Origin of the sequence: Exiguobacterium sp. s34 (assembly GCF_018617435.1) — a bacterium.
GTDB classification, from domain to species: Bacteria; Bacillota; Bacilli; order Exiguobacteriales; family Exiguobacteriaceae; genus Exiguobacterium; species Exiguobacterium aestuarii.
In genome coordinates, this window is the sequence record NZ_JACSKE010000001.1 from 411976 (window position 1) to 527318 (window position 115343).

Here is a 115343-nt window from a genome sequence, read left to right on the forward strand (position 1 = left end):
CGTACGGTCGCGGTGATCGGGGGCAAACCGAATGCTTAATCAGTACCCATTTTTTAGTCACAAAAGACGTCCCGCTCTTTATTCATCATAAAGAACAGGACGTCATTTGTGTGCGTTGAATCGGTCGTCGATTTGTAATGACCTTAGTCGACGATTCCTGCTGCTGTAAAATCATATCGAACTCTCGTACCCGCCGTACCCGATATCGCTCCTTTTAAAGAAGCGATATCGGTAATGACCGCTTCACGTTCAGAGTCGTCTTGAATAAATTGAAGAGCCGCTTCTACCTTCGGCAACATACTCCCTGCCATAAAATGATTCTCTTCAATCAACTGTTCAAGTCTTGAAGTGGTCACTTCTTCTAATTTTTCCTCGTTAGGTTGGTTGAAGTGAAGACATACGTTAGGCACACCCGTTACAATCATAAGATGTGTCGCTTGGATTGATTGGGCCAACTGAGCTGCCGCAAAATCTTTATCGATGACAGCGTCCACTCCATGTAGCGTGTATTGCTCTCGAACGACAGGAACTCCACCACCGCCAGCGGCAATGACAAGATGACCGGCACGTAGCAAATCTTGAATGACTGGGGCTTCTACGATTTGAATTGGTTTTGGACTTGCTACAACTTTTCGATATCCTCTCCCTGCATCTTCAACCATCATCTCACCTTGAGCTCGCATATGCGAGGCTTCCATTTCCATATAGAAAGGACCAATTGGTTTGGTTGGTTCGGTAAATGCTCGATCTGAAGCATTGACCTCTGACTGGGTGATCATCGTGACGACTTGACGCTCCATTCCACGACGAGATAACTCATTTCTCAGTAACTGTTGGAACCAGTAACCAATCATCCCTTGAGTCATGGCTCCACATGTCCCTAAGTCCATCGCCGGTGTTTTTTCCGAGTCTGCGATTTGTTGTTGAATCAGTATTGCACCGATTTGTGGTCCATTCCCATGACTCAAAACAACTTCATGTCCTTCTTCGATTAAATCAGCAATGTGACGTACCGTTTCAGTAATCGCTTCGCGTTGAGCGGTCGCAGAGCCATCATCTGTTAAAATGGCATTTCCGCCAAGGGCAATCACAATTCGTTTTTTCATCTAACCATGTCCTCCATTTCATGTGTCAATGCTAAATAGATTCCCAATGCCGTATCTTGGCCTGATGAGCTACCAAACTCAATCAGTCGTTCCCAGTCGCTCTGCCAGTCAGAAGGTGATTGTGTTAAAAGTGCCGTGATCAGTCGGTTCAGTTCGTTCGTGTATTCCCCCCGTAATGCTGCTTCATAATAAGCGACTGAACTTCGGGTCGTTCGATATTTGGCGCTTGATACATAATCCACCTGCCATCCCATCGGTCGCCCTAACACTTCACATGCTGCCATATAGCCAACGATTACATCGTCACCACTCGGGGTTAACCCTTTTCCGTAACCGATCAATTGCTTCCCTTTTTCCTGACCAATGTTCGACAAATAATCATATAACGGCTGTTCTTTTTCTCGATAAGCTCGACTCCAATCGTGTCCAAGTTTCTTTAGAGATTGATTCATCTCTTCGATATTTCTTGTGAGTTGAACAGGATTAGGCTTAATTCGCTCTACTTTCATTCTCATCACTTGATTCGGGTAAACTGTCACACCAGTCGAAATATGATGGATGGTCGCTCCCGTCCCAACTAGTAAACAATCGCCTACTCTCCATTTCAATTGATCCACCGTCTTCATATGAATACCAAATGGCGCGTAACCATTCTTTGTCGTTCCAATATAGAGCAGGTTTGCGCCTGCCCGAACATTGTAGCCAGTTTGAAAAACGGCTTCGACTTGAAGAGGATGGAATGCATCATGAAGGAGAGAGGCAGCATACGAGCTGTATACCGCCCCAATTTGAATCATGCGTGCTGAACCAATCCTAGTTTTTCAGCATATGCTTCAAGCGCCTTTTCGAAGCAAGCGAGCGGCGCTCGCACGGTACCTGCACCAACTTGTCCGATTCCTGGTTTTTTATGCGCAATGCCTGTATTGATGATTGGTGTGATTCCAGTTTCCACAACTTTTCGAATATCGATTCCTACGCAAGATCCTTGGAAGTCCCAAGATGGAATGCTTAAGTTTGAATTGTGCCGATCGCAAATTTCAATCATCTCTTCACTAATTGATTGAGCCTCACTTGCGCCTGCACGACCTAAGAAACGAGTGACACCTGGCGCGGCTACCATCGCCATTCCCCCGACACCATACGTTTCGGTAATCGCACTATCTCCGATATCTGGGTTGGCATCGTCTTGGCTATATCCTGTAAAGAAGAGACCTTCTGGTGTATTCACCGGAGCTGTAAACCACTCGTCCCCCATCCCACTGATGCGAATACCGAACTCTTTTCCATTTCGCGTCATCGCCGTCACAATCGTGCCTTCCTCATGCTGACGCGCCTCATCTAGCACGGCTTTACATGTCGCCATCATCACGTTCAAGAAAAATTGATCGGTGTCCGCGAGGAACTGTAAAACATCTCGCCGCTCCGTATCATCAATATCTGCAAGCATTAAATAAGGCGCTAACTCTTTCAATAAGAGAACAGAAGCTGCAATATTCCGTTGATGGAACTCATCACCCATCGTGATCGCTTTTGAGATGATGACGTTTAAATTAACACCTTCACCTGTTTCTTTTAACGTTTTTGAAAGAACTGGACCGAGTACGTCTTTCATCCAGTGTAAACGTGAAATGACCTCAGCATCGTTCGCACCAAAACGCATCACTTTACCGATTCCTTCATTCATCGTGCAATACGCTTTGGCGCTACCATTACGGTTTTCAACGACGAGCACCGGCATGTGTCCCGATGTAATCCCCCCCATCGGACCGACAGCATTGACATGATGGCAAGGGGTAAATGTCACTTCACCACGCTCGAGCATCTGTTCCGCTTCCTCATAATCGTCTGTCCATTGTTCGAATATGACTGCCCCGATCGCTGCACCTTTCATTGGTCCCGTCATCTCGTGATAGGCAATCGGTGGACCGGCGTGTAACAGTACTTTATCTTTTAAAATCGGAATGACCGTGTGGGCCGGAACGACATCCGTCAAAAATGGCTGTCCATTCAGAATGGTTTGTACGACTTTTTCATTTGCTTCTTGAATCATAGCTCCGATACTCATTTGTTTTCCTCCTCAAGACATGAGCGCGAGTAAGCGCTGAAGATGTGGTTTTCCGCCTGCAGTCGGTTGCCAGTTGTATTGCACACTTTGTCCTCCCTCATTCGTTACTGCGTCTGCGAATGAGCGAAGTCCTAAGTTAATCACTTTAGGTGCACATAATAATTGTTGAATGGCGTCCGACGACTCTACTTGGGGTGTGTTCCGTTCAACCGACGGCATTGTTTTCTCCTCGAATTTTGGTACAGGTTGTCCAATCATATGAAGGGCATATTCAACAGCTGCGACATTACTCTCGGCGACGAAGATACCCGCTGATTCAAAAAGTTGTTTTTGAGCACTATAACGTTGTGGATCTTGCTCGGTACCACATACGTTGACGATGACATGAACGTTTGGTCGTGACGTCTGTAGTGCTTGTAACGTCGGAAGCAATGCGCCAGCCATGTTTTCATGAGAACCGTATCCGAGAACATTATCTAATAGCAGTACAATCGAGTCGTCCGTATCACAGTAACGATTAATAAAATCAATACGTGTCGACGGATCAATCATCGGGTGCGGTTTACCCTGGGTATAGACGTCATCACCTAAATCGATGACGACATTTCCTTCATAATCGAATGAGAATCCGTCACGATGTTCTCTGTCTGCCTCTACACCAAACGAGAGCGCAAGCAAATCGGCAGTTTCCGCAGCTAACGTTCCGCCCGAGAACAATCCGACGATCCGTGTCGCTTCCCTCGAGACCTGTTCCATTCGTTTCTGTTCAGTTGTCGACTTACCGAGCGCCAATAATGCCGCTTCTTCTGATGTATCTGCGTAAATGACGTGATGTCTTGGTGCGAGACCATGTTCACCGACAAAGAAAGCCACGATCGGTTTTGTCACCTGTTGAAGGAGCTGTTCAATTTCTTCTCGTACTTCCTTAGCAGGTGGTTTTGAAATCACGACAATCGTATCTGTCGATGCATCCTGTTCAAGAGCTCGTATACCTGCTTTCATCGAAATTCCACCAATCTCCGTAGACAAGTCACGTCCTCCCGTTCCAATGGCATGCGATACACCACCACCGAGACGATCAATCAACGTCGCCACTTCTTGAATCCCTGTTCCGGAAGCACCTACAATACCAACACGTCCTGTTTGAACGACGTTCGTGAACGCCAGAGGAATTCCAGCGAGTGAGGCAGTCCCACAGTCTGGACCCATGACTAATAATCCATTCTGATCAGCATATTGTTTTAATTCGCGTTCGACTTCAACGGGAACATTGTCACTGAAAATATGAACATTCAGTCCTTGATTGAGCGCCTTTCTCGCCTCATATTCAACGTATTGTCCAGGAATCGACAATAAAGCCAAGTTCGCATCGGGTAACTCTTCCAAAGCTCCTTTCCAAGAACGAGCTTCTTGTTTATCTCCTGAATCTTGTTTCGTTTGATTGTTCAAGAAGTCGTGAATGGCGGTCAATAGTCGCTCTGTCTGATTTGTTTCTGAATCTACAACGATGCACATATCCTGCGGTGTTGCTGTTTCTAATTCGCTTGTGTAAAAACCTGTACTTTTAAAAATATCAAGGTTCGCTGGCGTTCCCATCATGATTGAGACTTTATTGATTCCTTCAAGACTCGAGACATGATTTGACAACACCATGAGTGTCACCGAATCTTGGTATGTGTTTTCTTGAATGATTGTGGTTAACATACGTTTCTCTCCTTACGCTTCCGTCGGTTTGACGGTTTCTTTTGTGAACAACATGGCTATCATCCCGATGACGAGAAGAACTGCTGCCAAATAAAAGCCTGTTTGCATCGATCCTGATTGATCGACCAAATAACCGGTGATGTACGGTGCAAGAATCGATGAAGTCATTCCGACAAAGTTATAGACACCAAACACCGTTCCATATACTTTTTTTGGTGCATTATTCGCTACGAATGAAAGGAGAACTGGATCAAGAGCTAACTTTCCAGTCAATCCGTATAAGATGAGCGCCGCAAATAAGAGCGGTGTACTTTCCACGAATACGACAGCGAAGATCGAAGCAATCGATAGAGGGACGAGTATGAAGACAAGTGGCTTTTTCTTGCCCATCTTGTCTGACAGGTATCCAATCAACAATGCGCCTGGGATAGAAGCCCATGGAACGAGAGAAGAGATAAATCCAACGTCACTTCCTTGGAACCCACGTTCGACTTGCAAGTACTGTGGTAACCACGTGAGGATCATAAAGAAGCCATAGAGTGAACAAAATACCATGATGAACGTCGCTAATAAATTTCGGTTTTTAAACAAACTCATGATGGAGAAATCTGATTTTTCAGCTGTTGCCTCCACACGTTCTGGGCGTTTTTCTTTGACGACAAACCAAATCAAAATCCCGGTTAAAATTGTCGGGATTGTCATGAAGTAAAACGGGGTACGCCAACTCATTCCAAGTTCGAGTGTCAAATAACTTGATGAAATGTAACCGAGCGAGATACCGAGCGCCATACCGCTGTTGATAATGGCTGTTCCAATCGTCAAAAATTGCTTTGGAATGGCTTCAGATGATAAGGCATATTGCGGACCGTAATACGTTCCTTCACCAAGTCCTGTGATTGCTCGGGCAATCATGAACAAGAGAAAGGTTGTAGCAAGTCCGGTAATTCCGGTAAATAATCCGAAAAGAATAAAGCCTGGCACTAAAATGCGTTTTCGTCCAAACTTATCGCCAAGTGATCCAGAAGGAATTTGGGCGATGGCGTACGTGAGGAAAAAGACACTGTTAATCAAACCGAGCTGAGCATTGTTCAACCCGAACTCTTGAGCCAAGTTCGGCATGACCGGATTGAGGATGGTCCGGTCCGCATACATAAACATCCAGCCTAGGAAAAAGACCGCGACGACTTTCCACCAATACGGGATTCGTTCTCGCTTAGGTTGCAAGACGGGTTGAGAAACTGGGGATGTACTCATGGGGTTACTTCCTTTCTATTTTTGGTATCGCTTACATGTATACTTTACGTCTCACCCCGTAAGAAACGCATAAAGAGACAGGGTGTCTTCGTAACAATTCCATAAAAAAAACGCCCGAAGGCGCTTAGGAAAGTAAGGCGTAGCCGATACCAGGATACGTCTTTAATTGATCCGCCGCCTCTGTGGCGCCGGCAGCTTTTAATTTTTTTCGGATTCGACCGATAGTCACTCGTAAGTATTCGACCTCTTCTCCGTATTCAGGTCCCCATACCGACTGCAAGAGCTCACGATGTTGAACGACTTGATCTAGATGCTTGACCAATTCGGATAATAAGGAGAATTCATTTTGAGTCAACTTGACTTCTTCCCCTTGATGAAACACTCTATTCCGTAAACGATCTACCTCGACACCTTTAATCTGAACAGTCGTTTCCAGTACTTCATCGGCAACTGATCTCCTGAGCACTGCTTTGACTCGTGCAAACAATTCTTCAAGTGCAAATGGTTTGGTCAAATAGTCATCTGCCCCTAAGTTCAATCCATCTACTTTATCTTTGGACTGACTTCGAGCTGTCAACAAAATAACAGGGATATCCGACACTGTCCGTAGACGACGTAGCACTTCGAACCCGTCCATTCGAGGCATCATAATATCGAGTAAAACCAAATCAAACTGATTCCGTTCAATTTCCTCTAAAAACTGACTACCGTCGATATATTGTTTCACTTCATATCCAAGCGAAATTAAATTTGCTGCCACAAAACGTGCGATTTTCTTTTCATCTTCAACTATGGCAATTGTCGTCATTGCTTATTCCTCCCCTTTTGGCATTGTTAGAAAGAATCGAGTCCCACGACCTAACTCACTCTCGACTCGAATGTCTCCACCATGGGCTTCGATGATTCCTTTACAGATTGCTAACCCGAGACCCGTCCCGCCTTTTCGTCTCGTTGATTTCATTTCTACTTGATAAAAGCGATCAAAAATCCGATTTACATGATCGTGACGAATACCAATCCCTTGATCTTCAATGACGAGTTGCCACGACTCGTTCGTCTCTTCTGTCCGAATCCGAATCTTGGGTGAGCCGTCACTGTATCGAACCGCATTCGTCAATAAATTGACGAGTACTTGCCGAAATCGATTAAAATCGACTTCGACTACGGTTGGTCCATTCCATTCGTACGTCGTATATTCTTCAATTTGGAGCTCTTTTATGACTGCTTTTACATAAGGGATGAACAAAACCGCTTCCAGTTCTACAGGAAAGTTTCCAGATTCGATTTTAGTAATATCTAACCAGTCATCAATGAGTTGACGAATTCGCTGTGCATCTTCTTGAATCCCTTGTAACAATTCAGTTCGGAATGAGCTGTCCCATGAGACATCTTTCCTCATCAACGTTTCAACGCTTCCACGAATGTTTGTGAGCGGTGTTTTAAATTCATGAGATGCTAGTGAAATTAAATTATCCTTTAATTGATCGATTTCTACTTCACGGGTGACGTCACGCACGATGTACCCTTGTCCGACAGTGTCGGATGAACCAATCACAGAAAACGGTTGTACGTGGAAGATTTGATCGTCAATAAATAATCTATAGATATCTTTCTCATCTCCATAGAGTTTCATAACCGTATTCCAATCCTCCACTTGATCGGATTGAGATAACTCGAAATTCAGCTCCATGAAGCGATTCACATACTCAATTTCTCCACCTTCATTCATCACGATTACACCTTCAGACATACTACTCAACGTCGCATTCCATAAGGCATTCTGTTTTGTTGTCTCATCGACCAACACTTTATTATCGAGAAGGATGGAAAAGGCATCACTAAGTGTGTGTAAGAAAATCTCTTCTCGTTTGGAGATGGTTTGATTGGCTGTTAAACCGACTAACAACATTCCATCTGCACGTCCTCCAAAATATAAATGGTTCTTGTAAAACCGATAACCTTTTTGCTGTGCATCTAAAAATTCACATAGGCTCTCTTGTGATAAGATTGCGTCTTTTGAAATGACTTGATTCGGCAAGGAGACAAACAAAGGATATGGCAAAATGGATGCCATCTCTTGTAACGTGCTTTGTACAAGCGAAATGATGTTCGGCGCATGACGAAACGATGTCATAAATTGATTAAGCGCCTTTAACTCTAAGTTGTTTCGTTCTAATTCTTTTGTTCGGCGGGATACCTTTTCTTCTAATGCCTCATTCAATTGACGTAAATTTTCTTGGCTTTCCCGAACATGTTCGGCCATATGTTCAAAACGTTTAGCCAATTCAATGATTTCTTTCGGTGCACGAATCGATTGCAAGTGGTTTACGACGTGAGATGGTTCATTGTGTTCAACGAGCAGTTCGGTTTGATTCACAAAATCCGCAAGCGAGCGATTTAGTTTACGGGAAAGTATAGAGCCTAGAATAAACATAATGGTCGCAATCATTAGAAATAACAATGTGTTGGGAATAATTGTTTTTATAACGGAAGCTAGTACACTTTCCACCGGACGAGCAATCCAAACTGTCCATCCATATTCGGGCACCACCTCATATGTGACAAATTGAGACTGCTGTTTTTCTTCATCAAAAACTCGCCAAACGTTTCCCCATACTTGCTCTCCACGCTCATCCGGATTCATCGTAACCGCTTTCACTTCTTTGGATGGGTATGTGTTTGGATGGAACACAATCTGATTTCGATCATCTACGACTACCGGGAATTGTTCTTGATTAAAGTTGTTGGCAATCAAGGTCTCTCCAATCCCTTCTAAACTTAAGGCACCTAATATGTAACCCGACATATCATCGCCTTCGGAGAATATCGGTGTCGCAATGACAATCAAAGGTTTTTGGCTACCTCCGCGTCCTTGGAATACGTGAGAGACATAGGTGTCTCTCGTCATTTGGAGTTGTTTGAAGTAAAAACGATTACTAAAATCAAGTCCGAGATTCGACTGTCCGTCCTCATTCACTCTGGGTGAAAAAGCGATGGTACGTCCACTCTCATCAGCGATATATAAATTTTCAAAACGTGAGTTATGCGTTTTGATATGATCAATCATCTCTTGTTCAACAGTTACAAACGAACCTGTCGAACGAAGGGTTTCGATATTGTCTGCAGTCGTTTGTATCATCTGTTTACTTTGCTCAATATAATCGTATACAATCGACTGCATTTGTTTCGTAGCCACTTCTTGTTGAATGAATTCTTCCTTCACCCCTTGTACAGTATCGAATAAATAGATTAATAGAGAAAAGAAACCTGAGACAATAATGAGTAATATAAAATCAAATAACAGTCTTCCTCGAAATGTTTCACGCATACGACGGATATGTTTCATTGCTTTCACCACCCTATAAAAAAGATTAGCACGCTTTATATTTTTTTTAGCTACTCCTCTCTATTTTTTATGTTTTTGTTATGACGGTGTTGTGACGGATTATGCTATTCATGTTGTATCCTTTACTCAAATACAGTGTGAAAAAGCGATCTAGATATCTGAAATCTAGACCGCTCCATCATTTGTCATATGCTTTTCAAACTGTGTGCTGGCAATATACTCTTTTTTAAACTTTCAATTGAGGTGTAAATCAATCGAAAGTCTCTATAAATCGCTCCAAAGAGCTTACAACGAACTCTTCACATTAGCAGCAAGTGCGGCATCAAACCGTGCGGTAATTTGATGTGGACGTGTAATTGCACCACCAACGACGACAGCATGCGCTCCTAAGTCCATACAACGCTTCGCCATCTCAGGTGTCAAAATATTTCCTTCTGCAACAACTGGTCGAGACACATGATCTAACACATCTTTTAAAAATTTGAAATCATCGTGATAGAGGAGAAATCCTTTCGTTTCGTCTGTATACCCGTGCAAAGTTGTCGAGATATAGTCGAAACCAAGGCGATCTGCCTCAATGCAGTCCTCGAGGGTCGCGCAATCAGCCATCAACAATTGATTCGGATAAATCGAGCGGATGGCATGCACCAACTCTTGAAGTGTCATCCCATTCGGTCGGAGGCGTTTTGTCGCATCGAGGGCGATTACATCCACGCCGACTTCAGTCAACTCCTCGATTTCTTTCATCGTTGCAGTGATGAAGACGTCACTGTCTTCATAATCCCGTTTGACGATTCCGATAATCGGAACCGAAACCTGTTGTTTAATCTCTTGAATATCTTTCGCTGAATTGGCCCGAATTCCTTTGGCGCCCCCTTGAACGGCCGCAATGGCCATCCGTCCCATAATGAACTCACTATGGAGTGGTTCACCTTCTAAAGCCTGGCACGAAACAATCAATCCAGTCGGTAATGTTGTCATACTGATTACTCACTTCTTTCTTTTAAACGATCAAGCGCTTTAAGCGTTCGCATATAGTGCGCTTTTAATGCTTCATTCGTCTCCATCAATGTTTTCGTCACCGCATCTGCCGTAAACAGAAGCGGGAGTTGGGTATTAATTAAGAATGCCTCTCCTGACGCACCGGCGGTCAACAAACGATAGTCAACAAGCTCAGCGAGTGGTGAATGCTGGTATCCGACGAACGCCACTGTCGTACAGCCTGATTCTTTTGCAAGTTGAACGGCTTGGACGACTTCTCGACTTTCTCCACTGTTCGAGAACGCAATGACTACATCTTCTGATGTGACAATCGAAGCGTCCATGACCATGCTGTGACTATCAAACGCCGTAGTCGCCAGTAAGCCCATCCGTCTCAATCGATATTCCATCTCTTGTGCAACGAGACCGGCGTTGCCCAACCCATACAAATGAACGGAACGGCTCGAAACAATTTCCTTACAAATAGCAATCAATTCGTCCTGATCAATCAAATGAGCGGTCGTTTGAATCAATTCAATATACGACCTCTGCATCGGTTCCAGTGAAGTCGTTTGGGGCAAATTCGTTTCCGTTAACGTCTTTTGCATCATGAGCTTCAGTGAGCTATAGCTTCCTACGCCGATTTTCTTACAAAATCGCGTGATTGTTCCTGGAGAAGTCGCGATTGCGTTTGCCAGATCGGTAATGTTCATCTCGATGGCCTCTTTCATGTTTGCCATGAGATAGTCCGCAATCTTTCTCTCACTGTCTGTCATTTCTGAATACACGTGTTTCATTTGCTCCCACACGATTCTTCCCTCCAACACATTCGTTATTCGCCCCGGCCTAACGCCTCTTGGACTTCATTCTTAATAATTGTAACAGAAGGACCGTAGATTACCTGAATTCCATTCCCTTTTTGAACTACCCCGTGAGCTCCCGTCTCTTTTAACAAATCTTCACGGACATGTTGATTGTCGTTGACGGTAACGCGAAGGCGTGTCGCACAACAGTCGACCGTTTCAATATTTGCATCGCCACCTAGTGCCGCAATGATGGCTGTTGAACGATCAGACGCCGCAATGTCTGCTGTTTTAGCTGTTTCATCTGAGCGTCCTGGTGTCATGAAGTTGAACTTCGTGATGAGGAAACGGAACGTTACGTAGTAGAGCAAGAACCAAAAGGCACCGATGACCGGTACGAGCATCCAGTTCGTCTTGTCATTCCCTTGTAAAACCCCGAATAAGATAAAGTCGATGAACCCTCCCGAGAACGTTTGACCAATCGTAATCTCGAAGATGTGAGCCATCATAAAGGCCAGACCATCAAAGATGGCATGGACCAAATAGAGAACAGGTGCTACGAACAAGAACGCGAATTCGAGCGGTTCTGTGATTCCTGTCAAGAACGACGTAAGTGCAGCAGAGAACAAAAGTCCAAATACGACTTTCTTTTGCTCTGGTTTAGCACAGTGATACATCGCGAGCGCTGCGCCAAGAAGACCGAACATCATCGTGATGAATCGACCAGACATAAAGCGCGCCGTCCCTTCATAAAATTGGCTCGTATTTGGATCAGCCAATTGCGCGAAGAAAATCTTTTGTGTCCCTTCAATCAATGTACCGTCGATAACCATCGAGCCCCCGAGCCCGGTCGTCCAAAACGGAATGTAGAAGATGTGGTGCAACCCGAATGGGCCGAGCATCCGTAGGACAAACCCATAGATGAATGTTCCAATGTAACCAGTTTTCTCAACGAGACCACCTAGTGAGAAAATTCCATTCTGCACCGTCGGCCAAATAAAATAGAGTCCAATCCCGACACCTATCGCGACGAACGATGTGATAATCGGTACAAATCGTGATCCGCTGAAGAAGCCGAGAAATTGTGGTAAGACTTGCTTATTATAGCGGTTATGCAAGAGTGCCGTGACAATCCCAATCAATATCCCGCCGAACACACCGGTTTCAAGTGTTTGAATCCCGAGTGCCATCCCTTGACCCGCACTCGCTAAGTTCGTTTCCATCAACTCTCCGGTAATTTGCAGCATCGCGTTGATGGTCGCATTCATAATCAAATAACCAAGCATTGCTGCCAAACCGGCCGTGCCTTTATCAGACTTCGCAAGTCCGACAGCAACACCGATAGCAAACAATACTGCCAAGTTCGCAAATACAATCGAACCCGCGGCCGCCATAATCGTGAATAGATGTTGCAACCAGTCGATGTCGAGAAACGGATACGCTTGTACCGTATTTGGGTTAGACAAGGCGCCCCCAATCCCTAACAATAGTCCGGCTGCCGGTAAGACAGCGATTGGCAACATGAACGATTTCCCGAATTGTTGCGCTCGTTCAAAGAGACGTGACATGAATAAATCCTCCTTAAAATCATTTTCACCTGAATCATAATATGAAAAATATTTTAATGCAAGCGTTTACGGTAAAAAAGATTTTAAAAAAGAGTGACCTCGCTGGGCCACTCAATATCATCCCCGACTCTTCCGCGTCAACGTCAATCCTCCAAATCCACTGATAACAGCGATATAAAATCCTAAGTCGTAAAACCAGCCGGTGTTGTTCACTTCGTACACCCGATACGTATCATTGAATAACCCTAAAATGAGTGAAATCGGTGCAATCCATCCGTGCCAGATGCCCCAGAAAAAGCCTGCCGGGTCCGTCGTATACGTCCCGTCGCCAGGCACACACCCACCGAGTAGTGTAACGAGTGTGAGCATAATGAGTATGATGCCAAATCGTTTCATCTTTCATCCCTCCTGTTATGTGTATTCCCGTTTCTACAAAAAAAAGCACTGACAAACGTCAGCGCCAAAGTTGGACCGTATTCGCAAACTCGATATCGGTCGCGAGTTCACCGTCAAGTGCGTGCAAGTCAAAGTCTTCCCCATCGAGCCATTTTTGGAAATCAAAGATGACCGGATCGCGGTCTCCACCGAGCGCGAACCATGTCTCGAGTGTTTCTGGGAAATACGCAGCCGTATGAATCGTTCCCGCCCAGCTCTTGTACAGTTCCGAGAAGACGCCCTTGTCGGTATCGTTCATGAGACGAAACGCGCTCTCCGCGTCTTGAATCAAATGTTGCACCACTTTGATTTCCATCATGCGACGAGTGGAATCGTCAAGATGGTAACGGTTCTCGTGTTGCAACAGTTCGAAATGGTTTGTACATATATTAGACTCTCGCACTTGAATATCCCGCGGTGTCGCCTCGATCACGCGTGTCTTCGACGACTTGTCGTGGACGACGTACGTGAAGGAGCCACGATGCGGAATCTCTTTTAATAAATCGACTGCTTCTTCTACCGTCGCACACGTCTCAAGAATGATGCGTCCAATCATTTGACAGACGAACCCGTCCCCCGGTCGACGACGATTGATGAAGTTGTATCCCATCGCGAGACCTTTTTCATTCATCCCATCCATGCGGCCCGTGACACGAGACACCGGTCCGATGACGGCATATCCATCATCTGGTTGAAAGACGTTGTAGCGCCCGTCATAGGTCATCGGATGATAGTCATAGTTCCGGACGAGGAAATTATCCCCGGTCAGAATCGAGCAGCCGCTAATCGGATTATTGACGCGGAAATGTCCGAAATGGAGCAACGTATCATTGAGGGACAGTTTAAGCTCGTCTTGAAGCCCAATCAACTCTTCCCAAATCTTCGGAGCAACTGCGTCGAAGGCAGCCTTCGCCTCTGTCGCGTCAATCTCAAAACGGGGAACGCGTAGTTTCCACTGGTCCGTCCGATTCTCGAGCAGTTGACTTCGTTTTATATATTTTCCTTGAAATCGCCCGAAGTCATAATGACTTCCGCGAAATTGTGTCAGTTCACTAGAGAATTGTTGCATGAAAAAACCTCCCTTGCGCCCATTATAGCGGACACGAGAGAGGTCTGTCTGATGTGAGACTGCTTACAACTTGAACTGTCGGCTCATCTGTTGCATCGATTCGGCTGTCGTCGACAAGTCCTTGACGAGACGGTTCATCGTCTCACTCGTCGCTGACATCTGTTCTGTTGAAGCGGCCACTTCCTCGTTCCCAGCCGTGCTCTCTTCAGAGATCGAAGCAATCTCGGATAGACCGTGTTGGATATGGTCTTGGTTCGTCTTCACCCGATCGAGTTGCCCACGCATCGAATTCGTTAACTGTTGCATATGCCGGACACTCTGTTCGATTTCCGTGAAGGCACGCTTCGTCGATTCGAGCGTTTCTTTTCCTTCCTCGGCCGCCGTCATGCTTTCCGTGAACGTCTGACCGAGTGCAATCGAATTTTGTTTGACGCTTCCGACAATTTCCGAAATCTCACTGACGGATTCTGCGACACTGTCCGACAACTTCCGAATCTCCGAGGCGACGACCGCAAACCCTTTCCCATGCTCACCCGCACGTGCCGCTTCGATGGCTGCGTTCAATGCGAGTAAATTCGTCTGTTGTGAGATTTGACGAATCATCGTGACGAGCTCCGTCACTTCATCCGCTTGTTGTTCAAAATCACGAACTTGTCCTTGCGACGTCTTCACTTGTTCATGGATGTGTGTCATCTGACTGACCGCGCTCTCCATATAGCGCAGCCCATCCATCGTCACCCGACTGACGACTTCTGCTTGTTCGCTCACTTGATCTCCGTCTGACGTCGTTTGCTCGACGAGTGTCGAGAATTCATTCATATGACCATACAGACGCATCGTCAACACACTTTGATTTTCGACACCGCTCGCAATCTCTTCCATCGTATAGGCGATTTGACGAGACGCGTCATTCACTTCTTCCGAGATGCTCGAGACATTCCCGCTCTCATCCCGGACCGTCTGCGCCGACGTTTGGATACCAGAGATGAGGTCTTTCAACATATGGGTCATCTTATCCATTGATACCGTCAGACGCTTGATCTCATCATTCGATTTCAATTGAATCTTCTCTACATCCTTCGATGCCGTCGCCAAGTCTCCTTCTGCAATCGATGTCGCGACGCGCTCTAGTGCTTGGAGCGGTCGTAACTTCCAGCCAAGGTACCGCCAAATAATGACGGCTGCAACGACGAGTAAGACGAGAAGTCCGATTAGGATTGGCGGTAAGCTTTCGGTTAACACATCTCCCGTGATTGCCTCGACTTCTGTTGCTGCTTTATCAATCCCGAGTACTCCGATGACCTCGCTACCTCGTTTGATTGGAACGAGTACCGTCACATACTTCCCGTATTCCGGGTCATCAATGATGTTTGTTGTGACGGTCTCACCTTCAAACGCATCCATTGCCCCTTCATATGTCATCGCCGTAGTCGGTGTTCCGATCTCGGCCGCATCCGCCTGACTCAAACCATCGACGATAATTTGAACTTCTTCGCCCTCCGTAGCAATCGTGTACACATACATGGCCCCGATTTGTTGGCGATATGTATCGAGATATTCTCGCAACTGTTCATACTGCTCGTTTTTTGACGGATTAGCCATGAAAGACGCATATGTATCCGCATCTAACGTCTCGCTAATCCGTTCACCGTCTTCAATCATCGTCGCATGCAACGTGCTGAGTACGGAATGCTTCGTACTGAAGTACTGCACCGCCCCGAACGCAACGATGAGCAAGGTGACGAAGACTAGCATCGCTGCTAAAATGCGTGTCTGTAACGACTGTGATTTCTGTTTCATCTCGATTTCCTCCATTCTGTCCTTACTCTTTGTATCGGACAAAATGAATCAATCTCAACAAAAAAACAGACGATTTTCGACAAAATCGTCTGTTTTTATTCAAGGTTTGTCGAATCGACGACTTCGAGCGGAATCGTGACTTCCGTCTCGCCTTCCTCCACTAAATGAAAGAGCGGAAGTGTATCCGACACGAAAAGATCAGGGTTAACATCGGTCTGATATTCATACGTCCGAATATCTTCTTCCCGTTCTGCAATCAGTTCGCCGAACGGAATGGCAATCCGCTCACCGTCGACCTCATAACTCATGACTGTCGTCGGGTCGAGGCGCCGATTTTCAAGCATACGAATTGTGAAGAGCATCGTCGTATTGTTCGTCCGCTCGAGCGAAACGGCAATCGCATCAGATTGACCCGCACGCTTCTCAATCATCGCCTCATTCACGTCCTGTTCGTACACAATGTTCTCTTCGTTCGACTCTTCTGTTTGCAGTTGCTGACAGCCCACAATCGTCATTAAGCCTACTAGTAAAACAATTACTAAAGCACGCATCCCATTTCTCCTTACTTCAAGGCGAAAGTGAGTTCTGCTTCACAAGCAACTTCTCCATCGACCGTGGCCACGGCACGTCCTTTACCGATTGGCCCACGAATTTTCATGATTTCTACCTCAAGGCGAAGCTGATCACCCGGGACGACTTGTCGTTTGAAACGACAGTTGTCAATCCCTGCGAAAAAGGCGAGCTTGCCTCGATTCGATTCGTCTTTCAACATCGCGAAAGCACCGACTTGTGCGAGTGCCTCAACAATTAAGACGCCTGGCATGACGTTATAGTCTGGGAAATGCCCGTTAAAGAACTCTTCGTTCGCCGTGACATTTTTTAATCCGACAGCACGCTTCTTTTCCTCGACTTCGAGAATTCGATCAATTAACAGAAACGGGTATCTGTGTGGGATTACTTCTTTAATTTGCTCAATTGTATACATCCATCCACCGCCTTTAAGAGGTTAGCCAAAAATCGGTGATATGGCGCCACGTCTCGATGTCAAACACATCTTTCCAGTCGCCTCCGCCAATGACGCTATATCCAATGATCGCTCCGAGGGCGAGCATCGCGATCGCCAACACCAAAACGACAAGTACACGCAGTAAAATCGGGAATCGACGATGATTCGACAATCGTGATCGCTGTTTCTGCTTCGTCTCTTGTTCTGGTGAACCCTTTTGTTCTTCCGAACTCGTTTGTTCATCGTTCGCCACGTCCAACCATCCTTTCAGCTAAAATGATTATATCATATTAGTACCTGGTATTAAAATGCGTAAATTGCTACCTATTTAGTGTACCCTATGCACAAATGTCGAACAAGCATCCTTCCCTGACAGAAGCTGAACGATTTTCTGTCTTTCGCCAAAATATGCTACGCTTATGCTATTCAACGTCAGGAGGTTCATTTATGTTAAAAGAATTTAAAAAGTTCGCGATGCGCGGGAACGTCATCGATCTCGCTATCGCCGTCGTACTCGGTGCGGCGTTCACGGCCATCGTGAACTCGCTCGTCAACGATATCTTTATGCCGCTTCTCGGAATCATTATCGGAGGAATCGATTTCTCTAACTTAAAAGCGAGTGTGCTTGGAGTGGACGTCTTATACGGGAACTTCATTCAACAGATTGTATCCTTCATCTTGATCGCTTTCGCACTCTTCCTTATTGTAAAGCTCATCAACCGTCTACAACGTGAGAAGGAAGTCGAAGAGGCCGTTGCCCCGACTCCTACGAAAGAAGAGCAGTTGTTGACTGAGATTCGTGACTTATTAAAAGAACGTCCGTAACAAGCAAAAAGCGCTTTGACGATCGTCAAAGCGCTTTTTCGATAACATGGCGAACCCGTTGGACCGCATTTGTCAGTAACGGGGCGGCTTCCCAAATCGCTTCTTCTAGTGTCATGATGCGTGACACGATCGGAAAGACGGCGACAATCCCAGACTCCACATGAGCGGTCAAGTCAGATTGTCCGGCGAACACGAGCGTCGGTACACCGTATGTGTGGGCAAGACGCGCCAATCCATAAGGGACCTTCCCTTCTAAACTTTGCGCATCAAACTTCCCTTCTCCCGTGATGAGCCAATCTGCTCCCTTCACGTGCTCTTCGAACCTTGACCAACGGACGACTTCTTCGATGCCACTCACATAGGTCGCCCCAAGCTGCAAGAGTGCAAACCCGATGCCACCGGCCGCACCAGCTCCGTCAAATGTCCTCATGTCCTGATCAAAACAACTTACGTAAACGTCGAGGAACTGATCATAACGCATCACGTCATCCGTCGCCAACCCTTTTTGAGGGCCGAACACATGCGCTGCCCCTCGTTCTCCCGTCAACGGGTTATGGACATCAGAGGCCATCCTCCATTCAACGTCGCGCACTCTCCGATCGAGCCCAGACCAATCGATGGATACGACGTCCGCAAGCTGATGCGGGATTGACGGTAATACAGTACCGTTCACATTTAGGAAACGAGCGCCTAGCGCTTCAAGCATCCCTTTCCCACCATCGATTGTCCCGCTCCCGCCAAGTCCGACGGTGATACAAGTCGCACCATAATCTAGCGCTTGGATGATCTGTTCTCCGACCCCAATCGAACTATAGCGCCACGGATCGACGTGCGTGAGGAGGGTCAATCCAGTCGTTTCCGCTACTTCAATGACCGCCTGTTTTGTCGACGACTCGAACCCAAACCGAGCGATTCGCCTTGTCCCATCCAGACACTGAACAGGTTCTTCTATCAACGACGCATCCACGTGCGTCGCAAGCCACGCATCGAGAAATCCTTCCCCTCCATCCGAAATCGGGATGACGATGACGTCATGCCCTTCTAACGCACGACGTACTGCTTGATTCGCTTCCATGCTAGATAGCGAGCCTTTGAATGAATCCATGGCAACGACGATTCGCATCTTTCTGTCCTCCTTTTTCTATAGCAAAAACCGCCTCTCCCACGGAGAAGCGGTAAAGCCTTAAGGTCGTAGTGCTGTGACAAGCCCCATCATTTGATCACTCATTGAAAGGGCACGAGAGTTCATTTGATACGCACGCTGCGTAATGGTCATATCCGTCATCTCTTTCGTCAAATCGACGTTTGAGGACTCGAGCGTCCCTTCCATCAATAAGTTACCGAGCGGACGATCGACTTCAGTCTCGAGATCGGCTGCGAAGACGTTATCACCGAGAGGACGTAGTTCAGACGTGTTTCGGACTTCCACGATATCGAGTCGTCCAAATTCCTGTTCGACACCGTTCACGATCGCCACGACCACGCCGTCCTGACGAATGCGATGCTTCGTCGCCTCGTTCGGCATGGTGATTGCATTGCCATCATCCCCGAGAAGTGGGTTTCCGTTCACATCGACGAGTGTCGTCTCATTACCGACAGACAGTTGCATGTTCCCGCTACGTGTCACCCCGACACCGTTCGGCGTGTCTACGACGAAGAACTGACGGCTCGCCTTCAAGAAGACGTCCAGACCGCGATCTGTCATGCGCACTTGTCCGATATTGAATTGTTGCGTGATATCAGCGACGTGGCCACCGACCCCGATGCGAATGCCGTTCGGTGTGTCCCTCCCGACTTCAAATTCAGGACGCGGCTGGTTGTCATACGCTTGCGATAACAATGATGCGAAGTGTCCTTGCTGACGTTTGAAGCCGACCGTATCGACGTTCGCGATGTTATGACCTGTCACATCTAACTGACGTTGAAGTTGGGACAGGGAGTTGACCGAGTTATAAATGGACTGCATGGTGTTCCTCCTTAACGAACGCGAGCGATTTCGATGGCTCGCTCGGCACTTTTATCATACGCTTGGACGACTTTTTGGTTCGCTTCGAATTGACGATACGTCATCATAAGATCGGCCATCGTTTGATCGAGATTGACGTTCGCTTCTTCGATGAAACCTTGTAACACGTCTACTTGTGCCGGTGCAGGTGCGTCACCTGTCACGCGCCAATCGTTCCCCACTTGCTCGAGCGTCGTCAAATCATCGATTTGATAGGCACCGAGTGTCGCCACGTTTTGACCAAGCGACGTGATGACACCGTCTTTGCCTACCTGAAACTCGCTCGACGGGAGCTGGATGCGCTCTCCTTCATCAGAGAGTACATAGCCACCGTCTGCCGAACGGAGGAATAATGCCTCATCAATCGAGAAGCGTCCATTCGTTGAATACAACGTCTCGCCTGCCTGTTCGACCGCGAACATCGGCGCACCCGTAAAATCAGCAGGAGCCTTCAAATAAAGATCTGTCGGACTTCCCGATTCTGTGATACTCCCCGCTGAAAAACGTGGCATCGTCTCTTGAAGATAGACGCCCATTGAAAGGGTACCCACTTCGCCGTTTACGCGCGACTTCCCGTTATCGGGATTGCTGACCTGTGCGAGCAACATCTCCGGAAACGATCGGACGACGCCGTCAGACGCCTTGAAGCCCGGTGTTCTGACGTTACCGAGATTATTGCTTAAAATTTCTTGTTGGCGCTGAAGGGCATTCATTGCGCCTGCCGCTGTATATAATCCGCGTAGCATAGTCGTCTTCCTTTCATCCTGTAACATGATTCACTCTATATATCGTACCAAACGAGCGTTGCATTCACCGTTTTTTCAAAAAAAGTTCATCCTACGATTTAGGATGAACTTTCTTCGTTAACATGATCGACCATCGGTAACTCGACAACCATCGTCGTTCCTTCTCCGATTTGAGAGCGGACACCAATCGTACCGCCATGCAATTGGACGATTTCTTTACAGATGGATAATCCTAGTCCAGTTCCACCAATTTGTTTACTTTCTTCAGATGAAGAGCGATAAAACTTATCAAAAATACGCTCAGCATCTTCCTCAGAAAGTCCAAGCCCTTCATCCGTGATGGCGATTTGAATCGTGTCTTCTTCACACGTCACATCGACCGTCACATTTCCACCGTCCGGCGAATATTTGATGGCATTGTTCAAGATGTTCGAGAACACTTGTCGTAGCTGTGCCGGATCCCCTGCGACAAAGAGCGTTTCATCACAGTCAAAGTGGAAGAGATGCTGTTCGGTCGACCCTGCGTGAATCTCGAGTAAATCAGATAGTAAGTCGTATAAGCTCTCAACTTTAAATTCAGGCGTCCCCATGCCCGCCTCCATTTTTTGAACGTCTAACAGATCGCTTACGAGACGTTCGAGACGTTTCGTCTCACTCGCAATCATTTCCAAGTAACGCTCTCGTTTCGTCTCGTCTAGCTGACGACTCTTCAGAAGCTCTGAAAATCCGAGAATCGATGTGAGCGGTGTTCGCAACTCATGGGACACGGTTGCGACCAATTCGGTCTTCATTTGATTGATTTCTGTTTCCTGGGTAATATCTCGTGATACGAAGATGACACCGACTCGTTCATTTTTCAAATCGATCGGTTCAGCGTACATTCGAATCGTCTTCTGACCATCCTGCATCGTATACGTGAACGTCTCATCGAACATACTTTCCTCTTTCGCACGCTTCGTGAATTGGTTTAGTCCCTCTTTGTCATCGATCTGATTCATGAACATCGGGTAGTACATCGCAATCGGATAGAGGCTGCCGCGTTCCGTTGATGGAATCGGATGTTCGTACAAGTCAAAAAGTGCGCTATTCCCGAAACGTTCATTTGTCTTGAGTTCCGTATACACAATCGAGTCACGCATCGTGTGCAGGATTCGAGCCGTCTTCTCACGCTCTAAGTCGACTTGGTCTTGCTGACTCCGAAGCGAGGTTGCCATTTCATTGAACGCTTTCGATAACTGACCGACCTCATTTTGGAGCGGCTTGATCGGAATGAGGGTCGCACTTGGATTCGTCGCCAGTCGCTCGCTGTTGACCATGAGCGTCTGTAGTTGATTCGTCAGCCGCAAAATATACGGCTGTAAGCCGACGAACAACAAGAAGAGTGCGCCGAGTAAAATCAAGAGCCACATCCACTGTGCTTTCACTAACTGTTTCGAGAGTGCGTCGCGTAATTCACTTTCCTGAAAGTCGAGATTTTCTCGATAATCGGTAAAGACCGACTCCATATCAACGATACTTGCACTCATATCCGCAGCACTGCTTGAGTTGAGCTTAAATCGCGTCTGGGTCGACGTTTCATTTTTCGGCATGAATTGCCCGACCGTACGCATTTGCAGGAACGATTCGTCCACTTCCCCGGCTTGTTTCGCAATCACATACTGCTCAAGCGCCGGCATGACGCGTGTCGTATAAATCGAGAAGAGGAGTCTTGCATCTTCCGCGAACTGTGCTTCTTCTTCATTGTTTGCCTGTTCTTCGAACCAGGTCGTTTGCTCATCAATGTTCGTTTGAGCCGTTCGTACTTCATCTAATAAGGCACGATCTCCTAAAAGAACATGACCTCGTAATTCATATTGCATCGATTGCCACGTTTCAAATAAATCTGTTGCCCGTGCGCGTTGCTCACTGATCCGTTCCAATTGAACGGTCGTCTGTTGAATCGATTGTTGTGTGTAAAAATAAGTCCCAACCGAAGTGAGCGTCACTAAGGCGATCAATATATAAAAAATTGTCATAACTTGTCGACTAATTCGTTGTTCAATCCAACGTTTCATGGAATGCCTTCTTCCTTTACTCCTGGAATGCCTCATTTCGTACGGTGAATGACTTTTTCTGTTCAAACAAAAAAAGTTCGGGTACGATGATGAGACGGAGAGTCACTGCAAAAATCCATTCACCTAATAGGAAGAATAACGTAGTGTCCTCACAAGAAACTCACAAAGAATGAAGGGAATGTGCGCATGACTCGTAATCGAATGACGTTTATCTTCATCCTTGTGATGTTGATTGGCATCGGCCTCACTTTATTGATTCGACATCAGTCAATCAATCCAATCGTCACCGTGAAACAAGGTGAAGCTTCGCTTCTCTCTTCCTCTATCGACGAAGAAATTCTCCGCCTCGATGGATCGTGGCGTTACGAATCCGGGATTGTCTCGAACGTCGATCGCCGCTCTTATCGAACTATCCCATTTACGACACCTTACAAGGAATCCACATATGAAATTGATCTCTCACTTCCAGAAGGGACGTACGCGTTACTCATTCCTGCATCGCTGTCCTCCTCTACGATTTTGATTGATGGATCATCTGTTGACACGACACGAATCGGCAACAATCGTTTTGGTGAACAACCTTCACTTTTGTTACTAAACGATGAAACGAGAGAGTTCCGATTGACGATTCAACATACATCTGAGGCAGGGAATTCTCTGCCCATCGAAGAAAGTATATTGGTCGGACCGTTACATCAAATCATGACGGCTCAAAATGCTTACACGGGCTATGAATTTTTCATGTTGCTCATTTCACTTCTGATTGCCATGTTTTATGCCATCGTTTACTTATTCCATCGAAATGAACGGTTGTATGGTTACGGGACAGCCTTCTTCCTTTTAACGAGCTTCTCCATTATGTCTCGGGACGGGGTATGGATCTCGGATAGTGACAAGTTGACGTTAGGTTTGGCCCTCTTGAGTATTATCATGTTGATTGAATTTGCGAGATGTTTAGAACGTGTCTCCTTCGATCGGTTCTTAGCGATCTTGAGATACCCACTTTATGGTCTGACCGCCTTAGCCATCATTCTGCCAAGTTCTGTTTACAGCGTGTTCGAATACTTTGTATGGATCGTTGTGTTGTTCATTACGTTTTTCTGGGTCGGCTTAAACATTGGATGGCTTCTTGAAAAACACAAAAGTATGAATACGCTTGAATTACTAACATTCACACTCGCCCAGATCATCGGGTATATTGGGATTATGATGTCGACGTTTATCGTGTCGTCCAATCAACAATTGTACGCCAATACGTTTACCATCATTTACTTCTTGTTGATGTTTCTACTGTTACCAATCCATTTGTCTACGGATAAAAGGAAAAAGCAACAAGTCGAAGCACTGGCCTCACAACACGAGATGTCGTTCTTTAACGCTCAAATCAAACCACACTTCCTCTACAATACGTTCGGGAACGTGATTGCACTCTGCTATACGTCACCACCTGATGCCGCTCGTCTGCTTAGTCATTTAAGTACGTACGTCCGTTTTATTTTCGAAAATGGTCGAACGGATCACGATATTTCCATTCGACAAGAAGTAGATATGATTGACTCATACCTCGCCATCGAACAGACCAGGTTCCGCGATTCGTTCGAGGTCGTGAAGGAAATCGATGACACACTTTTAGAATGTACAATTCCACCGCTGTTGATTCAGCCGCTCGTTGAAAACGCAGTTCGACACGGTCTTTATCGACATCCCGGACAAAAGAAACTCACACTTTCCATTCAAGAGCGAAACGGGATGATTGACATCCATGTTCAGGATACAGGAAGTGGATTTGATCCGAGCCAGTCAGATGAATCATCAGGTATCGGAATCGGTAATATAAAACGCCGAATCGAACACCTTCATGGGGCGACGTTCGACTTAACCTCAACTTTAAAACGAGGGACTGCCGTTCACTTGCGATTACCCAAACAAGAAAGGACGAATCACATAAATGCGTACGATTTTAATTGAAGATGAACATCATATTTTAGGGATGATGGAGCGGATTGTGAAAGAGGAACCGTCTCTCGAATGGGTCGGTTCGTTCCAAAGTCCGACTCAAGCCCTCACATTTATTCAAGAACATCCGGTCGACCTCGTCTTCTTGGATATTGAAATGCCTGAAATGACGGGACTGGAGCTTGCGACCTATCTTCCGGAACGGACGCAGGTCGTCTTCACGACCGCTCATCAACAATATGCCGTCGAAGCGTTTAACCTACATGCGACCCATTACTTGTTGAAGCCCATCACGGAGCAGATGATTCATAGTGTCATTCCACGAATTGTGCAACGTTACGAATCCATCCAGCAAAAAAATCCGCACCAATCTTGTCGCATTCAATTTCTCGATCGTTTTTCAGTGCGAACACAGGATGGGAATCTGGTGAAGTGGCCAACACAAAAAACGGAGGAGTTATTCGCCTACTTGGTCTACCATCGCAAACAGGTTATCAATAAATGGGTACTCGCAGAAACACTGTACCCGGATATCGATGAGCCACAACGCGCCCTGCACAACGTATATAATTCGATTTATCGCTTGAAAAAGACGTTAGCGGAGCATGAACTCGATATCACCGTGAAGACAATCAATAACGGATACTCGATTGAACTCGGTGAATCCTGTGCTTGTGACTACTATGAGTGGCTTGATTCGGCACAACCTTCGACTTCTAAGACCGAACTGAAAAATCGATTACTTGTCGATAAAGACTATACATGGCACTAAGAAAAAGCATCTCGCGTAAAAAGCGAGATGCTTTTGTGTATTAGCGCCCTGTGAACCCACCATCCACGTGCAAATGCTGTCCGTTCACCCATGCCCCGTCTTTTCCCATCAAGAAAGCGACGAAGCGGGCCGTATCTTCAGGTGCTCCCACCCGATTGTATGGGAACAATGGAAGCAGATGCTGACGAAGCTCCTCGTTGATCCATCCCGTGTCTGTCGGTCCTGGGTCGAGTGCGTTCACCGCAATCCCATACTTCCCTACTCCGTTCGCGAGTGCAGGCGTGATGGCGATCAGTGCCCCTTTTGTCGCGATATACGCTAAGTTATTCGCATCGGCTCCACCCGATACTAAAAACAGGATGCGTCCGTCTTGATGTCCCGCTTGTTGATAACGTTCAATAAACGCAAAGGTGAGTCCGAGTACCCCTTCGTTGTTCACCATATAGTGTTTTCTCAAGATGTCAGTCGTAAAGTTCTCAGTGTTGACATGTCGCTCATAGGTGGCGTTATGAATCAGCCTACTCGGTACACCAAGTTTGGCTTCAATCCGATCAAGTAGCCCGACTTCGTCACCCGAGGCTAAATCATACGCCTCATGCTCGACACGAGCGCCTTTTATCGTCAATTCTTCAACCAACCGTTCAATGAATCCAGTCTCTTCCCCGACGCCTTCGGTCGCGTCAAACGGACTCCAATGTGTCAAATATAAGTCATGCCCTTCAGAGGCCAATTTTCGTGCGATGGCAGCCCCTATACCTTGATCGCGACTGACTCCGGTAATCAGTGTAAGTGGTTTGTTCATGATGTCCTCCGATTCTAATGTTTTCTGTTTCGTTCGTTAGTTTATCGGTGCCATCATGATTCCCCTCTCCATTATCGTTGATTTCATTATATACCTATATATCCAATGATTGGCAGTGAACTTCTGTCCATACAAAAACAGGCGCCCGCGCACGGTCGCCTGTTTGTTTATTTCAATCGATCTAAGTTTTCGAGCATGATTCCTGTTCCGTGCGCGACACTGAGCGTCGGCTCTTCAGCCATCATGACTGGAAGCATGACACGCTCGGCGACGAGTTGGTCGAGGCCATGAAGGAGTGATCCCCCACCTGTCATGATGATGCCACGGTCGATAATGTCAGCCGCAAGCTCCGGTGGTGTCTGTTCAAGGACACGTTTCGTCGCTTCCACGATTTCGTTCGCTGACTCGGCCATCGCTTCACGAAGTTCTTCTGACGTGATCGTCACCGTACGTGGCAATCCACGTACCATGTCACGTCCGCGAATGTCCATCGACTCGTTACGTCCACCTGGGAATACCGTCGCAATCTCTTTCTTGATTTGCTCGGCTGTCCGTTCCCCGATGATGAGTTTGTGCTTCTCTTTGATGGCACGGAGAATGTCCGTATCGAAACGATCTCCTGCAATCTTGATTGTTTCCCCGCAGACAATATCACCCATCGAGAGGATGGCGACATCTGTCGTCCCACCACCGATGTCGATGATCATGTGACCGACCGGCTTCCAGATGTCCATGCCCGAACCAACAGCTGCCGCCTTTGGTTCTACGGCGAGGAAGACTTCTTTCGCACCTGCTTTTTCAGCAGCCTCACGAATTGCTTTCGCTTCGACCGGTGTCACGTTCGCAGGTGTACAAATCAACATGCGAATGCCTCCGAAGAACCCACGGACTTGAATTTTCTCGATGAAGTGACGGAGCATTTCTTCTGTGGTGGCGAAATCGGCGATGACTCCATCACGAAGAGGACGGATCGCCACGATATCACCAGGTGTACGACCAACCATCTCATACGCTTCTGAACCGACTGCTAGCACTTTCCCTGTAGAGCGTTTCATCGCAACGACTGAAGGCTCGTCTAAGACGATTCCTTTCCCTTTTACGTGAATGACAACGTTTGCTGTCCCTAAATCAATCCCGATATCTTTTGAAAACATGATGTATAGGTTCCTCCGTTCATTTCTTCATTGAAAAGAGCGAGAAGAGTCTCTCCTCGCTCTCTAATTCGTGCTCGTTTCTTAGTTCTGAACCATTTCACTCGTAACTTCAACAGTTCCTTGAATGCGCTCGATATCTGCACCGAGTGCTTGAAGTTTTTTGTGGAAGTCTACGTATCCACGGTCGATATGATATAAATCTCCAACGCGTGTCTCTTCATCAGCGATGAGACCCGCTAGAATAAGTGCTGCTCCGGCACGAAGGTCAGTTGCGACGACCTCCGCTCCTTGAAGGCGAACGCCACCTTTGACGATTGCTGAACGACCTTCAATCTTAATATCTGCGTTCATGCGGCGGAATTCTTCCACGTGCATGAAGCGATTCTCAAACACCGTTTCCGTGATGACCGATGTGCCGCCTGCTTTCAAGACGAGAGCCATCATTTGTGACTGCATGTCTGTCGGGAATCCTGGGTGTGGCATCGTCTTCACATCAACCGGCTTCAACTGATCCGGCGCTGAGACACGCATACCTTCCGCTGTATCTTCGAAGTGTACGCCCATCTCTTCCATCTTCGAAATGAGTGGACGAAGATGTTCACGCTCTGCACCGATGACTTCGATGTCACTTCCTGTGATCGCACCTGCGACGAGGAATGTTCCAGCTTCGATACGGTCAGGAATAATTGAATGTTCTGCACCGCGGAGTGTTTCCACGCCTTCGATGCGAATCGTTTCTGTTCCTGCGCCACGTACGTGTGCGCCCATTCCGTTCAAGAAGTTTGCAAGGTCTACGATTTCTGGCTCTTTCGCGACGTTCTCGATGATTGTTGTGCCTTCAGCAAGCACAGCTGCCATCATGATGTTCTCCGTCGCACCAACTGATGGGAAGTCCAAGTAGATTTTCGCGCCTTGGAGACGACCTTCTACAGAAGCTTCTACGAATCCGTTTCCGATGACCGTCTTCGCACCCATCGCTTCGAATCCTTTTAAGTGGAGGTCAATTGGACGTGAGCCAATTGAACATCCGCCCGGCATTGCGACACGCGCATGACCGAGGCGAGCCAAAAGAGGTCCCATGACGAGGATTGAAGCACGCATCTTACGAACGTACTCAAGCGGTGCTTCATCTTTGATGTCGCCCGACGCATCGACAGTTACTTCATTATTCTCTTCATTGAATGACACCTCTGCACCGAGGTGACGAAGTACTTTATTAATCGTGTACACGTCAGCAAGACGTGGTACGTTTTGTAAAATTGACTTTCCTTCGCTAGCTAACAGAGTGGCAACCAATGTTTTGAGTACAGCGTTCTTTGCTCCCTCAACGCGCACAGTACCTGACAGTTTACGTCCTCCACGGACTACAATCAAATCCTTCATATCTCTCTTTGTCCTCCAACTTCATTGTTTTTTTATATAGTGCGTCGATATCCGATCTCGGATGTGATGATGTCGATTATTAGAATGGTTTGCAAAACGTGATGGGTTTTTCATTCATCAATTAAAAAGGTAATAAATAAATGCGAACGGAATGAAAAAACATCATGTCAGACGAATTTATCCTACATGATAAACATATAGGAGTCGTTACAGCAGGATTACAGTTTATTAAATATTCTGTGGCTACTGTAAAGGTGCGAGCTCCTGTGCCAATCGGATATACTCCAAAAAGAACTGAGCAATCAACGAACCGAAGACGACTGCTACGAGAACGCGCAAGACAGCTGCTTGCGGGCTCCTCACCTGATTGAGCAACTTGTCCCATTTGACGGGTAAGAGTGCCCACCAAGCGACGTAAATCGCTATGACATAAATCGCTAGCGAAAGTACGGTATTCACCATCGACGATTCCCCTCTTTTCTAAAATTCGTACCATTTTCAATCATATCATGTCATGTTAGAGAAAAAAAGACACAGTGTCTCAAGCTTCGAGCGGTTTAGACCATTCGACCAACTCACTTTCTCCACAAACACACCAAAAGGGACGTCATCCGCAGTAAGGTCTTACTACAGTAATTGACGCCCCTCACATATTTCAAACATTATTCACTCGATTCGTCAAGGCTACGTGACCATCGAATCGCTTCGACATAGTATTGAGCCCAATCTGAATCTGTGTTATGAATAGGGATTGTCAACCGCTCATAGGCGATGACATCCTCGAGTAACATCCGCAATCCATTGGGTTCTCCGAGTAGCGCAGACTTCACAGGAGGCGCTACAGGAAGCTCTGCGATCAACGTTTGCATCGCCTCATCGAGAATGACGTCGAGCGATGAGAAAATGCCCGTGATGAAGGCATCGAACGGAGAGACATCACTGCTTGTATCTTCCGCAATCAATTCCATCATTTTTCCTCGAATGACACTCTGTTTGATCAATTCCTTCGATTCGGACGTCTGCATCTCGCGAAGTAACATCAGATAAGACCATCGTTTCAATTCATCGAGCCCGATTCGTGCGACAGCTTGCTCAATCGATTGAATCGTTCGACGTCCTTTCTGATACACCGTATTGACCGAACGAAGCATCTTATAGGACAAATCTACGCTACGTTCGATTTGGGCTGAGATGCGACGAAAACTCGGTTCTGGACGATCTAATTCTTTTAACACCTCGATGAGCGTATGGCGCAACGGATGCACCTCTGCTCCGTGTACGACAATCGGTCGGCTGAAGAAGTAACCTTGGAACATCTTATACCCTAATCGTTTCGCAATCTCATACTCTGCAGGCGTTTCAATTTTTTCCGCTAAAAACTCGACGCGGTGACCGAGTGCATCGATCAGCTTCTGCTGTTGCTCCACTGGTGTGGCTTGATAATCAATTTTAATGATGTCAGCCAAGCCGATTAATGGACGATATTTTTCTTCAAACACGAAATCATCGAGCGCGATCGTGTACCCTTGGCGTCTGAGCGAACGAAGAGACTGCAACACTTTTTCGGTCGGTTCGACGTGCTCGAGCACTTCCACGACGAGTGATTGACGAGGCAATAACGATGGCACTTCCCCTTCAATCAACGTCTGTGGAAAATTGATGAATGCCCTTGTCCCTTCTGTTAATTCCCGAAAATTAAAGACGAGATAGGCGTTATGAATCACGTCAGCCGTTGCTAACGAATCATCGACATTCTCGAAAATGTTATTTTCGCTGCGGCGATACAACAGTTCGTAGCCGCAAACGCGTAATTGTTGATCAAAAATCGGTTGTCGCGCAACGTAAACTTTCATTCCCTACTCTCCTTTACGATCCATTCCCACCTTTATTATCGGTCACCGCCTCTATATTTTTTACTATTTCCATGATTTAGGTTTGTGACGAAAGACCTATCTTGTCCGTCAAATACAAAAAACTCCCACACTTTCGTGTGAGAGTTGTTGTTATTCTTTCATATCGCGAATGCTCAAGCGGTTGATCGCTTTTTTGAGCGCAAGTTCCGCACGACGGAATTCGAGTTCTGAGAGCTTCGTGTCTTGGAGACGGCGCTCGGCCCGAACTTTCGCCGCAGAAGCGCGGTCATAGTCGATCTTATCCGCCATTTCGGCTGTTTCAGCTAAGATCGTCACCGTATCGGGACGAACTTCCATGAAACCGCCGCTGATTGCGATCAGCGTGCGTCCACCATCTTCGTGGCGCAGTTTGAGAACTGAGACGTCGAGTGGTGTCACCATCGGGATGTGCTTCGGTAAGATACCGAGCTCACCAGTGACCGATTTGGCGATGACCATTCGTGCGTCCCCTTCAAAGGCTGCACCATCCGGGGTGACGACGTTGACGTGAACAGTATTCATCGTCTAGTTTCCCCCTTCCGCGTAGGTCTTAGACCAACGTCTTCGCTTTTTCGATGACGTCTTCGATTGGACCAACGAGACGGAATGCATCTTCAGGAAGATCATCGTGTTTACCTTCGAGGATCTCTTTGAAGCCGCGTACTGTCTCTTTGACTGGCACGTACGAACCTTTTTGGCCCGTGAACTGCTCAGCCACGTGGAAGTTTTGTGATAAGAAGAACTGAATACGACGTGCACGGTGAACCGTGAGTTTGTCGTCTTCAGACAACTCGTCCATCCCGAGGATTGCGATGATGTCTTGAAGTTCTTTATAGCGCTGAAGCGTCTGTTGAACGTTACGCGCGATTTCGTAATGCTCTTTTCCTACGATTTCAGGAGAGAGGGCACGTGAAGTCGATGCGAGTGGGTCAACGGCTGGGTAAATACCCATCTCCGAGAGACGACGCTCAAGGTTTGTTGTTGCATCAAGGTGGGCGAACGTAGTTGCTGGAGCCGGGTCCGTATAGTCATCGGCTGGTACATAAACCGCTTGAATCGATGTTACCGATCCTTTTGCAGTCGATGTGATTCGCTCTTGAAGCATACCCATTTCCGTAGCAAGTGTCGGCTGGTAACCTACCGCCGATGGCATACGTCCGAGAAGGGCCGATACCTCAGAACCTGCTTGTGTGAAACGGAAGATGTTATCAACGAAGAGAAGAACGTCTTGTCCTTGCTCATCACGGAAGTATTCTGCCATTGTCAAACCAGTCAAGGCAACACGGAGACGTGCGCCAGGTGGTTCGTTCATCTGACCGAAGACCATCGCTGTTTGTTTGATAACGCCTGAGTCCGTCATCTCGTGGAACAAGTCATTTCCTTCACGCGTACGCTCACCGACTCCTGCGAATACAGAAATCCCGCTGTGCTCTTGCGCGATGTTGTTGATGAGTTCCTGGATGAGGACGGTTTTCCCTACACCGGCACCACCGAAGAGGCCGATTTTACCACCTTTGATGTATGGTGCGAGAAGGTCGACGACTTTAATCCCTGTTTCAAGGATTTCAACTTTCGTTGACAATTCGTCAAATGTTGGCGCTTGACGGTGAATCGGTGCACGAAGCACGTCAGCTGCCACTTCTTTATCATCGATTGGGTTACCGAGAACGTTGAAGACACGTCCAAGTGTCATTTCTCCAACTGGTACCGAAATCGGTGATCCTAAGTCAAGTACTTCCATACCGCGGCGAACGCCGTCAGTTGAGTCCATCGCAATCGTACGGACCGTGTCGTCACCAAGGTGAACAGCTACTTCGAGCGTCAAGTCGACACTAACATCGTCTGCTGTCGCTGCCACGTGAGTGACTTTGAGAGCGTTGTAGATGTTCGGTAAGTGGTTGTCGAACTTAACGTCGATAACTGGGCCCATGACTGCGACTACGCGGCCTTTCATGCCGTATTCGTTCATCGTGTTAGCCTCCTACAATCTAGAGAGCGTGCGCTTATTCAAGCGCTGACGCACCTCCGACAATCTCTGTGATTTCTTGTGTGATCGCTGCTTGACGCGCGCGGTTGAATTTGAGCTTGAGTCCGCGAATGAGTTCATCCGCATTGTCTGTCGCACTCGACATCGCCGTCATCCGTGCTGCGTGCTCCGATACTTTCGCATCGAGCAATGCGCCGTAGATGAGTCCTTCCGCATAACGTGGGAGGAGCGCCGCTAAGATCGTTTCTTCTTCTGGTTCGTATTCATACATCACATTGGATGCGGACTGTTCGATATCCCCAAGCGGGAGCAATTGTTGAATCTTCACTTCTTGGCTGATGACCGAGATGAACGAGTTGTAGCAAAGCTTCAATTCATCAATCTCGCTCTCGCTGAAGGCACCAACCGTCTGTTTGACGATTTCTGCGACTTCAACAAAAGTTGGTTGGTCGTTTAGCCCTGTCATCGCGCTATACACCGGGATGTTGCGTGACTTGAAGAACTGGACACCGACTTTTCCGATTACGTAAAGACGATACTCATCTGTTGATGTGTGCTTGTCTTTCAGTTCACGGTACACGTCACGCAAGACGCTGGCGTTATATCCACCTGCGAGTCCGCGGTCTGACGTGATGACGATGTAACCAGTCCGTTTGACGGGACGTACTTGAAGCATCGGGTGTGTCGCGCCTGATGTACCACCAGCGATCGACGAGATGACTTCTTGCAACTTGTCCATGTACGGCTTGAAGTTGGCGTTGTTCCCTTGGGCCCGGTTCAACTTCGATGCCGACACCATGTTCATCGCTTTCGTGATTTGCTTCGTGCTTTGGGTCGAGGTGATCCGCATCTGGATCTCACGTAATGATGCCATTTCGATTCACCACCTTAATAGACGCTCGTCACCGGATTAAACCGATGGCGAGAACGTCTTTTTGAATTCCGTAATTGCGTCGACCATTGCCTCGTCTGAAGGAAGGTTTCCTGTCTGACGGATTTCACGGCAGAGGTCTTTACGGTTTTGGTCGAGCCATGCGTTCATTTCTGCTTCGAAACGACGGATGTCTGTGACTGGGATGTCATCGAGATGACCTTTCGTGAGTGCGTAGATGATGATAACTTGCTTGTCTACAGAAAGCGGTGCGTTCAAGTCTTGTTTCAAGACTTCAACCGTACGCTGACCACGGTTCAACTTCGATTGTGTCGCTTTGTCGAGATCTGACCCGAACTGAGCGAACGCTTCGAGCTCACGGTATGACGCGAGGTCAAGACGAAGTGTACCAGCAACTTTCTTCATCGCTTTCACCTGTGCCGAACCACCAACACGTGATACCGAGAGACCGGCGTTGATCGCTGGGCGTACCCCAGAGAAGAAGAGGTCCGACTGAAGGAAGATCTGACCGTCTGTGATCGAGATAACGTTTGTCGGGATATATGCTGAGATATCCGATGCTTGTGTCTCGATGAACGGAAGTGCTGTCAATGAACCACCGCCGAGTTCGTCGTTCAACTTCGCTGCACGCTCAAGAAGGCGTGAGTGGAGGTAGAAGACATCCCCTGGGTAGGCTTCGCGGCCTGGAGGACGGCGGAGAAGGAGCGAGAGCTCACGATAAGCTGCCGCTTGTTTCGAAAGGTCATCATAAACGACGAGGACGTGTTGTCCGCGGTCCATGAAGTACTCACCCATCGATACCCCTGCGAATGGTGCGAGGTAAAGAAGTGGTGCCGGCTGTGATGCCGATGCCGAAACGACGATTGTATAGTCGAGTGCGCCGTTTTGACGAAGCGTCTCTACTACGCCACGTACAGTCGATTCTTTCTGACCGATTGCAACGTAGATACAAATCATGTTCTCTTCTTTTTGGTTGATGATCGCATCGATGGCAACAGATGTTTTACCTGTTTGACGGTCACCGATGATGAGCTCACGCTGACCACGACCGATTGGAACGAGGGCGTCAATCGCCTTAATTCCTGTTTGAAGTGGTTCGTGAACCGATTTACGTGCCATAACGCCGTAAGCTTTACGCTCGATCGGGTTATACGTGTCAGTCACGATTGGTCCAAGACCATCGATTGGTTGTCCGAGCGGGTTCACGACACGTCCGAGGAGTGCCTCACCGACTGGAACTTCCATGATGCGGCCTGTACGTTTGACAGAGTCGCCTTCTTTAATGCCTTTGTAATCGCCAAGGATGATAATCCCGACGTTACCTTCTTCTAAGTTTTGCGCCAAGCCCATTACGCCGTTAGAGAACTCTACGAGTTCCCCCGCCATAACGTTATCGAGTCCGTGTGCACGAGCGATACCGTCACCTACTTGAATGACTGTACCTGTCTCGCCGACTTCGATTTCAGAACCGTACGAAGCGATTCGTTCTTTTAGCAGGGCGCTAATTTCTTCAGCTTTGATTGTCATTGAATTCACCCCTATTTCTTACGCATTCAACAATTCACGCTCGAGGCGTGTCAATTTCGTTTCGATCGTATCATCGTACGTCGTGTATCCGACTTGGACACGGAGTCCACCGATGACTTCTTCATCGACGACGTTCTTCAATTGGAGCGTCTTCCCGAGCTTCTGTCCGAAGACGAGTTCGACGTCTTTCAAGTCTGTTGCCGACAACGGGTAGGCGCTAGTGACAATACCCTCTGCAATCCCACGGTAGTCGTTGATGAAATCGCGGACGTAACGTGGCAATGCGCGAACCTCTGCCGCACGGTCGTTTTCGACCATGACGAGAAGTGTGTTCACGACAATCGCCGTCATATCACCAAAGCTGTCTTTTAAAAGCTGTGCAAGCTCGCTGTCACTGACTGCCGGATTCGTTAAGAGATCCATGAGTTCAGGAGTCGCGTGGAGCACTTCATCGAGCAGACGCACTTCCGCTTCGACTTGGTCGAGCGTGCCTTGTTCCCGCGCTAAGTCGAAGAGTGCTTTGGCATAGCGTTTTGCTAATGATGCGTTCATCAGTTCGCACCTTTCGCTTTAGACAGGAAGTCTGTGACGAGGGCACGTTGTTTCGCTTCATCGCCTTTAAGGTCTGATTGAAGGACGTGGCGTGCTGCCGAAAGCGCCTGTGTGACGACTTCGGTTTGAAGTGATTGTTTCGCAAGCTCGCGCTCACGCTCAATCGCCTTCTCTGCCTCGATTTTAATTTGTTCAGCTTCCAAACGCGCCTGCTCCACCAAGCGTGCTTGTTCTGCTTCTGCTTGTCGACGGCTTGCGTCGAGCATTTCTTTCGACTCTGTACGTGCCGCACTGAGTGCATCACGTTGTTCGACGACATAGTTTTCCGCATCTTTGCGGCTCTTTTCAGCGAGTTCAATCTCGTTCGCTACATACTCTTCACGCTGTCTCATCATTCCAAGGAGTGGTCCCCAAGCAAATTTCTTCAACAGGGCCAAGAGTACGAGGAATGTGAAAATTGTAAAGATCATATCCAGAATGCGGAGGCCTTCGCCGCCAGCACCAGCTGCAATCATCATCGTATCCATGCATACCCTCCTCTTGACTAAATAAGTGAGGGAGACGTGCTCCCTCTCATGCTATTCTCGTTAACTCGGAATCAAGAGTTGAGGAGAAGGAAACCGACAGCCACACCGATGATCGGGAGGGCCTCAACCAAACCGATACCGATGAACATTGTTTGACGAAGTTCGTTTTTGAGTTCTGGTTGACGTGCTTGTCCTTGTACTGTTCCGTATACGATCAAACCGTTACCGATACCAGCTGCGAGTGCTCCAAGACCGATAACAAGTGCTGTTGCGAGAAGATTAAGTTGTTCCATTGTGTATATTCCTCCTAAAAGTTAAGTAAATAATTTGTTTGTAACGCTTTGGCGAGATGTCCGAATCAATGTTCGGCCGAAGCTTTGTGCCCGATGTACACCATTGCAAGCGTCAGGAAAATGTAGGATTGGATAACCCCGATAAAGATTGAGAAACCTTGCCATAGAATCATTGGGAAGACCGCAAAGATTGCGCCGAGCGGGTTAAGTGCTCCTTCGGCTGTAATCGCGAGTCCCAAGATGATGGTAATCATGATTTCACCGGCAAAAATGTTACCGTATAGACGCAAACCGAGCGTCAATGTGTTTGCAAACTCCTCGATCAATTTGATCGGAAGTAAGAACCAGACTGGTTTCACGAATTCCGCCGAATAGTGCTTGAATCCGTGTAGCTTCACCCCGTAGTAATGCGACATTGCAACGACGAGTGTCGACAACGCCAAGGTTACGTAAGGATCGGCCGTCGGTGAGTTGAACCACAGATAGTGTCCGGAAATGACGTTAAACGGTAGACCCATCAAGTTTGAGAAGAGAATGAACAAAATCAACGTCATCCCAAATCCGATAAAGCGTCCTCCTGTCTTCCAGTCCATCGCACTTGCGATGATTCCACGCACGAACTCCGCGAAGAATTCCATGAAGTTTTGTTTGCCAGTCGGCTTCATAGCCAAACGTCTTGTCCCCCAGAGTGCGAACACGAAGACGAGTAACGCTGCTATTAGCACTGTAATGACGTTCGTCCAGCTCCCGTATAACGTATAGTCCCCAAAGTTCAGAGAATATGTGGGAAACTCATGACCCATTAATATTCACCTCTTTTCCTGCTGAGCTGGGCAAGTGTGAACTCGCCAAATTGTATGATGTGGCCGGCGATTAGACCAGTTACCACCGCGATGACGGACACTCGATCCTCATAGAGAAGACCGACTATCACTGCTAAAGCACCGACCGCCATTCTTGAAACGGTCCCGTGCGACTTTGGTCGTCGTCCATGCTCGATGACGTCATACATGCGAATGACGCTTCGATTCTGCATATGTAGAATGATGAGACTTCCGACCCCGCCGATGAACAACCCGAAAAATACGGCTTTATACATCGGGATGATGAATGCGCCGACTAGCAAAATCGCAAACCAGACGGTAAACCATTTCGTATAACGCTTCATCAGTTCTTTCTGTGCTTTTCTGTCTGCTTGAATCGTATTCATTCGTCCTCTCCTGTCAATAAACTCCGAAGGGTGAGAACTAGCGCCGTAATCCCGAGCACGAGCCCGAGGATGATCGACACATTCCAACCGAACGTGCCCCAAAATTCACGTCTTTCGCCGTATTGTCCGACGAGATAACCGATGACGATCGGTCCAGCAAGTGCTGTCGAAATTTGTGAAGCGAGCGAGGCGTAGGATAGGTAACGATTGTCTTTTTTCGCCATCCTGGTCCCCCTTTCACACATGGTGCGCTTCTCAGTTCTTCACAGATTCACACTCGCGTGACCATCAAAAGTCACACAAGTTCAGAGTAATAGAAATGGCATAAGAAGTCAATGAATTTCACAATTATAAAAGCGCTTTAAATCAAGTCGTATCAATAGTTTTACGCACTTCATAAAGTAAACGATTGATGCACTTTTTAAAGAAAGTGTGAAGAAACGTTGAAATAAAAATGTTGACTTTATAACATTTCACAAACGGAATCAGATGAAGAATAGTTCAGTTATACCCCCACGTTTTGGAAATTTCAATCCGTAAACGTTTACGTTCACAAAGAGTTACGAAACGGTCGTTGACTTCATTTTGAAATCGTTTTCAACGTCCTGTTTCAGTATACCGAGGATGTTTTTGCCATGTCGAGCGATTTTGCCCATTTTTTTGTGAGGAATCTCATCGTTCTTTTTGGACGCATTTTCACGCCACGTCTAAACGGAAAATGGCGCGATTACATTTAAATAAGAAAGAACAGCATTTATTCGTCTCACATATCGATTCTCTGCCGTTCACTTTTGTGTCTATTTTGTGACATCTTCAAATGACAAATATTATTCGAGAAACATCATGAAAAAAAGCGAAAATCGCATAGACGATTCTCGCTTCAATCTTACTTCGTACCAAACAAACGGTCACCCGCATCCCCAAGTCCAGGAACGATATAACCGTGATCATTTAATTTTTCATCGAGTGCTGCAAGATAAATTTCTACATCCGGATGTTCTGCTTGTACACGTTCTACGCCTTCTGGTGCTGCACAAAGACAAGCCAACTTAATTGACTTCGCTCCGTGTTTTTTAAGAGCAGCGATGGCATCAGCGGCTGAACCACCCGTTGCGAGCATCGGATCGACGACGATGAAGTCGCGTTCCGTCACGTCTGTCGGGAGTTTCAAGTAGTATTCGTGTGGCTCAAGTGTTTCCGGATCACGATAGAGACCGATATGGCCAACTTTTACGTTCGGCATCATTTTGAGGAACCCATCCACCATACCAAGTCCTGCACGTAAAATAGGGACAATTCCCAATTTCTTGCCGGCAATCATCTTTTGAGTGGAAACAGAGACCGGTGTCTCAATTTCTACGTCTGTTAGGGGTAGGCTGCGCGTGATTTCGTATGCCATAAGTGAAGAAACTTCGTCGACGAGTTCACGGAACTGCTTCGTCCCCGTCTCTACTTTTCGCATAATCGTCATTTTGTGCTGAATCAAAGGATGGTCATAAACATGTACTTTTCCCATCTTGCTTCACTCCTCTCTCATTCTCTCTCGAGCATTGTACCCTAACTCTGTTGAGATGGGTAGAGCCAACTTCTATTTTCTCAAAGGTCAGACGCCATGAACGTCAATTGGCTTGGAAATAGTCGTTTGCAGGAAGTTCGTAAGACCGTGACGTCTTTTGGTCAATCAAGTAGAGCTCAGTTTCCGTTTTCCATACATCAAACGACTGTTTGGTTAATTCTTGGTACAAATGTAACTGTCCAACGTTGACCGCGTCAGTCGGCTTCTCGCGCATTGGAACGTGAGACAATTCATCAAATAGTTCTTGGGTTTTTGGTCCGTCTAGCCAGACTGTATCACGCTTTGATTCGAAGACGGCGAGTTGCATCTCGTCATCGATTGGTCGGGACGACATCTTGTTCGGGACAGGTCGACGAACGTGTCCCCAAATCTCAAGAACAGTCCCATATGTTTTAGATAGCGCAAGTGAAGTCTGTTCAGAAACATCTTCTTCAATCGGTTGCTCGGATAAGATGATCCGCTTCATTAGTTCTCGATGATTTCCTTCTAGAGAGAGTTCCTCTTCTTTTGCATCGACTTTCATATACGGTGCTTCGTACATACTCGGAAGAACAAGTTGTTTAAGCGATGGTTCCTTCCCGATTTGAAGAGCGATTCGGTTGTCGGCCCGTTTCGTCAAAAAGACATAGCCCTCATTTTCTCCACTTTGAAACGGGAACAGTCTCGGTTCGACAATCGGATCGAGCGTTCGTCCGTTCCGAATTGTCTCGAATGTCACGTAAAGCGCACCCGTATCCGGGGTCGTGTAGCGGAATGCCGAATCCGCAATCACCGCTTCATGAGTATCGTTCATCTTAAAAGCGCTCGTAATTTCTTTCATGTCCTCGACGCGATCGAATTCAATCGTCGAGACAACCTCTGACTCGATGAACCGTTCTTTGTCGAGTGCTTCGAATTCTTGAATCGGTTCAATCGCAAACGTTCGCTCCATCAATTGGTTGCTGTTTGCACAAGTGAGATATCGTTCTTCCCCCGCGGCAAAGTACTTCACATTTTTATAGCCGAGGGCTTCGTAAAGAGGATGACGGAATGTCACTTCCGCCACCTTCGCCCTACGCTTCGGTAAGACATCGGTCGGTCGTTGCTCACAGTATGTAAGAAGTTTCTCTTTTGTTTGTTCGGTTAATGTCACCTCAGGGTCTTGTTCGACTCGATAAGATGACAGAGGACGTAATTCAATCGCGTTTAACGTCTCGGCCCCACATCCACTCAACAAGATACAACTGAGTAAGATTCCCCAGTACGTCCGCATTGATGTTCCCCTCATTCCCAATTCGGTGAAAACCACCTAAATTTTTCTTGTACATCATAACATATAACCTATTTTTGTGATGATTTCAGAATTATTACGTTTCCAGCGATTCTTTATAGGCTTTTGCGTAAACGCATTTCCATATAAAAAAGAACCAATCAGTTAAGATTAGTTCTTTTTCGTCACTTGATTAATCGTTTTCGCGCTCATCTTCACTAGAATCATCTTGAGATGAGTCGTCTTGTGAGGAATCGTCTTGCTCATATTGGCCGTCCTCAGATTCATTGTCCACTTCGATGACTTCTTGATCCCGATTCAATTCAAGTTTGACGCGATCTCCAACCCGTGGTGTGTCGTCGTCGATTTCAGAGCGTGAAGCGAGTGGATACGTTTCGTCTGTTCCATCGATGTTAATCGTGACTTCTTGGTCTGTGAGTTTGACGAGCGTTCCAGTAATGTATGCATCGTCATCTCCGCTCTCACGGTCCACTTCTTTCACTTCATCGCTTCGATTCAATTCGAGTTTCACTCGGTCGCCGACTTGCGGTGTGTCGTCGTCGATTTCATGCGTTTGTGCCAAGCGATACGTCGATTCTTTTCCATTGAAGCTGATTGTGACATCCTCTTTTGTCAGACTCACAAGTGTCCCGTATAGTTCATAGTCATCTTCTACTCGTGAAGATGATGAATCGTCTGATGCGTTGACGTTTGAATCTTCTGAGGGTGACGCGTCGTCACTAGCTTGATTGATGGCTTGCGGGACGATGACTGTGTCCGTCTGATTCCCACTCACATAAAATCCGATTCCTACAATTGCCATGACGCCAAGTAAAGCTCCGATGATCCAGCCGATGCGTTTCATGTTCATTTCCTCCTCGTGATATGTTCTTCTTATTTTCATCATAAGCCTCGTATGTGAGAACGCATTTAAGGCTTCATTAGAAGTTGATGAGAAAATACGAAATGTTCATCATCGAGTGAGGAAAAAGACACTGCCGTCAGGGTCATTCGGTTTGCTTCCGATCGCCCACCCATTCAAATTCGCGACTTCTTTGGCAATCGCCAACCCAAGTCCACTCCCACTTCGATCTCTGGCTTCATCCAACCGATAAAATCGATCGAACAGACGAGCTCTTATCTCTTCTGTTAGGATTGGTCCCCTGTCGCGTACTTCGATGCGATCACTTGTCAGGTGGAGACTCGTCTCTTCTGCATATTTCAAACTATTATCGATCAAGATGACAAGAATACGTTGTAGCGATTCACGATGCCCGTACCAACTGCCGTTCGCTTTGATTGGAACATGCGCGCCATGCGAGCGTAAAAATCTTTCCGTCAACACTTCCCCAAGTTCGGCTAAGTCGATGTCTTCCTGGTCGACCTGTTCAAGTGAGGCGAAGCGATTTAATTCCAACATCGGTTCAATCAAGTCGTTTCGCATTTGTCGCGACTCGGTCAAAATGTGGTCGATAGCCTCAGCGCGTACACTCTCATCTTCTTGTCCCCAACGTTGCAATAATTTCGCATATCCTTCGATAACGGTCAGCGGTGTTTTTAGTTCATGTGAAACATCGGCGACGAAACGTCGCTGTTGTTCCATCGTTCCCTCGACTCGTTCAATCATATGATTGAATCCATGTGATAAGGTCGTCACCTCGTCCTTTCCATCATCGACGGCAATCGTTTCTAACTTGCCCGATTCCGTAATGCGCTCCATCGTCTCGGTCAATCGACGTAACGGTAACAACCCTTGGCGTAAAATCCACCATGTTCCGAGGAACGTCAAAAGGACCGCAAGGAAAAACATGACGAGAAAAATCGTCGCCAATGCTTGAATTGTGTCACTCACCGCCCGGTCTTGAAATCCGAACGCCAATCCATCTGTCGTGGCGACGACAAACCAGTCATCAATGAGTGCAGGTTCGCCGTAATTGATCGGAAACGTCGTTCCGTCCGGCACCCCTCCGCCAATGATGCCCCACTCTCCGTTTTCTTGACGCTCTAAGACGACACTATCTTCGTGAAGGGACAGTACCGCATCACTGTTTCGAACGTCTTCTTCCAACAGGTTTAACGCTTGTTGTAACACGTCAAAACGTGAATCGACAATCTCCTGCCTAGCGACGAACCATGTCGTGCCAAACGAGATGAGAAGGAGCAACAACATGAAGCCCGTCATCGCCCAAGCGATTTTTGTCCGTAACATGCTCACTCACCACGCTTTAACATATAGCCGACGCCTCGGACGGTTTGAATCCAAGAACCGGTCAGTTTCTTTCGGACGTAACGAACATACACGTCCACGACGTTCGTATCACCGAAGTAATCAAATCCCCATACGTGTTCGACGAGTTGATCTCGTGTCAACACACGCTCAGGGTGCTCTAAAAAGAAGACCAACAAATCAAACTCACGCCGTGTCAAATCAACTTTATTTCCCTCGCAATACACCTCATGCCGATTCACATCGACTTTGAGTGTCTCATAGGTCAGGACATGTTCGGAATGGTCCTGTCGAACAAGCTGGCGCATGCGTAAAAACGCCCGGATTCGAGCGAGCACTTCTTCTATTTCGAACGGTTTCGTGATGTAGTCATCAGCACCTAGGTCAAGCCCGCTCACTTTGTCATAGCGGTCCCCTCGCGCCGTCACCATGAGAACGGGCAACAGTGGTCTCTCTTCCTTCAATCGACGGACCACCTCGAGTCCACTCATTTGAGGCAGCATGATATCAAGTAAGACGAGGTCGATGTCGTCGGCGACGGCCCGTTCTAAACCGCTACGCCCATCTGTCGCCACGACGACTTCATACCCTGCATGCTTCAACTCCAACTCCAGTAACCGTGCGATTTTTGAATCATCTTCTACGACCAGAATCGTCTGCATCCTGTTCACCCCTTTGAAAAAACGCCGAGCGGACCGCTCGACGCATTATGATTCATTTCCCGAAATCAATCCGCAAAAAACAGACGGACGTCTTCTGGGATTGCTGATTCTACTTGTCTTTCGAGACGGTCTTCCCATTGATCCCACGTTGCATCCACTTGCTCGATTTGCTGCTCGATGCCCGTTGCCGCGACCGACAGTTGCGCGAAGCTTGATTGCCCCGGGGTCGTAAAGAACAAGAAACCGGCAAGTCCGATTCCCATCAGGCCGATTGCCAATAGACTAGTTCCAATTGTTTTCAGTAAACGTTTCATACACGCATCCCTCCTATTCGCATCATACGATGCGAAAATGAGAAATCGTGGTGATCTTCAATAGAATTTCATGAGAAAAGGCGTTGCTTGCGCAACACCTTACTCGTCGAGCACAGATTTTGCAATCGGCGCCCAATACGTTCCTTCCATCTCTGACACGGTCGTCAGCGTATCCCGATAAGCAGGATCGTCCGCTTTTTTCTCGGCGATTCCTTTCATCCAGAGGACATCTGCCTTGTACCCAGACTCAGGATAGGATTCGAGATAAGCCACATAGTCAGCGATTGTCGCTTTGCCTAACTTGTTGTCGACAAGGAGTCGATAAAATCCGACGGCCTGTTCTTGACCTGCTTTCGCTTTCCCGTCGAGCAACTGTTCAGCTTGCTCGTACTGTTTGTCTTGTACGAGCGCTTCGACCTCCGCTAACGGAACGACGTCCGGCGCTGGAGTCGACTGTTCTTCCGTCGCATCAGTTGGCGCCTCTTCTTGATCTTGTAGCTGCTCATTTTCCTTCTCGAGTCGGGCGACTTCCGCTTCGAGTTCCTTCAGACGCTCCGCCATCGCCTCTTCCTCCGTCACCGTCTCGACGACGACTTGGTCCGTCTCGCTCGGCGGCACAATCGGAGGTTCAGCATCTGGCCAAAAGATGAGCGCGGCGGCAGCAAGCCCGACGACGAGCGGAAGACCTAACCATTTCTTATCAAACTTGAACGCCTGTCGCCACTCGGCTAAATCCGAATGCTGGATGACGGCCGTTGAGAACGAACGAAAGCGGCGCTTGGCCGCTTTTTTCCCGTTCGCTTTCACTTCTAGCGCAAGACCTAGTCGATGGAACGCTGCGGGCACTTTCATCCCGAGGAGCGGTACGATCCGTTCGCTCGCTTCTTCGTAATAGCCGTGGTCGAGGAGCGTCGTAATGACCCCGAACTCGCTGGCGACAAGACGGAAAGACGGATCGTGTTCCCCTTTACGAGCCAACCATTCCGTCATATCGATCAATGGGAGTTCGGAGAGCTCTCGTTCTGCTAGTGTCCGGATGTCCATTGACTCAGCCTCGTTCTGGGTAAAGTGGGAACTTCGCAGTTAACGTTCGCACGTCTTGGAGTGCTTCTGCGAGTACCGACTCGTCTTCATGATGTTTGAGTACACGACCGATCAGGCGTGCCACTTCTTGCATATCGTCCTCTTTGAAGCCACGCGTCGTCATCGCTGCCGTACCGAGACGGATTCCGCTTGTGACGAATGGTGATGCTGGATCGAATGGGATCGTGTTTTTGTTGACCGTGATTCCTGCAGCGTCGAGCGCATGCTCCGCCGCTTTCCCTGTGATGTCGATTCCTTGAAGGTCGACGAGTAAGAGGTGGTTGTCCGTTCCGCCCGATACGATTCGGAGCCCTTCTTCTTCAAGACCAGCCGCAAGTGCCTGTGCATTGGCGATGACTTGACGCTGATACTCTTTGAATTCTGGTTGGAGTGCCTCTCCGAACGCGACTGCTTTCGCTGCGATGACGTGCATCAGCGGTCCACCTTGAATTCCTGGGAAGATGGATTTGTCGATTGCTTTCGCGAACTCTTCCTTACAAAGAATCATACCGCCACGTGGTCCACGGAGTGTCTTGTGCGTCGTCGTCGTGACGAAATCCGCATGCTCGACTGGGTTCGGGTGAAGACCTGCTGCCACGAGTCCAGCAATGTGTGCCATATCGACCATGAGATATGCATCGACACTGTCCGCGATTTCACGGAACTTCGCGAAGTCGATTGTGCGCGGGTAAGCCGAAGCTCCTGCGACAATCAATTTTGGTTTATGTTCTTTTGCGAGTGCTGCGACAACGTCATAGTCGATGTGTTCTGTCTCTTTGTCTACACCGTATTCGACGAAGTTATATTGCACACCAGAGAAGTTGACCGGGCTACCGTGCGTCAAGTGACCACCGTGTGAAAGGTTCATCCCGAGCACCGTGTCTCCTGCTTCAAGCACTGTGAAATAGACCGCCATGTTTGCTTGTGCACCTGAGTGTGGTTGTACGTTCGCATGTTCTGCACCGAACAATGCTTTCGCACGGTCGCGCGCCAAGTTTTCAGCGACGTCGACAAACTCACAGCCGCCATAGTAACGGCGTCCCGGATATCCTTCGGCATACTTGTTCGTCAATACGCCTCCTTGCGCTTCCATGACCGCTTCTGAAACAAAGTTTTCTGAAGCGATGAGTTCGATGTTGTCGCGTTGACGACCGAGCTCGTGTTGCATTGCCTCAAACAATTCCGCATCCTGCACTTTTAACTTCGTCGTGTTTACCATGTGAAGACCCCCTCTAAATGTCTAAAAATCAACACCCCCATCGTACCACACGCATCTTTTTTTGGGTATCGCTATAATCAGGTGAAAAGATGGGTATCATTAGAAAGAATGTAACTGTGAGGAGGTCACTTCATGATTGAGACAAAAGACATTACAATTACCCCGTTTGAACGTAGCCGGACGGTCCGAATCTACACACCAGCAGATTACGAGACATCTGAGAAACGTTATCCCGTCCTCTATATGCATGACGGGCAAAACTGTTTCGCAGACGAGGAAGCGAGCTACAACATGAGTTGGCGCGTCGGTGAATACTTAGACGCCTCGAAACGCGACTTGATTGTCGTCGCCATCGATAGCGCACCTGGGGAAAAACGACTCGATGAGTATGGACCGTGGGAAAATCCGTATATCGGGGATAGCCTGCTCGGACGCGACATCGTCCTCGGTGGAGAAGGATCGGCATATATCGAATATATCGCCCAAGAATTAAAACCGATGATCGATGCCGACTATCGGACTCTTCCCGACGAAACAGCGATGATGGGGAGCTCGATGGGGGGACTCATCTCAATCTATGCAGCATGTGTCTATCCAGAGATCTTTAAACGCGTCGCCTCTTTATCATCTGCCTTCTGGTTCAATCAAACTGAGCTCGAACAATTGATTGAGGTGAGCGACTTGAAAGGTGTCGAACGTCTCTATTTAGACGTCGGTGCCAAAGAAGTCGAGGAACCGATGGAGAACGGACCGACGAACGAGATGTATCGTGAGTCGAGCGAACGCGTGTACAACTTGTTAAAAGACAAAGTCGAGCACATCCGCTTCGAAGTGATCGAGGAGGGCGTTCACAATGAGCTCGCCTGGCGCGAGCGCTTCCCGATGGTCGTGTCGTATTTGTTTGGCGAAGAACTATAATCACAAAAAAAGCATCGCATTCGGTCGAAAAACCTGAATGCGATGCCTTTTTCATTTGTTCGGGTATTGAGCTCGTGGTCCACCGATCAGTTTCGGTCTCGTGACAGCGAACGTGACGTACGCTTCTCCGAGATGTTTCGACGATAATCGGACCGGGATGGCCACTGGTTTCAAATGCATCCCGATCAATGTCGAGCCGATATCAATCCCCGCATCCGCTTGAATCGATTCGACGACACATGGTTCCTCGAAGTTCGCATATGCCTTCTCTGACATCGCCCCACCCGCCGATCGGACAGGGACGACCGTCACTTCTGATAGACCAAATTGCTTGAGCGTCCGCCGTTCCACGGTGAGCGCACGGTTGATGTGTTCACACCCTTGAAACGCCAAATGGACACCTGTTTTCTTTTTGAATTCAAGGAAGGCCTCCATCAACTCTTCTGCGACGTCGATGGACCCAGCCTTTCCAATCGTTTTTCCAAGCACTTCACTCGTGGAGCATCCGATGACGAGAATACGCTCATCATGTAACGGGAAGCGTTCATGAAGCTCCGTTAATAATCCGAGAAGTTCCGTCTTCATTGAGCTCACTTCGATTCGTAAGCGCTCATCTTGTCGACACGGTTTGAATGGCGTCCGCCTTCAAAGTCTGTATCGAGCCACGTCGCCACCAAATCGACCGCAAGGCCAGGTCCGATGACACGCTCACCCATCGTCATGATGTTCGAGTCGTTATGCTGACGTGTCGCTTTCGCACTGAACGAGTCGTGAACGAGTGCCGCACGAATCCCTTTAACTTTGTTCGCTGCGATTCCGATTCCGATCCCTGTCCCACAAATCAAGATTCCACGATCGAATTCGCCTGCTGCTACAGCTTCGGCGACCGGAATCGCTACGTCTGGATAGTCAATCGAGTCGGCAGAGTGCGTACCAAAGTCTTTATACTCATGTCCGAGTTCCTCAAGCAATGCTATGATATCTCTCTTTAAGTTGAAGCCGCCATGGTCGGCGCCGATTGCAATTTTCATTCGTTCATTCCCCCGTCTTCTTTGGTAGGCGTCTCGGTGGTTTCGTCACCTTTGACCCATCATTCGTTAATTTTAACACAAGTCGATTCACGAGTGGCTCGAGTTCGTTTCGCACTTGGCGATACACATTCATCGAACCGCCGAACGGATCGTTGATGTCTCGCTCAAGCCCTGTCACGAATTCGTAGAGCGTGTACGTCCGCTCTGCCAAATCCGGGTATGTATCCCGAATTTGTTCGCGGTGCGCACGTGTCATCGTCAAGATGATGTCCGCCCAGTTTCCTAGCACCTCATCGAACGTCTGGGTGACATGATCGAGCTCAATCCCACGTTCTCTGAGAACTTGCAGTGCATTTTCAGAAGCATCGAATCCTTGCATCGTTCGTAGACCGGCTGAGCGAATATCGAACTCGTCCCCTGTCATTTTCGAACGGAGCAAGGCCATCGCCATCGGGCTTCGGCACGTGTTGCCACTACATATGAATAATACGCGTTTCATTGACATCGCGTGTCCTCCTCTATGTCTTTAGGCATCTTTCGTCGGGTGTACGATCTTTCCGCCCGCCGCTTTATACAAACGGTTATAGACGGCTAAGGCGACCCCGACCGGTTCAATCTTGTTCACATAAATCTCATCGACGTCCGTTTCATCAAATCGACGAAGGGCATCGTATAAACGTTGCGCCGCCATTTCCATCGAAGTACCGAGGGAATAGGTGACGTCAGCCAATGTTGGCTCTTCGTCGAATACGAGTGCACCGATACGCAATCCCGCTTGCTGACGCTCCTCGATGACACGTTGTAACTCTTCACGTGTGCCATCGACTAAAAAGACGGGCGCCGTCGGGGCGTAATGCGTATATTTCATTCCCGGTGATCGCGGCGCAGCTTTTTCGTCACTCAAGTTGGCATCTAACGCGACCGGTCCGATGACAGCTTCGATTTCTTCTCGCGTCACTCCACCAGGTCGTAAAATCGTCACCGTGTCACCCGTACAATCGATGACGGTTGACTCGACGCCGATTCCAGTTGGACCTCCGTCCACAATCCCGGCAATCCGCCCGGCCAAATCATCAGCCACATGTTGAGCGGTCGTCGGCGACGGACGTCCGGAACGGTTCGCACTTGGGGCCGCAAGCCCTAAGCCTGACTTGCGAATCAACTCAAGTGCCGCCGAATGATTCGGCATCCGTAGTCCGATAGAATCCAATCCTGCGGTCACGAGCGAAGAGGCCCGGCCGTTTGAAGGCAAGATGATCGTCAAAGCGCCTGGCCAAAACGCATCCATCAAGCGTTTGGCGACGGGAGGAATCGAATCGACAAACATGCTTGTTTGCTCGATTGAAGCGATATGGACGATGAGTGGGTTATCCGACGGACGTCCTTTCGCCTCAAAAATCTTGCGAATCGCCACATCATTCATGGCGTCACCAGCGAGACCATAGACGGTTTCTGTCGGCATGGCGATGATTTCACCCGCTTGAAGAAGACGTACCCCCTCTTCAATCTCATTCGATTTAATCCATTTCGTTTCCATACGCAATCCCTTCCCTTACGGCATAGACGATACGGTCCTTGCCGTTTATATCTTTTAAAATACCCGTTTCTGCTTCAGGATAACGTTCAGACAGTAATGATTTCACATCTTGTCCTTGGTTATACCCGATTTCAAACGCAATCAATTGCCAATCGGCACGTAAGACGCGCACTGATTCTGAAATCAATTGCCGATACATGTCGAGCCCGTCCGTTCCTCCAAAGAGGGCGAGATGTGGTTCGTAGCCGACGACCGTCTCATCTAATAGAACGTCCGCCTCAATATATGGTGGATTCGAGACGAGGATTCGAATCGATTGATCGGCAATCGGGGCGAGCCCGTCCCCTTCATAAAAACGAACACTCGCACCGAGCGATTCTGCATTCCGTTTCGCGACCGCAATCGCTTCCGGGGAAATATCGACGGTCTGCACCCGGACACCGAGCTCTAAGCTGAGCGTGATGGCAATCGCGCCGCTCCCTGTTCCGACATCGACGATTTCATCGTTCGCTACATGATGAATTTGCCCGAGAAGCCAGTCAATCAACTCTTCCGTTTCCGGTCTCGGGATTAAGACGTCCCGATTCACTTCGAACGAGCGACCATAAAACGGCGCCTGCCCAATCACGTGTTGTACCGGCTCGCCGGTCAACAGGCGCTCAATTCCAGCTTCGAACCGCGCTGCTTCATCGGTGGATAGTTCATCCGACAATCGAACGAGGAGACCCGTCCGGTCGACATCGAGCACATGCATGAGCCACCATTCGGCAGCCGCACGGTCGCGTTCGGCCTCTTGAAGCCGCTCTTCTGTCTGCTTCAGTAGCGCAGCGATACGCATCATTCCGCATCCTCCATAAGACGTGCCTGTTCATCCATGATGAGGGCGTCGATAATGTCCTCGAGTTCCCCCGCTAACACACGGTCCAACTTTTGAAGCGTCAAACCGATACGATGATCCGTGACACGACTCTGTGGAAAGTTGTATGTTCGAATCCGTTCGGAACGGTCCCCTGTCCCGACAGCAGATTTCCGCTGTGCCGACAATTCTTCCATATGCTCGCTTTGCATTTTGTCATATAGACGTGCCCGAAGAACCTTCATCGCCTTGTCTTTATTTTTATGCTGCGACTTCTCATCCTGACACGAGACGACGAGACCTGACGGGATGTGCGTCAAACGGACGGCGGACTGCGTCGTGTTGACGGACTGACCGCCTGGACCTGACGAGGTGAACGTATCGACACGAACATCTTTCATATCGATATGAACCTCGACATCTTCTGCTTCAGGTAAGACGGCGACCGTTGCCGTAGACGTATGAATCCGACCACCTGATTCAGTTGATGGGACACGTTGCACACGGTGCGCACCATTCTCAAACTTGAGTTTCGAGTAAGCGCCTGCCCCGTTGATCATAAACGTGACTTCCTTGAACCCGCCTAGCTCGGTATAGTTCGCGTCAATCAGCTCGACTTTCCAGTTTTGACGCTCGGCGAATCGCGTGTACATCTTATACAGGTCACCCGCGAAAAGAGCTGCCTCGTCTCCACCTGCCGCGCCTCGGACTTCGACGATAACGTTCTTGTCATCGTTCGGGTCTTTTGGAAGTAATAAGATTCGTAACTTCGCTTCTAGCTCTTTCACTTCCGGCTCCAAGAGATTCATCTCTTCTTTGGCAAGTTCACGCATCTCGGCGTCGAGCGTCCGATCCTCGAGCATCGCCTTCGCCTCTTTGAACGCCTCGCTCGTTTCTTTATATTGACGATACATCTGTACCGTCTCTTCTAACTGTGCCTGTTCTTTTGAATATTGTCGTAACTTCGTCGAATCACTGAGCACCTCAGGATCGGCGAGCATTTCATTCAATTGCATATAACGATCTTCCAATACACTTAAACGGTCAAACATGATGATCCGTCCTTTCTCCGTCAAATCAAACTCTATCTATTATAGCAAAAAAACGGACCGCCGAGGGCGGTCCGTCGATTCATCAGTCTGCCACCGTATGGCGGACCGGATGTGGTTTATTCGGTACATCATGGCAATGACGGCACCGCGGTTCGTACGACTCTGAAGCCCCGACCAAGATGACCGGATCTTCATAACGAGCCGGTTGCCCATCAATCAAACGCTGCGTCCGTGAAGCAGGTGCGCCACAAGACAAGCAAATCGCCTGAAGTTTCGTCACGAACTCCGCACGCGACAACAACTCAGGCATCATCGTGAACGGTTCGCCACGGAAGTCCATATCGAGCCCGGCGCAGATGACGCGTTTGTCCTCGTTTGCGAGCTGTTCGATAACATCGACGATTCCTTCGTCAAAGAATTGCACTTCATCGATTGCGATGACCTGCGTTTCTTCGCGTACCGCATCGTATAATTCTTGGCTCGATGCGATGGGTACCGCCACAACCGAGTTGCCCGTATGTGAGACGACGTTCTCTTCATGATACCGGTCGTCGATTGCTGGTTTGAACACTTGGACCGGAATCTTTCCATAGTGAGCACGGCGGACACGACGAATCAATTCCTCCGACTTCCCTGAAAACATACTCCCACAAATCACTTCAATCCAACCATATCGGTTCGTCACATGCATCATTATTCTTCGCCCTCTCCATCGATAATCGCTTTCCGATTATACCTATCTTTCGAGTTGAGGAAAAGGGTTGACTTCTCTCAATTTCTGTTAGAAGTGAATCCGACCTTTACTCGTCGGCTTTCGCCTCTTTTTGCACATCAATTAATTTCAATTTACGTGCGAGCGGTCGGATTGTGAGACCGTGTAATGTCACGGAAATGAAGACGAGACCGAGCGTGAGCGGTAACATTTGCTTCGCATCGTCAATCCCGAGATGCGCCACTTCTTCAGCAAAGAAACCGGCGACCGTCATCGCGACAATCCCACGCGGCGCAATCCACCCGATGAACCCTCGCTCCGCTAACGGCAATCCTCCACCGACGGTCGACAAGTAAATCGCTACTGGGCGAACCAAGAACAAAATACCCGCAATCGTCAAGAGGAGCGGCCATTGGAAGATATTCAAGAGCTCTGCTCGAGAAAGCGACGCCGTCAATAAGATGAAGACAGACGAAATGAGCAAGATTGAAATATCTTCTTTAAAGGATTGCAACTCTTCAATAATCTCTTCGTCTCGATGTTTCGTATTGGCCATCGTCATCCCCATCGCCGTCACGGCGAGAAGGCCGACTTCATGCATCATGAGCTCACTGAGTGAGAACAAGATGAGGACGGCCGTCAACGTGACCGAAGCCCGAAGATAACGGGGCACTTTCTCTTCGACAAACCATCCCATGAGGAGATGCCCAAACAAATACCCGAGACCAATCCCGATTATACAGGCACCCGCAAACAGGAGTTGCATCCATAAATCCATTCCTTCATATACGATATAGCCGAGTCGTACGACGAAGAGTCCGAGCAACGCCCCGACCGGATCGACGATGATCCCTTCCCATTTCAAAATTGCCCCAACACGATCTTTCAAATGTGCCTGTCGTAATAATGGGATGACGACGGTTGGACCAGTCACGACAAAGAGTGCTCCCATCGTCCATGCGACGACCCAATGCAACCCACCGACGTATTGGATGAGTAGCGACATCCCGACAAACGCCAGTGCGACTCCGACCGTGACGATTCGGACGATTGACCGTCTGAACTGATTGATTTCGCTGAAGTGAAGTCCGAGACTTCCTTCAAATAAGATAATGGCGACCGCAAACGAGATGATCGGACTATATAAGTCCCCTAATAATTCACGCGGGTCAAACAGCCCGAGGATTGGACCCGCCAACACCCCGGCGAGCGTCATAATGATGATTGCCGGAATTTGATAACGCCATGCCAGCCATTGTGACATGATGCCGACCCCAATCAACAAGCTGATACTGATGAGTATAAGTTCCATAACGGCCCCCTAACGACAGTCTTTTGTCTCTTTACCCGCGTCGATGTAACAAAAAACCGCCAAGGGCAATCCCTAGGCGGTGAGCATACAACTTTACGATTAACGTTGGTATTTCTTGTTGAAGCGCTCGATACGACCATCTGCAGATGCGAATTTCTGGCGACCTGTGTAGAACGGGTGCGAATCAGAAGATACATCGACACGGATGAGTGGGTACTCGTTTCCATCTTCCATCGTGATTGTCTCGTTAGAGTAACGAGTTGAACCAGTGATGAATTTGAATTCTGTCGTCGAGTCCATGAATACGACTTTACGGTATTCTGGGTGGATTCCTTGTTTCATTGCTTTTCAACTCCTTCGGCCCTAAGTATTCTTTCAACCTAGAGAAAGTTCACTAGAATATAATATCACCCTACTATAGGATTTACAAGTCTGTTTTCGTTTTTTTCACTGGTCGTCTTTTTTTCTTATCTGCCTCGAGCGCAGCGAAAAAGTCGAGGTTCGTTTTCGTCTCACGAACACGGCGTAAGAAGTGTTCGACGAAGTCTGGAGACTCGTTCATCGTACGACGAATCGTCCATAGCGAATCGAGTTCCTCCTTGCCGAGTAAGAGCTCCTCTTTCCGCGTACCAGAACGGCGGATATCAATCGCCGGGAAGATGCGACGTTCTGCCAGCTTCCGGTCAAGATGAAGTTCCATGTTACCCGTCCCTTTGAATTCCTCATAAATAACGTCGTCCATCCGTGAACCCGTATCGACGAGTGCGGTCGCAAGAATCGTCAAGCTACCCCCGTCTTCGATATTGCGCGCCGCCCCGAAGAATTTTTTCGGTTTGTGAAACGCTGCCGGGTCGATCCCCCCAGAGAGCGTCCGCCCGCTCGGTGGGACAGATAGGTTATACGCACGCGTCAATCGTGTGATGGAGTCGAGTAAGATGACCACGTCTTTCTTATGTTCGACGAGACGCATCGCTCGTTCGAGGACGAGTTCTGAGATACGCGCATGGTTCTCCGGTGTCTCATCAAACGTCGAGAATGCCACATCCGCATCCGGTACAGAACGCTGGATGTCGGTCACTTCCTCTGGCCGTTCATCAATCAACAGAATGATCAATTCGACGTTCGGATGGTTCGTCGTGATCGAGTTCGCAATCTCTTTTAAGAGTGACGTTTTCCCCGCTTTCGGTGGCGCAACAATCAATCCACGTTGACCGAACCCGACAGGTGCAATCATGTCCATGACGCGTACTGAGAGGTGTTTCGGTTCGGTTTCGAGCACCATCTGTTGTTCCGGATAGATTGGTGTGAGTGCCGGGAAGTAATCACGTGAACGCGTCGAGTCCGTCGACTCACCGTTGACTGCTTCTACACTCAACAACCCTTGGAACCGTTCGTTCTCTTTCGGTTTGCGGACTTTCCCCGTCACGAGGTCTCCGTTTCGAAGGTTGAAACGGCGAATTTGTGAAGCAGCGATGTAGATGTCTTCGGAAGATTGAGAGTAGTTGATTGGTCGGAGGAAGCCAAACCCGCCGTCATTTTGTGACTGAGGATTCGGTGGAATGATTTCTAGAATACCTTCGAGGAAGTACAAATCTTTTGATTCGGCCTGTGATTTCAAAATCCGAAACATGAGCTCACGTTTCCGCGCTTCTCGGAAGTTTGGAACTTTGACTTCTTTGGCGATCTCATATAGTTCTTTTAACGTCTTCGTTTCGAGTTCACGAAGCGTGTAATTTTTTGTCGGTTCTGTCTGTTGACTCATTCAAGTCACCTATCTTTCTACATTTCATTACAAGAAGTATTCAACTTCGTTATTTTTGTTCTGCCATCATCTAACCACATTTTTGTCGTGTCGTCACCGTGCAAAAATCACCTTTTGCTCAACCGTTTCCCTCTTGTACAAATCCTTACACAGTAAAAGAAGATTTTGTAACAAAATAAGTACTATATCCACATATTGTTTCATTTTTGTTACAAGAAAACGCTTTTTTGACTTGTGATTGAAAAATGCTATCGGTCTTGCGCATGATATAGTTTATTTGCACAGGAAACCGGGTATTATCCGCCACTTGTGCTCTACTATAAAATACTACTCGATTTTGTCATATAGAAACGTACACATTTAAAAACGGAGGGATTTATACAATGTTAAAGCGTATTGCATCTATCGTCGTCGCTGCCACTGTTGCTTTCTCGGGTCTCATGTTCTCAACAGGTGAACAAGCAGAAGCCGCTACCGGAACGTTTGCTTACTCGAAAGTAAACGGCTTGAACATCCGTACTGCCCCGTCACTTACGTCATCGAAAGTTGTCGCGAAGATGGATAAAGGTCAACGCTATACATACCTTGGTAAATCCGGTTCGTTCTATAAAATCAACTACAAAGGTACTCACCGTTACATTTCAGCATCTTCAACGTACACGTATTTGAAACCGAGAACGTCTACTTCAACATCAACGACAGTTTCAACGTCATCGTCAAGCAAGCGTGCAAAACTCGTTGCTGAGTCGAAAAAGTATCTCGGTACACCTTACCGTTACGGTGGAACAACAACTTCTGGATTTGACTGCTCAGGTTACACTGGACATGTTTACAAAAAAGCAATCGGCAAAACACTCCCACGTTCTTCACGTCAGCAATACTCAAGCGCGAAGAAAATCTCGAAGTCATCGATTCAAGCAGGAGACCTCGTCTTCTTCTCACATTCGGGCGGAACGATTCAACACGTCGGGATGGCGCTTAGCAAAACACAAATGATCAACTCAGAAACAGGCGGCGTGAAATACGCGAGCTTCACTTCTGGATACTGGGCACCACGTTACGTTGGCGCTGGATCATACCTTTAATACGATATCAATGCGACTCGGTTCATTGGAACCGAGTCGTTTTTTATTTTTGCTTGAGCGCACCTCTCGCGTTCGTCGCCGCAAACACAATCATGAGTACACTCATCGTACCCGCGACCGCGAGTCCTGCCGATAAAGCACCCCAGTCAATCTCCGGTTGCGTCAGAACCGCCCGCATTCCTTCAAAAATATATGTCGTCGGATTAAACGTTGCTGCTACTTTCAACCATTCCGCCTCAATCAATTCTTTCGGGACGAACGTCGTCGATAAGAAAATCAGTGGGAAGAACAAAAGCGTACCCGCCTGTGCGGCTTGCGCATTCCGGGTTTTTAACGCAACACCTACGGAATAACCCGCAAAGCCAAGACCGAATCCAATCGCGAGTAATACCGTGAAGAAGAAACCGACCGCTCCGACAGGAATCGTGAGACCGAGTAGAAAAGCGACCGCAAAGATGAGCAGTGTTTGGACAAGCAGCTGCAACATTCCGGCAATCATCGGTCCGAGCACAATCGCAGTCCGGGTCGCCGGAGTCAATAGTAATCTCGCGAAATAACCGCTCTCGATATCGCGAACAAGGGCTTGTCCTGTTCCTCCTGCCCCGCCGACGGCACCTGAGACAATCGATACCGGCAAGATGAAGTTCAAGTAGTCGCTTCCTTCAAATTGAGGAAGCGAGGCCACACTGGATAGACCGCTCGTGTACACGAGTAAAAAGAATACAGAGATGATCAAGTTCGGGATAAACGAAAATGGATTTCGGATCGTCGTCACTAAGCTCCGTTTCGTGAATAACCATGTCTCAGTCCACACGAATCTCGCCCCCTTCATAAGATTCACCTGTCACTTGTAAGAAGACGTCATCAAGCGACGGTTGTTTCACGGTCAATCGTTCGGGTTGTAGTCCCCGTTCATCTAACGCTCGAACAATTTCGGTCAACGTCACATCGCGTAGTTCGAACGAGACATGATTCCCGTTCGCCGTCGTCTCGAAGAGTGTGGCCGCGGTCATCGCATCCGCTTCATTTGAAAAGTCCATCGCAATCGTCTCACCGCCGACTAGTTGTTTCAGTTTCTCAGCCGTTCCCTCACTGACGATTTTCCCATGATGGATGATGGCAATCCGGTCAGCCAATTCATCCGCCTCTTCTAAGTACTGGGTCGTCAAAAAGATCGTTGTCCCAAATTCTTGATTCAGTCGCCGTACTTCATTCCATATCTCAATCCGACTCGCCGGGTCGAGACCCGTCGTCGGCTCATCTAAAAACAATACGGTTGGACGATGGACGAGCGTGAGGGCCAAATCGAGACGTCGCCGCATCCCTCCTGAATACGTACCACTCCGTCGATCCGCGGCATCTGTCAGAGAAACGACTTCTAACAATTCATCTGCGCGACGACGCGCCTTCTCGTTCGACATCTTAAATAAACGTCCTTGTAAGACGAGCAGTTCACGACCCGTCAGTACTTTATCGATCCCGGTTTCCTGTAGTGCGACCCCGATGGACAGGCGGACGTCTTTTTCTTGTTTGACGACATCGAATCCGTTCACCCGCGCCACCCCAGACGTCGGACGGACGAGCGTCGTCAACATTTGCACCGTCGTCGATTTACCGGCACCGTTCGGTCCTAAAAACGCAAAGATTTCCCCTTCTTTCACGGAGAAAGAAACATCGTTCACCGCCGGAACATCTTTAAAGGTCTTCACGAGTCCTTCCACTTCAATCATCACACCCACCTCCTGACTATCCATTCCCGTTTTCTCAATCTTTCATCACAAAAAAGCCGCGGACGTTTACACATCCGCGACTCCATGTTATTCAGGTTTCATGACCATTTTCGGTTTTTTCGTAAGAGAGTGGTTCCCTTCTACGAAGCGTACGGTACCAGATTTTGCACGCATGACAACGGAATGCGTCTGCCCGCCTTGGGACGTGAATTGGACACCACGTAACAATTCACCGTCCGTGACACCTGTCGCCGCAAAGATACAATCTTCACCTTTCACCAAGTCATTGAGTAAAAGGATTCGATCCGTGTCTTCGATCCCCATGTCATGGCAACGCTGTTTTTGTGCCTCGTCTTCCGGGAGCAAGCGTCCTTGGAAGTCTCCCCCTAGACACTTCATTGCGACCGCGGCGATGACGCCTTCCGGTGCCCCACCTGAACCGAGTAGTAAGTCGACACCCGTTTTTGGGAAGGCCGTGTTAATGGCTGCCGCGACATCCCCGTCTGGAATCAACTTGATTCGAGCTCCAGTCGCCCGGACCCGCTGAATGATTTCCTCATGTCGGTCCCGATGTAAAATAGTCACGACGACGTCTTCCACGTTTTTCTTCTTGGCTTTCGCCACGATTTCGATATTCTCTTCAATCGAGTTGTCGAGACTGACGAGACCCGCAGCTTCCGGTCCGACCGCAATTTTTTCCATGTACATATCCGGTGCGTGAAGAAGGTCTCCCGCATCGGCGACAGCGAGAACGGCGAGCGCTCCCCACGTCCCCGTCGCTACGATGTTCGTTCCTTCTAACGGGTCGACCGCGACATCAAGACGCGAGCCATAACCGTTCCCGACCTTCTCCCCGATATAGAGCATCGGGGCCTCGTCCATTTCACCTTCCCCGATGACAACAATCCCCTTCATCGGAATCGTATCAAAGACATCTCGCATCGCCGTAGTCGCTGCATCATCTGCCTCGACCTTTAAACCGCGACCCATCCAACGGGCTGAAGCAAGTGCCGCCGCTTCTGTGACCCGGACCAGTTCCATCGATAAACTTCGTTCCACCCGAAATCTCCCCTTTATACCTCGGCGTGATCCTCCACCCAAACGAGCGCACCGAGCTGTTTTAATTTGCCGACAAAGTCGACATATGAATCATTCAATCGTTCTGCATGAAGTAACGTCGATTCTCCAGACGCCTGAAGTGCCGATAAAACAAGCGCCGCTGCACTTCTTGCGTCTGTACATTCCATCTCTGCGTTTGCGAGTTGATTCCCTCCGCGAATGACCGCCGAAGCATCTTCTAGCGTAATCTGTGCGTTCATCCGACGCATCTCGGCGATATGTCGGAATCGTTGGGAGTACAATTTGTCTGTGACAATGCTCGTCCCGTCCGCCTTCAATAAAGCCGCTGACATGATTGGCTGCAAATCACTCGGATATCCCGAGTAATGGAACACACGAATGTCTGTCGGCACGAATTTCTTAGCAGTCACAGTGACCGACTCCTCACCGACCTCTACCTCCGCACCAAAATCCAACAGTTTTTGAATGACACCTTCAAGGTGTGTCGGAATGACCGGTTGTACGGTCACGCTACCCGATACCGCTCCGAACATCATGAACGTGCCGGCCTCGAGGCGATCAGGAATCAATGTGTGTGTACATCCGTGCAAACGTTCGACGCCTTTGATGCGAATCTCATCGGTACCCGCTCCACTCACGTGTGCTCCCATCGATGTGAGCATCGTTGCCACGTCGACGACTTCAGGGTCACAGGCCGCATTCTCAATGACCGTCGTCCCTTTCGCTAAAACCGCCGCGAGCATCGCACTAACGGTTGCCCCGAACGACCGCAAGTCCAAGTAAATTCGATTCCCGACGAGTTCTTCGACCCGGACATGATAGAGACCGGATTCATTCTCGACATGAATCCCGAGACGTTCTAACGCTTTCAAATGTAAGTCAATCGGTCGTGGACCAATCGCATATCCCCCAGGTAGCCCGACCGCTCCTTTTCCGAATCGAGCGGCGAAGACACCGAGTAAATAGACAGCGGCACGAACTTTCCGCGTCTCGGAACCAAGAAGAGGCATGGCGACGGCTTCATTCGAATGAATGGTCATCCGTTCTCCCTCACGCTCCACTCGAACTCCTAGCTCTCTTAACAAGTTGACCATCACTTCTACATCTTCAATCATCGGGACATTTTCAATTGTCACCGACTCTTCTGTGAGAAGTGCAGCCACAAGGCAAGGGAGAGCGCTTTGTTTCGCCCCGCTAATCTCGACGGTTCCTTCTAATTTTTGCTGCCCAACGATATGGAGAATTTCCACGCTGATCAAAACCTTTCTACGACGGACTTATTTGGATTGAGCGTTGTTCCAATCCGCTAAAAACTGCTCAATGCCTTTGTCTGTGAGCGGATGTTTCATCATCTGTTCGATGACTTTGTAAGGGACTGTCGCAATATCAGCCCCAAGGAGTGCGGCTTTCGTCGCGTGAACCGGGTGACGTACAGATGCCGCAATGATTTCTGTCTCGATGCCATGAATCGCAAAAATGTTGGCAATCGTCTCGATGAGATCGAGTCCATCTTGACCGATGTCATCCAAACGTCCGATGAATGGAGAAACATACGAAGCGCCGGCACGTGCCGCAAGTAACGCTTGGTTCGCGTTAAAGATGAGCGTCACGTTCGTTTTGATCCCGAGCTCTTTGAACTGTTTCACCGCTTCCATCCCCGCTGGTGTCATCGGTACCTTTACCGTAATATTCGGCGCGATGGCAGCAAGTTCCTTTCCTTCTTCCACCATACCCTTTGCATCGAGTGCAATAACTTCCGCACTTACCGAGAGATCCCCGACGATCTCACAGATTTCACGAAGTCTTGTATGGAAGTCGACACCTTCTTTGGCGACGAGCGATGGATTCGTCGTCACGCCTCCGATGACGCCCATTTGGTGAGCTTGTTTAATGTCTTGCACATTTGCTGTGTCAATGAAAAAACGCATATGTGTCTCCTCCTTCATTTGTGATCGCTTACAATCTCTATTATGAGGAAAGAACAGGTGAATTACTACACCCTTTGTCAGATTCCGAGCCTGAGGAAAGCCGAAATATACAAAAAGTCGGTCCTCATAGAGAACCGACTTGATCAAACAGGATTATGCTTGGTTGCTAGAACCAAACTCACGCATTTTGCCAGTTACGACGTTGTAGATCGCTTCGATCCCAGGTCCGATAACTTTACGTGGGTCATATACTTTCGAGTCAGCGTCAAGCTTCTCACGTACCGCACGAGTCCACTCTTGTTGGCACTCTGTGTTGACGTTGATTTTGCTGTGTCCGAGCTCGATTGCTTTTTTAACTTGGTGCTCAGGAATACCTGATCCGCCGTGAAGAACGAGTGGAGTTTGTGTCGCTTTCGCGATTTCTTCCATCTCTTTGAAGCCAAGCTTCGGCTCACCTTGGTATGGTCCGTGTACAGAACCGAGTGCTGCAGCGAGTGCATCCACTTTCGCTTCTTTAACAACACGTACACACTCTTCGAGGTCAGCGTATTGTACGCCACCGATGACGCCGTCTTCTTCGCCGCCAACTGTACCGACTTCTGCCTCAACAGAAGCGCCTTTAGCGTGCGCGTACTCGACAACTTGTTTCGTCATTTCAACGTTTTCGTCGATCGGGTGGTGTGAACCGTCGATCATGACTGATGTGAATCCAGCGTCGATCGCTGCTTTACACTTGTCGAATGAAGAACCGTGGTCAAGGTGGATTGCAACTGGAACAGTGATGTTGTAGTCGTGCATGAGACCTTCAACCATTTTGACAACTGTTGTGAAGCCACCCATGTACTTCGCTGCACCTTCTGATACACCGAGGATTACTGGTGATTTCTCGTCTTCCGCAGCGCGAAGAATCGCTTGCGTCCACTCGAGGTTGTTGATGTTGAATTGGCCTACTGCATACTTGCCTTCGAATGCTTTGTTAAGCATTTCTGTCATTGATACTAATGGCATAATGACATCCTCCTGTCTGTTCGCTATTATACACGTTTGGGAAAAGTTCCCCCGTGCAATTCGTTCCCATTATAACACACCGTAAAACATGTGCCTATGCTATTCGGGCATAGAAATGGCTTAGCGCAAGCGTTTACATATGTCATCTTGGTGACGAAACGTCAAATTTCCAAGACTTCCTTCACTTTTTCAATCATTCCGTATATATCAAATGGCTTTTCAAATTGCGCAGCAATTCCGAGACGACGCACCTCGTCAATCACCGTTTCTTCTCCGAACGCCGTCATGATCATGACAGGTGTCTCTAGTTCTTGTTCTCTCATCCGACGCAATACTTCATGACCGAACATACGCGGCATGTTCATATCGAGAAGTACTAAGTCGTATCGTTCTTTCTCTAAAAACTCCCAGGCTTTGATGCCGTCTTGCGCCGTGTCCACGTCAACACCCATGTTCGTGAACACTTGTGCGAGCATCGTACGAATTCCATCCTGGTCGTCTGCAATCAACATCCGTGACATGCATGTCCCTTCTTTCATTCATCATTTTCCATAATCAAACAATTTAACCATACCAAACTCATCTCTTTTTCGCGATGCCTATCTTTTGAAATCAAGGGAACGGCGTCTCGGAACTGCCCTCTTCCTGCTCTTCTTTCAACTGTTCTGGCACTTCCAACGCATTGACCCGTTCATAATCGGTCACTTCGGGAGATTCTTCTTTCACAAATACTTTTAAAAAGTCTCCTTCTGCCAACAATGATGGAGTAGAAATGGCTAACGGTCGCTTCTTCCCAACTTCATCGTAGCCGATGAGGTCATATCGATACCCGTTCGACGTCTGTGTCGCCACTTCCGCATTCGGGACTTTGACATAATACACATCCGCCAATAGACGATCCACGTCGACATAGCGCCAGCCTACTACTATTAGAACGCCGATCAACAAGACGGCGATGAGCTTTCGTTTCATAAACAGTTCTCCTTCAACATAAGAGTCACTACTTATGAGATATACCGTTATTCCGAAGTCATGAAACCATTCCACAAAAAGAGGTTCATCCTGTTCAGAATGAACCTCTCGTATGACGCATTGTATCTTATGATTCGACAGTCACTGGAACAACTGCAATTTCAATTTCTTTCTCGACTTCTTCACGTTCCTCTTTCAAACGCTCATCTGACCATTTGAAGACATCGGCCATGCAGCGAAGGACGCCGTCTTTGTATTGACGGACGAAGTCGATGTCAAAGAACATCGCTCCCGTGCGGCGAATCAAGAAGTCGATGGCACGAACGACCGATTCTTCCTCGATGCCGTACACCAACTGCGCATAGACGATTTCAGGAAGGTCATATGCGTTCGCATCCATCCGTTCGATGACGCGGTCGATATTCGATCCGTATAAACGGACAAGTTCTTCCGCGTGGTTTGCGTCTAGACCATGATTTTGAAGTTCTTTCGTTTTCTTCTCAAGGAAATCTTTGAAGCCTTTCGATCCACCGACATGACCACCTGACATCGGCATATGCTTCGTCCGGCTTGCCAAGTAGACGACACCGTCTTCTTCTTTCAACAGTTTTGCGACGAGGTCGACGACCGTTTCCGACATCTTCCGATACCCAGTCAATTTACCACCGGCAATCGTGATCAAGCCGCTGTCTGACTGCCAAATTTCGTCCTTACGTGAAATTTCAGAAGGGTCTTTTCCTTCTTCATAAATCAACGGACGAATACCTGCCCAGCTCGACTCTACGTCATCCGCTGTGACATTGACGTCTGGGAACATATAGTGAATGGCTTCTAAAATATAATCACGGTCTTCCGTCGTCATGCGTGGATGTGCTTTGTTTTTATCGAAGAACGTATCCGTCGTTCCGACGTATGCTTTATTGCCACGTGGAATCGCAAAGACCATGCGTCCGTCTGGTGTATCGAAATAGATCGCTTGTTTGAGTGGGAATTTCGACTGGTCGATGACCAAGTGAATCCCTTTTGTCAGACGAAGTTGCTTCCCTTTTTTCGAGTTATCTTCTTCTCGTAACTCGTCGACCCATGGGCCGGTCGCATTGATGATTTTCTTCGCATATACGTCATACGTCGACCCGTCAATCTGATCTTCGACGTGTACACCGGCCACTTTGCCGTTTTCGTAAATCAATCCTGTCACTTTCGCATAGTTCATTAGAAGCGCACCATGATTCGCTGCTTCTTTCGCCACTTCAATCGTCAATCGTGCATCATCTGTCCGGTACTCGACGTAATAGCCGCCTCCGACCAAGTCGTCTTTTTTCACGAGTGGTGCCTTTTTGATGACTTCATCTGGTTTGAGCATCATGCGACGCTCTGCACGTTTTACACCTGCGAGGAAGTCATACACCATGAGTCCGATTGATGTCGAGAATGGACCGAACGTGCCTCCCTTGTGCATCGGTAAGAGCATTTGCTCCGGCGTCGTGACGTGTGGACCATTCTCATATACGATGGCCCGCTCTTTCCCGACTTCTGCGACGAGCGCCACTTCGAATTGTTTCAAATAGCGGAGTCCCCCGTGAACAAGTTTCGTCGAACGGCTTGACGTCCCTGCTGCAAAGTCTTGCATCTCAAGAACGGCTGTTTTCATCCCACGCGACGACGCATCAAGCGCAATCCCCGCTCCGGTAATCCCTCCACCGACAACAAGAACGTCATGACGTTCACTTGTCAGTTGTTCATATCGTTTCGCTCGTTCTTTTGCTGAGAAATTTCTGATCTCCATCTTATTCCCTCCTATAGTAAGTACGGTTCAATGAATAGAAAAAGAGACCACAACAAAAATAAGGCTTCCCCCTTCTGTTGTGGTCTCTCTATTGTCTCGAACCGAATATCAACTTTTCTCCTGTATTATACCCTATTCTTTTGAGTTCAATCATCTCTTACGCTTGATCAATCTGCAATGTGTCGTTTCACAAGCATCCGACTCGCATTTTGCAATCGAGAAGCTTAGACTTCAAGGTATCATGTTGAAGGAGGATTTCAGATGAAACGTATGTTACAACCTTTTCAGTTTAAAAATGGCGTTGAAGTACCGAACCGCCTTGTATTGGCGCCGATGACGCACTACTCATCAGAACCAACGGGCGAAGTATCTGAGCACGAGCTCGCATATTATCGGAAACGTGCACAAAACGTCGGGCTCGCCATCACAGCTTGCGCGTACGTGACAGAAGACGGGAAAGGATTCCCGAACGCATTCGGGGTCAATGATGACAAATTCATCACAGGTCTTCGTCAATTGGCGGAAAGTTTAAAAGCAGAAGGCGCAAAAGCCATTCTTCAAATTTTCCACGCAGGACGTATGTCGCCACCTGAACTCGTCCCGAACGAACAACCAGTGAGCGCAAGTGCGGTCGCACCTGTTCGTGAAGGCGCCGTCACACCACGTGCGCTCGAAACGTCAGAAGTCGAAGCCATCATCGATGCGTTCGGTGAAGCGACTCGTCGCGCTATCGAAGCCGGGTTTGACGGAGTCGAGATTCACGGAGCGAACACATACTTGATTCAACAATTCTTCTCACCACACTCGAATCGCCGTGAAGATCGCTTCGGCGGTGATGTCCATGGTCGTTTGACGTTCCCACGCGAAGTCATTCGCCGTGTCAAAGAAGCCGCAGCAGATGCAGAAGACTTCTTAATCGGTTATCGCTTCTCACCAGAAGAGATTGAAGAGCCAGGGATCACACTTGATGACACAGATGTCCTGCTTGATATGATTTTAGAAGAAGGCGTCGATTATATTCACGCTTCTCTTTGGAACTTCAACACAGCTTCGATGCGTGACGAAAACGTCACAGAGCGTTCCATCGATCGGATTGCCAAACGGATCAACGGCGCTATCCCACTCATCGGGGTCGGACAGCTCCAACGTCCTGGGCAAGTGGAAGATGCACTCGACGTTGTCGACCTCGCCGCGCTCGGTCGCGAACTCATCATCGACCCAGAATGGCTCGAGAAGGTGAAAACAGACCGCGAAGACGAAATCGAGACAGAACTCGACTTGGATAAACAAGCCGAACTCGCCGTGCCAGCCCCACTCTGGAATGCGATTACGACTCGTGCCGGTTGGTTCCCGATTAAAGATCAAAAAGTGAAGTAACACAACACACCGCGGATTGTTTCATCCGCGGTGCTTTTTTATGCTTTCCACTCTTCTCGTAACATGCCCATCCGAATCGAATCATAGCGCTTCCCATTCACGACACGCACTTGACGGATTCGACCTTCGAGCTGCAGCCCCACTTTTTCAGCGACTCGCATCATCCGCTCATTCCCGGACCACGTCGTCAAGCCGACACGGACGACAGGTAACGTCTCAAATAAATGCTCGCTCCATAAGCGAAGGGCACGCGTTCCGACTCCCCGATTCCAGCGGTCGGGCTGATGCAAGATGATGCCCATCTCGAGCCACTCTCGTCCGGCATCTTCAAAATAGTAAGAAACGGTCCCATATACCGTTCCATCCACTTCAATGACCCACATGTCTTCTTTCTGGATAAACGACCGTTCGATTTGCTGAAATTCCTCATAAGACATCGCTTTGTGTTCAAAGTAAGGCGCATCCCATTGTTTCCATTCCGGTGTCGCCTCTCGATAAATCAATTCCCATAGTCGTGATAAGTCTTTTTCTTCAATTGGTCGAATGACCACTTCTTGATCTTGTCGCATCTTGTCTTCCTTTCTATATAGCGTCCTTACCTTATTCTTGCGTACCGTTTGAATCTCCTTTTTTCCGTTTGCGCCAAATGAACGCGAGAATCAACACGATTAAACTTGCCATGACAGAGACGATGGCAATCGGACTCGAGCCCGTCATAAACAATTGCCCAATCGAGACAGAATAAGCGAGTCCGAACGACGTGACGATTTTTGCGCCGAACGCAATACCCGCAAAGCGCGGGAACGGAACGCGACTAAACCCTGCGGCCAGACAGATGACCTCATCCGGTAAAATCGGAATAATGAACAAGACGAGCAAGATGCCAAGACCATACTTTTCGACATATCGGTCATATGTCTTTAACTTCTCCTCATCGACCCAACGAATGATTCGCTCACGGCCGAATCGGGCCAGACCATACATGACAAAGATGCCAAGCGTGGTCGACACACTCCCGACTAAAGCGGCACGAAACGGTCCGAGTGCGACGCTCCCGATCGGCACACTGACCGCTTCCGGGACGGGTAACGCAATCGGTTGTAAAAAACTGAATGCTGCGAATACCCATACCGCCTGTCGTTCATACTGTTCTAATAGACGATCTAACCCATACGTATCATAGAGGACGAGTCCGAACGATACGTAATAGACAAACACAAAGATTAAAAAGAGAGAGAACGTGATTTTCCACATCTGCTTCAAGATCATGTTTGAGCCGTCGCGAATCGACCGAAGGAGCCCGACTGAGAGCGCGAGTAAGACAACGCCTGTCCATCCAAGTTGGTACGGCAATAAGAGGGAAGGCAAGACGACGAACGGCAACAGACTGAGCGCGACAAGCCCCAGCCCATACCCTAGATAAATCGAATGTCGTTCTTTCATAAGCCATCGCCCTCTCCCCGTTCTACTTCTAGTGTACCCACAAAGTGAAGGTGATGTATCATGCCAAAGGCACCTTCCCTCTCATGCTTTTGGCGTAGAAAAATTCCTACGAATCTTCAGTTCATAAATCAATTCGTAAATTTGATTTAACGCTCCGCGTTACTGTTAATCATTCATTAAAGAATTCATGATAATATCTTTCTCATGAGTTCAGAGTAAATGTATAAACCCTCTATTAGTTGTAAAATAAAGGAACTTATTTTACTATAGACATAAATATAGTTAACATTATGAAAATATAAGGGGTAATTAGATGAATTCATTTATTTCTATCAAAGAATTGATTCATACATTTAATAACTTAGGGCATGATGAGACAGTGATCAAACAACTAAATTGTACATTTAGCAAAAATGAAATCACTGCAATTGTTGGTCCATCCGGGTCAGGTAAATCAACTTTGCTTAGCCTGATCGGTTCTCTAGAAAAACCTACCTCAGGGACACTCGAGTTTGATTCGGTTATATTAAATGATTTAAATAATACTCAATTGTCCGATTTTCGCTTTAAGGAAATCGGATTTGTATTTCAACAATTCCACCTCTTACCATCTTTAAGTGTTTTCGAAAATGTCATGGTTCCCTTTTTAACGAAAAAGGTGGATTTCAATAAAGAAGAACGTGTTAAAGAAGTGATTCAACAGGTCGGGTTAGAGACCAAATCCCATGTCCTCCCTTCTCAACTATCTGGAGGTCAACAACAACGAATCGCAATCGCGCGTGCGATTGTTAATCGACCAAACTGGATCCTTGCGGACGAACCGACAGGAAATCTAGATAGTACAAATAGTGAGCTGATCTTTGATTTATTAGTGGACCTTCATGAAACACAACAGTGCGGCCTTATTTTTGTGACACACGATTTAGATCTGGCGCGTCGAGCTAATCGAATCATTCATATGCAAGACGGTCGGATTGTAGAAGATCAAAAAGGAGAGCGTGTATGTTGAAGTTCATCCTACAATATTGGCGAAACCAAAAGGCAAAACTACTTCTGTTATTGATTGGCGCTCTGATCATTGCTACAGGTTTGAATCTTATCTTTAAATTGAATGAAACAAACAAAGGTGTTGTGGAGGAAACACTTCAAAAGCGCTGGTCGTCTGCCTATGATATTGTAGTTCGTCCTTCGACAAGTAGACTCACTACTGAAGAGTATGACCTTCTTGAGCCAAACTATCTGAACGGGATTGTAGGAGGGATTACATTTGAACAATATGAAAAAATAAAAACGATGGAAAATGTGGAGGTGGCTGCTCCTGTCGCAATCATCGGGTATACGCAATTAAATGTGGATTTACCGAATATGCTGAAGATACCTGACCAAGGACTGTTTCGTCTGACGCATCGTCAGTTCGATGAGACAGGTTTAGAACGAGAAATGATATCAGAGGAAGTTATACATATTGCAAACGGAACGAATGAACTCTTGCCGAGGGGAATCGGCTTGCTCCCTTTTGACCAGGTTGGAAACGCTATCAATCCAGGGAGCCTCAATTTAATTGTGGCGGTTGATCCTGATGAAGAAGCCAAACTTGTGGGTCTCGATCAAGCGATCACCTCTTCCTCTTATTTTTCAACCGATGATCGGGCGGTGTCCTTAAGCAGTGAACAACAACATGTCCGAATACCTATTCTTATTAATCCTGCCTCGTTTAACAAGGGGTACCATGAGTATGAACTTGAACAATTAGATGTACCCTTCTTATCATCTGATGACCAGAAAAAAGTATTACAAGACATCGCGTCTGAATCTGACTTGTTACGTTACGACGTAAAAAATATTCAGTCGTTGAGCATTCCATCGAAGGACCTTGAAGCGATTTATTTTAACCAACTGCAAGGAAAGAAGACACCAGACCATCCGGGTGCCTTGATCAATGAGGGGTCTCAACTCATCTTCAATTCAGGTCCTTTAGAAATGAAAGAGACAGACAGTCCTTTCCCGGAGCGATGGGGAAATGCTTTTCAGATCGATAGTCAACCCATTTCATTTACAAATAAATGGCTTCCTCCATCCATTTTACCGAAACAAGGTTTTAGACCGGTGAACAGCACGGAGGTCCAAACGACGCTTCCGGAATCCAATGACCTCGCTTACTTAAGCCCGGTCCTAGATTTTGAAGTGGTCGGGACGTTCGATCCAGAAAAAATCGCGGTCTCCAAAGATCCGTTGAATGAACTCCCTATGGAAACGTACCGTCCCGCGTCAGCCGATCTTGTTCTTGATCAAGATGGCTCACCACTCAATCCATCTGTGAGCATCAACACCTCTGGGAATCCGGCTGGACTGCTGACGAACTCACCGAGCATTATCACGACTCTAGATGCCGCTCGTCTGTTAAACGGAGAGAAATCAATTTCTTCGATTCGCATCAAGGTAAACAATGTTGATACATTGAACGAGGCATCGGAGGCAACCTTGCAAGAGCTAAAGGAGCAGATTGAAAGAGATACAGGTTTAATTGCCACAGTCACAACGGGATCTTCCCCGCAACCTGTGATCACAAAAGTCGTGAAAGAAGGCAATACGCTTGGATGGATCGAGCAGCCATGGATTCACTTAGGTGCAGCCATCACGATTTTCCGAGAGACAAGTGCAGGATATTCGGGTGTGATCTTGTCCATTATCGGCGTGGCTATCATTTATGTATTGACGACAAGCTATATCACGATGCTTTCAAGAAGACGTGAATTTGCGATCCTACTCTCTTTAGGTTGGAGTCAGAAAGATTTGTACAAAATTATATATCTAGAAGCGATTATTTTAGCGTTTCTCGTTTCGATTGTATCGCTAGCAATCGAATCCGCTTTTTTCATCGTGCAGGGAGAAGGGTTCAGTCTCTGGAGCTGGTCCTTGATTACAGCTTTTAGCCTTCTGATTTATCTGAGCGGTGCAACATGGTCAGCACTTAACATTAGAAAAATACAACCATATGAAGTAATTAAAGTTGGTGAGTACGCAAACACTTCGAGCTCTATCATTCCATTAAAAAACATGGGCTCTTTGGCGCTTAAAGAAATGGTAAGCAAGTGGCGTCGAAACTTATTGTCGGTGGCATCAATCGCTGTCCCGACATCCTTACTCGTATTTTTCGTTTATGTCACGTTCCATCTTCAAGGTGTCCTTTATACATCTTGGCTTGGGCAATTCGTTGCTGTTCAAATCGGAACACTTCATTATGTAACCATAGGTGTGTCGGTATTGATTGCAATATTAACAACAGGAGAAATCATTTGGCAAAACGTTCAAGAACGTGAAGATTCTTTTGCCTTATTAAAAGCGATTGGATGGGCAGATCATTCCATTCGTTATTTAGTTGTGATTGAGGGATTGATTGTTGGACTGATTGCTGGAATGCTCGGTTTAGGTTTGGCTTACATCACCATCTATTTCGCATTTGGGCTTATTCCCTGGTCCAATGCATATCTTGCTTTGTTAAGTTTACTTTTACCGACAATTGTAGGTGGGATAGCTTCCCTAATCCCAGCTTCAATTGCTTCTAAAATAAATCCTTATGAGTCACTTAAAAAAATAAGTTGAGATAAATATGTAATCAAGAAAAGCCACAACCCGTAATGGGTCGTGGCTTTCAATTCATTATTCTCCAAGTGACGCTTGGATGAAGTCATGGAATAGACGTTGTGGACGTTCTGGACGTGAGATGAGCTCAGGGTGGAACTGTGATGCCACGAACCACTTGTGTTCTGGAATCTCAATGATTTCCACAAGACGACCGTCTGGGCTCGTACCTGAGAACTTGAAGCCTTCTGCTTCGAACGCTTCACGATATTCGTTGTTGAACTCATAGCGGTGACGATGGCGCTCGTACACGAGCTCTTGATCGTAAGCGGCATGTGCTTTCGTCCCTTTTTCAAGTTTACATGGGTAGAGTCCGAGACGGAGTGTACCCCCAAGGTCTTCGATGTCCTTTTGTTCTGGAAGAAGGTCGATGATCGGGTACGGAGTCGATGGATCGATTTCAGCCGTGTGCGCGCCGTCCAACTTCAAGACGTTACGGGCAAACTCGACCGTTGCGAGTTGCATCCCGAGACAGATCCCGAAGAATGGGACGTTGTTTTCACGAGCGAAACGTGTCGCTTCAATCTTCCCTTCGATTCCACGCTCACCGAATCCACCTGGGACGAGGATTCCGTCCGCATCACCGAGGATGTCCGAGACGTTTTCAGCCGTCACGTCTTCCGCGTTGATCCAGTCGATGTCGATATCCGCATTGAACGCATAACCCGCATGTTTAAGTGCTTCCGCAACCGAGATATACGCATCACGCAACTCGACATATTTCCCGACGAGTGCGATTTTCACTTTCTTCTCAAGGTGTGTGACCGTGTGGACGAGTTCTTTCCACGCCGTCATGTCAGCAGCCGGTGAATTGAAACCGAAGTAGTCGTTGACGAGTTGGTCCATTCCTTGTTTTTGAAGGTTGAGTGGTACTTCATAAAGTGTCGATGCGTCTTGCGCCTCGATGACCGCCTCTTTGCGTGTATCACAGAAGAGTGCGATTTTCTCGCGCATGTCTTCTGGGATGTCATGCTCGGTACGAAGGACGATGATGTCCGGTTGAATCCCGTAGCTGCGAAGCTCTTTGACACTGTGCTGTGTCGGTTTTGTCTTCATTTCACCTGCGGCACGAAGGTAAGGAACGAGTGTACAGTGGACGTACATGACGTTCTCTTTCCCGATGTCATTCTTCACTTGGCGAATCGCTTCGATGAACGGGAGGGATTCGATATCCCCGACTGTTCCACCAATCTCAGTGATGACGACATCGGCGTTCGTCTCGCGCCCTGCACGGAAGACACGGTCTTTGATTTCGTTCGTGATATGCGGAATGACCTGAACCGTTCCACCGTTATAGTCTCCACGACGCTCTTTCTTCAAGACAGTCGAATAAATGCGCCCTGATGTGACGTTCGCGTTTTGCGACAAGTTGATGTCGATGAAACGCTCATAGTGTCCGAGGTCAAGGTCAGTCTCAGCGCCATCATCTGTGACGAATACTTCTCCGTGTTGATACGGGCTCATCGTACCTGGGTCAATGTTGATGTATGGGTCAAACTTCTGAATCGTGACGTTGAGTCCTCGATTTTTGAGTAGACGCGCGAGTGAAGCTGCCGTGATCCCTTTACCGAGCGAAGATACTACCCCGCCTGTTACGAAAATGTACTTTGTCATGTTTCTTTCTCCTCTCTTGAATACCAACCATCGGGAAACGAAAAAACAAAAAAAGCAAAAGTGCCCCCGTGAATGGAGGACACTTTTGCTGCATCGTTACGTGCTAAACTAGCCCATGACTAATTTACGCCAGAGACGATACAGTCGTCAAGATATTATTTTTTTCTTTTTTCAAGTCGATGAAAACGACTAAAAAAGAAAAAGAGACACGCCTAGCCGGGCGCGATGCCCGGCTTTTTGCGGTCTCTTATAAATCATCCTCGTCTTCGAGATCGAGGTCGTCGTCCAAGTCATCGTCCTTGAAGTCGTCAAGGCCTTCTACTTTTTCTTCTTCGTCCTCATCGTCAAATTCAGATGAATCGTAATCTTCTACTTTTGCGAATACATCCAAGTCATCTTCGATATCGACGATGCCTTCGTCTGCTTCTTCAAACTCTTCTTCGAACTCGTCAAGCTCACCACGTTGACGTGCTTCGATGACGAGATCTTCATCCGACTTGTCGAATGGGTACCATACGCGAAGCGCCCAACGGTTTGCTCCCAAGTTGACGAACAACCCGTCGATGTTCAAATCGGTGTAAAGTTGTGCGATTTTCTCGAGCTCTTCTTCTTCACTCGCAAACGTATAGTTTTGCTTGATTTTTTCGCGAATCTCATCAAAAGAAACAGGCTGCTCGCCAGTTTCTTGGAGAAGTTCATAAACGAAATCAATCAACGATTTATTCATTAAAGGACACTCCTTTTCCGTCACTAGTTAAACATCACTCCTCATTATAAACAAAAGCGATATAAAAAAGCTAGAGGAAATTATGAATCGTGTGATGTCTCGGTTTTAGTACGGAACCAGTACAGACTGATCAATCCGATATTAAACACCCATGTCAGCCCTAAGACACCAAACATCCACGCGCGTGGAATCTGGAACGACAATTCTTCATTTACTGTTTGACCCACATATAAACCATAACCGAGCAATCCAATCATTAAGAATGAATATGCCACGACCATGCCAAATCGTTTCCACAGCTGTAGCAGTAACGACGCGAACTCTTGGTTTTCCCCATACTGGTCAAACAAATACGTATGACTGACACTCGAATACATCGTCTGCGTATAACCACTGACAAACAATACCGGTATGAAGGCAAGTGGCTCGATAAAGCCAACGAAAAAGAAGAGCGAGGATAGGAACAAGACGATGTACGGATGGCGCGCAAAATCAAAGATGCGACTAAATAAGATCCAACCGATGACACCGGCTAAAAATGGAACGAACACATAAAAGACGAGAACTTGGAACGAATACAGAGCAAGACTGACAAAGACGGCTCCGATTAGCGTCCAGCCACCGAACAACCCAATCACAAACGATAATAATTGAACCTGCCGGGTACGACTTGCACCGATAAAATCACGAACCCGCTTTTGCAACAGTAACCATGCGACATAGACGAGCAAAATGATCATTAAGCCAAACACTTCGATATAGCCACGCGCCCCTTCTAAGAGACTAAGCAAGCGACTAATCAACGTAAAGACGGTGACCGCGATAAAAGCACGGAGAAAGGAACGGGTATCAAACTGCCATGTCGCAGATTTTTGGAGCGGTAACTTTCGCACGAACAGCCACGGCAAAATGAGACTCACTAGGAACAGGGCAATGGCAAGATTGTAAGACTGCGTCAACGCATAAGAGAATAAAGCAATCCAACCGACTAACATAAGAACCAACGGCCACGAACTGCCACCCTCTTCTTTTGACTCCGAATCTTCTGCAGGCTTCAGCTCGTTCAATTGCGAGAGAATGGTCGTCATAATTGTACCGACCCCAATCGAGCCAACGCCGACCAAAAAGGCGCTCCATTCAATGGCGCTGTCAAAGGGAAGCACAAAACAAACGAGACCGACGACGAGCACAGACAAGGCAATGAGAAACGTATCCTTTGAACCCCTTCGTCCGATGACATACACCCACAATAAAAGACCTGACATGCTCGCAACGTAAAAGATGAGGAATGGAATCAATCGTCCGACTCCTTCTTCGACTGCCATAATGGACAAAAACAAGATTTGCGGCAGAATTTGGCTACTCAAGGCACTGACAATCGTCAATAGGACAACCATGTTTTTCATGGGATACACTCCTTACATTGAGATTGGATATTCCGTTCCTCAATCGTCCTTTCCCAGTTCCATTCGTCTACGAACCTTTTTCACAACACATTAACTTCTCAGTTTCTTCAATCTTTTGCCGATATAGAAGAGAACATTAATTTAGATATAAAAGAGAAGGAGAAAAATACATGGCACTTTTTCGTAAAACAACATCCAATCACTTCGTCGCAACTACCGGTTTTCCTGAAATCCAGACCATCGCTAAACCATCTGACTCGAGTTTGAACGGACGGGCTCACTATATGGGGTATACGGCCTCTCAAGTGAAGCGCCTACAAGACATGGCTCCACTCGTGGAGTCCGTACTAGATGAAGTACTTGAAAACGTACTCGACCACTTGATGCTGCAACCGGAAATGGTACAGATTGCGAATGCTTCCTCCACAAGAGAACGATTAAAGAAGGTATTCGCCGATTATTTCCGTAGTTTATTGACCGGGAACATCGATGATAAATTTTTAGCGATGCGGAAACGGATGGGACAAACACATCACCACTTCGCCGTGCCTGTCGTCTGGTTCCTCGCGACATATTCTGCTTTTAACACACTCCTCATCCCAAAAGTGGTTGAGACGTATCAACATGACCCGTCTACTTTGACAGAATCTCTCTTAGCGTTATCGCACGCAATGAACTTAGACTCGCAAATCGTCACCGAACAATACGTCAACGCCCGCCTCGATGAAATCGAGTCTGCGAACCAAGCCCGTGCCGCGCTTTTAAGCGACGTCTCACGTGTCAGTTCAGAAGTCGCCACCACGATGGAGCAAACGGGACAAGCGATGTCTGAAACGAGTGATCGCGCGCACCAAGTTCTTGCGGAAACCGAGCAAACGGAAAAGATGAGCCGTCATTTGATGACGTTGACGCACACGAACGGAAGCCAAATCGAACAGATGGAAGTCGAATTCAAACAGTCGGCCACTTACGTCGACACTTCGCTCGATCGCATCACCGCTTTAAAAAATGGATCTCAAGAAATCGTCAGCATGACTAAGAGCATCGAACAAATCGCCAACCAAACGAACTTGCTCGCCTTGAACGCCTCGATTGAAGCAGCTCGTGCCGGAGAACATGGCAAAGGATTCGCCGTCGTCGCCACCGAAGTACGCACACTGGCGGAAAACGCGAAACAACTGAGCAGTCAAATCAATGTACTCATTCATGAAAACGAGACGAATATCGCAGCACTCCTCGATCAAATGGGACAAATGCATCAGACGAATGATGAAGCGATGCGTCAACTGAATGCCGTCAAATCTGGTTTTTCGACCGTTCAAGAAGAGATGGGTCAATACGTCCTTTCCTTCGAACGAAACAAACAAGACCTTAGTCAGATGGTTGAGACCATTTCATCGATCAACGAGACGACACAAGGGTTATCTCACTTGACCTCTTCCCTACTATCGACCTCTGAGATGCAGTAAACAAACAAGGCACGGTCCGCGGACCGTGCCTTTCTGTATTATTGTACAACCGGTTCTGGTATCTCGATGGCTTTCAGCGAGCGATCGAGCAATTCGACGACGTCAAACGTGCCGACCGTCTCATCGACTTCTTTCGCCTTCGTTCCATCTGACAACATCGTCAAGCAGTACGGACATGCCGAACCGATAACGGTCGGTTTCGTCTCAAGCAATTGTTCCGTTCGAGCCACGTTGACACGTGTCCCGACTTTCTCTTCCTGCCACATGAGACCTCCACCCGCTCCACAGCACATACCGTTTTCACGGTTACGTGTCGCTTCGACGAGTTCGACACCCGGTATGCGTTCGAGGACGAATCGCGGTGCGTCATAAATGCCATTGTAACGACCGAGGTAACAAGAGTCGTGATAGACGACACGCTCATTCACTTGAAGATCCGGTTGGATGCGACCCGTGTCGAGCAACTCGGCGAGCAACTCCGTATGGTGATACACTTTCACACCATCGAGTCCAAAGTCTGGATACTCATTTTTAAATGTATTGTATGCGTGTGGGTCAACCGTGACGATTTTCGTCACCCCATACTTCTCAAACAATTTGATGTTCGCTTCGGCGAGTTCTTGGAAGAGCAACTCGTTCCCGATTCGACGTGGTGTGTCTCCTGAGTTTTTCTCTTCATTTCCGAGAATAGCGAATGAGACGCCCGCCTTGTTCAACACGCTCGCAAAGCTTTGCGCGACTTTTTGGCTACGGCTGTCGTATGAACCCATCGCACCGACCCAGAAGAGATATTCGAATTCTTCGCCTGCTTTTTTCTTCTCTTTCGCTGTCGGGATGACGAGTTCTGTATCCTTACGCCAGTTCTCGCGTTCTTTTCGGTTCATCCCCCACGGGTTTCCTTGGCGCTCGATGTTTGCGACCGTGCGCTGTGCCTCAGGGTCCATCTTCCCTTCCATCATAACGAGGTAACGACGAAGATCGATGATTTTATCAACATGCTCGTTCATGACCGGACATTGGTCTTCACAGTTACGGCAAGTCGTACACGCCCAAATTTCTTCTTCCGTGATGACGTTGCCAATCAACTCGTCTGCGACGAGCATGTGACCTTCTTGCGCCGCAGCTGCAATCTCGGCGCCTTGCGTGTTTTGGAACATAAGTGCCGGTGCCCAAGGTGATTTTCTTGTGACCGCTGCACCTTTCATATTCATATGGTCGCGAAGTTTGACGATCAAGTCCATCGGCGACAACATCTTACCCGTACCGGTTGCCGGACACACATTCGTACAACGTCCACACTCAACACAAGCGTACAAGTCGACAAGCTGCTTCTGGTTAAAGTCTTCAATCTTGTTGACCCCAAACACAATCTCTTCATCTGACTCTTCCGCTTCTTCCATCGCTGAAAAATCAACAGGTGCCAAGCGACCGACTTTGTGCGTGCGCCCGAGCCAGACGTTGAGTGTTCCGGCAATCAAGTGCGCGTGCTTTCCTTGTGGAATGTAGACCATGAAACTGAGCAAGAACAAGAGGTGCATCCACCAAAAGACGACGAACAATGCGAAAGCGACCGACCCAGGTACCCAAGAAAACGCTGAACCGATGAGTGTTGCGACCGGCTCACCCCACATCGGAAGCTCTTCTTTATAGACGAGGTAAAACCCGTTCCCGAACAAGACGGAAACCATCAACCCGCCGATGAAGATGAGGGCGAGACCTGCTAAGAAGTTTCGTTTCAAACGCACGAGCTTCTCGACGTAACGACGGTAGAATCCCCAAACGACCGCGACGAGAATCATGAGCATGACGATTTCTTGCATGAACGTGAAGATTGGATAGAGCGGACCGAGCGGGATGTGCGGGAAACGTGTTCCGACCGCTAGTCCTTTCCAAATAAAATCAATCGCCCCGAATTGGACGAGGATGAAGCCATAAAACATCATGACGTGAATTGCGCCACTCTTCTTATCCTTCAACAATTTCTTTTGACCGAACACGTTGATCATGACCTGTTCGAGTCGTTCTTTGTTCGTTTGGCTCCATTCTGCCTTCTTCCCGAGCTTGATGAATGTATAGCGCTGATGAACCAGCGTAGCGAATAAATACACACCATAGCCGAGGACGAGCAAGAATAGAATCCAGTTGACGATTAAAAATGTAGACATCCCCAAAACTCCCCCTTATGAAAACGGATTCAATCTTGAATTCAGTATATCAAATGATGAATGAACAGTCATTCATTTTTGTGAAGTTCTCGTCAGAAGTTTAGAAGATGTTTCAAGATGAGCAATAATCCACCATAACTGCACACAGCCAAAACGAATGTTCGAAAGTGTAGATTTCGGTCGGACGGCAGTTCAAACTTCACGATATTGAGAATCATCGCCCCGGCTACGAACGCAAAACAGAGTGCTTCGACGTGTGGGGCCAAGTCAATCCAACGCGAAACGAAACCTCCGAGTAAAATCCCGCCGCTCAACAAATATCGTCCCTGTCGCATATAGCGTTCGCCATAGTGGCGGTTCAAGTCATGTCCGAGCGCCAAGAAGTGCACACCGAGTGCCGTCGCATAGAAGCTTCTCGAGACGAACGTCACCGAGTCGGCTGTCACCACATACGCTGAAAATGTCATGTACGCCGTGAGAAGCGTCACCTGGAGCCAATACGAAACGGCCCGATCGACCGCCTCATCTTGGAAGTGAGGGGTTCGAACGAACCGCATCGTACCGTAGAACAGCGTGAACCCAATGAGACTGACGATGTAAATCTCTGACGGCAAGGCCAGGTTCAACCAATCGACACGAAGCGTGTCCTGGCGTTTATTCAGGGAGGGCAAAAGATACATGAAGAAGTACGTGATGGCGATTCCGCTCGAGAATGAGAACCATTTCTTAGAGGGCACGGTCTCTTCCCGAAACAAATAAATGCCGAAGAAATTAATCAATGCCAAATAGATGATGATCCAGTTCGCCATCTCATCTTCATCCTCTCAAGTCAATCCAAAACCGTTCGACGATCGTCCCATCTTCTTCCGTATATGGTGTGTCCGCGACACCCCCGTTGTTTAAAATGACTTGACGGGAAGCGACGTTTGTCCGATTACACGTAATGAGTGCACGCTCGATTCCCAGCTCTTTCACTTTCTCAAGCGCAAGTTTTAGTTGAAGTGTGGCGAGTCCTCGCCCACGCGCGCTCGGTTTCACCCCGTATCCGACATGGCCACCGATTTTTAAGAGTGATTCGTTCAACTCGTGACGAATGTTCGCCGCGCCTAAAAGCTCTTCGCCGTCCGTGAGCCAATACGTCGTACTCGGGACCCAGCCTTCCTCTATATTCTCACGTAACTCTTTCTGACGTAACGTGTTGACGTATGCCTCGAAGTCCGTCGTTTCACGGTCGACTGAGGTCGGAACGATTCGCTCATCTCGTTCGTACCATTCCTGTAAAAATGCGAGAATCTGTTCTTTTTGTTCGACAGATGTTTTGATTAGTCTTAACACCACAATTCCCCCTTTACCCATTTCCATTCGCGTTCTCTGATTGATTTCCTTGTTCCTTCATCTTAGAGAACAGATCATCGAATAAAAATGGACGTCCTGTTCGAATCTTGTCCCCCTTTCAGGCATGAAAAAAAGTGCCATCCTGTTCAGATGACACTTTTGATATACTTACTCTTCGAGTCCGAGACGTTGTGGCATGTGTGGAGCGAGTTGTCTCGCTTCCTCCAACCGTCCTGCTTCGACGAGCGTGTGGAAATGTAAAAACTGTTCGTGCGATGCATCGCTGATGGCTGCTAAGTAATCGACGTACCGATCGTAGACCGCTTTGTCTTCTGGGCGTGCCTCAATGAGTGCGATATACAGGCGAACGGTGTCCTCTCCGTATAGGAGCGGGAACTCATCGTTCAATTGGAGCAGTTTATCGACTGAATTGACATCGACGCCGTTCTCCTGGTCGTAATGTGTAATGACTTGTTCGGCATGATCTTCGAGGCGACCTCGCCACTCTTCATACTCTTCTTCGTTCGTTTCAAGCATCTCAAACCAGTCTTCATTCAACATCTCTTCAATCTTGTTTACGCGTTCTGTAAAGTTCATGCGCCCTCTCCTCCTTCAAATGTCCATGTGACATGTACTTCGTATATACCTACATCTTCTTCATTCATGGACAATTCATATACGAACGTACACGATTCTTCTGACACGTCGAGGCGTGATGTCGTCGTCGCCATCGTCATCGACATATAGGCATTCTTATATAAGCTTTGCGTGAAGCGACCTTCGATAAAGGAATGGTTCATCTCAATCGGTCCTTTACAGATGAGCGCCAATCGTTCCGGGGTGTACTTGATTGTCGTCGGGACCGTTCCGTCCTCTTGTTGTTGGTCAAACATTAAAATAAAGCCAGTCTTCAATGGATAGTATAAGCCGTCAGCCGATAGTTCGATCGGCTCCGGGATGTCACTCATCCGTGTTGTTTGCTGGACACGCACGCGAAGTGGTTCAATCGCCATGCTCATCCCCCTTTCCGTCAACTCATCGTACCATATCTAGTAGGAGTCGTTCTATCGACGGTGCTTCGTTTTGACATAGACGAGATGGTCTACCCACTCATCATTCTCATATATGAATCCTTCTCTCGTGCACTCGTACGACATGCCGACACGCTCCGCGAGACGAATGGACGCCTCATTGTCGAGATTGATATGTGCCTCGATTCGTTGAAAGTTCAAATCGTCAAAGGCGATGCGCACCGCTAGGTCGACTGCTTCGGTGCCATACCCCTGACCCCAATGCTGATTATGGATGGTATACCCGACCCGTCCCCAATGAAATCCATCTCGTGCCAATGTCGAGAAATCCACCATGCCAAGATGCGCTCCATCTTCAAGCCGGAAAATCGCAAAAACATGCGCACGGTCTTCATGTGCGAGTGATTGATGTGTGTCGACTAGCTGACCGAACCAAACGGACGTACAGTCGCTCATATCTAACTTCCCCGGATCATACTCATGTTGTGAAACAAGACGGTCTGTAAAGCCACGTAACCATGCGTCATAATCTTGTTTCTCTAACGGTCGGACGATGATTCGATTTGTTTTTCGATGATATGTAAATGGATTCAATCCCTCAACTCCAATTCATTTATACTCTTTTCGTATGCATTCAGAAAAACTTCTTCCATTTTCCTTCCGAAATCACATCGACCTTCCCTTCATTTACACGAATCGCGGTCTCGTCGTCGATCGCATAGGCCGGCGACTGTAATGTCTCCGCCCATTCTGCCGCATCTCGTGACGTATTCTCCGGTAACATCTCGTGGTCGAGGTGTGGAAAGATTGAGAAGTCGACAAACCCTAACGTCTCATCGCTCTGCTCATCAGATGAACGCCATCCGACAAATGCTTCTCCGATTCGTGGCGTCATCACCATGCTACCTGCGCTCAATCCGACATAGACACCTTCCCAAGATGGGAGTAATGCCGCCACCCCGGACTGTTTCATCCAGTGATGTAAAAACAGCGGATCGCCACCATTCACCAATAACACGTCCGCCCGTTCAAATGTCGGTCTCCATACCGATTCATCGATGCTCGGGAGCGCGCTCAGTTCGAGCACCCCGATCGACTTCCAACCCAACTCACACATCGGTGTCGAGAAATCCCCCTTGAAAAAGTTCCATGCGTGCTGCGTTCCCCCGTTCAACGCATAGATGGCTGTCGGGATACAAAGTGCCGTACACTCTTCAATTGGCTTGTCCAATAATTCCAAAAGTGCCTGCTTGATGCTCTCATTTTTGATACCTGCGGAAGTCAGCAATAGTTTCATTTTGATTTTCCTCCTCCGTGAATCCCTTTAAAGCATTCTCATCCTTCCTTGTCATCTCCTTTATTCGCACAAAAAGACCGTAGACGAATTTTCGTCCACGGTCTTCAGGTCATGAAAGATTAGCTCATTTTATATACGCGACCTTCGAACGGTTTCAAGTGAAGGAGCGTCGATTCAATATCGCCTTCAATCGGCATGTTGCTCAAGACGACATCTTGCGCGCGGAGCGTTTGATCCATATCGAACATCGTCTCTTTCGCCGTCAAGTTCGTGACGACGAGGTACTGCGTGTCGCCAAGCGTACGCGTATACGCATAAACTTCTGGGTGATCCGGTAAGACGACATCATACGCCCCGTATACAAACGTCTCATCGTCTTTACGAAGTTGAATCATCTCTTTATAGAAGTTAAAGATGGAGTCCTCATCTTCAAGCTGTGATTCGACGTTGATGTCTGTATAGTTCGGGTTGATGCCGACCCATGGCTTCTCTGCAAACGTGAAGCCGGCGTTCGGAGCATCACTCCATTGCATCGGTGTGCGCGTGTTGTCGCGTGACGAGTTCCACGTGATGCGCATCATCTCGTCGTGACTCTTCCCTTGCTCGACGCCGATATAGTAGCGATTGCGTGTCGCGATATCGTCATATTGATCGATTGAATCGAATTTGACGTTCGTCATCCCGATTTCTTGACCTTGATAGATGAACGGCGTCCCTTGCATGAGGAAGTACATCATCGCTATCGATTTCGCGCTCTCTTTCCAGTAACGCTCATCGTCTCCCCATTTCGAAACCGTACGTGTCTGGTCATGGTTTTCGACGTAAAGCGCGTTCCATCCGTCGGCTTCGAGACCCTTTTGCCATTTCGTCAACACGTTCTTCAAGTGGACGACATCAAGTTTCGAATCGGCGTCTTCACTCCATAGGTCCATGTGTTCGAATTGGAAGACCATGTTCATCTTCCCTTCTTTTTCACCGACCCAAAGGTGTGCATCGTCAGGTGATACGCCGTTCGCTTCACCGACTGTCATGATGTCATGTTTATTGAACGTCTCGTCACGAAGCTCTTCTAAATAATCGTGAATCCCGTCCACGTTCATGTGCATCTCGAATGACGGTACAAAGTCAAGGTCGTTCGGGTTCGGCAAGTCGGCGAACGTCGGATTCTTGCGGATATGGCTAATTGCATCCACGCGGAACCCGTCGATTCCTTTTTCGAGCCACCAGTTGATCATGTCGTACACAGCTGTGCGCATCTCAGGATTTTCCCAGTTGAGGTCCGGTTGTTTCTTCGAGAAGACGTGCAAGTAGTATTGCTCTGTCGCTTCATCGAATTCCCAAGCCGATCCACCGAAAATTGATTCCCAGTTGTTCGGCTTTGATCCGTCCGGCTTCCCGTCGCGCCAGATGTACCAGTCCCGTTTCGGATTGTCTTTTGTGCTCTTCGATTCAATGAACCAAGGGTGCTCATCTGACGTATGGTTGACGACGAGGTCGAGCAATAGCTTCATACCGCGCTGATGCACTTCGTCTAATAAACGATCGAAGTCTTCCATCGTACCGAATTCGTCCATGATGTCTTGATAGTCACTAATGTCATACCCGTTATCATCGTTTGGCGATTTGTACATCGGGCAAATCCAGATGACATCAATGCCAAGGTCTTTCAAATAGTCGAGCTTATCAATGATTCCTTGAATGTCTCCAATTCCGTCTCCGTTCGCGTCATAAAAGCTACGCGGGTAAATTTGATAGGCGACGGCTTCTTTCCACCAGTTGCGTTTAAGCGTTTGTGTTTGTTGTTCTCGTTGTAAAAGTTGCATGTGATCTAGATACTCCTTATCCCAAAACTCACTGCTCATCATATATAATCATCTTATTCGTGCTGTGAACTTTATATCATTAGCGCAATCGTTTGCACGATGCAATAAATTTATCTTACCAAAAAACATTCGATGATACAAAGATGTTTCATCAGCATACTCAACGTGTACCCTACACGATTTTGAAAAGAAATGAAAGCGAGGTGCCTCATCATGTTTCGATTCGCTACACTTGATGATTTTTCGGCCATCGACCAATTGATTGTAAAGAAAGCGAAAGAGTTTCAGGCAGCCGGGAAGTCGCAATGGGTCAAATATTTAGAGCCGAGTCGTTCCGAATATGTCCGCCATGATTTAATGAAAGGGTCCGTGTTTGTGTATGAACGTGACCACCAAGTCGTCGGTGCGGTCAGTCTGATTCCACCGACCGATTGGGATCATAATCTATGGAATGACGCGGACGGTGCCGTCTACTTGCACCGACTCGTCACAGACTCGAACGTAAAAGGAGAACGCATCGGCGAGCGTTTGATGCAGTACGCCCTATCTCACACTGCTTCGACCGTTCGATTGGATTGCGTCGCAGACAACACGTTCTTGAATGGGTACTATCCTCAATTCGGCTTCCGCTATATCGGAGAAAGGAACGGATTTTCTTTATTTGAAAAACAGGCTTGACCTTGACGTGACGTCAACCTTTACGCTTGTTCTAAGGAGGTGAAGGGATGTATACGATTCAACAGCTTGCGTCACTCGCCGGAACGACGACACGGACGCTTCGCCATTACGACTCGATTGGATTACTCGTCCCCATGCGTGACGACAATGGGTACCGCCGTTATACGTCGCGTGATGCCGAGCGTCTACAGCTTATCTTACTGTATCGAACACTAGACGTTCCGCTCGATCAAATCGGACAGTTGCTCGATGCATCGGCGTTTGATCGAGTCGAAGTATTGAACGAACATGTCGAGGCGTTACGACAAAAAGCTGCCTATTTCGCGCAACTCGCGGAGACGGCGGAAGCGACCCTCACCTCACTCAAAGGAGGGATTCCGATGGAAGACAAGTCATTGTTCGAGGGATTATCTTATGAAGAGATTCAAGCACATGAGTCAAAACATCAAGACGAGGTAATTGAGCGTTGGGGAGACAGTTCCGCTTACGAAACTGCGCAAGAACGAGCTGCGAAGCGCTCGAAAGCAGACTGGGAACGCATGAATCAGATGCAACTCGATTTGATTGCACCACTTGTCGATTTGTTTCGTTCACAAGTCGCAATTGAAGATGACCGCGTTCAATCGGTCGTCAGAGACAATCATCTGTTCATCCACACTCACTTTTATGATTGCTCGCTCGACATGTTCAGCGGACTCGGACAGATGTATGTAGCGGATGAGCGATTCACCGCCTATTATGACCGCTTCGAACCAGGTCTTGCATCGTACTATAACGAAGCCATCCAATATTATTGTATCGCCAACAGTTAAGTCCAAGCCTTAGGCTTGGACTTTAATTTGTCGGCGGTCTGGTTGTACGAGATCTAGTGTTTCGATGTGTCGGCGCAACATCGGTAACACCGTGGTCAATTGTAAATAAGGATATGTGGCAAAATTGTCGCTTCCGCCTTTATAGATGACCGCCTGATCGAGAACGCGCCATCCTTGTGTCGTCCACTGTTCGAGCGTCGCCTCACAAAAAGAAGGCACGGATTGAATCGCCCAATATGCTTGTAGCTGCCCTTCCGCCATCGACGGACGAACGGTGATGATTGGGCATGGCAACTGGTTCAAACGACTCGACTCGATTGGTCCGGTCTCATGAATCACGAGCAGCTTCGGTGCAAGTCGTTCGAGCCACATGAGCGTTTTGTCATCGTTCAAGGATGAGACATGGATGAGGTGATGAGGAGGAATCGGAGAATCCTGTAATGGATAACGCTCTCTCACTTCTCGAATACGCGCTTGACTCGTCCATTTCATAAGCGGTGTCGCCCATCGAATATATAGATGAGTCATCCATTGTTTGAGCGACTGCGGTCGATGTTCAGTGGGACCGTCTTCTTGAATGACATGTGTCACGCCTAAATCGCGGATAGCGTGATAGACGAAAGTGGATGTATGATGGTCACTAATCATGAGTACAATCGGTCTAGTCATCTCTCGATCCCTCCATTGATCACTTTTGATCCGTCATTTCATGAATCCCAAGTTCGCATAGAGCCCGCTTCCATGAACCGAATCGTCTCGACACTTTTGCGACGCTTGGTTTATTAAAACGCTTTGCCCATTTTTGATACGTAATCGCGTTGAAAGGCTTTAATACTCGGTAGGCTTCATATAACGCTTGTACAATCTCCGCCTTGTCTTTTGAGGGTTGTACGGTGAAATGTTCCTCTTCTAAACGCTCGACCGCTTTAACGGCGAGACTCCACGACCCGAAATGGTTAATAATATCGCCTAATGAAGGAACGCTTCTTCCGGATGCCCATCGCCGATATTGAGCACTCGTTAGCCTTCCTTCTTCTACCGATGCAAGCCGAAGTGCCTGAATCATATCCTGGGATTCATAACGTCTTATTTCTAACAATCCCGATGCCTTCAGGGCATTCGTCCATGTCCCATATACAGATAAAATGTCAAGAAACGTGGGAGCATTTTGTCCTTGGCTCCATCGTTGATATTGTGTCACCGTGAGAGATGGAGTCAGAGATGCTGCGGTTTGAAGCGCTCGAATGATCTCTGCTTCCGTTTTCATTTCATATCCTCCTTACACGCTTTTTTCTTTCACGAAATGGCGTGTATCTAGCACGGCTTGAATCACTTTCTGTTGTTCACCAATCGTCAAGCTCGAACTCGACGGCAAGCAAATACCATTTTCAAATAAATGACGACTCACGTCTTCCTTGTCCACCGTGACGTATTCTGCATCTCGATAGAGGGGCTGTAGATGCATCGGCTTCCAGACTGGCCGTGATTCAATCCCTGCATCGCCTAACCGTTGAATCAACTGATCACGGCTGGCGATGTCTCGTCCGATTTGCATGGCGGTCAACCAACGATTCGCACGAGAGAATGGAATTTCTTGTTGATACGTGACATCGATCGTTGAAAACATTTGTTCATACCGACGAAAGACGTTGCGCCGTGCCCGTACTCGTTGTTCGATGACCTCAAGCTGCCCCCGGCCAATTCCCGCCGACACGTTGCTCAAGCGATAGTTGTAACCGACTTCTTCATGCTCATAATGTAAGACGTTTTCCCTTGCCTGCGTTGCCAGTTTCAACGCATATTGGCGTTGGCTGTCAGAGCTGAGCAAAAGCATCCCCCCGCCTGACGTCGTGATGATTTTGTTCCCATTGAAGGAATAGAATCCGATGTCACCGATTGTACCGGTCATCTGCCCTTGCCAAGTCGCTCCGAGTGATTCCGCAGCGTCTTCAATCAGGGGTACCCCAAACTCTTGGCAAATGTGACGAATCTCTCCGATTTTCGCGACCACCCCGTATAGATGGACGACGATGACTGCTTTCGGCAACTTTCCTTTTGTAGCGGCTTGGACAAGTGCTTTTCGCAATGCTTCCGGTGACATGTTCCACGTCTCTTGTTCTGAATCGATGAATACTGGGGTCGCCCCGACATAGAGAATCGGATTGACCGAAGCGACGAATGTGAGCGACTGACAAAAGATGACATCCCCTCTTTCGATTCCTAACGTCAATAGAGCGAGGTGGAGTGCCGCTGTGCCAGAACTCGTCGCGAGTGTATACGGATGATCGACATATTTCCCAAGCTCTTCTTCAAAAGCGTTGACGTTCGGACCGAGTGGCGCAATCCAATTACTTGAGAACGCTTCTTCCACATATGCCATCTCTCGTCCGGACATGTGCGGTTTCGATAATAAAATATTCATGTGCTCATGTCCTCCTTCATCATGGTTTGATAGGCGTCATACCATTCAATGGTCTGTCGCAATCCTTCGTGCAGTGGGGTTCGTGGTCGAAATCCAATCATCGCTTCTAGCGTAGGTAAATCGGTTTCTTGAAAGACATGTTCACGCATCGGAAGAGATATATGGACGGGTCGATGGAGCTGATGTCCAATTTCAGCTAATAGTGTTTGGACATGTACGTAATCGGAGGCATCAATTCGGAACTGCCCAACAAGCGACAATCCCGACTGAATCAATTTGATGACTCGAACGACGGTTTCAACCACATCATCGATATAAGATGCTTTTACAATATCTGTTGCATAGTATCCGACCATACGATGACCTTGATCGACGGCGAGTACCGCTTTTGAAAAAAGTGTCGTCGGATCATCCCAAGGTCCGTAGACATCCTCTGTAATGAGGTGAAGAGCTGATGACGAGTGACAAGTCTGTTCAACAGGAAGGTCGAACGTGATGAATGATTGAATCGGCACTCGACTTTTTTGATTCATGACGAGTTGCTTCACTTGCTCGTAACGTTCGATTTTTCGCTCCTGATTTGTGCTAGAAGACCCACTACATAGAATGACATGATTCGGTTCATACATCGTTGCAATTTGGCGCATATGTGGTTTGTGGAAGACATCTGTCCGAATGAGATGGAACGATGGGTGAGACAAGACGTATAGCCGCTGTCTCGCGAGTTGCGTTTTCGCTTCTCCTTCGTCATCAATGCCAATCACTTCGTATCCTTCTTTGAGTAGTCGTCGAGCAAGATGGAATCCCTTGAACGTGGACACACCGATCACCATGACACGATCCATTGCACTCCCCCCTTAATTTCCATCGACGACACGGATATGCACTTGCCGAGCCGGGATAAATTCAAATCCACTTGTAAAAATTCGTTGTAGATCACCATCAATGTCGTCACTGTTCGCAACGAACAGTAAAGCGTCCGTCAATGCTGGACCGTTCGGTCGAAAGTGTTCGATTAACCGCAAAATCGGAGCGACCGATGTGAAAGGACGCGTACAACCAACAAAAATTTTCGGGAAGATGTTGGCATCTGGATCTAATTCATTTGTGGCTAACAATTCTTCGTATAATTTCTCCCCAGGCCGGATTCCCGTCACTTCGATCGGGATCTGCTCAATCGTAAATCCACTGAGTTCAATCATCTTCTTCGCTAAGTCGATGATTTTGACCGGTTCTCCCATATCGAGGACAAAGATTTCCCCGCCTCGGGATAATACGCTCGCTTGAATGACGAGTCGACTCGCTTCTGGAATCGTCATGAAATAACGTGTCATCTCCGAATCTGTTACGGTGACCGGTCCTCCTTGGGCAATCTGTTCCTTGAAGAGAGGGACGACCGAACCACGACTGCCGAGAACATTTCCGAATCGAACGACTGCGAAGATCGTATCGCTTGAACGCGCTTTTTCTTGGACAATCATCTCTGCGATTCGCTTCGTCGACCCCATGACGTTCGTCGGATTGACCGCTTTATCGGTCGAGACCATCACGAATCGATCGACCCGATATTTCGAGGCCACATCGACCATATTTTTCGTGCCATAGATGTTATTTTTGACTGCTTCAAGTGGGTTGTCTTGCATTAATGGAACGTGTTTGTGAGCTGCCGCATGGTAGACGATTTCTGGGCGATACGTTTGAAAGACGTATTCGAGTCGCTCTAGGTCTTGCACATCTCCGATGACTGGACGAAGTATTGTCTCGAGCCCGAGTCCGTTCAATTCTTTTTCGATTAAATAAATGCTGTTTTCACCATGTCCGAGAAGAATCATCTCGGCCGGTTTGAACTTAATCAATTGACGACACAATTCCGAACCGATTGAACCTCCCGCTCCTGTCACGAGGACTGTTGCCCCTTCTACGTGTTTCGAGATGCCTGAAATATCAAGTTGTACAGGTTCTCGTCCCAACAAATCCTCGATCTTTACTTCGCGAATTTCATTGATCGAAACATTTCCGGTCGCCAGTTCAGATAACATCGGCAGTGCGTGTGATTCCACCCCGGTCTTTTCAATCCGCTTCAACAACTCGATTCGTCTCGCGTGCGCCAAGCTCGGGATAGAGAAAATCACGACCTCGATTCCTTGCTCCTCAATAACTCGTTCTAAATCGTCTGTCGTTCCGAGAATCGGAACACCGTGTACATATAAAGAGGCGAGCATCGGATCGTCGTCGAGAATACCAACTACATGAAGTACGTTCGTCCGATATTCTTTTAACTCGCGAACGATGAGCTGTCCGGAGTTCCCGGCTCCGATAATCAGTGTCTTCCGTCCTTGGGGAGCAGCATGTGGTTTGAACGTATGCAGGACGTGATGTCGGGCCAAAAAACGCGTGAATAAAATCAGGTTAAATGCTAGCAGCCCTTGCACCGCAATCATGACGCCGAGTCCACGTCCGAATTGAAACTGATTGTAGGCGAATAGAATCAGGTCGCTACTGATCAACGCAATGGTTACTTGTTTCATTTCATGGATTGAAGCGTAACGCCAATCGATTCGATGAATTTTCAAAATTGCTCCGACGAGCATAAAGCTAATCATCTTAATCGATACCATCAGCAACAGATCATATGTTGTTGCGGTATACGGCATCACTTTCGAAAATAAAATGTCAAACGTCATATATAAGACGATTGAGACGATTGCGATATCGACGCAGAAAAATAACAAGTTTCTGCGATTTCTTCGATATACGTTGACGAGTGTAGCCATCGTGTATTGCACCTCCAAATGTCTAGTTGATTGATCGTGTTGGGTATGGTGTGCGAAGAAAGCGTTGATGCTAGTAAACTACCCGAGTCGTTGTAACAAATTTAAGGATAATGCGAGCTTTTTGTTATTAATGAAATCGCTGTAACAAATAAGTTCACAAAGTTATTCTCATCTTTTCTTTCACATAATGAATATTTTTCTCCTCAGCGGGAATGGAAAGAACATACCAAATAAAATTGGATGTTGTTGACAGCTATGTTTTTGATCAAAAAGGAGGTACCCGTCACACATCGCCGCTTCACTTCTGTACGACCAATCTGACAACATACATGTTCATTCACACCAAGAGACCTTCTGAGACGCCCGTGAGCGTTCACACAAAAGGAGAGACACCAAGATGAAAAAATGGACACGACCTCAAATCGTACAAGCTTTGCAATTGGCTGCCCAAGAATATGCAGAACTTGATTCCAAACAATACAGTGTTTGGTCTCATGACAAAAACGTCCCTTCCCTTTCCACCGTCATTCACCAATTTGGTTCGTGGCGCGAAGCCCTCGTTGCAGCACAAATCAAGCTTTCGTTTCATTATTATTCAGACGAAGATATTCTACGTGCGTTAAACAAAGCTGCAGAAGAGCTCACGCTATTCACGAGTCAAACGTACCGAGAATGGTCAAAAGTGACACGTTCGCCTTCTCTCACACTCATCAGCAGTCGTTTTGGTTCATGGTCGAATGCACTCCGCGAAGCCAAACTTCAAACAACCGCCGCTAAAAATAGTGAGGAACGCATCATCCAAGCATTGATCGAAGCTTCGGAAGAACTCGAACGCCTCACGTCCCAACATTATGCCGTTTGGGCGCAAGAACGCGGCTATCCGACCGTGGCGACTATCGCTCGAAAGTATGGTTCTTGGAGCTATGCTCTTTTCGTGTTAGATATCGCTCCTCCGAAACGAAAATGGGATGAGGAAGATGTGATTGAAGCCCTCCGGCTTGCGAAAAAAGAATTGCCCCACTTCAGCATCCTTCATTATCGAAAATGGGCGGAAGGTCGAAACGTACCGAGTACATCGACCATCAACGTCCTCTTTGGAAGCTGGACGGCCGCTCTCAAATGCATGGAATCGCAAAAAGTGACGCAATGATGTAAAACGAACGCAAAATAAGCGCCGACTCTTTTGAGTCGGCGCTTATTCATGTAACGATTGCGATATACAGTGGGATACCAATCAATAAGTTGAACGGGAACGTGACCGCAAGGGAAAGGGTCAAATAAAAGGACGGTTTTGCTTCCGGGACCGATGCTTGTAGCATCGCAGGAGCTGCGATGTATGAACCGCTCGCTGCTAGTGTCATGAGGAGAATCGTTCCTCCTTCCGAAAGACCAGCAACACCCGCCGCCAAAAAGCCAACCAATGCCCCAATCAATGGGAACAGCATTCCCATGGCGACGAATTTCAATCCATATGACGGTACGGTCTTCAATTGTTGTCCCACTTTTACCCCTAAACCGAGTAAAAAGAGGAGCAATACGCCCGGGAACAAGTCGACAAAGAATGGTTTGAGCGGCGTCGCGTCTGGCGTCACGAGTCCGACAACAAGACCCGCAAGCATGAGCAAGATACTTTTCGAAAATAAGCTATCCCGAAGGACAGACAGTGAGTTCGTCTTGCCCGACGTTGCCGTGATCCCCATTACCTGTGTCTGGTTATACAACAGTAACGCCACAATCAATCCTGGGATTTCGAGCACGACGACCAATGTCGTCATGAACGGTTCATACCCAATCCCGAGTCGCTCGAGTTGCGTCGATGCGGCCACATAGGTCACGAGCGAGACGGACCCGAACGTCGCAGCCATGGCAATCCGTTCAGGAAAAGTGAACTTCAGGATACCTCCTGCAAGAAACGCGAGGAGCGGTAACAATATGCCAATCAACAGTGTGACGGTCAGTGGTAAGGCGATTTCTTCTAGCGATACCGAGGCGAGTCCCATCCCCCCTTTTAATCCAATAGCGAGTAGTAAGTAAATGTTGAGCGTCGTGCTCAGTGAATCAGGAATCTTCAAATTCGATTTCCCGACTGCGGCGATTACACCCGTCACAAATAGAAGCACGGGAGCGCTCGTCAATAGAAATACAAACAATTCCATATGTTTTCCTCCTTGGCGACAAAAAAGCGCACACCTAAAGAAGGCGTGCGCTGTATGCCGACGGCTCGAATAATCGCTCCGTCTAGCCGACAACTGTCGGTTAATTAAATTAGTCAGTAGCTCCGTAAGAAGATCTCGAAAGCACGCTTCATAGTGACTCGTCCATTCGCTCCGCTCACGTCTCTGCCTTTTATTTTAAAAAGTCGACGATTCGTTGTCAATCGGTTTGATCCCAAGGTGCATCTAAGCGAAAGACGATGAGACGCTCCCCCGTTTTCGTACTGATGTCCGTGTGGAGCGAGACAATGGAACGACCGAGCACTTGCCCGACGATCGTTTCAAGTTGACTGCGCCCCGATTCGACGAGATTGTTGCGGTACTTTTTCAGTTGCTCGCGACCTGCCGACTTGGTGGCCAAGTCATACTCAGCCGGCGTCAACACCCCTTGGAGCGTAACGATGGCCAGGTCCCGAAGCAGGTCTGCCTTACACGTCAATGACCCGCGACCCAAGTATTCTTTCTCCCATTGGGTGATCCGGGCGCTCAGTTCCATTTCCAGCTGACCTTTTTTCCGCATTTACTTCACGAATCCAATCATCATCTCACGAAGAATTTTTGCTGCCGCGATGGCTGTCATATCCGACTGATCGTATGCCGGTGATACTTCGACAAGGTCTGCACCGATGATGTCGAGATCTGCATTCGCAATCGCGTGTACTGCTTCTAGCAATTCTTTCGTCGAGATGCCACCGATTTCTTGTGTGCCTGTCCCTGGTGCTGCTGACGGGTCAAGGACGTCGATATCAATCGTGACATATACTTTTTTCCCTGCGAGCGTCGGTAAGACGCGTTTGAGTGGCTCGATGACCTCAAATTGATGCATGTTGTAACCAACTTCACGCGCCCACTCAAACTCTTCTTTCATCCCTGAACGGATTCCGAACGAGTAACAGTTCGATGGTCCAATCAAGTTCGCCGCTTTTTTAAGCGGAGTCGAGTGTGAGAGAGGCTCGCCTTCATACTCATCCCGAAGGTCGGTATGTGCATCTAAGTGGATGATGACGAAGTCGTCACCATACACGTCATGCATCGCCTTGATGATCGGCCATGTGACGAGGTGCTCGCCACCCATTCCGAGTGGGAACTTGCCTGCTTTGACGATATCTTTGACGAACGCCTCGATCATGTCGAGCGACTTTGGTGCGTTCCCGAACGGAAGTGGAATATCTCCCGCATCGTACACCGCTGCATCTGCCAAATCACCGTCTAAATAAGGGCTGTATTCCTCAAGTCCGATCGATACTTCACGAATCCGGTTCGGACCGAAACGCGAGCCCGGACGGAAACTGACCGTCCAGTCCATCGGCATCCCATAAAGAACCGTCTTCGCCTCTGTCACCTCTGGGAGACTGGCGATAAATACTTTACCTGAGTATGCTTCATCAAAGCGTTTGATCATTTTGTCAAATCCTCCACGAATTTCGGAAGGACGAATGCCGCGTTATGAAGCTTCGGCGTGTAGTATTTTGTTTCGATGTCATGGAAACGCTCAGCCGATACTTGTTCCGGATCGTACTTCTTCGAACCGATCGTGAACGTCCACATGCCGCTCGGGTAAGTCGGTACGTTCGCCGTGTATAGTTTCGTGATTGGGAAGATTTCCTTCACGTCACGTTGAACCGTTTGGATGAGTTCTGGCGTGAACCATGGGTTGTCCGTTTGTGCGACAAAGATGCCATCTTCTTTGAGCGCTTTCGAAATGCCTGCATAGAATCCTTTTGTGAAGAGGTTCGCTGCTGGTCCGACCGGTTCTGTCGAGTCGACCATGATGACGTCGTACTCGTTCTCTGACTTGGCGATATGCATGAAACCGTCACCGACGATGACTTCAACACGTGGGTTATCAAGTTCACCGGCAATGTTCGGCAAGTATTTCTTCGAATATTCAATGACTTTCCCGTCGATATCAACGAGAACCGCTTTTTCAACTGATGGGTGTTTCATGATTTCACGGATGACACCGCCGTCTCCCCCACCGACTACTAGCACATGCTTAGGATTCGGGTGTGTGAAAAGTGGGACGTGTGCGACCATCTCGTGATAGACGAATTCGTCCTTATCCGTCGTCATGACCATCCCGTCAAGTAACAACATCGTTCCGAACTCGTCCGTTTCGACCATTTCTAGTCGTTGAAACTCCGTTTGTTCGCTCTCATAAACGTGGTTTACACGGAACGTGATCCCGTAATCTTCTGTTTGGTGCTCCGTAAACCATAATTTTAATTTTTGGTCCATCGATAGAACCCCTTTCTGTTCAAAAAGTTGTTCGTATGCGAGTGGCGTTTTGAGGCGCTTCTTAATCATACGATAGGAAGTATACAAAACCTGTACCCATTTTGCACGATTTTTTTGAAGAATGATTCCCGAATGTGAGTTTTTTGTGAGACGTGACCGATATACTGAATGAACCAATTTTAAATGGAAGGTGGAATAGTATGTGGTCACCCTGCGCTTCTTGTAATACAACAATTCCTTTGATTGCTCAAGGGACACTCGTCACGACATTCCAGGAATACCCGTATACATCGTTTGAAGAACTAGATGCACTTCTCACACAAGCAAACGGAATGGTCTACTGTGTTGATCCTGCATCGAACCGTCAGACCCCGCCGCTTGAGGTCGAAGTGTTAAAGGATCAGCTTGCCTATCGGCATATCATTGAACAGATTCAGCACGGCACGTTTGAGAGTCATCTCCAGCCCATCATCTTCCTCGATTCTACGGAAACGTTCGGATACGAAGCACTTCTCCGTAGCGGTGCCAACATCTCGCCTTATGATTTATTCCGGACGGCAAACCGTTTCGGTCTTCATTCGAAGCTCGATCAGCGGGCTCGTGCTGAGGCGATTAAAGCGACATACGAAGTCGTTGCCCCTCACCAAAAGACATTCATCAACTTCTTACCCTCAACGATTTACAACCCGGACTATTGCCTCCAGCATACGTTCGACATCATCGACCGATATGAACTAAGTCCGGACCGCTTCATCTTTGAAGTCGTGGAGACGGAGAAGGTACATGACGTCGATCATTTACAGCACGTATTTTCTACATATAAAAAACGGGGGATGCAAGTTGCATTAGACGATGTCGGTGCAGGCTTCTCGACCATTGATATGTTGAAACGACTCGAGCCCGACTATGTCAAAATTGACCGTTCGTATGTTTCATTTTGTGACGAGGATGCTGAGAAGCGGGAGTTCCTCAAAAAAGTACGTGCTTTGACACACACGATGGGCATCACGCTCCTCGCCGAAGGTGTCGAGCGCATCGAAGAAGCCGATGTGTGCCGTGAGCTCGGATTCGATTTGGCGCAAGGTTATTTCTTCGGAAAACCAGCTCCTGCGAAAGAGCACGCCATCAAAACAGCATGAACCCGTTTCTTTATTCCAAGTGTGGGCATCGACTTCGTCGGAAGCCTGCACTTTTTTACTTTCCATGGTGAACAGAACCTATTCCCCACTTCTGTCGGATTTCATTGATTTTTAGGTTTCGGTCATAGGTGTTCAGGAGATAGCATATTATAGAAGATTGATGCGAACGAAAGAGGTGGAGATGTACATGAAATCATGGATTGTCAGTGGTTATGCCATCGTACTTGGGGTCTTGATTGGTTTAATCAGTTGGATTTTCTTATCTGTCGTGTATAAAGGGATTCATGTTGTATGGCATACGGTACCCGAACAATTTGATTTTCCTTTTTATGTGTTTCTTGTCCCGGTCATCGCCGGTATATGCATCGGTCTATTGCAGCGCCGGTACGGTCGAATGCCACGTCTCATGCCCGAAGTGTTAGAAGAACGAAAAGGAACTGGCCGGATTGACTATCGTTTAATAGGCTTCACGACGTTGACCGCCCTTCTCGTGCTCATCGGAGGTGCAAGCCTCGGTCCTGAGGCAGCGCTCGTCGGGATCGTCGGCGGGCTCACAACGTGGTTCTCGGAGCGCATTCGTCACGTCCGTCAAGAATTAGCGGAATTGCAAGAAGTCGGACACGCGGTCGTTCTCGGGATTGTCTTCAATGCGCCGCTCTTTGGAGCAATCGCGGCAGAGGAGACCGAGCAGAAGAGACAACCAATGCTAAACCTGCTTGCGACACTTGCTGGAATCGGGACGTTTTATTTACTCAACCAACTTGACGAACGTCCACCGTTCATCATTAAATTTCCCGCGATTGAAAGTGTCCAACTCGATTGGACGATGTTACTGATGGTTCTTGGCGGCATGGTTCTCGGTTGGCTTTATTTAATCAGTGAACACGCATTGATGCGACTCTTTTCAAACATCCCAATCTTATTGCTCACCACACTCGGTGGTATCGGGATTGGGGGAATGGCTCTCCTATATCCTGATCTCCTCTTCTCTGGAGAAGAAACGATTCTCGAATATGCAGAAGACTGGCAACTCATCCCGCTGTACACCCTTCTTCTCTACAGCGTTTTGAAACTTCTCTTTACGGCCTTCTGTCTCGCGACCGGTTGGCGTGGTGGACATATTTATCCGCTTCTCTTTTCTTCGTTCACGCTTGGCTATTTTTTCAGCCTCTTATTTGAAATCGATATGACATTTTCGGTCGTTCTGACGACGAGCGCCTTGCTTGCGACGGCGATGCGACAACCGCTAGCCATCATCGTGCTACTCGTGCTCTTCTTCCCGCCGAACAGTTGGCTCTATGTATTTGCTGTCGTGGCAATTGTTTCTAAAATTCCACTTCCCTCATTCATCCATTCGCCAGTGAAAGCCTGATTTTAGAAATGAAAAAAAGGGTAATGAATGTATAGTTATGCAATCTGTCGAAAGGAGGAACGGTTGTGAGCGAATACGAAATGGCCATTGAAAACCTAATTGACGCAGTTAGTTCGGATTGGATTAGCATCATTTTAGCTATTTTAGTCGTGATTATGGGGATTGTCGTCTTCATCTACGTCGTCATGACAATCGTCGACATGTTTTTATCCAAGGATATCGTCTGGGGAATCGTTGAAGTCATCGCTCTATTCGTAGGACTGGCGGTGCTCTTGTCCGTCTTCTACTATTGGAATCGGAATCGGGTTAAAGCACAGTTCGGTCTCTTCCTCGTCTTGTTCTCTCTCGCAGTGAATGTATACTTCTTCGTTCGTTACGCGGACGAAATCAACGCTGTCTTGAACAGCGTATACTAAAAAACGAGGGGAATTCCCCCTCGTTTTCATCGTTTATAGAAAGGTGGTGTTACCTTTGAAACGTCGCGTCATTCAACTCATCATCATGATCATCAGCGTCATCTTGCTCGTCGGTCTCTTGTTTTGGCTCGATGTCCTCATTCCCGTATTAATCGGAATCGCAATCGTCGCACCGCTCGTCGTCGGTTGGCAGATATTATTTGACCAAGTACAGCCCCAAGGGAAGCTCGCCTGGTTATTGACCGTATTCTTTATACCGTTCATCGGTGTGTTGGCATGGGTCATGTTCGGTCGTACGCCGCGTCGCCATCGACGCTTTAAACGAACCTCGTCAGAAATCCGGATGCTAAGGCAAGCGATTGAAAGTGAAAAAATCGAGACTTCTCCCGATCTCGTATCTACTTATCCGCTGACACGTACACTCGAAAAATTAGGAGCAAGCGGTGCGGACGCTCACACGTCGACGACTCTCCTCGTCAACGGCGAAGAAAAATTCGAGGCGTTGTTAGACGCCATCAACAGCGCGACCGACCATATCCACATTCAATACTATTTATTTAGAACCGACGAGATTTCCTTAAAGGTACGAGATGCACTCATCCAAAAATCGAATGAGAACGTCATCATTCGCTTTTTATATGACGGACTCGGTAGCCAAGAAATCGGGGAAGATTTTATTCAACCGTTACGGGAGTCCCGTGTCCACGTCCAAGCGTTCGACCCGGTCCTACACCCTTATCTCGTCTTCAATGCCAATTTCCGCAACCACCAAAAATTGATTGTCGTGGATGGACGAATCGCGCTCACAGGCGGGTTGAACGTCGGGGATGAGTATCTTGGGAAAAATGAGAAACTCGGTTTCTGGCGTGACACCCATCTACGCCTCGAAGGTCCGCTCGTCCGAGAACTTCAGCAGCTCTTTGTCGAGAACTGGCTATATGCAGGTCAAGGGACCATTGATGAGACATGGGATCTCTTCGCAGACGAAGAGCATCTCTCTCAATACTTTGTAAATGAACCGAAAGGGCAAAACGGAGCGACGCAACTTTTGGTCACGTCACCGGGAAAAGATGTGACCATCCGCGATGGATTGATGCGTCTACTCATGGAGGCAAAAGAGTCGATTTGGCTCACCACCCCATACCTTGTACCTCCGCCTGAACTGTTGGCGATTCTCGAAGTCGCAGGGCGAAGTGGAATCGATGTACGAATCGTCGTCCCAGGAAAAGGAGACGAATGGTTCAGCTTCCATGCGAGTGAGTATTATTTTGAACAGTTGCTGAAACGGAACATCAAAATTTATAAATACAATCGCCATTTCATCCATGCGAAAACACTCTTGATTGATGGGAAAGTCGCCCTTGTCGGGTCAGCCAACTTCGACTTTCGGAGCATGTTTCTCAATCACGAGATGATGATCGCTCAATTCGATACGACGTCGATTCAGCAACTTCACGAAGCCTTTTTAAAAGATTTTGAGGAGTCCATTTTAATTGACTGGGCCTTGTTGCGGAAAAAAACGACCGGTAAACGATTTGTCGAGGCGTTTTGTCATATCTTTTCGCCCCTTCTCTGACGCATTCGCCAGACGAGGTAAGCAATCCCGACGAGACCGACCAAGAACAGCTGCCACCCGATCGTCAATTGCATCGCTGCCGTCACCGCAAATCCTTCCATGATGAGGGCAGGCACTTTCCCAATCGTACTTGCGACCGCGAACGAGGCGAGGGTCATACGACTGAACGCTGCCGATAACGTGACGAGACCAGACGGCACGAACGGCATGAGACGCATGCCCAGGACGAGAAACCATGCCTCGGCCCCTGTTGCCTCTCGGAGACGCTGAAACCGGCCGCCGTCCGGGGACGTATAACGATGCAGCGCTTTTCGGTAAAGAATGAAACTGACGATGGCGCCTACCGCCTCACCGACAATCGAGACGAGAATACCAGGTACGAGACCGAGGACACTCACGTTGATTGCCGTTAAAAAGGCACTCGGTAAAACTCCGGCTACTGCAATCACACTATTGAGTAAAATACTCATTATTAAAAATAAAGGGAGCGGGAGCAGTTCCCATTCCATAACCATCACTCTTTCTATCTACAAAATAAGGACCATGACGCGTTGTCATGGTCCTTTACTATATCATAGCGATGATGAAGAGGTTGCACCTGCTTCATCCCACGAGTCTTCGTCGACTGGTGGTAGATGTTTTTCTTCTAATTTTGAAACGACAACCGCACATGCCGCATCCCCCGTGATGTTGACAGATGTGCGAAGCATATCAAGAATACGGTCGACCCCAATGATGAGGGCGATTCCTTCTACTGGCAAGTTGACTGACTGAAGGACGAGGGCAAGCATGACAAGCCCGACTCCTGGTACACCCGCTGTCCCGATCGAAGCGAGGACCGCCGTAATGACGACCGTCAACAATTGAGTCATTGTTAAGTCAGAGGCGAACACTTGCGCGATGAAGATGGTTGCGACACCTTGCATGATCGCTGTCCCGTCCATATTGACCGTTGCCCCGAGTGGTTGCACGAACGACGAAATCGAACGTGGTACACCGAGTTTCTTCTGTGCGACTTCCATCGATACCGGAAGCGTCGCATTCGACGAAGATGTCGAGAACGCAAACGTCATCGCTTCATAGAAGTTCTTGAAGAAGAACACCGGGCTCATCTTCCCGATGAAGTAAACGGCTGCTCCGTATACAATCGTGGCGTGTAAGAAGAGTGTCAAAACGACGGCAATCATATACCATGCCATCGCGACGACCGCATCGAGACCGATGCCTCCGATTGCAGAAGCAATCAATGCGAATGCGCCGTATGGAGCGAGCTTCATGACGAGATGAATCAAGTACATCATGATGCGATCGCCTTGTTTGACGAATTGACGCCATGTCTTCGCTTTGTCCCCAAGGGCAATCAACGCGAATCCAATCAATGCCGCAAAGACGATGATTTGAAGCATATTCCCTTCAGCGAGTGCCGTAATCGGGTTCGTCGGAATCATATTGACGAATGTCTGTACGATATTTGACGATTCCTCGGTCGCTGTTGATTCAAATTCAAGACCTGTTGTTTGGAAGTCCCCACGCTCCCCAGGTTGTAAAACAGATGCGACACCCATCGCCAACATAATGGCGAGTGCTGTCGTCGCTAAGAAGAACAAAATCGACTTCGTCCCGACTCGACCTAGCTCTTTCGGGTCCCCGAGACCCATTACGCCTAAAATAATCGAGAAGAAGACAATCGGCACGACTAACATTTTAATCAGATTCAAAAAGACCGTTCCGACCGGAGATAAAATATACGGATTCACAATCTCATAAATTGAATCCGGCAATCCCGCCAATCCGAGACCAACTACAACACCTAGCGCGAGACCGATTAAGATTTTTTTCGTTTCGCTCATCGTATCACCCTTTCTTTTTTTCACAATGTAGTCAGTATATCATAATACTGAATTTTCATACAATTACAAATGAATATCTCTTCAGTTACATAATTTCCTGTTACTCCCAAAAATGCGAAACAAAAAAGATTGGAGACGAAAAATTCGTCCAATCTTTTTACTCGGCGCTTAAGCGCTCGAGCTCTGCATGAAGTTCAGTCGAGTTCGTCCAAATTTCTGGACGATGTTCTTGTAAGAAATTCGCCAATACGCTGCGGGACGGAGCGTCCATCATGTCGATTAAAATCCGACCCTTCAACGATTTGTCCATTTGATTGACGTGATAAGGCAATAGTTTATAGCCTCGTCTCGCTTCGACATCTACCAACATATCACATGCCGCGACGCCACCATAGTAAAAGCCTTCCGGTTTCCGACCGACCGTCACCCACACGATCCAGTACGGTTTCCCGTTCGGTACCGCCTCTTGGTCCGTCAAAAACTTGATGCGCTTCTCGATGGCTGACTTGGCGTGCATGGCGCCCATATCAATCGTCGCTGTGCCTGCCTCGACGTCAATGATGACCGGGGACATGTTATTTAAGCTAAGCGAACCGACACCAAAACCGCCGTGTCCGTCCGTCGCATCGTCTGAAATGATATTAAAATTAATGTCTTTCATGTTCCACCCTCCCTCTCTACTGTACACAATGATATAGGATGGTGGCAATCCTGAGTCACGTCCAGTCAATTTGGAATCGTCCACCTGGTCCGATGTATTGAACGAGCGGACGGTCCATTTCGATGACTCGACCGATGACATTGACCCGTTCATCCGCGGGCAAATCTCGCTTCATCACTTGCAGTTCCCCTGCATAACGCCCGTAACGATCGTTGTCGATTGTAATGCTTCCAAACGGTCTTCCTTCTGTTTTTTGCGGTTGAATCAGTTGATCTCCCGGTCGTCCGTATGCTCTCGATTCGACCGAACGGAGGACGTCCCGGGCCGGGTCCATCCGATTCGTATGGAGTGTCGGGAGTGATTTGACACGATGCTCGGAAGTGGCGCGCAGGACGATTACCCCTTCCTCATACGCTTGAAACTGTCGCATCGTCTGCTCTGACACGCACGGGTCGCCAATCAAAATCCGGTCAACCGTGGCTTTTAAATCGATATAACACGAAAGGGGGGACTGATGGCGGTGAGCCTCAAGTGTCGGGAGCGTCTCATGGAGGGGACCGCGTAATTGTTCATCTCCAGGGATGAACGCTTGTACCTTGATTCCTTGCGCATGTAACCACGCATTTCTCTCGTCAAACCAAAGACGGTCGAGCCCCGTCTCAGGTCGCGGGTAAAAATTATGCCACGCTTCAACATTCTCACGTAGTAATCCATGTTGCAACATCTGATCAAGTTCTACTTCTGTGAGCGTACTCGCATTGAGTGCGACCATCATATGGCGTGACAAGTCCGCCACTTGCTTCGGTGTGACGCCATAGTCGACACGTAATCCCGTAACTCCCCACTCTAACAATGTATGGGCATCATCCCAATCTTTCCCGAGCGCCTGTAGAGACGACGGGGCGATATCTGCCACGAGTTCCATCTCAAGCCGTTTTGCCAACGCTCCTAACTGCTGGAGCCGTTCTGTATATAACGTCGAATCGTCTTCCGGAATATGAAGCGACGTGAAGATGCTCGTAAATCCGCTCTCTCGCATGCGTTCAATCCAATCAATGGACGCAGGCGTCAATTCCTCACTTAAGTAAACGGAAATCCCTCTCATCTATTTCCCTCCTCACAAAACGTATAGAAAAAGATGACTCGACCGAGCCATCTTTGTTTGTCAAATCCCGTCTGCCATCTCTTCTTTGAAGCCGAAGAAATAAGTAAACAGGAAACCTGCCGTATAGGAAATCAATAGACCGGCGACGTACGTCAAGTACATCCCGTCGTCAATCAGCGGCGTAAGGGATAGACCCGATACGCCAATTCCGAGTGCGGCCGTCTTCATCGTTGCCTGGAAGGCGCCACCGACTGCTGCCCCGAGACATGCCGTCAAGAACGGACGTCCGAGCGGAAGCGTGACCCCGTAAAGGAGCGGTTCGCCGATTCCAAGGAAGCCGACCGGGATCGCCCCTTTGATAATATTACGGAGACGTGGGTTGCTTGTCTTCACGAAGATGGCAAGAGCAGCACCGACTTGACCGGCACCTGCCATCGCCAAGATTGGAAGGAGCGCAGTCGTCCCGACGGTGTTTAACAATTCTAAATGGATTGGCGTCAAGCCATGGTGTAACCCGACCATGACGAGCGGTAGGAAGAATCCTGCCAATAATGCCCCGGCGACGGGTCCTCCAAATTCAAGCGTCGCATTGATGCCTCGCATGATGCCGTCCGACAACACGCCTGCGACCGGCATGATTGCATAAAGTGCCGTAAACCCGACGATGAGAACCGTGAAGAGTGGTGTAAAAATAATATCAATCGATACTGGCATGAAGCGACGAATGTGTTTCTCGATATAGGTCATGAGCCAACCGGCAAAAATGACACCGAACAATCCACCACGTCCGACGACGAGCGGTTCCCCGTAAATCACGATGTCCGCGAGGAGCGGGTTGAACAAAATCCCCCCAGCAATCGCCCCGAGCACCGGTGTTCCCCCGAACTCTTTCGCCGTGTTCCACCCGACAAGGATGGCTAAGTACGCGAAGACCGTGCTCCCGAGCACGAGTAGAATCTGCATCCACGTCTCTGTTCGGTCGACACCAGCGTTGACCGCAAAGTTTGCCGCGCCGTTGATAATTCCTGAAGCGACGAGACCCGGAATGAGCGGAATAAAGATGTTCCCGAGTCGACGAAGGAAGCGTTTGAACGGTGACTTTTGCTTCTCTTTTACTTTTTGACGTTCGACCGCTGCGCGCTCTTCTAACGTCAAGTTCGCATCCACCGATTCTTCCCCAATCGCGAGACCAGTCTCATGACTCATATAATCCGCGACCCGATTCACCGTTCCTGGACCGACGACGATTTGTAACGTCTCATCATCGATGACCCCCATGACACCATCAATTTTCTTTAAAGCGTCAAGATCGGCTTTCGTTGGATCTTTTAATGATAATCGGACACGCGTCATACAGTGCGCAAGTTGACGAATGTTCTCTTTCCCCCCGACATGTGCGAGGATATCCCGTGCTAAAACCTCTTCTTTCTTCATCTCGATTTTCCCCCTTATAGCGACTCGCGGACAAATCCGTTCGCACGCTCTAATCGTTCGACGGCCTCCTCGTAAGAGACGTCCGCTAAAATCATAACGATCGCCGTTTTGACATGTCCTTTGGATGACTCAAAATAACGCGCGGCCGTCTCCATGTCGACCCCTGTCGCTTCTGCGATCATCCGTTTGGCACGTACTTCTAACTTTTCGTTCGTTGGTTGCACATCGACCATCAAGTTTTGATACACTTTTCCTACTCCAATCATCGACGTCGTCGAAATCATGTTGAGGACAAGTTTTTGGGCCGTTCCTGCCTTCAATCGTGTCGAACCGGTCAACACTTCTGGTCCGGTCTCCACTTCAATCGGATAATCCGCATGTCGGCTGATGATCGCGTCCTGATTACAGGAAATGGCTGCCGTTGTCGCACCGATTTCGCGTGCATAATCGAGACCACCGACCACATAAGGCGTCCGTCCGCTCGCTGCAATGCCGATGACCGTGTCGTCCTCCGTCAGTTGAAGCGCTTTCAAATCATTGACTGCCAATTCCTTACTGTCTTCCGCTCCCTCGACCGCTTGAATGAGCGCTCGTTCGCCGCCAGCGATCAACCCGATGACCTGATTCGGGGACACCCCGAACGTCGGCACACACTCGGCAGCGTCTAAAATCCCTAATCGACCGCTCGTGCCTGCCCCGATATAAATCAAGCGACCGCCTTTACGAAAGGATGCGATGACCCGCTCTACCACTTGCGCGATGACCGGAATCTGATCTTGAATCACTTGCGGAACTTGTTGGTCCTCACTGTTCATGATTGTCAATCGCTCCTCAATCGACATCTCGTCTAGATGCATCGTCCGTTCGTTCCGTCTTTCTGTAGCCAATTTCTCTAGCATCGCCACCATCCTTTCTTCTCTATGGTTTCATCGTACTATATTGAAATTTAAAGTCAATTTATTATTAAATTTAATTGAAACTAAATTTCATAATTGAGTGAAAGAAAAACTCACTCCGTTCGAATGAGTTGTTTCTTCAGGACGTGAACGCGTACCCCTTTGTTCGTGACAGAATCCCTCTCATATACATAGCCGTTCCGTTCCCAAAACCGACGGGCGCGAAGGTTATCCGGAAGGACACCTAACCGAAATACCGTCTGATACGGACGCATAAAATGTTCTTCGAGTTGTTCATACAACGTTTGCGCCAAGCCTGTCCCGTGAAGGACTTCATCGACGACAAACAGTCCGAGCCAAAGCGAGCCGTCCACCGGATGTCGTTTCAACAGGTCCGCGATTGCGACAATCTGCCCATCTTCACGATCAATCAGACTGACGGTACCGTCTTCTTCAAAATCTGCCACATTCTCATCACGAAATTCCTGAATAGACTGTCCATTCAAGAGAGCGAAGGTGTGTTGCCGCATCAAAAAGTTTTCTAACTCCGATCGGTCGTCTTTCGTATACGGTCGAATCATCGGCGCAACTTCACCATCTCATCCCGTGCTTCGGCATAGCGATCGATTAACTCTTCTCCTTTACGGTGAAGGAGACCCATGTATAACGTATCGACAATCGTCAGTTGCGTCATCCGAGAGGCGATGCTCGCGATTCGGAAATCACTCTCGACGTTCGGCGTGCAAAGTCGCACGTCCGCTTCCCGGTAAAGTGGGGACTTGTCCAAGTTCGTGATGGCGATGACGGGCACACGTTTCTTCTTAGCGAAACGAACAAGTTCGAGCACATCTTTCGTCCGTCCCGACGTGCTGATGGCGACGAAGACATCCGATTTTCCTAAATGCGGAATCAACGACAACATGTAATGAAAGTCAGGTGACGTCGTAGCCGCATACCCGAGTTTCGTGAATTTATAATGCGCATCGATGGCCGCGGTCGATGATCCTCCGACCCCATAAAAGACGACACGATTCGCACGTGCGAACAAGTCGATCGCATGTTCGAGTTCCCGTTTATCCATCGCTTCGGCGCACGCTTCGATCGCTGTTTTATTTACATGAATGACTTTTTGAAACGAATCATATGGCGTATCCTTTTGCTGGAGAACGTTGAAGTCCGTCAGTGTCGTCTCGGTGACCGCCAAGTCTTTCACGAGTGCGAGTTTAAACGCTTTAAAGCTATCAATTCCAATCACTCGGGCGAAACGGACGATACTCGCCTCAGACACATCCGTCTTTTGGGCAAGCTCTTTCGTCGTCATATTTGGAATGAGCGTTGAATGGGACAAAATATAGTCCGCGATTTTCTTTTCAACCGCTGTCATATCGTCTTTTGCTAAATCGATTTTCGTAAGTAAGGATTCCATCGGGTCATCCCCTTCCTGCAACTGTTGTTCCTTTATGATAGCGGATTCTTTCCTCATATTCCAATCGGCTAAAAAAGGTCGAGCGCACGCCCGACCTATAAGTTGTTCGTATTGAACGTGTCGCCACCTTGAATCGACCCGTTCTCAAAGCCTCTTTCGAACCAGCGCATCCGCTGTTCTGACGTCCCATGCGTGAACGAATCAGGGGTCACGTAACCGCGAGCCTGTCGTTGCAACGTGTCGTCACCAATTTGATGGGCCGCATTCATCGCCTCTTCGACGTCTCCTGCTTCAAGATAACCAAGTCCTTGCGCGTGATGCGCCCATACGCCCGCGTAATAATCTGCCTGTAATTCGAAACGAACGAGATAGCGATTGAATTCCGTCTCGCTCATCTCATTACGAAGCGGCATGATGTCTTCTGTCGTCCCAAGAAGCGTCTGAACATGATGCCCGACCTCATGGGCGACGACATACGCCATCGCAAAATCACCGGGCGCATTGAAGCGTTGACTCAACTCGTCATAAAAACTTAAATCGATGTACAGCTTTTGGTCGCCCGGACAATAAAAGGGACCGACCGCTGACCCAGCGATGCCACAAGCGGATTCGACTTGTCCCGAAAACAGGACGAGCGTTGGTTCTTGATACGTCATGCCGTTCTCCGCAAAAATGTCCGTCCATACTTCCTCCGTATCTTTCAGGACGACCGCTACGAAGTCCGCCATCTCTTCTTCTCGTGCTGTCCCGGTGTATGTTCCTTCGGATTGAGGCTCACCGAGTCCGATATTATTGACGAGGTCGGTCGGGTTTCCTCCGTTCAATAACGTGAAGACGATGACGAGAATCAATCCGAGACCACCCCCGACCCCGGCAATCCCTTTTCCTCCGATACTACGTCCCCGCCGATCCTCTACGTTCCGGCTCTGTTGTCTCCCTTTCCACTTCATCTCGATTCCTCCTACATTCGCTCTGTGTTGTTTATTACCCCAAATCCGGTAAAAATGAGCTCACGTTTCTCGGTAGATGAGAATTTTCTTTTCTAGAGGAAGGGGATTCACTACAATGAAAGAGACTTCATCTAAGGAGGAATGACCATGCCTTACGTAACGGTAAAAATGCTCCCGGGCCGGACCGTGGAACAAAAACGCGCGTTGATCGAAAAAGTGACGGATGCCGTCTCCGAGACGACGAATGCCCCGAAAGAAAACATCACCGTCTTCATCGAAGAGATGGATGCGACGCACTACGGGCAAGCCGGCGTCATGCACGCGGACAAAAAATAAGTGACGAACGGACTCCTTGAATCGGAGTCCGTTTTTCATCTAAGCACCACGTCAACTATGTATACGTTGAACTTCTTGAATCTTCGTTTTTAGACCATCCAGCACTTCCTCGACGAAAGAATCAACCTCTTCAGGTGACATATATACATATTCATGATGTGGGTCGAACGGGTGCGTCTCATAAAAGGATGTGATGTTTTGAATTTGTTGCGCCGTCTGTCCTTGAGGGAAAAACGGTAACACGTCTTCGAATCCATGGATGTGGCGGAAGTCCGTCCAAAAGATATGATTCGGATGTTTTGCCAGATATTCAAAGTCGATTCCATACCAGTCCGTTTTGACTAAACGGGTATAGTCTGGTGTCCCGACGATTGCCCGTACAATCGGCTCTTCTTTTTTCGCACGGGTCAACCGCACCCAATACTCGTCTGTGACCAGATGAAAATAATAGCCTACCAAATAAGACCATACCGCATCAGATTTTGATGTGTTCCCATCTAAATATGTCTGTTTGAACAGGTCAGCAGATATTCCGTTCTCGGTTTTGAAATGTGTGATTGTTTTCGGCGGTTCTGGACGTCCATCCGCTCCGACCAGCCCACAGTCTGGACCGATATTCCCTACTAAAAAAGGTATGCGCTCAAACGCGGAATCTGTCTCGAGAATCTCCTCCGCGATTCGAAAGTGAGTCACCCATGTTGCCATTCTCATTCCTCCATTTTTCTTCAGTCTTCTCGGTTCATTTCGAACCGTTCACTCGGTACGGTCGGCTTAATCAAGTGACGCGTCGCCCGCCAAATGTGATAACCGATGCGGTCGAGCCAGAGTAGCACTTGTACTTTTTGAATCGTCTGCTCCATCTCTAGCTGATTCGCAGCCGTTTCTTCTAACAGCTCCGAGCGATGCGCCTTCCGATACTCCGCTAGCTGTTTCGATGCCTGCTTCCACATCTTCGAGTCTTCCGGTGGCGTATGATGGTTCAATTGATGCACAAGGTCAAGTTCGTGCAACACGAGTTCACGTGCCGCCAAAAAATCGGTGTCCCGCAGTGACTGAACCGGCTCGACTTCTCGCAACACGTATAACCACCGTTCGAGGTGATCAATCGTATGCAACAAGGACAAATGTTGCCCGTAATCGTTCTGCTTCCCGACATCGTCGAGACGAATCGTACTCAAAAAGACACGTACATCGCTCAGCGTCTTATCGACGAGCGTCAACTCATCTTCACGGAGACGTCCCTCTCGAACGAGCAACTCGGTCTCGTTTCCTAAATAGCGTTCGATTTCAAGTAAAGACCGCCGTGCCGCCTCAAGGGCGACGGTCGGGAGTTGAGACATGTTCTTGTCGAGTAGGCGTGTCAATTTTTCTGAGCGGCTCGGAATCCACTTTAAGAGACGTTTTGCAAACGGTTGATAAAGCGGTAAAAACAAAAGCGCCCCTAACACATGGAATGTCGTATGAAATAAGGCGAGGCGTAACAGGTCGTTCCAGTTGAACCAATCGGCTACTCGATTGACGACAAAAAAGAGAATCGGGAACGTTAGCCATCCGATGAGAACGATTGACACGTGGTAGATGGCGTGGCCTAACACGATACGTCTAGCCGACTTCCAGCCCCCAATCGAACCGAGTGCCACGACGAGACTCGTTCCAGCACTTTGACCGAGTACCAAGTAAGCGGCTTGTGGAAGTGTGATCGCAGCTGTCGCAAGGGCGGTCATCGTTAAGACGAGCCCGATTGTCGACGACTGGAGGACAACGGTCATCACAAAACCGATTCCAATGAGGAGTGCTTGTTGAGTGAGACTCATCGACCCGACTGGTCCGAACGAGAACGTCACCGCATCCCCCATGGCATCCTGTAGCGTCCCAATCCCGACAAAAATGAGACCGATACTGACGAATAGAAGCCCGACTCGGCGAAAACGTGGAGCAGAGAGACGAAACGCCATTCCGATTCCGATGAGTGGCAAGAATAATTGACGTACGTCTACGTTATAGCCAAGGATGGCGATAATCCATCCGGTCGTCGCGCTACCTACGTTCGCCCCGATGACAAGTGGCAAAGCTTGCGTGAACGTAATCAGACCCGCGCTCACAAAGCCGATCGTCATCAACGTCGTCACGGTAGAAGACTGGAATAAGGCTGTCAGCGTCGCCCCAAGTGTCGCACCCGACAGCGAGCCATCAGTGAATTGGTTCAACCGATGACGCAGTCGTGTACCGGCCCACTTTTTGAGCGTATCTGTGAGTAACGTCATCCCGAGCAAAAAAATCCCGATTCCACCAATCAATGTCGCAATCTCCATCGTGTCACGCCCCTTTGCGGGTTATTCGGATTTCAATGTCGACAAGAGCCACGATTTCTCATTCGCATGCTCCCTTAAGTTCAGTAACACATCTTCTGGATAATAAATTTTTTCATCGGATTGTCTCGAGTTCAAAATCGATTGGACGAGCATGGACACTTCCGAAATCTCTTTCCGCTCCCCATCATTCATCTGAAGATAAATGCCTTCATATTTGCCCTGTCCTTTATATAAATCGTACGGCAATTGACTCAGCTGATCTTCGAGTAAATAGTATTTGGGCGGTAATCCGATTTCGTCCATTGTTTGACGTAACCGTTCCATATAGCGGACGCGGTTCGCCTCCGGGAAGTTTTTATATTTCAATAAACGCCGATTCACGAAGCGGCTCGATAAATCGGCTAGAATCGCGTCATCTTCTTCCATCCACTCTTGGAAATAGAAGTAGACGACCGTCTCGTCCAACTTCAGATATTGGTCAAGTGACATGCCGTTTTGTTCGAAAATCGGTAAGAAGTGCTTCGGTGTCATCTTAAACGGATACCCGCTCTCATACAGTTCCTGTGCCCGCTCGAGAATCGCTTTTAAGAGAAGATCGCTCGAACGTGTCGCCGGATGAAGGTACACTTGCCAATACATCTGATAGCGGCGCATGATGTAATCTTCGATCGTATGCATCCCCGACTGTTTGACGACGACTTGGTCTTCATCCGGTCTGAGGACGCGCAACATCCGTTCTAAATCAAATTTTCCGTAACTGACGCCCGCAAAATGCGCATCTCTGAGCAAATAATCCATCCGATCGACATCAAGCTGCGAACTGAGCATATTGACAATCAAGCGGTTCGGGTGCGTCTTATTGATGATGGCGGCCACTTCTTCCGCGAACCCGACACCCATCTCGGACAACACTTGATTGACCTCGGTATCTCCTAGAATGATTCGCTCGGTCCACACTTCATGTCGAACCGAGAAGACATGTTCGAACGCGTGCGAGAATGGTCCATGACCCACATCGTGCAAGAGCGCCGCTGCTAGCAGTAATTCACGGTCGCGGTCATCCCATTCTGGATATTGTTGGAACTGGTCGATCAATTGGCGCGCAATCTCATAGACGCCGAGAGAATGATGGAAGCGTGTGTGCTCCGCGCCGTGGAACGTTAAAAAGGACGTTCCAAGTTGTTTGATGCGACGCAAGCGCTGAAACTCTTTCGTGTTAATCAGTTCCCAAATCAGATGATCGTAGACGTAAATATAACGGTGTACCGGATCTTTAAACACTTTCGATCCAGATAATTGTCCTCGTGACGAGTACATGACATGCCCTCCTACGTTTCGTTATGTTCTAGATTCGACTTCAAACGAATCGTTCCCTCCATGCTATAATGAGAAGGAAAATTATTTGTGAAAAGGAATTAAGTATATGATCCATCCATTATTAAACCAACCGAGCTATCGTGTGATCGACCAATCGAGCCTCGGCCCGATGTTTCAAGCGGAACAATCGTTTGCGACTGATGATACGTTGTGTGCTTCCACCCAACAACTAGGCGCCGTCTTGCGCGCATGGGTGCACACCGATACGATTGTACTCGGAATTCAAGATGCCCGCTTGCCTCATTTAAAAGATGGGGTCCGGTATTTACATGAGCGTGGCTTTCGACCGGTCGTCCGAAACTCAGGCGGACTCGCCGTCGTCCTAGACGATGATGTCCTCAACTTATCTTTAATCTTACCCGAGAAAGACGGGATTCAAATCGACAGCGGCTATGAGGCCATGACCTCCCTCATCCAACAGATGTTCCAAGACGTCACGAGCGACATCGTCCCAGGGGAAGTCGTCGGCTCCTACTGTCCGGGAAGTTTCGACTTGTCGATTGACGGTAAAAAGTTCGCCGGTATTTCGCAACGACGCGTCCGTGGCGGCGTCGCCGTTCAAATTTACTTGAGCGTCAGGAAGAGTGGCAGCGCACGTGCTGAAATCATCCGCGACTTCTATGACTTAGCGATTCAAGGGGAAACGACCAAATTTACGTACCCTACCATTGTACCGGAAACGATGGCGTCGCTTGAAGACTTGCTCGGTATCCCCCTTACGGTTCAGGACGTCCTCACACGGGCCTACCGCGTCCTTTCCACAGTCAGCACGCTCCAAAACGCGTCACTGACGGCTGAAGAACAAACGACACTCGTGAGTCAACTTGACCGGATGTGGAAACGGAATGAACCATTACGCGAGATTGAACAACAATTAACAGAGGAGTGATTCATCCAATGTTTAAACTGATCACAGACACCGGGGCCGATTTGACCCACGATCAAATCATCGAATACGGTCTTGAGATTTTACCGCTCGGTGTCATCATCGACAACGAAGAGTTTTTAGATGGAGAGACGATTCAAGCGAAAGACGTGTACGACGCAATGCGTCAAGGCAAGACGCCGAAGACGTTCCAAATCGAGGCGTCGCGAATCGAGCATTGTTTCCGTCAACACCTTGAAGCCGAAATCCCGTTTTTATATCTCGCATTTTCCGGAGAACTCTCCGGTACATACCAAACGGCTGTCATGGTCGGGGAGATGCTCAAAGAGGAGTATCCAGACAGCACCTTTGAGATTCTCGATACGCGAACGGCTTCGGTCGGACAAGCATTGTTCGTCAAGACGGTCGCGGAGTACGGGCAAGACCATACGTACGAAGAAACGGTCGCGTATGCCGCTTCGCTCGTCGGAAAGATCCGTCACTTGTTCACGGTCGAGTCACTCGAATACTTGATGCGCGGCGGACGTGTCTCGAAAGCGAGTGCTTTCATCGGTGATTTGTTGACGATTCTGCCGTTACTGACGGTCGAGGACGGAAAGCTCGTGCCGATTGAAAAAGTACGTGGTCACAAAAAAGTCATGCGCCGCATGGTCGAATGGACGATGGAATCGAAGCCACTCGTCGAGAACGGGCACTTGTTCATCGGTCACGGTGACGACCTTGAAAAAGCGGAACAGTTCGAGAAGATGGTTCGTGAGCATGTCCAACCGAAACATATCACGAAAACACTTGTCGGCTCTGCCATCGGTGCCCATACCGGTCCAGGTCTACTCGTCATCGCCTACTTCGAGGCATAAAAAATGAGCTCCCCTCTATCGGGTGAGCTCATTTTCATTTAGCGATTCCAGTTCGTAAATCCATCTCCAAACTGTGCATAGTTCTCGTCTTGGAACACACCGTCCACAAATTTCGGTACGTCTACTGGCAACGTCCCTTGCGGCTTCACTTCACCGAAGATGGCACGAATGCCCGCCGGCAAGTTTGGTCCGGCCGATTTCAAGTTCCCTGCTTCTGAGTCCGGTCCGTTCGGGTCGCCTTTGAACCCATAAATCAAGAGCTGAGCCGGAGCGTCTGGCTGAACGGCGACATCGTATGGGTTGCGCAAGCTGAGTAAGACCGACTTCTTCCCTGTCTCGTTCGCGTAACGGAACACTTCGGCCGGCACGTAATGGTCAGCTGACGTTGGCTTCAATTTCGCGCTATTGTTCACGTTCGAACCGACGATGATATAATCGGCTGCCTCAACTTGTTGCTGAAGTGCCGGATTTTGCGTTAAGTGTGGCGTTGACGCCGAATAGTTTGCCGTGATGACGTTCACGTCTTTCATATTCCCGGCGTTCTTCTCGAGCGACTTGATTGTCTTCACCATGCTATCCGTCTGATCTTTTGCTGGTGACAAGACGAGCACCGTGTCCCCTTTTTTCGGTTTGAACGGGAGTGTCTTGTCCTCATTCTTCACGAGGGTGACGGCTGCTTCTGCGATTTCACGCTCTTTCGTTTTATGCTCCGCACTACCTACGACTGCGGTCGCTTCTGCGAGCTTCGCCTCGAGCGTCGTCGAGTCAATCGTCTCTCCCCAAATGCCGCGTTCTGCCTTCAGTTTTAAAATACGCTCGACCGACTCATCGATAGTGGTCTCTGATAAACGCCCATCCTTCACGGCTTGGATGACTTCATCAAAGATGGCTTCGAGTTTGATCACGTCTGCTTCCGAACGCAAAATCGTCGGCATGAGGGCGATATCAACGCCCGCTTCAAACGTCTTGATGACTGCTTCTGCTTCCGTAAAGTTATCGGAGATGGCCTGCATGTTGAGCGCATCGGTCACAACGATCCCTTCATATCCGAGTTCCTCACGTAGCACTCCCGTGATGACATCGTCCGAGAGCGTCGCTGGGAGTGGGAACGTCCCACGATCCGACTCGACGACCTCATCTTCGATTTGCGGCATGCCAATATGTGCCGTCATGATCATGTCGATCCCTTCTGTGATCGCGCGTTTGAACGGCAACAACTCGAGTCCGCGCAATTCGTCGAGCGACTTATCGACAATCGGTAGTCCATAGTGTGAGTCGACCGCCGTATCCCCATGACCCGGGAAATGTTTCGCCGTCGCTGCGACACCTTGGTCTTGAATGCCTTGCGTCATCGCCGACCCGAGTTCGCCGACGAGTTCAGGGTCGCTCGAGAATGAACGGACCCCGATGACCGGGTTTCCTGGATTGTTGTTGACGTCGAGTACCGGTCCGAAGTTCACGTTTACCCCGA

The 115343-nt window shown here is 48.2% G+C and carries 117 protein-coding genes (2 of these 117 only partly in view); 20 read left to right on the forward strand and 97 right to left on the reverse strand.

What is annotated here, in order from left to right; translation table 11 throughout:
• On the forward strand, positions 1 to 39 hold the final stretch of the coding sequence (locus KNO87_RS02000; RefSeq protein ID WP_214793011.1) for a methyltransferase domain-containing protein. Its footprint begins 591 nt before the window's first position; the window shows 39 of its 630 coding nt (coding positions 592-630); the start codon falls outside the window, past its left edge; its stop codon occupies positions 37 to 39.
• Between the two features lie 104 nt (positions 40 to 143).
• Here KNO87_RS02000 and arcC read toward each other — a convergent pair whose 3' ends face one another.
• The 16 genes from arcC to KNO87_RS15565 all read right to left on the reverse strand — a co-directional run bounded on the left by arcC (position 144) and on the right by KNO87_RS15565 (position 17390).
• Positions 144 to 1106, reverse strand: coding sequence for a carbamate kinase (arcC, locus tag KNO87_RS02005; protein WP_214793007.1), 963 nt, complete (start codon positions 1104 to 1106; stop codon positions 144 to 146).
• On the reverse strand, positions 1103 to 1903 hold the full coding sequence (locus tag KNO87_RS02010; RefSeq protein WP_214793003.1) for an oxamate carbamoyltransferase subunit AllH family protein: 801 nt from the start codon (positions 1901 to 1903) through the stop codon (positions 1103 to 1105). Before KNO87_RS02010 ends, arcC begins: the two co-directional genes overlap by 4 nt.
• The gene (locus KNO87_RS02015; protein WP_214793000.1) at positions 1900 to 3171 is read right to left on the reverse strand and encodes a YlbE family protein; all 1272 of its coding nucleotides are present in this window, start codon (positions 3169 to 3171) and stop codon (positions 1900 to 1902) included. The genes KNO87_RS02010 and KNO87_RS02015 overlap by 4 nt, the downstream gene beginning before the upstream one ends.
• Positions 3172 to 3183: 12 nt before the next feature.
• Entirely contained in the window at positions 3184 to 4875 is a 1692-nt protein-coding gene (gene fdrA / locus KNO87_RS02020) for an acyl-CoA synthetase FdrA (RefSeq protein ID WP_214792997.1), read from the reverse strand.
• Positions 4876 to 4887: 12 nt separating this feature from the next.
• A complete protein-coding gene (locus tag KNO87_RS02025; protein ID WP_214792994.1) occupies positions 4888 to 6129 on the reverse strand; it encodes an MFS transporter in 1242 nt (413 codons plus the stop codon).
• Between the two features lie 124 nt (positions 6130 to 6253).
• Entirely contained in the window at positions 6254 to 6937 is a 684-nt protein-coding gene (locus KNO87_RS02030; protein WP_214792991.1) for a response regulator transcription factor, read from the reverse strand.
• 3 nt (positions 6938 to 6940) lie between these two features.
• Positions 6941 to 9475 carry an ATP-binding protein gene (locus tag KNO87_RS02035; protein WP_214792988.1) on the reverse strand — a complete coding sequence of 845 codons (2535 nt, stop codon included), beginning with the start codon at positions 9473 to 9475 and terminating at the stop codon, positions 6941 to 6943.
• Between the two features lie 285 nt (positions 9476 to 9760).
• A complete protein-coding gene (locus tag KNO87_RS02040) occupies positions 9761 to 10456 on the reverse strand; it encodes an N-acetylmannosamine-6-phosphate 2-epimerase (protein WP_214792985.1) in 696 nt (231 codons plus the stop codon).
• A gap of 5 nt (positions 10457 to 10461) precedes the next feature.
• A complete protein-coding gene (locus KNO87_RS02045; RefSeq protein ID WP_214792982.1) occupies positions 10462 to 11265 on the reverse strand; it encodes a MurR/RpiR family transcriptional regulator in 804 nt (267 codons plus the stop codon).
• A gap of 23 nt (positions 11266 to 11288) precedes the next feature.
• Positions 11289 to 12827, reverse strand: a complete 1539-nt coding sequence (locus KNO87_RS02050; protein ID WP_214792979.1) for a maltose/glucose-specific PTS transporter subunit IIC — start codon at positions 12825 to 12827, stop codon at positions 11289 to 11291.
• A 117-nt stretch (positions 12828 to 12944) separates the two neighbouring features.
• A complete protein-coding gene (locus KNO87_RS02055) occupies positions 12945 to 13223 on the reverse strand; it encodes a hypothetical protein (RefSeq protein ID WP_012727334.1) in 279 nt (92 codons plus the stop codon).
• A gap of 58 nt (positions 13224 to 13281) precedes the next feature.
• Positions 13282 to 14331 (reverse strand): C45 family autoproteolytic acyltransferase/hydrolase, encoded by a 1050-nt coding sequence (locus KNO87_RS02060; protein ID WP_214792976.1) that lies wholly within the window; start codon positions 14329 to 14331, stop codon positions 13282 to 13284.
• A gap of 63 nt (positions 14332 to 14394) precedes the next feature.
• Positions 14395 to 16131 (reverse strand): methyl-accepting chemotaxis protein, encoded by a 1737-nt coding sequence (locus tag KNO87_RS02065; protein WP_214792973.1) that lies wholly within the window; start codon positions 16129 to 16131, stop codon positions 14395 to 14397.
• A 95-nt stretch (positions 16132 to 16226) separates the two neighbouring features.
• Positions 16227 to 16682: a hypothetical protein gene (locus tag KNO87_RS02070; protein ID WP_214792970.1), complete on the reverse strand. Its 456-nt coding sequence runs from the start codon at positions 16680 to 16682 to the stop codon at positions 16227 to 16229.
• An 11-nt stretch (positions 16683 to 16693) separates the two neighbouring features.
• Entirely contained in the window at positions 16694 to 17116 is a 423-nt protein-coding gene (gene fabZ / locus KNO87_RS02075) for a 3-hydroxyacyl-ACP dehydratase FabZ (RefSeq protein ID WP_214786316.1), read from the reverse strand.
• Positions 17117 to 17129: 13 nt separating this feature from the next.
• Positions 17130 to 17390: a DNA-directed RNA polymerase subunit beta gene (locus tag KNO87_RS15565; RefSeq protein ID WP_214784769.1), complete on the reverse strand. Its 261-nt coding sequence runs from the start codon at positions 17388 to 17390 to the stop codon at positions 17130 to 17132.
• A gap of 194 nt (positions 17391 to 17584) precedes the next feature.
• Here KNO87_RS15565 and mscL point away from each other — a divergent pair, with 194 nt between their 5' ends.
• Positions 17585 to 17962 carry a large conductance mechanosensitive channel protein MscL gene (gene mscL / locus KNO87_RS02085; protein ID WP_214792967.1) on the forward strand — a complete coding sequence of 126 codons (378 nt, stop codon included), beginning with the start codon at positions 17585 to 17587 and terminating at the stop codon, positions 17960 to 17962.
• A 25-nt stretch (positions 17963 to 17987) separates the two neighbouring features.
• Here the strand turns inward: mscL and KNO87_RS02090 are convergent, their stop codons facing one another.
• The 4 genes from KNO87_RS02090 to KNO87_RS02105 all read right to left on the reverse strand — a co-directional run bounded on the left by KNO87_RS02090 (position 17988) and on the right by KNO87_RS02105 (position 22767).
• Entirely contained in the window at positions 17988 to 19085 is a 1098-nt protein-coding gene (locus KNO87_RS02090) for a glycerate kinase family protein (protein ID WP_214792964.1), read from the reverse strand.
• Positions 19086 to 19145: 60 nt separating this feature from the next.
• On the reverse strand, positions 19146 to 19928 hold the full coding sequence (locus KNO87_RS02095) for a flagellar hook-basal body protein (protein WP_214792961.1): 783 nt from the start codon (positions 19926 to 19928) through the stop codon (positions 19146 to 19148).
• 11 nt (positions 19929 to 19939) lie between these two features.
• Positions 19940 to 20713: a flagellar hook-basal body protein gene (locus tag KNO87_RS02100; protein WP_214792958.1), complete on the reverse strand. Its 774-nt coding sequence runs from the start codon at positions 20711 to 20713 to the stop codon at positions 19940 to 19942.
• A gap of 98 nt (positions 20714 to 20811) precedes the next feature.
• Complete coding sequence (locus KNO87_RS02105; RefSeq protein WP_214792954.1) at positions 20812 to 22767, reverse strand: HAMP domain-containing sensor histidine kinase; 1956 nt, start codon at positions 22765 to 22767, stop codon at positions 20812 to 20814.
• Between the two features lie 186 nt (positions 22768 to 22953).
• Here KNO87_RS02105 and KNO87_RS02110 point away from each other — a divergent pair, with 186 nt between their 5' ends.
• The gene (locus KNO87_RS02110) at positions 22954 to 24735 is read left to right on the forward strand and encodes a sensor histidine kinase (RefSeq protein ID WP_214792950.1); all 1782 of its coding nucleotides are present in this window, start codon (positions 22954 to 22956) and stop codon (positions 24733 to 24735) included.
• A complete protein-coding gene (locus KNO87_RS02115; RefSeq protein WP_214792946.1) occupies positions 24716 to 25495 on the forward strand; it encodes a response regulator in 780 nt (259 codons plus the stop codon). The genes KNO87_RS02110 and KNO87_RS02115 overlap by 20 nt, the downstream gene beginning before the upstream one ends.
• A 40-nt stretch (positions 25496 to 25535) precedes the next feature.
• On the opposite strand, the gene KNO87_RS02120 is transcribed toward KNO87_RS02115, so the two are convergent.
• The 23 genes from KNO87_RS02120 to glyA all read right to left on the reverse strand — a co-directional run bounded on the left by KNO87_RS02120 (position 25536) and on the right by glyA (position 46044).
• Positions 25536 to 26297, reverse strand: a complete 762-nt coding sequence (locus KNO87_RS02120; RefSeq protein ID WP_214792943.1) for an SDR family oxidoreductase — start codon at positions 26295 to 26297, stop codon at positions 25536 to 25538.
• Positions 26298 to 26464: 167 nt separating this feature from the next.
• Entirely contained in the window at positions 26465 to 27451 is a 987-nt protein-coding gene (gene mreB / locus KNO87_RS02125; protein WP_074035900.1) for a rod shape-determining protein, read from the reverse strand.
• 81 nt (positions 27452 to 27532) lie between these two features.
• Positions 27533 to 28834: a UDP-N-acetylglucosamine 1-carboxyvinyltransferase gene (gene murA / locus KNO87_RS02130; protein ID WP_214786295.1), complete on the reverse strand. Its 1302-nt coding sequence runs from the start codon at positions 28832 to 28834 to the stop codon at positions 27533 to 27535.
• Between the two features lie 243 nt (positions 28835 to 29077).
• A complete protein-coding gene (locus tag KNO87_RS02135) occupies positions 29078 to 29296 on the reverse strand; it encodes a DUF1146 family protein (protein WP_214792940.1) in 219 nt (72 codons plus the stop codon).
• Positions 29297 to 29496: 200 nt separating this feature from the next.
• The gene (locus KNO87_RS02140) at positions 29497 to 30687 is read right to left on the reverse strand and encodes an EAL and HDOD domain-containing protein (RefSeq protein ID WP_214792937.1); all 1191 of its coding nucleotides are present in this window, start codon (positions 30685 to 30687) and stop codon (positions 29497 to 29499) included.
• A 150-nt stretch (positions 30688 to 30837) separates the two neighbouring features.
• Positions 30838 to 31248, reverse strand: a complete 411-nt coding sequence (locus KNO87_RS02145) for a F0F1 ATP synthase subunit epsilon (RefSeq protein ID WP_012727354.1) — start codon at positions 31246 to 31248, stop codon at positions 30838 to 30840.
• 28 nt (positions 31249 to 31276) lie between these two features.
• Positions 31277 to 32695, reverse strand: coding sequence for a F0F1 ATP synthase subunit beta (atpD, locus tag KNO87_RS02150; protein ID WP_159562971.1), 1419 nt, complete (start codon positions 32693 to 32695; stop codon positions 31277 to 31279).
• Positions 32696 to 32729: 34 nt separating this feature from the next.
• A complete protein-coding gene (atpG, locus tag KNO87_RS02155) occupies positions 32730 to 33587 on the reverse strand; it encodes an ATP synthase F1 subunit gamma (protein WP_074035890.1) in 858 nt (285 codons plus the stop codon).
• A 36-nt stretch (positions 33588 to 33623) separates the two neighbouring features.
• Entirely contained in the window at positions 33624 to 35132 is a 1509-nt protein-coding gene (gene atpA / locus KNO87_RS02160; protein WP_214792934.1) for a F0F1 ATP synthase subunit alpha, read from the reverse strand.
• Positions 35133 to 35150: 18 nt separating this feature from the next.
• Positions 35151 to 35684: a F0F1 ATP synthase subunit delta gene (locus KNO87_RS02165; RefSeq protein WP_214792931.1), complete on the reverse strand. Its 534-nt coding sequence runs from the start codon at positions 35682 to 35684 to the stop codon at positions 35151 to 35153.
• Complete coding sequence (atpF, locus tag KNO87_RS02170) at positions 35684 to 36211, reverse strand: F0F1 ATP synthase subunit B (RefSeq protein ID WP_074035884.1); 528 nt, start codon at positions 36209 to 36211, stop codon at positions 35684 to 35686. Before atpF ends, KNO87_RS02165 begins: the two co-directional genes overlap by 1 nt.
• Before the next feature lie 71 nt (positions 36212 to 36282).
• Entirely contained in the window at positions 36283 to 36504 is a 222-nt protein-coding gene (gene atpE, locus KNO87_RS02175) for a F0F1 ATP synthase subunit C (RefSeq protein WP_012727360.1), read from the reverse strand.
• 65 nt (positions 36505 to 36569) lie between these two features.
• Entirely contained in the window at positions 36570 to 37307 is a 738-nt protein-coding gene (gene atpB, locus KNO87_RS02180; protein WP_214786286.1) for a F0F1 ATP synthase subunit A, read from the reverse strand.
• Complete coding sequence (locus KNO87_RS02185) at positions 37307 to 37714, reverse strand: ATP synthase subunit I (RefSeq protein WP_214792929.1); 408 nt, start codon at positions 37712 to 37714, stop codon at positions 37307 to 37309. Before KNO87_RS02185 ends, atpB begins: the two co-directional genes overlap by 1 nt.
• Positions 37711 to 37938 (reverse strand): AtpZ/AtpI family protein, encoded by a 228-nt coding sequence (locus tag KNO87_RS02190; RefSeq protein ID WP_214786282.1) that lies wholly within the window; start codon positions 37936 to 37938, stop codon positions 37711 to 37713. The genes KNO87_RS02185 and KNO87_RS02190 overlap by 4 nt, the downstream gene beginning before the upstream one ends.
• Positions 37939 to 38600: 662 nt before the next feature.
• A complete protein-coding gene (gene upp, locus KNO87_RS02195) occupies positions 38601 to 39230 on the reverse strand; it encodes a uracil phosphoribosyltransferase (RefSeq protein WP_074035874.1) in 630 nt (209 codons plus the stop codon).
• Between the two features lie 103 nt (positions 39231 to 39333).
• A complete protein-coding gene (locus KNO87_RS02200) occupies positions 39334 to 40542 on the reverse strand; it encodes a hypothetical protein (protein WP_214792926.1) in 1209 nt (402 codons plus the stop codon).
• A gap of 190 nt (positions 40543 to 40732) precedes the next feature.
• Complete coding sequence (locus tag KNO87_RS02205) at positions 40733 to 41404, reverse strand: S1 domain-containing protein (RefSeq protein ID WP_214792923.1); 672 nt, start codon at positions 41402 to 41404, stop codon at positions 40733 to 40735.
• Between the two features lie 108 nt (positions 41405 to 41512).
• The gene (locus KNO87_RS02210; protein ID WP_214792920.1) at positions 41513 to 42748 is read right to left on the reverse strand and encodes a sensor histidine kinase; all 1236 of its coding nucleotides are present in this window, start codon (positions 42746 to 42748) and stop codon (positions 41513 to 41515) included.
• 2 nt (positions 42749 to 42750) lie between these two features.
• On the reverse strand, positions 42751 to 43428 hold the full coding sequence (locus KNO87_RS02215; RefSeq protein WP_214786274.1) for a response regulator transcription factor: 678 nt from the start codon (positions 43426 to 43428) through the stop codon (positions 42751 to 42753).
• A gap of 65 nt (positions 43429 to 43493) precedes the next feature.
• Positions 43494 to 43742, reverse strand: coding sequence for a hypothetical protein (locus KNO87_RS02220; RefSeq protein WP_214792917.1), 249 nt, complete (start codon positions 43740 to 43742; stop codon positions 43494 to 43496).
• 99 nt (positions 43743 to 43841) lie between these two features.
• Positions 43842 to 44786, reverse strand: a complete 945-nt coding sequence (locus tag KNO87_RS02225; protein WP_214792914.1) for a hypothetical protein — start codon at positions 44784 to 44786, stop codon at positions 43842 to 43844.
• A 4-nt stretch (positions 44787 to 44790) separates the two neighbouring features.
• On the reverse strand, positions 44791 to 46044 hold the full coding sequence (gene glyA, locus KNO87_RS02230) for a serine hydroxymethyltransferase (protein ID WP_214786268.1): 1254 nt from the start codon (positions 46042 to 46044) through the stop codon (positions 44791 to 44793).
• 132 nt (positions 46045 to 46176) lie between these two features.
• Between glyA and KNO87_RS02235 the strand changes: the two genes are divergently transcribed.
• Positions 46177 to 46962 (forward strand): alpha/beta hydrolase, encoded by a 786-nt coding sequence (locus KNO87_RS02235; RefSeq protein WP_214792911.1) that lies wholly within the window; start codon positions 46177 to 46179, stop codon positions 46960 to 46962.
• 51 nt (positions 46963 to 47013) lie between these two features.
• Here KNO87_RS02235 and KNO87_RS02240 read toward each other — a convergent pair whose 3' ends face one another.
• The 10 genes from KNO87_RS02240 to rho form a co-directional block, all read right to left on the reverse strand.
• Complete coding sequence (locus KNO87_RS02240; RefSeq protein WP_483298001.1) at positions 47014 to 47556, reverse strand: TIGR01440 family protein; 543 nt, start codon at positions 47554 to 47556, stop codon at positions 47014 to 47016.
• Positions 47553 to 47993 (reverse strand): ribose 5-phosphate isomerase B, encoded by a 441-nt coding sequence (gene rpiB, locus KNO87_RS02245; protein WP_214792905.1) that lies wholly within the window; start codon positions 47991 to 47993, stop codon positions 47553 to 47555. The genes KNO87_RS02240 and rpiB overlap by 4 nt, the downstream gene beginning before the upstream one ends.
• 4 nt (positions 47994 to 47997) lie before the next feature.
• On the reverse strand, positions 47998 to 48498 hold the full coding sequence (locus KNO87_RS02250; protein WP_214694549.1) for a low molecular weight protein arginine phosphatase: 501 nt from the start codon (positions 48496 to 48498) through the stop codon (positions 47998 to 48000).
• Between the two features lie 21 nt (positions 48499 to 48519).
• Positions 48520 to 49530, reverse strand: a complete 1011-nt coding sequence (locus KNO87_RS02255) for an L-threonylcarbamoyladenylate synthase (RefSeq protein ID WP_214792902.1) — start codon at positions 49528 to 49530, stop codon at positions 48520 to 48522.
• Positions 49511 to 50371, reverse strand: a complete 861-nt coding sequence (gene prmC / locus KNO87_RS02260) for a peptide chain release factor N(5)-glutamine methyltransferase (RefSeq protein ID WP_483298042.1) — start codon at positions 50369 to 50371, stop codon at positions 49511 to 49513. Before prmC ends, KNO87_RS02255 begins: the two co-directional genes overlap by 20 nt.
• Positions 50368 to 51438 (reverse strand): peptide chain release factor 1, encoded by a 1071-nt coding sequence (prfA, locus tag KNO87_RS02265; protein ID WP_214786259.1) that lies wholly within the window; start codon positions 51436 to 51438, stop codon positions 50368 to 50370. The genes prmC and prfA overlap by 4 nt, the downstream gene beginning before the upstream one ends.
• Before the next feature lie 82 nt (positions 51439 to 51520).
• On the reverse strand, positions 51521 to 52132 hold the full coding sequence (locus KNO87_RS02270) for a thymidine kinase (protein WP_214792899.1): 612 nt from the start codon (positions 52130 to 52132) through the stop codon (positions 51521 to 51523).
• Between the two features lie 106 nt (positions 52133 to 52238).
• Positions 52239 to 53462, reverse strand: a complete 1224-nt coding sequence (locus tag KNO87_RS02275) for a cation:proton antiporter (RefSeq protein ID WP_214792897.1) — start codon at positions 53460 to 53462, stop codon at positions 52239 to 52241.
• Between the two features lie 99 nt (positions 53463 to 53561).
• Positions 53562 to 53804 carry a type B 50S ribosomal protein L31 gene (locus KNO87_RS02280; protein ID WP_012727387.1) on the reverse strand — a complete coding sequence of 81 codons (243 nt, stop codon included), beginning with the start codon at positions 53802 to 53804 and terminating at the stop codon, positions 53562 to 53564.
• Between the two features lie 82 nt (positions 53805 to 53886).
• Complete coding sequence (gene rho / locus KNO87_RS02285) at positions 53887 to 55224, reverse strand: transcription termination factor Rho (protein ID WP_214792894.1); 1338 nt, start codon at positions 55222 to 55224, stop codon at positions 53887 to 53889.
• A 383-nt stretch (positions 55225 to 55607) separates the two neighbouring features.
• Here rho and KNO87_RS02290 point away from each other — a divergent pair, with 383 nt between their 5' ends.
• Entirely contained in the window at positions 55608 to 56309 is a 702-nt protein-coding gene (locus tag KNO87_RS02290; RefSeq protein WP_214792891.1) for a C40 family peptidase, read from the forward strand.
• 43 nt (positions 56310 to 56352) lie between these two features.
• Here KNO87_RS02290 and KNO87_RS02295 read toward each other — a convergent pair whose 3' ends face one another.
• The 9 genes from KNO87_RS02295 to KNO87_RS02335 all read right to left on the reverse strand — a co-directional run bounded on the left by KNO87_RS02295 (position 56353) and on the right by KNO87_RS02335 (position 64813).
• Positions 56353 to 57123 carry an ABC transporter permease gene (locus tag KNO87_RS02295; RefSeq protein ID WP_012727390.1) on the reverse strand — a complete coding sequence of 257 codons (771 nt, stop codon included), beginning with the start codon at positions 57121 to 57123 and terminating at the stop codon, positions 56353 to 56355.
• Positions 57113 to 58039, reverse strand: a complete 927-nt coding sequence (locus tag KNO87_RS02300) for an ATP-binding cassette domain-containing protein (protein WP_214792888.1) — start codon at positions 58037 to 58039, stop codon at positions 57113 to 57115. Before KNO87_RS02300 ends, KNO87_RS02295 begins: the two co-directional genes overlap by 11 nt.
• Before the next feature lie 87 nt (positions 58040 to 58126).
• Complete coding sequence (gene glpX, locus KNO87_RS02305; RefSeq protein ID WP_074035838.1) at positions 58127 to 59098, reverse strand: class II fructose-bisphosphatase; 972 nt, start codon at positions 59096 to 59098, stop codon at positions 58127 to 58129.
• A 14-nt stretch (positions 59099 to 59112) separates the two neighbouring features.
• Positions 59113 to 60369 (reverse strand): UDP-N-acetylglucosamine 1-carboxyvinyltransferase, encoded by a 1257-nt coding sequence (gene murA, locus KNO87_RS02310; protein WP_214792885.1) that lies wholly within the window; start codon positions 60367 to 60369, stop codon positions 59113 to 59115.
• Positions 60370 to 60396: 27 nt separating this feature from the next.
• On the reverse strand, positions 60397 to 61047 hold the full coding sequence (fsa, locus tag KNO87_RS02315; protein ID WP_214792882.1) for a fructose-6-phosphate aldolase: 651 nt from the start codon (positions 61045 to 61047) through the stop codon (positions 60397 to 60399).
• A 153-nt stretch (positions 61048 to 61200) separates the two neighbouring features.
• Positions 61201 to 62055 (reverse strand): class II fructose-1,6-bisphosphate aldolase, encoded by an 855-nt coding sequence (gene fba, locus KNO87_RS02320; protein WP_214694578.1) that lies wholly within the window; start codon positions 62053 to 62055, stop codon positions 61201 to 61203.
• Positions 62056 to 62216: 161 nt separating this feature from the next.
• Complete coding sequence (locus tag KNO87_RS02325) at positions 62217 to 62576, reverse strand: response regulator (RefSeq protein WP_214792879.1); 360 nt, start codon at positions 62574 to 62576, stop codon at positions 62217 to 62219.
• 91 nt (positions 62577 to 62667) lie between these two features.
• Entirely contained in the window at positions 62668 to 63027 is a 360-nt protein-coding gene (locus tag KNO87_RS02330; RefSeq protein ID WP_214792876.1) for a YxeA family protein, read from the reverse strand.
• A 127-nt stretch (positions 63028 to 63154) separates the two neighbouring features.
• Positions 63155 to 64813, reverse strand: coding sequence for a glycerol-3-phosphate dehydrogenase/oxidase (locus KNO87_RS02335; RefSeq protein WP_214786243.1), 1659 nt, complete (start codon positions 64811 to 64813; stop codon positions 63155 to 63157).
• 261 nt (positions 64814 to 65074) lie between these two features.
• Here KNO87_RS02335 and KNO87_RS02340 point away from each other — a divergent pair, with 261 nt between their 5' ends.
• A complete protein-coding gene (locus KNO87_RS02340; protein WP_214786241.1) occupies positions 65075 to 66190 on the forward strand; it encodes an NADH-dependent flavin oxidoreductase in 1116 nt (371 codons plus the stop codon).
• Between the two features lie 38 nt (positions 66191 to 66228).
• Here the strand turns inward: KNO87_RS02340 and KNO87_RS02345 are convergent, their stop codons facing one another.
• Together KNO87_RS02345 and KNO87_RS02350 are read right to left on the reverse strand one after the other, a co-directional pair.
• Positions 66229 to 66759 carry a GNAT family N-acetyltransferase gene (locus tag KNO87_RS02345; protein ID WP_214792874.1) on the reverse strand — a complete coding sequence of 177 codons (531 nt, stop codon included), beginning with the start codon at positions 66757 to 66759 and terminating at the stop codon, positions 66229 to 66231.
• A 31-nt stretch (positions 66760 to 66790) separates the two neighbouring features.
• The gene (locus tag KNO87_RS02350) at positions 66791 to 67633 is read right to left on the reverse strand and encodes a TVP38/TMEM64 family protein (protein WP_214792870.1); all 843 of its coding nucleotides are present in this window, start codon (positions 67631 to 67633) and stop codon (positions 66791 to 66793) included.
• Between the two features lie 313 nt (positions 67634 to 67946).
• Between KNO87_RS02350 and KNO87_RS02355 the strand changes: the two genes are divergently transcribed.
• Positions 67947 to 68642 carry an ABC transporter ATP-binding protein gene (locus tag KNO87_RS02355; protein WP_214792867.1) on the forward strand — a complete coding sequence of 232 codons (696 nt, stop codon included), beginning with the start codon at positions 67947 to 67949 and terminating at the stop codon, positions 68640 to 68642.
• Entirely contained in the window at positions 68636 to 71236 is a 2601-nt protein-coding gene (locus KNO87_RS02360) for an ABC transporter permease (protein WP_214792864.1), read from the forward strand. Before KNO87_RS02355 ends, KNO87_RS02360 begins: the two co-directional genes overlap by 7 nt.
• A 57-nt stretch (positions 71237 to 71293) precedes the next feature.
• On the opposite strand, the gene KNO87_RS02365 is transcribed toward KNO87_RS02360, so the two are convergent.
• From KNO87_RS02365 to KNO87_RS02375, 3 genes are all read right to left on the reverse strand, one after another.
• Positions 71294 to 72889 (reverse strand): CTP synthase, encoded by a 1596-nt coding sequence (locus KNO87_RS02365; protein ID WP_214792861.1) that lies wholly within the window; start codon positions 72887 to 72889, stop codon positions 71294 to 71296.
• Positions 72890 to 73136: 247 nt separating this feature from the next.
• The gene (gene rpoE / locus KNO87_RS02370; protein WP_012727404.1) at positions 73137 to 73616 is read right to left on the reverse strand and encodes a DNA-directed RNA polymerase subunit delta; all 480 of its coding nucleotides are present in this window, start codon (positions 73614 to 73616) and stop codon (positions 73137 to 73139) included.
• Positions 73617 to 73696: 80 nt separating this feature from the next.
• On the reverse strand, positions 73697 to 75022 hold the full coding sequence (locus tag KNO87_RS02375) for a hypothetical protein (protein WP_214792858.1): 1326 nt from the start codon (positions 75020 to 75022) through the stop codon (positions 73697 to 73699).
• A 170-nt stretch (positions 75023 to 75192) separates the two neighbouring features.
• Between KNO87_RS02375 and KNO87_RS02380 the strand changes: the two genes are divergently transcribed.
• Positions 75193 to 76491 carry a methyl-accepting chemotaxis protein gene (locus tag KNO87_RS02380; RefSeq protein WP_214792856.1) on the forward strand — a complete coding sequence of 433 codons (1299 nt, stop codon included), beginning with the start codon at positions 75193 to 75195 and terminating at the stop codon, positions 76489 to 76491.
• A gap of 38 nt (positions 76492 to 76529) precedes the next feature.
• On the opposite strand, the gene KNO87_RS02385 is transcribed toward KNO87_RS02380, so the two are convergent.
• The 8 genes from KNO87_RS02385 to KNO87_RS02420 all read right to left on the reverse strand — a co-directional run bounded on the left by KNO87_RS02385 (position 76530) and on the right by KNO87_RS02420 (position 84142).
• Complete coding sequence (locus KNO87_RS02385) at positions 76530 to 78656, reverse strand: (Fe-S)-binding protein (RefSeq protein ID WP_214792854.1); 2127 nt, start codon at positions 78654 to 78656, stop codon at positions 76530 to 76532.
• A 92-nt stretch (positions 78657 to 78748) separates the two neighbouring features.
• Positions 78749 to 79465 (reverse strand): hypothetical protein, encoded by a 717-nt coding sequence (locus KNO87_RS02390; protein ID WP_214792850.1) that lies wholly within the window; start codon positions 79463 to 79465, stop codon positions 78749 to 78751.
• A gap of 7 nt (positions 79466 to 79472) precedes the next feature.
• On the reverse strand, positions 79473 to 79991 hold the full coding sequence (locus KNO87_RS02395; RefSeq protein WP_214792847.1) for a GNAT family N-acetyltransferase: 519 nt from the start codon (positions 79989 to 79991) through the stop codon (positions 79473 to 79475).
• Between the two features lie 168 nt (positions 79992 to 80159).
• On the reverse strand, positions 80160 to 80588 hold the full coding sequence (locus KNO87_RS02400; protein ID WP_214786218.1) for a hypothetical protein: 429 nt from the start codon (positions 80586 to 80588) through the stop codon (positions 80160 to 80162).
• Positions 80585 to 81004, reverse strand: a complete 420-nt coding sequence (locus KNO87_RS02405) for a YwiB family protein (RefSeq protein WP_214792844.1) — start codon at positions 81002 to 81004, stop codon at positions 80585 to 80587. Before KNO87_RS02405 ends, KNO87_RS02400 begins: the two co-directional genes overlap by 4 nt.
• 51 nt (positions 81005 to 81055) lie before the next feature.
• The gene (locus KNO87_RS02410; protein WP_214792841.1) at positions 81056 to 81616 is read right to left on the reverse strand and encodes a GNAT family N-acetyltransferase; all 561 of its coding nucleotides are present in this window, start codon (positions 81614 to 81616) and stop codon (positions 81056 to 81058) included.
• A 40-nt stretch (positions 81617 to 81656) separates the two neighbouring features.
• Positions 81657 to 82319 carry a Type 1 glutamine amidotransferase-like domain-containing protein gene (locus tag KNO87_RS02415; protein ID WP_214792838.1) on the reverse strand — a complete coding sequence of 221 codons (663 nt, stop codon included), beginning with the start codon at positions 82317 to 82319 and terminating at the stop codon, positions 81657 to 81659.
• A gap of 119 nt (positions 82320 to 82438) precedes the next feature.
• On the reverse strand, positions 82439 to 84142 hold the full coding sequence (locus KNO87_RS02420; RefSeq protein WP_214792835.1) for a glycoside hydrolase family 13 protein: 1704 nt from the start codon (positions 84140 to 84142) through the stop codon (positions 82439 to 82441).
• 213 nt (positions 84143 to 84355) lie between these two features.
• Between KNO87_RS02420 and KNO87_RS02425 the strand changes: the two genes are divergently transcribed.
• On the forward strand, positions 84356 to 84820 hold the full coding sequence (locus tag KNO87_RS02425; protein WP_214792832.1) for a GNAT family N-acetyltransferase: 465 nt from the start codon (positions 84356 to 84358) through the stop codon (positions 84818 to 84820).
• Positions 84821 to 84867: 47 nt separating this feature from the next.
• Positions 84868 to 85632, forward strand: a complete 765-nt coding sequence (locus KNO87_RS02430; protein ID WP_214792829.1) for a MerR family transcriptional regulator — start codon at positions 84868 to 84870, stop codon at positions 85630 to 85632.
• A 9-nt stretch (positions 85633 to 85641) separates the two neighbouring features.
• Here KNO87_RS02430 and KNO87_RS02435 read toward each other — a convergent pair whose 3' ends face one another.
• Genes KNO87_RS02435 through KNO87_RS02455 form a run of 5 tightly spaced genes read right to left on the reverse strand, consistent with a single transcriptional unit; the run spans position 85642 to position 90828 of the window.
• Entirely contained in the window at positions 85642 to 86301 is a 660-nt protein-coding gene (locus tag KNO87_RS02435; protein WP_214792827.1) for a hypothetical protein, read from the reverse strand.
• Positions 86302 to 86320: 19 nt separating this feature from the next.
• Positions 86321 to 86899: a hypothetical protein gene (locus tag KNO87_RS02440; RefSeq protein ID WP_214792824.1), complete on the reverse strand. Its 579-nt coding sequence runs from the start codon at positions 86897 to 86899 to the stop codon at positions 86321 to 86323.
• A gap of 12 nt (positions 86900 to 86911) precedes the next feature.
• Complete coding sequence (locus tag KNO87_RS02445; RefSeq protein ID WP_214792821.1) at positions 86912 to 88054, reverse strand: aminotransferase class I/II-fold pyridoxal phosphate-dependent enzyme; 1143 nt, start codon at positions 88052 to 88054, stop codon at positions 86912 to 86914.
• On the reverse strand, positions 88051 to 88899 hold the full coding sequence (locus KNO87_RS02450; protein WP_214792819.1) for an NAD-dependent epimerase/dehydratase family protein: 849 nt from the start codon (positions 88897 to 88899) through the stop codon (positions 88051 to 88053). Before KNO87_RS02450 ends, KNO87_RS02445 begins: the two co-directional genes overlap by 4 nt.
• A gap of 12 nt (positions 88900 to 88911) precedes the next feature.
• Entirely contained in the window at positions 88912 to 90828 is a 1917-nt protein-coding gene (locus KNO87_RS02455) for a polysaccharide biosynthesis protein (RefSeq protein ID WP_214792816.1), read from the reverse strand.
• Between the two features lie 397 nt (positions 90829 to 91225).
• Between KNO87_RS02455 and KNO87_RS02460 the strand changes: the two genes are divergently transcribed.
• The gene (locus tag KNO87_RS02460) at positions 91226 to 91978 is read left to right on the forward strand and encodes a homing endonuclease associated repeat-containing protein (protein WP_214786195.1); all 753 of its coding nucleotides are present in this window, start codon (positions 91226 to 91228) and stop codon (positions 91976 to 91978) included.
• Between the two features lie 49 nt (positions 91979 to 92027).
• Here KNO87_RS02460 and KNO87_RS02465 read toward each other — a convergent pair whose 3' ends face one another.
• The 4 genes from KNO87_RS02465 to speE form a co-directional block, all read right to left on the reverse strand.
• A complete protein-coding gene (locus KNO87_RS02465; protein ID WP_214792813.1) occupies positions 92028 to 92984 on the reverse strand; it encodes a sodium-dependent bicarbonate transport family permease in 957 nt (318 codons plus the stop codon).
• Between the two features lie 217 nt (positions 92985 to 93201).
• Positions 93202 to 93561, reverse strand: coding sequence for a Na-translocating system protein MpsC family protein (locus KNO87_RS02470; RefSeq protein WP_214786190.1), 360 nt, complete (start codon positions 93559 to 93561; stop codon positions 93202 to 93204).
• Positions 93562 to 94443, reverse strand: coding sequence for an agmatinase (speB, locus tag KNO87_RS02475; RefSeq protein ID WP_214786188.1), 882 nt, complete (start codon positions 94441 to 94443; stop codon positions 93562 to 93564). It abuts the gene before it with no gap.
• Positions 94440 to 95279: a polyamine aminopropyltransferase gene (gene speE, locus KNO87_RS02480; RefSeq protein ID WP_012727429.1), complete on the reverse strand. Its 840-nt coding sequence runs from the start codon at positions 95277 to 95279 to the stop codon at positions 94440 to 94442. Before speE ends, speB begins: the two co-directional genes overlap by 4 nt.
• Before the next feature lie 200 nt (positions 95280 to 95479).
• Between speE and KNO87_RS02485 the strand changes: the two genes are divergently transcribed.
• The 4 genes from KNO87_RS02485 to cls all read left to right on the forward strand — a co-directional run bounded on the left by KNO87_RS02485 (position 95480) and on the right by cls (position 99782).
• Positions 95480 to 96418, forward strand: a complete 939-nt coding sequence (locus KNO87_RS02485; RefSeq protein ID WP_214792810.1) for an EAL domain-containing protein — start codon at positions 95480 to 95482, stop codon at positions 96416 to 96418.
• Positions 96419 to 96605: 187 nt separating this feature from the next.
• Positions 96606 to 97790, forward strand: coding sequence for a chloride channel protein (locus tag KNO87_RS02490; protein WP_214792807.1), 1185 nt, complete (start codon positions 96606 to 96608; stop codon positions 97788 to 97790).
• A 65-nt stretch (positions 97791 to 97855) separates the two neighbouring features.
• Complete coding sequence (locus tag KNO87_RS02495) at positions 97856 to 98206, forward strand: hypothetical protein (RefSeq protein ID WP_074035622.1); 351 nt, start codon at positions 97856 to 97858, stop codon at positions 98204 to 98206.
• Positions 98207 to 98252: 46 nt separating this feature from the next.
• On the forward strand, positions 98253 to 99782 hold the full coding sequence (gene cls / locus KNO87_RS02500; RefSeq protein WP_353047449.1) for a cardiolipin synthase: 1530 nt from the start codon (positions 98253 to 98255) through the stop codon (positions 99780 to 99782).
• Here the strand turns inward: cls and KNO87_RS02505 are convergent.
• From KNO87_RS02505 to ypfJ, 9 genes are all read right to left on the reverse strand, one after another.
• Positions 99758 to 100291 (reverse strand): TVP38/TMEM64 family protein, encoded by a 534-nt coding sequence (locus KNO87_RS02505; protein WP_251126543.1) that lies wholly within the window; start codon positions 100289 to 100291, stop codon positions 99758 to 99760. The two genes, cls and KNO87_RS02505, sit on opposite strands and share 25 nt — an antisense overlap.
• A gap of 63 nt (positions 100292 to 100354) precedes the next feature.
• Positions 100355 to 101632, reverse strand: a complete 1278-nt coding sequence (locus KNO87_RS02510; protein ID WP_214784869.1) for a dicarboxylate/amino acid:cation symporter — start codon at positions 101630 to 101632, stop codon at positions 100355 to 100357.
• A 157-nt stretch (positions 101633 to 101789) separates the two neighbouring features.
• A complete protein-coding gene (locus KNO87_RS02515) occupies positions 101790 to 102293 on the reverse strand; it encodes a YwhD family protein (protein ID WP_214792799.1) in 504 nt (167 codons plus the stop codon).
• A gap of 55 nt (positions 102294 to 102348) precedes the next feature.
• Positions 102349 to 103398 (reverse strand): DUF871 domain-containing protein, encoded by a 1050-nt coding sequence (locus tag KNO87_RS02520; protein ID WP_214792795.1) that lies wholly within the window; start codon positions 103396 to 103398, stop codon positions 102349 to 102351.
• A 60-nt stretch (positions 103399 to 103458) separates the two neighbouring features.
• A complete protein-coding gene (locus tag KNO87_RS02525) occupies positions 103459 to 104832 on the reverse strand; it encodes a PTS transporter subunit EIIC (RefSeq protein ID WP_214786174.1) in 1374 nt (457 codons plus the stop codon).
• A gap of 14 nt (positions 104833 to 104846) precedes the next feature.
• Positions 104847 to 105740 (reverse strand): N-acetylmuramic acid 6-phosphate etherase, encoded by an 894-nt coding sequence (gene murQ / locus KNO87_RS02530; protein ID WP_214792792.1) that lies wholly within the window; start codon positions 105738 to 105740, stop codon positions 104847 to 104849.
• Between the two features lie 101 nt (positions 105741 to 105841).
• On the reverse strand, positions 105842 to 106309 hold the full coding sequence (locus KNO87_RS02535; RefSeq protein WP_214792789.1) for a GNAT family N-acetyltransferase: 468 nt from the start codon (positions 106307 to 106309) through the stop codon (positions 105842 to 105844).
• Positions 106306 to 107154, reverse strand: a complete 849-nt coding sequence (locus KNO87_RS02540) for a MurR/RpiR family transcriptional regulator (RefSeq protein WP_214792786.1) — start codon at positions 107152 to 107154, stop codon at positions 106306 to 106308. Before KNO87_RS02540 ends, KNO87_RS02535 begins: the two co-directional genes overlap by 4 nt.
• A 95-nt stretch (positions 107155 to 107249) precedes the next feature.
• Entirely contained in the window at positions 107250 to 108104 is an 855-nt protein-coding gene (gene ypfJ, locus KNO87_RS02545) for a KPN_02809 family neutral zinc metallopeptidase (protein ID WP_214786165.1), read from the reverse strand.
• Between the two features lie 147 nt (positions 108105 to 108251).
• Here ypfJ and KNO87_RS02550 point away from each other — a divergent pair, with 147 nt between their 5' ends.
• Entirely contained in the window at positions 108252 to 108440 is a 189-nt protein-coding gene (locus KNO87_RS02550) for a 2-hydroxymuconate tautomerase (RefSeq protein ID WP_012727443.1), read from the forward strand.
• A 51-nt stretch (positions 108441 to 108491) separates the two neighbouring features.
• Here the strand turns inward: KNO87_RS02550 and KNO87_RS02555 are convergent, their stop codons facing one another.
• From KNO87_RS02555 to KNO87_RS02565, 3 genes are read right to left on the reverse strand one after another with little or no spacing between them, the layout of a single operon-like run.
• Entirely contained in the window at positions 108492 to 109145 is a 654-nt protein-coding gene (locus KNO87_RS02555) for a hypothetical protein (protein WP_214786163.1), read from the reverse strand.
• Between the two features lie 20 nt (positions 109146 to 109165).
• Positions 109166 to 110752 (reverse strand): Na/Pi cotransporter family protein, encoded by a 1587-nt coding sequence (locus KNO87_RS02560; protein WP_214792783.1) that lies wholly within the window; start codon positions 110750 to 110752, stop codon positions 109166 to 109168.
• 21 nt (positions 110753 to 110773) lie between these two features.
• Positions 110774 to 112069 (reverse strand): HD domain-containing protein, encoded by a 1296-nt coding sequence (locus KNO87_RS02565; RefSeq protein WP_214786159.1) that lies wholly within the window; start codon positions 112067 to 112069, stop codon positions 110774 to 110776.
• 106 nt (positions 112070 to 112175) lie between these two features.
• Between KNO87_RS02565 and KNO87_RS02570 the strand changes: the two genes are divergently transcribed.
• Complete coding sequence (locus tag KNO87_RS02570) at positions 112176 to 113018, forward strand: lipoate--protein ligase family protein (RefSeq protein ID WP_214792781.1); 843 nt, start codon at positions 112176 to 112178, stop codon at positions 113016 to 113018.
• Between the two features lie 8 nt (positions 113019 to 113026).
• Entirely contained in the window at positions 113027 to 113872 is an 846-nt protein-coding gene (locus tag KNO87_RS02575; RefSeq protein WP_214786155.1) for a DegV family protein, read from the forward strand.
• Positions 113873 to 113910: 38 nt separating this feature from the next.
• On the opposite strand, the gene KNO87_RS02580 is transcribed toward KNO87_RS02575, so the two are convergent.
• A protein-coding gene (locus KNO87_RS02580; RefSeq protein WP_214792778.1) for a glycoside hydrolase family 3 protein crosses the window boundary here: on the reverse strand, positions 113911 to 115343 show its 3' portion. The gene runs 517 nt beyond the window's last position; the window shows 1433 of its 1950 coding nt (coding positions 518-1950); the start codon falls outside the window, past its right edge; the stop codon is at positions 113911 to 113913.

Excerpts from the sequence above, each read along its gene's own strand:
- arcC (WP_214793007.1), bottom strand. The coding sequence starts at position 1,106 with ATGAAAAAACGAATTGTGATTGCCCTTGGCGGAAATGCCATTTTAACA.
- KNO87_RS02010 (WP_214793003.1), bottom strand. The coding sequence starts at position 1,903 with ATGATTCAAATTGGGGCGGTATACAGCTCGTATGCTGCCTCTCTCCTT.
- KNO87_RS02015 (WP_214793000.1), bottom strand. The coding sequence starts at position 3,171 with ATGAGTATCGGAGCTATGATTCAAGAAGCAAATGAAAAAGTCGTACAA.
- fdrA (WP_214792997.1), bottom strand. The coding sequence starts at position 4,875 with ATGTTAACCACAATCATTCAAGAAAACACATACCAAGATTCGGTGACA.
- KNO87_RS02025 (WP_214792994.1), bottom strand. The coding sequence starts at position 6,129 with ATGAGTACATCCCCAGTTTCTCAACCCGTCTTGCAACCTAAGCGAGAA.
- KNO87_RS02030 (WP_214792991.1), bottom strand. The coding sequence starts at position 6,937 with ATGACGACAATTGCCATAGTTGAAGATGAAAAGAAAATCGCACGTTTT.
- KNO87_RS02035 (WP_214792988.1), bottom strand. The coding sequence starts at position 9,475 with ATGAAACATATCCGTCGTATGCGTGAAACATTTCGAGGAAGACTGTTA.
- KNO87_RS02040 (WP_214792985.1), bottom strand. The coding sequence starts at position 10,456 with ATGACAACATTACCGACTGGATTGATTGTTTCGTGCCAGGCTTTAGAA.
- KNO87_RS02050 (WP_214792979.1), bottom strand. The coding sequence starts at position 12,827 with ATGTCACGTCTCTTTGAACGAGCGCAACAATTCGGGAAATCGTTCATG.
- KNO87_RS02055 (WP_012727334.1), bottom strand. The coding sequence starts at position 13,223 with ATGAAACGATTTGGCATCATACTCATTATGCTCACACTCGTTACACTA.
- KNO87_RS02060 (WP_214792976.1), bottom strand. The coding sequence starts at position 14,331 with ATGCAACAATTCTCTAGTGAACTGACACAATTTCGCGGAAGTCATTAT.
- KNO87_RS02065 (WP_214792973.1), bottom strand. The coding sequence starts at position 16,131 with ATGAAACAGAAATCACAGTCGTTACAGACACGCATTTTAGCAGCGATG.
- KNO87_RS02070 (WP_214792970.1), bottom strand. The coding sequence starts at position 16,682 with ATGCGTGCTTTAGTAATTGTTTTACTAGTAGGCTTAATGACGATTGTG.
- fabZ (WP_214786316.1), bottom strand. The coding sequence starts at position 17,116 with ATGTATACAATTGAGCAAATTAAAGAAGTAATCCCACACAGATACCCG.
- mscL (WP_214792967.1), top strand. The coding sequence starts at position 17,585 with ATGTTAAAAGAATTTAAAAAGTTCGCGATGCGCGGGAACGTCATCGAT.
- KNO87_RS02090 (WP_214792964.1), bottom strand. The coding sequence starts at position 19,085 with ATGCGAATCGTCGTTGCCATGGATTCATTCAAAGGCTCGCTATCTAGC.
- KNO87_RS02095 (WP_214792961.1), bottom strand. The coding sequence starts at position 19,928 with ATGCAGTCCATTTATAACTCGGTCAACTCCCTGTCCCAACTTCAACGT.
- KNO87_RS02100 (WP_214792958.1), bottom strand. The coding sequence starts at position 20,713 with ATGCTACGCGGATTATATACAGCGGCAGGCGCAATGAATGCCCTTCAG.
- KNO87_RS02105 (WP_214792954.1), bottom strand. The coding sequence starts at position 22,767 with ATGAAACGTTGGATTGAACAACGAATTAGTCGACAAGTTATGACAATT.
- KNO87_RS02110 (WP_214792950.1), top strand. The coding sequence starts at position 22,954 with ATGACTCGTAATCGAATGACGTTTATCTTCATCCTTGTGATGTTGATT.
- KNO87_RS02115 (WP_214792946.1), top strand. The coding sequence starts at position 24,716 with ATGCGTACGATTTTAATTGAAGATGAACATCATATTTTAGGGATGATG.
- KNO87_RS02120 (WP_214792943.1), bottom strand. The coding sequence starts at position 26,297 with ATGAACAAACCACTTACACTGATTACCGGAGTCAGTCGCGATCAAGGT.
- mreB (WP_074035900.1), bottom strand. The coding sequence starts at position 27,451 with ATGTTTTCAAAAGATATCGGGATTGATTTAGGGACAGCAAACGTTGTC.
- murA (WP_214786295.1), bottom strand. The coding sequence starts at position 28,834 with ATGAAGGATTTGATTGTAGTCCGTGGAGGACGTAAACTGTCAGGTACT.
- KNO87_RS02135 (WP_214792940.1), bottom strand. The coding sequence starts at position 29,296 with ATGGTGAATACCGTACTTTCGCTAGCGATTTATGTCATAGCGATTTAC.
- KNO87_RS02140 (WP_214792937.1), bottom strand. The coding sequence starts at position 30,687 with ATGAAAGTTTACGTTGCGCGACAACCGATTTTTGATCAACAATTACGC.
- KNO87_RS02145 (WP_012727354.1), bottom strand. The coding sequence starts at position 31,248 with ATGAATACTGTTCACGTCAACGTCGTCACCCCGGATGGTGCAGCCTTT.
- atpD (WP_159562971.1), bottom strand. The coding sequence starts at position 32,695 with ATGAACGAATACGGCATGAAAGGCCGCGTAGTCGCAGTCATGGGCCCA.
- atpG (WP_074035890.1), bottom strand. The coding sequence starts at position 33,587 with ATGGCATCATTACGTGAGATCCAGATGCGGATCACCTCGACCCAAAGC.
- atpA (WP_214792934.1), bottom strand. The coding sequence starts at position 35,132 with ATGACAATCAAAGCTGAAGAAATTAGCGCCCTGCTAAAAGAACGAATC.
- KNO87_RS02165 (WP_214792931.1), bottom strand. The coding sequence starts at position 35,684 with ATGAACGCATCATTAGCAAAACGCTATGCCAAAGCACTCTTCGACTTA.
- atpF (WP_074035884.1), bottom strand. The coding sequence starts at position 36,211 with ATGGATACGATGATGATTGCAGCTGGTGCTGGCGGCGAAGGCCTCCGC.
- atpE (WP_012727360.1), bottom strand. The coding sequence starts at position 36,504 with ATGGAACAACTTAATCTTCTCGCAACAGCACTTGTTATCGGTCTTGGA.
- atpB (WP_214786286.1), bottom strand. The coding sequence starts at position 37,307 with ATGGGTCATGAGTTTCCCACATATTCTCTGAACTTTGGGGACTATACG.
- KNO87_RS02185 (WP_214792929.1), bottom strand. The coding sequence starts at position 37,714 with ATGAATACGATTCAAGCAGACAGAAAAGCACAGAAAGAACTGATGAAG.
- KNO87_RS02190 (WP_214786282.1), bottom strand. The coding sequence starts at position 37,938 with ATGGCGAAAAAAGACAATCGTTACCTATCCTACGCCTCGCTCGCTTCA.
- upp (WP_074035874.1), bottom strand. The coding sequence starts at position 39,230 with ATGGGAAAAGTACATGTTTATGACCATCCTTTGATTCAGCACAAAATG.
- KNO87_RS02200 (WP_214792926.1), bottom strand. The coding sequence starts at position 40,542 with ATGCGGACGTACTGGGGAATCTTACTCAGTTGTATCTTGTTGAGTGGA.
- KNO87_RS02205 (WP_214792923.1), bottom strand. The coding sequence starts at position 41,404 with ATGAAACGCATCGGCTGGATCATCGGAGCTTTACTTGGCGTCATGGCA.
- KNO87_RS02210 (WP_214792920.1), bottom strand. The coding sequence starts at position 42,748 with ATGTTACGGACAAAAATCGCTTGGGCGATGACGGGCTTCATGTTGTTG.
- KNO87_RS02215 (WP_214786274.1), bottom strand. The coding sequence starts at position 43,428 with ATGCAGACGATTCTGGTCGTAGAAGATGATTCAAAAATCGCACGGTTA.
- KNO87_RS02220 (WP_214792917.1), bottom strand. The coding sequence starts at position 43,742 with ATGAAACGTTTACTGAAAACAATTGGAACTAGTCTATTGGCAATCGGC.
- KNO87_RS02225 (WP_214792914.1), bottom strand. The coding sequence starts at position 44,786 with ATGGACATCCGGACACTAGCAGAACGAGAGCTCTCCGAACTCCCATTG.
- glyA (WP_214786268.1), bottom strand. The coding sequence starts at position 46,044 with ATGGTAAACACGACGAAGTTAAAAGTGCAGGATGCGGAATTGTTTGAG.
- KNO87_RS02235 (WP_214792911.1), top strand. The coding sequence starts at position 46,177 with ATGATTGAGACAAAAGACATTACAATTACCCCGTTTGAACGTAGCCGG.
- rpiB (WP_214792905.1), bottom strand. The coding sequence starts at position 47,993 with ATGAAAATTGCAATCGGCGCCGACCATGGCGGCTTCAACTTAAAGAGA.
- KNO87_RS02250 (WP_214694549.1), bottom strand. The coding sequence starts at position 48,498 with ATGTCAATGAAACGCGTATTATTCATATGTAGTGGCAACACGTGCCGA.
- KNO87_RS02255 (WP_214792902.1), bottom strand. The coding sequence starts at position 49,530 with ATGGAAACGAAATGGATTAAATCGAATGAGATTGAAGAGGGGGTACGT.
- prmC (WP_483298042.1), bottom strand. The coding sequence starts at position 50,371 with ATGATGCGTATCGCTGCGCTACTGAAGCAGACAGAAGAGCGGCTTCAA.
- prfA (WP_214786259.1), bottom strand. The coding sequence starts at position 51,438 with ATGTTTGACCGTTTAAGTGTATTGGAAGATCGTTATATGCAATTGAAT.
- KNO87_RS02270 (WP_214792899.1), bottom strand. The coding sequence starts at position 52,132 with ATGATGCATGTGACGAACCGATATGGTTGGATTGAAGTGATTTGTGGG.
- KNO87_RS02275 (WP_214792897.1), bottom strand. The coding sequence starts at position 53,462 with ATGGAACTTATACTCATCAGTATCAGCTTGTTGATTGGGGTCGGCATC.
- KNO87_RS02280 (WP_012727387.1), bottom strand. The coding sequence starts at position 53,804 with ATGAAACAAGGAATCCACCCAGAATACCGTAAAGTCGTATTCATGGAC.
- rho (WP_214792894.1), bottom strand. The coding sequence starts at position 55,224 with ATGAGTCAACAGACAGAACCGACAAAAAATTACACGCTTCGTGAACTC.
- KNO87_RS02290 (WP_214792891.1), top strand. The coding sequence starts at position 55,608 with ATGTTAAAGCGTATTGCATCTATCGTCGTCGCTGCCACTGTTGCTTTC.
- KNO87_RS02300 (WP_214792888.1), bottom strand. The coding sequence starts at position 58,039 with ATGATTGAAGTGGAAGGACTCGTGAAGACCTTTAAAGATGTTCCGGCG.
- fsa (WP_214792882.1), bottom strand. The coding sequence starts at position 61,047 with ATGCGTTTTTTCATTGACACAGCAAATGTGCAAGACATTAAACAAGCT.
- fba (WP_214694578.1), bottom strand. The coding sequence starts at position 62,055 with ATGCCATTAGTATCAATGACAGAAATGCTTAACAAAGCATTCGAAGGC.
- KNO87_RS02325 (WP_214792879.1), bottom strand. The coding sequence starts at position 62,576 with ATGTCACGGATGTTGATTGCAGACGACCAGGATGGAATTCGTACGATG.
- KNO87_RS02330 (WP_214792876.1), bottom strand. The coding sequence starts at position 63,027 with ATGAAACGAAAGCTCATCGCCGTCTTGTTGATCGGCGTTCTAATAGTA.
- KNO87_RS02335 (WP_214786243.1), bottom strand. The coding sequence starts at position 64,813 with ATGGAGATCAGAAATTTCTCAGCAAAAGAACGAGCGAAACGATATGAA.
- KNO87_RS02340 (WP_214786241.1), top strand. The coding sequence starts at position 65,075 with ATGAAACGTATGTTACAACCTTTTCAGTTTAAAAATGGCGTTGAAGTA.
- KNO87_RS02345 (WP_214792874.1), bottom strand. The coding sequence starts at position 66,759 with ATGCGACAAGATCAAGAAGTGGTCATTCGACCAATTGAAGAAAAAGAC.
- KNO87_RS02350 (WP_214792870.1), bottom strand. The coding sequence starts at position 67,633 with ATGAAAGAACGACATTCGATTTATCTAGGGTATGGGCTGGGGCTTGTC.
- KNO87_RS02355 (WP_214792867.1), top strand. The coding sequence starts at position 67,947 with ATGAATTCATTTATTTCTATCAAAGAATTGATTCATACATTTAATAAC.
- KNO87_RS02360 (WP_214792864.1), top strand. The coding sequence starts at position 68,636 with ATGTTGAAGTTCATCCTACAATATTGGCGAAACCAAAAGGCAAAACTA.
- KNO87_RS02365 (WP_214792861.1), bottom strand. The coding sequence starts at position 72,889 with ATGACAAAGTACATTTTCGTAACAGGCGGGGTAGTATCTTCGCTCGGT.
- rpoE (WP_012727404.1), bottom strand. The coding sequence starts at position 73,616 with ATGAATAAATCGTTGATTGATTTCGTTTATGAACTTCTCCAAGAAACT.
- KNO87_RS02375 (WP_214792858.1), bottom strand. The coding sequence starts at position 75,022 with ATGAAAAACATGGTTGTCCTATTGACGATTGTCAGTGCCTTGAGTAGC.
- KNO87_RS02380 (WP_214792856.1), top strand. The coding sequence starts at position 75,193 with ATGGCACTTTTTCGTAAAACAACATCCAATCACTTCGTCGCAACTACC.
- KNO87_RS02385 (WP_214792854.1), bottom strand. The coding sequence starts at position 78,656 with ATGTCTACATTTTTAATCGTCAACTGGATTCTATTCTTGCTCGTCCTC.
- KNO87_RS02390 (WP_214792850.1), bottom strand. The coding sequence starts at position 79,465 with ATGGCGAACTGGATCATCATCTATTTGGCATTGATTAATTTCTTCGGC.
- KNO87_RS02400 (WP_214786218.1), bottom strand. The coding sequence starts at position 80,588 with ATGAACTTTACAGAACGCGTAAACAAGATTGAAGAGATGTTGAATGAA.
- KNO87_RS02405 (WP_214792844.1), bottom strand. The coding sequence starts at position 81,004 with ATGGCGATTGAACCACTTCGCGTGCGTGTCCAGCAAACAACACGGATG.
- KNO87_RS02415 (WP_214792838.1), bottom strand. The coding sequence starts at position 82,319 with ATGAAACTATTGCTGACTTCCGCAGGTATCAAAAATGAGAGCATCAAG.
- KNO87_RS02420 (WP_214792835.1), bottom strand. The coding sequence starts at position 84,142 with ATGCAACTTTTACAACGAGAACAACAAACACAAACGCTTAAACGCAAC.
- KNO87_RS02425 (WP_214792832.1), top strand. The coding sequence starts at position 84,356 with ATGTTTCGATTCGCTACACTTGATGATTTTTCGGCCATCGACCAATTG.
- KNO87_RS02430 (WP_214792829.1), top strand. The coding sequence starts at position 84,868 with ATGTATACGATTCAACAGCTTGCGTCACTCGCCGGAACGACGACACGG.
- KNO87_RS02435 (WP_214792827.1), bottom strand. The coding sequence starts at position 86,301 with ATGACTAGACCGATTGTACTCATGATTAGTGACCATCATACATCCACT.
- KNO87_RS02440 (WP_214792824.1), bottom strand. The coding sequence starts at position 86,899 with ATGAAAACGGAAGCAGAGATCATTCGAGCGCTTCAAACCGCAGCATCT.
- KNO87_RS02445 (WP_214792821.1), bottom strand. The coding sequence starts at position 88,054 with ATGAATATTTTATTATCGAAACCGCACATGTCCGGACGAGAGATGGCA.
- KNO87_RS02450 (WP_214792819.1), bottom strand. The coding sequence starts at position 88,899 with ATGGATCGTGTCATGGTGATCGGTGTGTCCACGTTCAAGGGATTCCAT.
- KNO87_RS02455 (WP_214792816.1), bottom strand. The coding sequence starts at position 90,828 with ATGGCTACACTCGTCAACGTATATCGAAGAAATCGCAGAAACTTGTTA.
- KNO87_RS02460 (WP_214786195.1), top strand. The coding sequence starts at position 91,226 with ATGAAAAAATGGACACGACCTCAAATCGTACAAGCTTTGCAATTGGCT.
- KNO87_RS02465 (WP_214792813.1), bottom strand. The coding sequence starts at position 92,984 with ATGGAATTGTTTGTATTTCTATTGACGAGCGCTCCCGTGCTTCTATTT.
- KNO87_RS02470 (WP_214786190.1), bottom strand. The coding sequence starts at position 93,561 with ATGCGGAAAAAAGGTCAGCTGGAAATGGAACTGAGCGCCCGGATCACC.
- speB (WP_214786188.1), bottom strand. The coding sequence starts at position 94,443 with ATGATCAAACGCTTTGATGAAGCATACTCAGGTAAAGTATTTATCGCC.
- speE (WP_012727429.1), bottom strand. The coding sequence starts at position 95,279 with ATGGACCAAAAATTAAAATTATGGTTTACGGAGCACCAAACAGAAGAT.
- KNO87_RS02485 (WP_214792810.1), top strand. The coding sequence starts at position 95,480 with ATGTGGTCACCCTGCGCTTCTTGTAATACAACAATTCCTTTGATTGCT.
- KNO87_RS02490 (WP_214792807.1), top strand. The coding sequence starts at position 96,606 with ATGAAATCATGGATTGTCAGTGGTTATGCCATCGTACTTGGGGTCTTG.
- KNO87_RS02505 (WP_251126543.1), bottom strand. The coding sequence starts at position 100,291 with ATGGAATGGGAACTGCTCCCGCTCCCTTTATTTTTAATAATGAGTATT.
- KNO87_RS02510 (WP_214784869.1), bottom strand. The coding sequence starts at position 101,632 with ATGAGCGAAACGAAAAAAATCTTAATCGGTCTCGCGCTAGGTGTTGTA.
- KNO87_RS02515 (WP_214792799.1), bottom strand. The coding sequence starts at position 102,293 with ATGAAAGACATTAATTTTAATATCATTTCAGACGATGCGACGGACGGA.
- KNO87_RS02520 (WP_214792795.1), bottom strand. The coding sequence starts at position 103,398 with ATGAGAGGGATTTCCGTTTACTTAAGTGAGGAATTGACGCCTGCGTCC.
- KNO87_RS02525 (WP_214786174.1), bottom strand. The coding sequence starts at position 104,832 with ATGAAGAAAGAAGAGGTTTTAGCACGGGATATCCTCGCACATGTCGGG.
- murQ (WP_214792792.1), bottom strand. The coding sequence starts at position 105,740 with ATGGTGGCGATGCTAGAGAAATTGGCTACAGAAAGACGGAACGAACGG.
- KNO87_RS02535 (WP_214792789.1), bottom strand. The coding sequence starts at position 106,309 with ATGATTCGACCGTATACGAAAGACGACCGATCGGAGTTAGAAAACTTT.
- KNO87_RS02540 (WP_214792786.1), bottom strand. The coding sequence starts at position 107,154 with ATGGAATCCTTACTTACGAAAATCGATTTAGCAAAAGACGATATGACA.
- ypfJ (WP_214786165.1), bottom strand. The coding sequence starts at position 108,104 with ATGAAGTGGAAAGGGAGACAACAGAGCCGGAACGTAGAGGATCGGCGG.
- KNO87_RS02550 (WP_012727443.1), top strand. The coding sequence starts at position 108,252 with ATGCCTTACGTAACGGTAAAAATGCTCCCGGGCCGGACCGTGGAACAA.
- KNO87_RS02555 (WP_214786163.1), bottom strand. The coding sequence starts at position 109,145 with ATGGCAACATGGGTGACTCACTTTCGAATCGCGGAGGAGATTCTCGAG.
- KNO87_RS02560 (WP_214792783.1), bottom strand. The coding sequence starts at position 110,752 with ATGGAGATTGCGACATTGATTGGTGGAATCGGGATTTTTTTGCTCGGG.
- KNO87_RS02565 (WP_214786159.1), bottom strand. The coding sequence starts at position 112,069 with ATGTACTCGTCACGAGGACAATTATCTGGATCGAAAGTGTTTAAAGAT.
- KNO87_RS02570 (WP_214792781.1), top strand. The coding sequence starts at position 112,176 with ATGATCCATCCATTATTAAACCAACCGAGCTATCGTGTGATCGACCAA.
- KNO87_RS02575 (WP_214786155.1), top strand. The coding sequence starts at position 113,027 with ATGTTTAAACTGATCACAGACACCGGGGCCGATTTGACCCACGATCAA.